The 115343-nt window shown below is 59.0% G+C and carries 98 protein-coding genes and 2 tRNA genes (2 of these 100 only partly in view); 53 read left to right on the top strand and 47 right to left on the bottom strand.

Annotation, left to right across the window (positions count from 1 at the left end; all coding sequences use genetic code 11):
* A protein-coding gene (purM, locus tag G5137_RS02460; protein ID WP_421254853.1) for a phosphoribosylformylglycinamidine cyclo-ligase crosses the window boundary here: on the bottom strand, nucleotides 1–637 show its 5' portion. Its footprint begins 401 nt before the window's first position; only the first 637 of its 1038 coding nucleotides appear in the window; the start codon lies at nucleotides 635–637; its stop codon lies off the left edge, out of view.
* Between the two features lie 176 nt (nucleotides 638–813).
* Between purM and upp the strand changes: the two genes are divergently transcribed.
* The 3 genes from upp to hda all read left to right on the top strand — a co-directional run bounded on the left by upp (nucleotide 814) and on the right by hda (nucleotide 3414).
* Nucleotides 814–1440, top strand: a complete 627-nt coding sequence (gene upp, locus G5137_RS02455) for a uracil phosphoribosyltransferase (protein ID WP_005334115.1) — start codon at nucleotides 814–816, stop codon at nucleotides 1438–1440.
* Nucleotides 1441–1590: 150 nt separating this feature from the next.
* Nucleotides 1591–2610 (top strand): DUF2066 domain-containing protein, encoded by a 1020-nt coding sequence (locus tag G5137_RS02450; RefSeq protein ID WP_100646284.1) that lies wholly within the window; start codon nucleotides 1591–1593, stop codon nucleotides 2608–2610.
* Nucleotides 2611–2712: 102 nt separating this feature from the next.
* Nucleotides 2713–3414: a DnaA inactivator Hda gene (gene hda / locus G5137_RS02445; protein ID WP_013723920.1), complete on the top strand. Its 702-nt coding sequence runs from the start codon at nucleotides 2713–2715 to the stop codon at nucleotides 3412–3414.
* A gap of 105 nt (nucleotides 3415–3519) precedes the next feature.
* Here hda and aceA read toward each other — a convergent pair whose 3' ends face one another.
* From aceA to G5137_RS02425, 4 genes are all read right to left on the bottom strand, one after another.
* Nucleotides 3520–4833: an isocitrate lyase gene (aceA, locus tag G5137_RS02440; RefSeq protein WP_421204663.1), complete on the bottom strand. Its 1314-nt coding sequence runs from the start codon at nucleotides 4831–4833 to the stop codon at nucleotides 3520–3522.
* Between the two features lie 73 nt (nucleotides 4834–4906).
* Nucleotides 4907–6514 carry a malate synthase A gene (gene aceB, locus G5137_RS02435; RefSeq protein WP_421208160.1) on the bottom strand — a complete coding sequence of 536 codons (1608 nt, stop codon included), beginning with the start codon at nucleotides 6512–6514 and terminating at the stop codon, nucleotides 4907–4909.
* A 688-nt stretch (nucleotides 6515–7202) separates the two neighbouring features.
* Entirely contained in the window at nucleotides 7203–7343 is a 141-nt protein-coding gene (locus tag G5137_RS02430) for a hypothetical protein (RefSeq protein WP_421204665.1), read from the bottom strand.
* A 223-nt stretch (nucleotides 7344–7566) separates the two neighbouring features.
* A tRNA-Pro gene (locus G5137_RS02425) sits at nucleotides 7567–7643 on the bottom strand.
* A gap of 255 nt (nucleotides 7644–7898) precedes the next feature.
* Between G5137_RS02425 and tadA the strand changes: the two genes are divergently transcribed.
* The 9 genes from tadA to G5137_RS02380 all read left to right on the top strand — a co-directional run bounded on the left by tadA (nucleotide 7899) and on the right by G5137_RS02380 (nucleotide 19016).
* Nucleotides 7899–8450: a tRNA adenosine(34) deaminase TadA gene (gene tadA, locus G5137_RS02420; RefSeq protein WP_421208161.1), complete on the top strand. Its 552-nt coding sequence runs from the start codon at nucleotides 7899–7901 to the stop codon at nucleotides 8448–8450.
* Between the two features lie 204 nt (nucleotides 8451–8654).
* Nucleotides 8655–10892 carry a phosphate ABC transporter permease gene (locus G5137_RS02415; protein ID WP_421254852.1) on the top strand — a complete coding sequence of 746 codons (2238 nt, stop codon included), beginning with the start codon at nucleotides 8655–8657 and terminating at the stop codon, nucleotides 10890–10892.
* Between the two features lie 32 nt (nucleotides 10893–10924).
* Nucleotides 10925–12574 carry a phosphate ABC transporter permease PstA gene (gene pstA, locus G5137_RS02410; protein WP_042012620.1) on the top strand — a complete coding sequence of 550 codons (1650 nt, stop codon included), beginning with the start codon at nucleotides 10925–10927 and terminating at the stop codon, nucleotides 12572–12574.
* Nucleotides 12575–12707: 133 nt separating this feature from the next.
* Nucleotides 12708–13526: a phosphate ABC transporter ATP-binding protein PstB gene (pstB, locus tag G5137_RS02405; RefSeq protein WP_005334102.1), complete on the top strand. Its 819-nt coding sequence runs from the start codon at nucleotides 12708–12710 to the stop codon at nucleotides 13524–13526.
* An 85-nt stretch (nucleotides 13527–13611) separates the two neighbouring features.
* Nucleotides 13612–14322, top strand: coding sequence for a phosphate signaling complex protein PhoU (gene phoU / locus G5137_RS02400; RefSeq protein WP_236346667.1), 711 nt, complete (start codon nucleotides 13612–13614; stop codon nucleotides 14320–14322).
* 191 nt (nucleotides 14323–14513) lie between these two features.
* Nucleotides 14514–15833 (top strand): hemolysin family protein, encoded by a 1320-nt coding sequence (locus tag G5137_RS02395; protein ID WP_270904540.1) that lies wholly within the window; start codon nucleotides 14514–14516, stop codon nucleotides 15831–15833.
* A gap of 19 nt (nucleotides 15834–15852) precedes the next feature.
* Entirely contained in the window at nucleotides 15853–16395 is a 543-nt protein-coding gene (locus G5137_RS02390) for a hypothetical protein (protein WP_069555291.1), read from the top strand.
* A 293-nt stretch (nucleotides 16396–16688) separates the two neighbouring features.
* A complete protein-coding gene (locus G5137_RS02385; RefSeq protein ID WP_421254851.1) occupies nucleotides 16689–17591 on the top strand; it encodes a homocysteine S-methyltransferase family protein in 903 nt (300 codons plus the stop codon).
* A 9-nt stretch (nucleotides 17592–17600) separates the two neighbouring features.
* The gene (locus tag G5137_RS02380; protein WP_421254850.1) at nucleotides 17601–19016 is read left to right on the top strand and encodes a basic amino acid/polyamine antiporter; all 1416 of its coding nucleotides are present in this window, start codon (nucleotides 17601–17603) and stop codon (nucleotides 19014–19016) included.
* A gap of 111 nt (nucleotides 19017–19127) precedes the next feature.
* On the opposite strand, the gene G5137_RS02375 is transcribed toward G5137_RS02380, so the two are convergent.
* Entirely contained in the window at nucleotides 19128–19967 is an 840-nt protein-coding gene (locus G5137_RS02375; protein WP_421254849.1) for a sterol desaturase family protein, read from the bottom strand.
* Nucleotides 19968–20149: 182 nt separating this feature from the next.
* Between G5137_RS02375 and G5137_RS02370 the strand changes: the two genes are divergently transcribed.
* Nucleotides 20150–20941, top strand: coding sequence for a substrate-binding periplasmic protein (locus G5137_RS02370; protein ID WP_421254848.1), 792 nt, complete (start codon nucleotides 20150–20152; stop codon nucleotides 20939–20941).
* A 107-nt stretch (nucleotides 20942–21048) separates the two neighbouring features.
* Here G5137_RS02370 and G5137_RS02365 read toward each other — a convergent pair whose 3' ends face one another.
* The 3 genes from G5137_RS02365 to G5137_RS02355 form a co-directional block, all read right to left on the bottom strand.
* On the bottom strand, nucleotides 21049–21792 hold the full coding sequence (locus tag G5137_RS02365) for an amino acid ABC transporter ATP-binding protein (RefSeq protein WP_201955792.1): 744 nt from the start codon (nucleotides 21790–21792) through the stop codon (nucleotides 21049–21051).
* A complete protein-coding gene (locus G5137_RS02360; RefSeq protein WP_201955795.1) occupies nucleotides 21776–22735 on the bottom strand; it encodes an amino acid ABC transporter permease in 960 nt (319 codons plus the stop codon). The genes G5137_RS02365 and G5137_RS02360 overlap by 17 nt, the downstream gene beginning before the upstream one ends.
* 99 nt (nucleotides 22736–22834) lie before the next feature.
* On the bottom strand, nucleotides 22835–23635 hold the full coding sequence (locus G5137_RS02355; protein ID WP_201955798.1) for a transporter substrate-binding domain-containing protein: 801 nt from the start codon (nucleotides 23633–23635) through the stop codon (nucleotides 22835–22837).
* 520 nt (nucleotides 23636–24155) lie between these two features.
* Between G5137_RS02355 and G5137_RS02350 the strand changes: the two genes are divergently transcribed.
* Nucleotides 24156–25289 carry a GGDEF domain-containing protein gene (locus tag G5137_RS02350; protein ID WP_421254847.1) on the top strand — a complete coding sequence of 378 codons (1134 nt, stop codon included), beginning with the start codon at nucleotides 24156–24158 and terminating at the stop codon, nucleotides 25287–25289.
* Nucleotides 25290–25375: 86 nt separating this feature from the next.
* On the opposite strand, the gene G5137_RS02345 is transcribed toward G5137_RS02350, so the two are convergent.
* The 8 genes from G5137_RS02345 to G5137_RS02310 form a co-directional block, all read right to left on the bottom strand.
* Complete coding sequence (locus G5137_RS02345; protein WP_421254846.1) at nucleotides 25376–26710, bottom strand: MFS transporter; 1335 nt, start codon at nucleotides 26708–26710, stop codon at nucleotides 25376–25378.
* 21 nt (nucleotides 26711–26731) lie between these two features.
* Nucleotides 26732–28252, bottom strand: a complete 1521-nt coding sequence (gene uhpB / locus G5137_RS02340) for a signal transduction histidine-protein kinase/phosphatase UhpB (protein ID WP_421254845.1) — start codon at nucleotides 28250–28252, stop codon at nucleotides 26732–26734.
* On the bottom strand, nucleotides 28249–28839 hold the full coding sequence (gene uhpA, locus G5137_RS02335; RefSeq protein WP_120414557.1) for a transcriptional regulator UhpA: 591 nt from the start codon (nucleotides 28837–28839) through the stop codon (nucleotides 28249–28251). The genes uhpB and uhpA overlap by 4 nt, the downstream gene beginning before the upstream one ends.
* 193 nt (nucleotides 28840–29032) lie before the next feature.
* The gene (gene rnk / locus G5137_RS02330; RefSeq protein ID WP_185227373.1) at nucleotides 29033–29428 is read right to left on the bottom strand and encodes a nucleoside diphosphate kinase regulator; all 396 of its coding nucleotides are present in this window, start codon (nucleotides 29426–29428) and stop codon (nucleotides 29033–29035) included.
* A gap of 245 nt (nucleotides 29429–29673) precedes the next feature.
* On the bottom strand, nucleotides 29674–30411 hold the full coding sequence (locus G5137_RS02325) for a substrate-binding periplasmic protein (protein ID WP_421254844.1): 738 nt from the start codon (nucleotides 30409–30411) through the stop codon (nucleotides 29674–29676).
* An 82-nt stretch (nucleotides 30412–30493) separates the two neighbouring features.
* Nucleotides 30494–31180, bottom strand: coding sequence for a hypothetical protein (locus tag G5137_RS02320; protein WP_421254879.1), 687 nt, complete (start codon nucleotides 31178–31180; stop codon nucleotides 30494–30496).
* A 72-nt stretch (nucleotides 31181–31252) separates the two neighbouring features.
* Nucleotides 31253–32644 carry an alkaline phosphatase gene (locus G5137_RS02315; RefSeq protein ID WP_421254843.1) on the bottom strand — a complete coding sequence of 464 codons (1392 nt, stop codon included), beginning with the start codon at nucleotides 32642–32644 and terminating at the stop codon, nucleotides 31253–31255.
* An 11-nt stretch (nucleotides 32645–32655) separates the two neighbouring features.
* Nucleotides 32656–34053 carry an alkaline phosphatase gene (locus G5137_RS02310; protein WP_005334065.1) on the bottom strand — a complete coding sequence of 466 codons (1398 nt, stop codon included), beginning with the start codon at nucleotides 34051–34053 and terminating at the stop codon, nucleotides 32656–32658.
* Nucleotides 34054–34376: 323 nt separating this feature from the next.
* Between G5137_RS02310 and ylqF the strand changes: the two genes are divergently transcribed.
* The gene (gene ylqF / locus G5137_RS02305; RefSeq protein ID WP_421208174.1) at nucleotides 34377–35327 is read left to right on the top strand and encodes a ribosome biogenesis GTPase YlqF; all 951 of its coding nucleotides are present in this window, start codon (nucleotides 34377–34379) and stop codon (nucleotides 35325–35327) included.
* Between the two features lie 154 nt (nucleotides 35328–35481).
* Here ylqF and G5137_RS02300 read toward each other — a convergent pair whose 3' ends face one another.
* The 3 genes from G5137_RS02300 to dinG form a co-directional block, all read right to left on the bottom strand.
* Nucleotides 35482–36378: a histone deacetylase gene (locus tag G5137_RS02300; protein WP_421254842.1), complete on the bottom strand. Its 897-nt coding sequence runs from the start codon at nucleotides 36376–36378 to the stop codon at nucleotides 35482–35484.
* Between the two features lie 99 nt (nucleotides 36379–36477).
* Nucleotides 36478–37137 carry a DUF2057 family protein gene (locus G5137_RS02295; protein WP_421254841.1) on the bottom strand — a complete coding sequence of 220 codons (660 nt, stop codon included), beginning with the start codon at nucleotides 37135–37137 and terminating at the stop codon, nucleotides 36478–36480.
* Between the two features lie 142 nt (nucleotides 37138–37279).
* The gene (dinG, locus tag G5137_RS02290) at nucleotides 37280–39352 is read right to left on the bottom strand and encodes an ATP-dependent DNA helicase DinG (protein ID WP_421254840.1); all 2073 of its coding nucleotides are present in this window, start codon (nucleotides 39350–39352) and stop codon (nucleotides 37280–37282) included.
* A gap of 395 nt (nucleotides 39353–39747) precedes the next feature.
* Between dinG and G5137_RS02285 the strand changes: the two genes are divergently transcribed.
* On the top strand, nucleotides 39748–40797 hold the full coding sequence (locus G5137_RS02285) for a porin (RefSeq protein WP_088869706.1): 1050 nt from the start codon (nucleotides 39748–39750) through the stop codon (nucleotides 40795–40797).
* Between the two features lie 553 nt (nucleotides 40798–41350).
* Here the strand turns inward: G5137_RS02285 and tyrA are convergent.
* The 12 genes from tyrA to hinT all read right to left on the bottom strand — a co-directional run bounded on the left by tyrA (nucleotide 41351) and on the right by hinT (nucleotide 53795).
* The gene (gene tyrA, locus G5137_RS02280; RefSeq protein WP_266133808.1) at nucleotides 41351–42478 is read right to left on the bottom strand and encodes a bifunctional chorismate mutase/prephenate dehydrogenase; all 1128 of its coding nucleotides are present in this window, start codon (nucleotides 42476–42478) and stop codon (nucleotides 41351–41353) included.
* A gap of 134 nt (nucleotides 42479–42612) precedes the next feature.
* Complete coding sequence (locus G5137_RS02275) at nucleotides 42613–43686, bottom strand: 3-deoxy-7-phosphoheptulonate synthase (RefSeq protein WP_005344622.1); 1074 nt, start codon at nucleotides 43684–43686, stop codon at nucleotides 42613–42615.
* A 409-nt stretch (nucleotides 43687–44095) separates the two neighbouring features.
* Entirely contained in the window at nucleotides 44096–45397 is a 1302-nt protein-coding gene (glgC, locus tag G5137_RS02270) for a glucose-1-phosphate adenylyltransferase (RefSeq protein WP_005334047.1), read from the bottom strand.
* A 288-nt stretch (nucleotides 45398–45685) separates the two neighbouring features.
* The gene (secF, locus tag G5137_RS02265) at nucleotides 45686–46603 is read right to left on the bottom strand and encodes a protein translocase subunit SecF (protein ID WP_266133809.1); all 918 of its coding nucleotides are present in this window, start codon (nucleotides 46601–46603) and stop codon (nucleotides 45686–45688) included.
* A 151-nt stretch (nucleotides 46604–46754) separates the two neighbouring features.
* Complete coding sequence (secD, locus tag G5137_RS02260; protein ID WP_266133810.1) at nucleotides 46755–48557, bottom strand: protein translocase subunit SecD; 1803 nt, start codon at nucleotides 48555–48557, stop codon at nucleotides 46755–46757.
* A 158-nt stretch (nucleotides 48558–48715) separates the two neighbouring features.
* Nucleotides 48716–49150: a hypothetical protein gene (locus G5137_RS02255; protein WP_005334044.1), complete on the bottom strand. Its 435-nt coding sequence runs from the start codon at nucleotides 49148–49150 to the stop codon at nucleotides 48716–48718.
* Nucleotides 49151–49246: 96 nt separating this feature from the next.
* Nucleotides 49247–50104 carry a DUF6279 family lipoprotein gene (locus G5137_RS02250; protein ID WP_005361577.1) on the bottom strand — a complete coding sequence of 286 codons (858 nt, stop codon included), beginning with the start codon at nucleotides 50102–50104 and terminating at the stop codon, nucleotides 49247–49249.
* Nucleotides 50105–50107: 3 nt separating this feature from the next.
* Nucleotides 50108–50932, bottom strand: a complete 825-nt coding sequence (locus G5137_RS02245) for a phosphotransferase (RefSeq protein ID WP_266133811.1) — start codon at nucleotides 50930–50932, stop codon at nucleotides 50108–50110.
* Nucleotides 50933–50942: 10 nt separating this feature from the next.
* Nucleotides 50943–51539, bottom strand: a complete 597-nt coding sequence (gene lpoB, locus G5137_RS02240) for a penicillin-binding protein activator LpoB (protein ID WP_005334041.1) — start codon at nucleotides 51537–51539, stop codon at nucleotides 50943–50945.
* On the bottom strand, nucleotides 51539–51937 hold the full coding sequence (locus G5137_RS02235) for a YcfL family protein (RefSeq protein WP_231719680.1): 399 nt from the start codon (nucleotides 51935–51937) through the stop codon (nucleotides 51539–51541). Before G5137_RS02235 ends, lpoB begins: the two co-directional genes overlap by 1 nt.
* Before the next feature lie 83 nt (nucleotides 51938–52020).
* Nucleotides 52021–53415, bottom strand: coding sequence for a COG3014 family protein (locus tag G5137_RS02230; protein ID WP_266133812.1), 1395 nt, complete (start codon nucleotides 53413–53415; stop codon nucleotides 52021–52023).
* A gap of 29 nt (nucleotides 53416–53444) precedes the next feature.
* Nucleotides 53445–53795: a purine nucleoside phosphoramidase gene (hinT, locus tag G5137_RS02225; protein ID WP_266133813.1), complete on the bottom strand. Its 351-nt coding sequence runs from the start codon at nucleotides 53793–53795 to the stop codon at nucleotides 53445–53447.
* 249 nt (nucleotides 53796–54044) lie between these two features.
* Between hinT and G5137_RS02220 the strand changes: the two genes are divergently transcribed.
* Entirely contained in the window at nucleotides 54045–56057 is a 2013-nt protein-coding gene (locus G5137_RS02220; RefSeq protein WP_266133814.1) for a methyl-accepting chemotaxis protein, read from the top strand.
* Between the two features lie 71 nt (nucleotides 56058–56128).
* Here G5137_RS02220 and G5137_RS02215 read toward each other — a convergent pair whose 3' ends face one another.
* The gene (locus tag G5137_RS02215) at nucleotides 56129–57004 is read right to left on the bottom strand and encodes a 6-pyruvoyl trahydropterin synthase family protein (RefSeq protein WP_266133815.1); all 876 of its coding nucleotides are present in this window, start codon (nucleotides 57002–57004) and stop codon (nucleotides 56129–56131) included.
* Nucleotides 57005–57084: 80 nt separating this feature from the next.
* Here G5137_RS02215 and G5137_RS02210 point away from each other — a divergent pair, with 80 nt between their 5' ends.
* From G5137_RS02210 to G5137_RS02190, 5 genes are all read left to right on the top strand, one after another.
* The gene (locus tag G5137_RS02210) at nucleotides 57085–58428 is read left to right on the top strand and encodes a dihydroorotase (protein WP_075115531.1); all 1344 of its coding nucleotides are present in this window, start codon (nucleotides 57085–57087) and stop codon (nucleotides 58426–58428) included.
* A 112-nt stretch (nucleotides 58429–58540) separates the two neighbouring features.
* Nucleotides 58541–58617 (top strand) — tRNA-Pro (locus G5137_RS02205).
* 216 nt (nucleotides 58618–58833) lie between these two features.
* On the top strand, nucleotides 58834–59265 hold the full coding sequence (locus G5137_RS02200; protein ID WP_216980324.1) for a CC0125/CC1285 family lipoprotein: 432 nt from the start codon (nucleotides 58834–58836) through the stop codon (nucleotides 59263–59265).
* Between the two features lie 204 nt (nucleotides 59266–59469).
* Nucleotides 59470–60729: a dicarboxylate/amino acid:cation symporter gene (locus G5137_RS02195; protein ID WP_005334018.1), complete on the top strand. Its 1260-nt coding sequence runs from the start codon at nucleotides 59470–59472 to the stop codon at nucleotides 60727–60729.
* A 104-nt stretch (nucleotides 60730–60833) separates the two neighbouring features.
* Nucleotides 60834–62453 carry a methyl-accepting chemotaxis protein gene (locus G5137_RS02190; RefSeq protein WP_266133816.1) on the top strand — a complete coding sequence of 540 codons (1620 nt, stop codon included), beginning with the start codon at nucleotides 60834–60836 and terminating at the stop codon, nucleotides 62451–62453.
* Nucleotides 62454–62520: 67 nt separating this feature from the next.
* Here the strand turns inward: G5137_RS02190 and G5137_RS02185 are convergent, their stop codons facing one another.
* Nucleotides 62521–63123: a DUF924 family protein gene (locus G5137_RS02185; RefSeq protein ID WP_266133817.1), complete on the bottom strand. Its 603-nt coding sequence runs from the start codon at nucleotides 63121–63123 to the stop codon at nucleotides 62521–62523.
* Between the two features lie 251 nt (nucleotides 63124–63374).
* Between G5137_RS02185 and G5137_RS02180 the strand changes: the two genes are divergently transcribed.
* From G5137_RS02180 to G5137_RS02170, 3 genes are all read left to right on the top strand, one after another.
* Nucleotides 63375–63515: a hypothetical protein gene (locus G5137_RS02180; protein ID WP_021231002.1), complete on the top strand. Its 141-nt coding sequence runs from the start codon at nucleotides 63375–63377 to the stop codon at nucleotides 63513–63515.
* A 1-nt stretch (nucleotide 63516) separates the two neighbouring features.
* Entirely contained in the window at nucleotides 63517–64437 is a 921-nt protein-coding gene (locus tag G5137_RS02175) for a DUF808 domain-containing protein (RefSeq protein WP_257696067.1), read from the top strand.
* 123 nt (nucleotides 64438–64560) lie between these two features.
* The gene (locus G5137_RS02170) at nucleotides 64561–66357 is read left to right on the top strand and encodes a M3 family oligoendopeptidase (RefSeq protein WP_266133818.1); all 1797 of its coding nucleotides are present in this window, start codon (nucleotides 64561–64563) and stop codon (nucleotides 66355–66357) included.
* Between the two features lie 63 nt (nucleotides 66358–66420).
* On the opposite strand, the gene G5137_RS02165 is transcribed toward G5137_RS02170, so the two are convergent.
* On the bottom strand, nucleotides 66421–67827 hold the full coding sequence (locus G5137_RS02165; protein WP_040067164.1) for a nucleobase:cation symporter-2 family protein: 1407 nt from the start codon (nucleotides 67825–67827) through the stop codon (nucleotides 66421–66423).
* Between the two features lie 505 nt (nucleotides 67828–68332).
* On the opposite strand from G5137_RS02165, the gene ycfP reads away from it, so the two are divergent.
* Together ycfP and G5137_RS02155 are read left to right on the top strand one after the other, a co-directional pair.
* Nucleotides 68333–68872: an alpha/beta hydrolase YcfP gene (ycfP, locus tag G5137_RS02160; protein WP_005334000.1), complete on the top strand. Its 540-nt coding sequence runs from the start codon at nucleotides 68333–68335 to the stop codon at nucleotides 68870–68872.
* A 74-nt stretch (nucleotides 68873–68946) separates the two neighbouring features.
* Nucleotides 68947–70239, top strand: coding sequence for an NAD(P)/FAD-dependent oxidoreductase (locus G5137_RS02155; RefSeq protein ID WP_421254839.1), 1293 nt, complete (start codon nucleotides 68947–68949; stop codon nucleotides 70237–70239).
* An 84-nt stretch (nucleotides 70240–70323) separates the two neighbouring features.
* On the opposite strand, the gene G5137_RS02150 is transcribed toward G5137_RS02155, so the two are convergent.
* From G5137_RS02150 to G5137_RS02140, 3 genes are all read right to left on the bottom strand, one after another.
* Nucleotides 70324–70965, bottom strand: a complete 642-nt coding sequence (locus G5137_RS02150) for an energy-coupling factor ABC transporter permease (protein WP_257699128.1) — start codon at nucleotides 70963–70965, stop codon at nucleotides 70324–70326.
* 87 nt (nucleotides 70966–71052) lie between these two features.
* Nucleotides 71053–71850 carry a pyruvate formate lyase 1-activating protein gene (gene pflA / locus G5137_RS02145; RefSeq protein ID WP_005333994.1) on the bottom strand — a complete coding sequence of 266 codons (798 nt, stop codon included), beginning with the start codon at nucleotides 71848–71850 and terminating at the stop codon, nucleotides 71053–71055.
* A gap of 65 nt (nucleotides 71851–71915) precedes the next feature.
* Nucleotides 71916–74852 (bottom strand): EAL domain-containing protein, encoded by a 2937-nt coding sequence (locus tag G5137_RS02140; protein ID WP_421254838.1) that lies wholly within the window; start codon nucleotides 74850–74852, stop codon nucleotides 71916–71918.
* Nucleotides 74853–74987: 135 nt separating this feature from the next.
* Between G5137_RS02140 and G5137_RS02135 the strand changes: the two genes are divergently transcribed.
* From G5137_RS02135 to pbpC, 4 genes are all read left to right on the top strand, one after another.
* Nucleotides 74988–76676 carry an FAD-dependent oxidoreductase gene (locus G5137_RS02135; RefSeq protein WP_337073021.1) on the top strand — a complete coding sequence of 563 codons (1689 nt, stop codon included), beginning with the start codon at nucleotides 74988–74990 and terminating at the stop codon, nucleotides 76674–76676.
* Nucleotides 76677–76892: 216 nt separating this feature from the next.
* A complete protein-coding gene (locus tag G5137_RS02130; RefSeq protein ID WP_203116331.1) occupies nucleotides 76893–77552 on the top strand; it encodes a DedA family protein in 660 nt (219 codons plus the stop codon).
* Between the two features lie 165 nt (nucleotides 77553–77717).
* Nucleotides 77718–82601 carry an alpha-2-macroglobulin family protein gene (locus G5137_RS02125; protein ID WP_421254837.1) on the top strand — a complete coding sequence of 1628 codons (4884 nt, stop codon included), beginning with the start codon at nucleotides 77718–77720 and terminating at the stop codon, nucleotides 82599–82601.
* Nucleotides 82602–82653: 52 nt separating this feature from the next.
* Nucleotides 82654–84999, top strand: a complete 2346-nt coding sequence (gene pbpC, locus G5137_RS02120) for a penicillin-binding protein 1C (RefSeq protein WP_421254878.1) — start codon at nucleotides 82654–82656, stop codon at nucleotides 84997–84999.
* Between the two features lie 426 nt (nucleotides 85000–85425).
* Here the strand turns inward: pbpC and G5137_RS02115 are convergent, their stop codons facing one another.
* Nucleotides 85426–86391, bottom strand: a complete 966-nt coding sequence (locus G5137_RS02115; RefSeq protein WP_120413973.1) for a hypothetical protein — start codon at nucleotides 86389–86391, stop codon at nucleotides 85426–85428.
* Between the two features lie 177 nt (nucleotides 86392–86568).
* On the opposite strand from G5137_RS02115, the gene thiI reads away from it, so the two are divergent.
* Complete coding sequence (gene thiI, locus G5137_RS02110; protein ID WP_279474966.1) at nucleotides 86569–88017, top strand: tRNA uracil 4-sulfurtransferase ThiI; 1449 nt, start codon at nucleotides 86569–86571, stop codon at nucleotides 88015–88017.
* Nucleotides 88018–88089: 72 nt separating this feature from the next.
* Here thiI and G5137_RS02105 read toward each other — a convergent pair whose 3' ends face one another.
* Both G5137_RS02105 and G5137_RS02100 read right to left on the bottom strand, forming a co-directional pair.
* Nucleotides 88090–88482 (bottom strand): hypothetical protein, encoded by a 393-nt coding sequence (locus G5137_RS02105; RefSeq protein ID WP_042053183.1) that lies wholly within the window; start codon nucleotides 88480–88482, stop codon nucleotides 88090–88092.
* 99 nt (nucleotides 88483–88581) lie between these two features.
* Nucleotides 88582–89214: a trimeric intracellular cation channel family protein gene (locus G5137_RS02100; RefSeq protein ID WP_129503709.1), complete on the bottom strand. Its 633-nt coding sequence runs from the start codon at nucleotides 89212–89214 to the stop codon at nucleotides 88582–88584.
* A gap of 382 nt (nucleotides 89215–89596) precedes the next feature.
* Here G5137_RS02100 and flaA point away from each other — a divergent pair, with 382 nt between their 5' ends.
* The 12 genes from flaA to G5137_RS02040 all read left to right on the top strand — a co-directional run bounded on the left by flaA (nucleotide 89597) and on the right by G5137_RS02040 (nucleotide 101198).
* The gene (gene flaA / locus G5137_RS02095; RefSeq protein WP_129503710.1) at nucleotides 89597–90508 is read left to right on the top strand and encodes a flagellin A; all 912 of its coding nucleotides are present in this window, start codon (nucleotides 89597–89599) and stop codon (nucleotides 90506–90508) included.
* 579 nt (nucleotides 90509–91087) lie between these two features.
* Nucleotides 91088–91993 carry a flagellin B gene (gene flaB, locus G5137_RS02090; protein ID WP_129503711.1) on the top strand — a complete coding sequence of 302 codons (906 nt, stop codon included), beginning with the start codon at nucleotides 91088–91090 and terminating at the stop codon, nucleotides 91991–91993.
* A 33-nt stretch (nucleotides 91994–92026) separates the two neighbouring features.
* A complete protein-coding gene (locus tag G5137_RS02085) occupies nucleotides 92027–92467 on the top strand; it encodes a flagellar protein FlaG (RefSeq protein WP_129503712.1) in 441 nt (146 codons plus the stop codon).
* Between the two features lie 26 nt (nucleotides 92468–92493).
* The gene (gene fliD, locus G5137_RS02080; RefSeq protein ID WP_216954022.1) at nucleotides 92494–93912 is read left to right on the top strand and encodes a flagellar filament capping protein FliD; all 1419 of its coding nucleotides are present in this window, start codon (nucleotides 92494–92496) and stop codon (nucleotides 93910–93912) included.
* 25 nt (nucleotides 93913–93937) lie between these two features.
* Entirely contained in the window at nucleotides 93938–94360 is a 423-nt protein-coding gene (gene fliS, locus G5137_RS02075) for a flagellar export chaperone FliS (protein WP_005346697.1), read from the top strand.
* A complete protein-coding gene (locus tag G5137_RS02070; RefSeq protein WP_129503714.1) occupies nucleotides 94357–94665 on the top strand; it encodes a hypothetical protein in 309 nt (102 codons plus the stop codon). The genes fliS and G5137_RS02070 overlap by 4 nt, the downstream gene beginning before the upstream one ends.
* A gap of 6 nt (nucleotides 94666–94671) precedes the next feature.
* Nucleotides 94672–96756 carry a 6-hydroxymethylpterin diphosphokinase MptE-like protein gene (locus G5137_RS02065; RefSeq protein ID WP_421173043.1) on the top strand — a complete coding sequence of 695 codons (2085 nt, stop codon included), beginning with the start codon at nucleotides 94672–94674 and terminating at the stop codon, nucleotides 96754–96756.
* An 85-nt stretch (nucleotides 96757–96841) separates the two neighbouring features.
* The gene (locus G5137_RS02060; RefSeq protein ID WP_227340796.1) at nucleotides 96842–98461 is read left to right on the top strand and encodes an HAD-IIIC family phosphatase; all 1620 of its coding nucleotides are present in this window, start codon (nucleotides 96842–96844) and stop codon (nucleotides 98459–98461) included.
* Nucleotides 98454–98687, top strand: coding sequence for an acyl carrier protein (locus G5137_RS02055; protein WP_227340795.1), 234 nt, complete (start codon nucleotides 98454–98456; stop codon nucleotides 98685–98687). The genes G5137_RS02060 and G5137_RS02055 overlap by 8 nt, the downstream gene beginning before the upstream one ends.
* Nucleotides 98684–99439 carry an AAC(3) family N-acetyltransferase gene (locus G5137_RS02050; RefSeq protein WP_408082949.1) on the top strand — a complete coding sequence of 252 codons (756 nt, stop codon included), beginning with the start codon at nucleotides 98684–98686 and terminating at the stop codon, nucleotides 99437–99439. The genes G5137_RS02055 and G5137_RS02050 overlap by 4 nt, the downstream gene beginning before the upstream one ends.
* A complete protein-coding gene (locus G5137_RS02045) occupies nucleotides 99436–99840 on the top strand; it encodes a VOC family protein (RefSeq protein ID WP_005346679.1) in 405 nt (134 codons plus the stop codon). Before G5137_RS02050 ends, G5137_RS02045 begins: the two co-directional genes overlap by 4 nt.
* Complete coding sequence (locus tag G5137_RS02040; RefSeq protein ID WP_421204694.1) at nucleotides 99837–101198, top strand: DUF4910 domain-containing protein; 1362 nt, start codon at nucleotides 99837–99839, stop codon at nucleotides 101196–101198. The genes G5137_RS02045 and G5137_RS02040 overlap by 4 nt, the downstream gene beginning before the upstream one ends.
* On the opposite strand, the gene G5137_RS02035 is transcribed toward G5137_RS02040, so the two are convergent.
* The 6 genes from G5137_RS02035 to pseF are packed head-to-tail and all read right to left on the bottom strand — an operon-like array spanning nucleotide 101180 to nucleotide 106461.
* On the bottom strand, nucleotides 101180–101926 hold the full coding sequence (locus G5137_RS02035; protein WP_421254836.1) for a class I SAM-dependent methyltransferase: 747 nt from the start codon (nucleotides 101924–101926) through the stop codon (nucleotides 101180–101182). The two genes, G5137_RS02040 and G5137_RS02035, sit on opposite strands and share 19 nt — an antisense overlap.
* A complete protein-coding gene (locus tag G5137_RS02030) occupies nucleotides 101926–102186 on the bottom strand; it encodes a hypothetical protein (RefSeq protein WP_010635733.1) in 261 nt (86 codons plus the stop codon). Before G5137_RS02030 ends, G5137_RS02035 begins: the two co-directional genes overlap by 1 nt.
* The gene (locus G5137_RS02025; RefSeq protein ID WP_323912169.1) at nucleotides 102183–103478 is read right to left on the bottom strand and encodes a motility associated factor glycosyltransferase family protein; all 1296 of its coding nucleotides are present in this window, start codon (nucleotides 103476–103478) and stop codon (nucleotides 102183–102185) included. The genes G5137_RS02030 and G5137_RS02025 overlap by 4 nt, the downstream gene beginning before the upstream one ends.
* Nucleotides 103471–104517, bottom strand: a complete 1047-nt coding sequence (gene pseI, locus G5137_RS02020; RefSeq protein WP_421254835.1) for a pseudaminic acid synthase — start codon at nucleotides 104515–104517, stop codon at nucleotides 103471–103473. The genes G5137_RS02025 and pseI overlap by 8 nt, the downstream gene beginning before the upstream one ends.
* Nucleotides 104469–105776 (bottom strand): UDP-2,4-diacetamido-2,4,6-trideoxy-beta-L-altropyranose hydrolase, encoded by a 1308-nt coding sequence (gene pseG / locus G5137_RS02015; protein WP_421254834.1) that lies wholly within the window; start codon nucleotides 105774–105776, stop codon nucleotides 104469–104471. The genes pseI and pseG overlap by 49 nt, the downstream gene beginning before the upstream one ends.
* Nucleotides 105766–106461, bottom strand: coding sequence for a pseudaminic acid cytidylyltransferase (gene pseF, locus G5137_RS02010; RefSeq protein WP_421243768.1), 696 nt, complete (start codon nucleotides 106459–106461; stop codon nucleotides 105766–105768). The genes pseG and pseF overlap by 11 nt, the downstream gene beginning before the upstream one ends.
* Nucleotides 106462–106624: 163 nt before the next feature.
* On the opposite strand from pseF, the gene G5137_RS02005 reads away from it, so the two are divergent.
* The 9 genes from G5137_RS02005 to G5137_RS01965 all read left to right on the top strand — a co-directional run.
* The gene (locus G5137_RS02005; protein WP_041234299.1) at nucleotides 106625–107161 is read left to right on the top strand and encodes a GNAT family N-acetyltransferase; all 537 of its coding nucleotides are present in this window, start codon (nucleotides 106625–106627) and stop codon (nucleotides 107159–107161) included.
* Complete coding sequence (locus G5137_RS02000; RefSeq protein ID WP_005346661.1) at nucleotides 107158–107391, top strand: acyl carrier protein; 234 nt, start codon at nucleotides 107158–107160, stop codon at nucleotides 107389–107391. Before G5137_RS02005 ends, G5137_RS02000 begins: the two co-directional genes overlap by 4 nt.
* A complete protein-coding gene (locus tag G5137_RS01995) occupies nucleotides 107391–108140 on the top strand; it encodes an SDR family NAD(P)-dependent oxidoreductase (protein WP_337073751.1) in 750 nt (249 codons plus the stop codon). Before G5137_RS02000 ends, G5137_RS01995 begins: the two co-directional genes overlap by 1 nt.
* Complete coding sequence (locus tag G5137_RS01990; protein ID WP_421254833.1) at nucleotides 108137–109495, top strand: AMP-binding protein; 1359 nt, start codon at nucleotides 108137–108139, stop codon at nucleotides 109493–109495. Before G5137_RS01995 ends, G5137_RS01990 begins: the two co-directional genes overlap by 4 nt.
* The gene (locus G5137_RS01985) at nucleotides 109492–110547 is read left to right on the top strand and encodes an acyl-protein synthetase (RefSeq protein ID WP_421254832.1); all 1056 of its coding nucleotides are present in this window, start codon (nucleotides 109492–109494) and stop codon (nucleotides 110545–110547) included. The genes G5137_RS01990 and G5137_RS01985 overlap by 4 nt, the downstream gene beginning before the upstream one ends.
* Complete coding sequence (locus tag G5137_RS01980) at nucleotides 110526–111731, top strand: acyl-CoA reductase (RefSeq protein WP_421254831.1); 1206 nt, start codon at nucleotides 110526–110528, stop codon at nucleotides 111729–111731. Before G5137_RS01985 ends, G5137_RS01980 begins: the two co-directional genes overlap by 22 nt.
* 169 nt (nucleotides 111732–111900) lie before the next feature.
* Nucleotides 111901–112872 (top strand): glycosyltransferase family 2 protein, encoded by a 972-nt coding sequence (locus G5137_RS01975; RefSeq protein WP_421173049.1) that lies wholly within the window; start codon nucleotides 111901–111903, stop codon nucleotides 112870–112872.
* Entirely contained in the window at nucleotides 112869–114050 is a 1182-nt protein-coding gene (gene glf, locus G5137_RS01970) for a UDP-galactopyranose mutase (RefSeq protein ID WP_216953989.1), read from the top strand. The genes G5137_RS01975 and glf overlap by 4 nt, the downstream gene beginning before the upstream one ends.
* A 113-nt stretch (nucleotides 114051–114163) precedes the next feature.
* A protein-coding gene (locus G5137_RS01965) for an HAD family hydrolase (protein WP_421204702.1) crosses the window boundary here: on the top strand, nucleotides 114164–115343 show its beginning. The gene runs 1181 nt beyond the window's last position; 1180 of the gene's 2361 nt are visible here — the first part of the coding sequence; the start codon lies at nucleotides 114164–114166; the stop codon falls past the right edge of the window.

Below are 115343 nucleotides of genomic sequence, written 5' to 3'. Positions count from 1 at the left end.
CCAGCGGCTGATGCACGTCTGCTTTGGAGACTTCCAGAATTTTACGGATCAGGGAGAAGCCGTTGGAGTGAGGGCCGCTGGCGGCCAGGGCGATCAGGGCATCCCCTTCACCGACCTTGCTGCCGTCGATGATTTCGCTCTTCTCCACCACACCGACGCAGAAACCGGCGATGTCGTAGTCTTCCCCTTCATACATACCCGGCATCTCGGCAGTCTCGCCGCCCACCAGGGCACAGCCTGACTTCTCGCAACCGGCACCGATCCCGGTGACCACCGCGGCCGCGGTGTCCACGTCCAGCTTGCCGGTTGCATAGTAGTCGAGGAAGAACAGCGGCTCGGCGCCCTGTACGATCAGGTCATTGACGCACATGGCCACCAGATCGATGCCCACGGTGTCGTGCTTCTTCAGGTCGATGGCCAGCCGCAGCTTGGTGCCCACACCATCGGTACCGGAGACCAGTACCGGCTCCTTGTAGCCCGCAGGGATTTGACACAAGGCCCCAAAGCCGCCAAGACCACCAAGGACTTCAGGACGACGAGTGCGCTTTGACACGCCCTTGATACGTTCAACCAGTGCATTGCCGGCATCGATATCTACGCCAGCATCCTTGTAGCTCAGTGAGGTTTTGTCAGTCACGAGTATTCCCCGTCATGTAAAGAAGTGGAGGGTAAAATTCGGGGCGTATTCTAACAGTGGCGGTGAAAAACCAGAAAGGAAATCGTTTGCGCGTTTTTGCGCGGAAATGCTCTACAAGCGGTGGCTTTTGTTGTATGATTCCGCGATTTTTTTGCGGCAGGTTAGAGGAGATAATAATGAAAGTCGTTGAAGTCAAACACCCCCTGGTCAAACACAAGATCGGTCTGATGCGTGAAGGCGATATCAGCACCAAGCGTTTCCGTGAACTGGCCAAAGAAGTGGGCAGTTTGTTGACCTATGAAGCGACCTCTGACTTCGAAACCGAGAAGGTTATCATCGATGGCTGGAATGGGCCAGTAGAAGTTGACCAGATCAAAGGCAAGAAGGTAACCGTCGTACCTATCCTGCGTGCCGGCCTTGGCATGATGGATGGCGTGCTGGAGCACATGCCGAGCGCCCGCGTCAGCGTGGTCGGTATCTACCGCGATGAAGAGACCCTGCAACCGGTTCCCTATTTCGAGAAGATCGTCAGCAACATCGAAGAGCGTCTGGCGCTGGTCATCGATCCGATGCTGGCCACCGGTGGTTCCATGATCGCCACCATCGATCTGCTGAAGAAGAAAGGCTGCCAATCCATCAAGGTGCTGGTACTGGTTGCCGCGCCGGAAGGGATCAAGGCGCTGGAAGCCGCTCACCCTGACGTAGAGCTCTACTGTGCTTCTGTCGACCAGGGGCTGAACGAGAAAGGCTACATCGTGCCGGGTCTAGGCGATGCAGGCGACAAGATCTTCGGTACCAAATAAGTTTATGCCTTGACCTGCTTCCCATGTGGAAGGGGTGATCGGAGCCGGCGCATCGCCGGCTCTGCTGTTTGTGGCCGCTTGTGCCAGCCTTGCCGCAGGATGCGCCTTGCCGCTACCATAAGCACACTCTCCCATTTCGAGACTCTGTTCATGTTCAAACGTGTTGTGACCGCCCTCTGCTGCGGCTTGTCATTCATGGCCTCGGCCGCTCAGGTGACCGACCTCTATCAGGGCAAGGCCCCGACCAGTGGCGACATGGTGGCCGCTCAAGGGCAGGCACTGGGTCAGGTGCTGATCAAGGTCACCGGCAAACGCGACATCCTCACCCAACCTGTGGTGGTCAAGGCGCTGGCGGCCCCGGGCGACTATGTCAAAAGCTATGGCTATCAGGATCAGGACTCCGTTAAGTATCTGAAAGCCGAGTTCAAGAGTGACAAGGTCAACAGCTTGGTCTCCGAGAGCCAGTTTGCCCTGCTTGGCCCGGCGCGTCCCCAAATGGCCATCTGGCTGGTGGTGGATCAGGGTGAGCGTCGCCTGCTGGCGGATCAATCCAGCGATGGTTGGGCGCAAGCCTTGCGCGAGCAGGCCCAGACGCTGGGGCTACCCATCAGCATTCCGCTGATGGATCTCGATGACAACATGGCGGTCAGTGCCACCGACGTCTGGGGACGCTTTGCCGACCCGATTTTGCAGGCAAGCCAGCGCTATGGCGCCGAGATGGTTGTGTTGGGCAAGCTGACACCAGAAGGTGACAAGTGGAGCATCGATTGGGGACTCTACGGCCCCAAGGCGGCCGGTGAAGTGGCCGAGCTGACCCGTGGCAATAGCGCCGGCACTCAGGCCGAAGTGGCGCAAGGGTTTGCTGATACCCTGGCGGCCTGGCTGGTGAAAAACTACGGTGCCCGCATTTCTGGTCCGGCAACCAGCCAGACCCTGGTGGTAGATGGCCTCTCCGAAGTGGACAGCATGATCGCCGTGCAGAAGATGCTGCAGGGGATGGCCAACGTCAGCAAGGTGGCGATCGGCAAGCTGGAGGGGGACCAGGTCACCTTCAACTTTACCCTGCAAGGGGATCAGGCCGAACTGGTGCGGGCACTGCAGCTCGAGAGTCGTTTGCGCAAGGTTGACGATAATGGCAGCGGTTTGCGTTACCAATGGTCGCAGCCCTGATTTTATAAGGCTTTTGTAGACCGCCCAGCTTGTCCGGGCGGTTCTCTATCTGCCTTTGCGATGATACACTTAGCCACAAATGTCACAGTCAAAGCCCAACGAGTGAAGCAACCGGCCCAACTGTCTTTAGCCGTACAACTACCGGATGATGAAACCTTCGTCAGTTTTTATCCCGGCAACAATGCTCATCTGATCACCGCCCTCAAGAATGCGGCCATCGGTCAGGGATCGCCTTTCCTCTATTTCTGGGGAGCCAAGGGATCCGGACGCTCTCATCTGCTCCATGCCACCTGTGCCGAGGTCAATGCCCGCGATGCGGCGGCGGCCTATCTCTCCCTCGATCAGTTTGAACAGCTCGATCCCAGCATGCTCGATGCCCTCGAAAGCCTGCCGCTGGTCTGTCTCGACAGCCTCGAGGCGATCGCCGGCAATGCCGTGTGGGAGCGGGCGCTGTTCGATTTCTACAACCGCTGGCAGGAGAAGGGCGAGGGGACGCTGGTGGTCACCGGCTGCAGCGCACCGCGTAAACTGGGACTGCAACTGCCGGATCTCGCTTCGCGCCTCGACTGGGGTGTCAGTTTCCATCTCGAAGAGCTGGATGATGAAGGCAAGCTCAGTGCCCTGCAGCTGCGTGCCGAGCTGCGGGGCTTCAAATTGCCCATCGATGTGGGCCGCTTCCTGCTCAACCGACTCTCCCGCGATATGCGAACCCTGCTCACCACTCTCAATCAGCTCGACAACGCCTCATTTCGCGCCAAGCGCAAGCTCACCATTCCCTTTGTCAAAGAGATCCTCGAGCTCTGATCCTCTCTGCGGTGTGCGGTTGTGGCCTGACTTTCGTTTGAATGGCAGATAAAAAGAAACCCCGACATCAGGCCGGGGTTTTGCTATTTCAAGGCAGCTCTCTTATTAGTGGAACTGATCTTCTTCGGTGGAGCCGGTCAGTGCGGTCACCGAGGATTGGCCACCCTGAATCACGGTAGTCACCTTGTCGAAGTAACCGGTACCGACCTCCTGCTGGTGGGCCACGAAGGTGTAGCCACGGCTGGCGGCAGCAAATTCCGGCTCCTGCACCATCTCGACGTAGTGCTTCATCCCTTCGCCACGGGCGTACTGGTAGGCCAGTTCGTACATGTGGAACCACATGTTGTGGATACCCGCGAGGGTGATGAACTGATACTTGTAGCCCATGTCGGAGAGCTCCTGCTGGAAGCGGGCGATGGTGGCATCGTCCAGATTTTTCTTCCAGTTGAAGCTCGGGGAGCAGTTGTAGGCCAGGATGCGATCCGGGAACTTGGCCTTGATTGCTTCGGCAAATTTACGCGCTTCGTCCAGATCCGGCTTGGCGGTTTCACACCACACCATGTCGGCGTAGGGGGCGTAAGCCAGACCGCGAGCGATGGCCTGATCGATACCGGCACGCACCTTGTAGAATCCTTCAGCAGTGCGCTCACCAGTCAGGAAGTCTGCATCGTACGGGTCGGCGTCGGTGGTCAACAGGTCAGCGGCGTTGGCGTCGGTACGGGCGATCACCAGGGTGGTGGTGCCGCACACATCGGCTGCCAGACGGGCAGCAACCAGCTTCTGCACCGCTTCCTGAGTCGGTACCAGCACTTTGCCACCCATATGACCGCACTTCTTGACCGAAGCGAGCTGATCTTCGAAGTGCACGCCAGCGGCGCCCGCTTCAATCATCCCCTTCATCAGTTCGAAGGCGTTCAGCACACCGCCGAAACCGGCTTCCGCATCAGCCACGATCGGCAGGAAGTAGTCGATAAAGCCCTCATCCTGAGGTCCTACCTTGTTGGCCCACTGGATCTGGTCGGCACGGGCGAAGGAGTTGTTGATGCGCTCCACCACGGACGGTACCGAGTTGGCCGGGTAGAGGGACTGATCCGGATACATGGTGGAGGACAAGTTGTTGTCCGCCGCCACCTGCCAGCCGGAGAGGTAGATCGCCTCGATCCCCGCCTTGGCCTGCTGCACTGCCTGACCACCGGTCAGGGCGCCGAGGCAGTTGACGTAGCCTTTCTTGGCGTCGCCGTGGATCAGACCCCACAGCTTGTCGGCTCCACGCTGGGCCAGGGTGTGCTCTGGCTGCAAGCTGCCGCGCAGGTTCACCACATCTTCGGCGCTGTAGCCGCGCTTGATCCCTTTCCAGCGGGGGTTTTCCGCCCAGTCTTTCTCGATAGCCTGGATCTGTTGCTCACGGGTCAGTGCCATATCAGTTCCCTCTTTCATTGATTTCACGTTTCCATTGACTTGTTATTGGCGAGCCCCGCTGGGGGCCCGTGATTCAGAGCCGCTCGTAACCGGGCAGCGTCAGAAAATCGATCAGGGTATCGGCGCAGGTGATCTCTTCCATCAGATCTCTTGCCTCGGCAAAGCGTCCTGTCTGCCAGCGAGCTGTGCCCACCTCGGCTTTGACCACTTCCAGCTCCTCGGCCAGCATCTGGCGGAACAGCTCCTTAGTCACCACCTTGCCGTTCGACAGGCTCTTGCCGTGGCGTATCCACTGCCAGATGGAGGTGCGGGAGATCTCGGCGGTGGCGGCATCTTCCATCAGACCGTAGATGGGGACGCAGCCGTTGCCGTTGATCCAGGCCTCCAGATATTGCAGGGCAACCCGGATATTGGTGCGCATCCCCGCCTCGGTGCGCTCGCCCTCACAGGGGGCCAGCAGGTCGGTGGCGGTGATGGGGGCATCCTGCTCGCGCAGCACGCCGATCTGGTTCTTGGCGCCAGCCGCAATGGTGGCATTGAACACCGCCATGGCGGTATCAGCTAGGCCAGGGTGGGCGACCCAGGTACCATCGTGGCCGTTGTTGGCTTCGCGCTCCTTGTCGGCCTTGACCTTGGCGAAGACCTGCTCGTTGGCGGCAGCGTCCTTGGCCGGAATAAAGGCGGCCATACCCCCCATCGCCAGCGCACCCCGCTTGTGACAGGTCTTGATCAGCAGCCGCGAGTAGGCGGAGAGGAACGGCTTGTCCATGGTCACCACCTGACGATCAGGCAGTACCCGATCCGGATGGTTCTTCAAGGTTTTGATATAGCTGAAGATGTAGTCCCAGCGGCCGCAGTTCAGCGCAACGATGTGATCCTTCATCTGATAGAGCAGCTCATCCATCTCGAATACGGCTGGCAGGGTTTCAATCAGCACGGTGGCCTTGATGGTGCCACGGGGCAGACCGAACTTGTCCTCGGTCCAGGCGAACACTTCGCTCCACCAGCGCCCTTCCAGATGGCTCTGCAACTTGGGCACGTAGAAGTAGGGGCCCGAGCCTTTGGCCAGCAGCGCCTGATAGTTGTGCAGGAAGTAGAGAGCAAAATCGAACAGGCCACCGGGGATCGGCTCGCCATCGAAGGTGACATGTTTTTCCGGCAGGTGCAGACCGCGTACCCGGCAGATGAGCACCGCCGGATTGTGGGTCAGGGTGTAGGCCTTTCCTTCCGGACTGGTGTAAGAGATGGTGCCGTTGACCGCATCTCGCAGGTTGATTTGGCCCTCGATCACCTTATTCCAGGCGGGAGCCAGTGAATCCTCGAAATCCGCCATGAACACCTTGACGTTGGCGTTGAGGGCGTTGATCACCATCTTGCGCTCGACCGGGCCGGTTATCTCCACACGGCGGTCTTGCAGGTCGGTGGGAATACCGCGAATGGTCCAGTCACCTTCACGGATGTGGGCGGTTTCCGGCAGGAAGTCCGGCAGCTCGCCGCCATCGATACGGGCCTGGCGTGCCACACGTTGTTTCAGCAATTCCCCTCTTTGGGGAGCAAAACGTTCCACCAGTTCGGAGACCAGAGCCACCGCGTCCGGCGTCAGAATTTGCGCGTATTCGGGTAGCATCTCGCCCTGGATGCGAAGGCGGGCGCTGCAGTGGGTCTGAGCCGGTGCCGACATAAGGTTCACTCCTTTGAGAATTACATTTTGAACTTACTAACTACGACTAAAGTCGAATCCCTGTTCCTGAAACGTTCCCGCAACAACGGGGTAACACGATTGATAAGGTGCGAAATATTGTTGAATACGTCAACAGTTTTTTTTAAACGACTGTTTTTTCGATATAGTTAAGTTGATGTTTTTTATTGTTTTATTGGATTGGTATAAAAGCTCTACGCAGATGGTTATGCTCCTGCTTTTTCCCATCGGACAACGGCTAATTTGGGCCGTTACCCTGCCCCTCATTTTGTAACTTATTACGTAATAAAATTACAAATGCAAAAACAAATCCCGACCTAACTCCAGGCTGTGCCAAAACAGCCGTATAAAGCGCGTTTGAATGTGGTAATGAATGTTTTGCTAATGCTAGACCTGATTGGTGAACGTGCGTTTTAAACTTGGTGTGGTGATGCAGGCTCTGTTGGCACCAGAGGTTGCAGCGATAGAAAGTGAAGCGCAATAACGTAGGTTTGTATCAGTTGTCGGGGGGAATGCCGGAGAGGGAAGGGGGAGACACATTAGTCAATAATACTGCCATCCTTGATAGAATTAGCAGTTTGTCGTTTTTTGCAGATTTCTCGCCAAGGGCCTGAAACTGAGTGCGTTGAACAGGCGATGTGCTGGTGATTGAGCGGCCATCTGGCCGGGCTCAATAGTCATCATCCGGTTCGGCCAGATCGATCACATCCAGCTGGATGACCTGTTCGTCTTCGCTTTCGGTGTGGCAAGGGGTGTCATGAGGAACGGAATAAAGTGTAATGGCGGGTGCGAAATCGGTGTTCTGGTTCATGCCTGGTCCTGTGTTGCACGCAAGCCGGACAGTGATCCCTTCACTCGTGTTTCCACCTCCCTGTGTTGTCTACCGGCGGAAAGTTGCGCATCTTAATGAGTTCGGCAAAAAGATTCAAGTGGTTCTGGGTGTTTTTTGTTCTTGGTGAGCTGGCATCGTCAGAAGGATAAATCGGAAGCAAAAAAATAGCCCAGTCGTTTGACTGGGCTATTCTCGGGGAAAATGGTCGGTGTGAGAGGATTCGAACCTCCGACCCTCTACACCCCATGCAGATGCGCTACCTGGCTGCGCTACACACCGACGGAGTCAGACTCGGCTGACGGGGAGGAAGTCTAATAGCATGGCCAAACGGGTGCAACTCCTTTTTTATCATAGAGATGCCGATTGCTTCTTTATTGCTCAGTCGGGATGCGGCTTGGGTCTGACGTGCAGATTTGGCATAATCGCTGCCCTGTCACCGCTAGCTATCATGCCTGCTATCTATGGAATCATCTGACAGGTATGGATAGCTGGAATGTAAAAAGCACAATTGAACAATATAAAGAGGGGATGGGCGTGAAACCATCAGAGGTCCCAGAAACACTGGGTCAGGCTCCGAGTCAGACCGCGCAGGATGAACAGTGGATGCGCCATGCTATGGCATTGGCCGCCCGGGCCGAAGGGATTGGCGAGATCCCGGTCGGTGCCGTTCTGGTGCTGGATGGTCAGGTGGTGGGCGAGGGGTGGAACCGCTCCATCAGCGAACACGATGCCTGTGCCCATGCCGAGGTGATGGCAATTCGGGCAGCGGGCCAGCAGCTTGCGAACTACCGCCTGCTCGACACCACACTTTATGTGACGCTGGAACCCTGCTGCATGTGTGCCGGTGCGCTGATCCATAGCCGGGTCAAGCGGGTGGTTTACGGCGCACGTGATCTCAAGACCGGTGCTGCGGGGTCGGTGTTCGAGATCTTGCAGGACCCGCGCCACAACCACAGTGTCGAGCTGACCGGCGGTGTGCTGGCCGATGCCTGCTCGGCCCAGTTGTCGGCCTTCTTCAAGCGTCGCCGCGCCGAGAAAAAGGCGGTCAAACTGGCGCTGCAACAATCAAACGATGCCCTTTCCTGAATGATTTGGGGGCAGCACAGGCTGCCCTTGCTGATTATTCTCACAAATATCTCTTTATAAACAATATATTGTGTTCACTTTCCCTCGAAAGGACCCCCGCCCATTTTTCCACTAGCAACCTCGGTTAAAGCGCTCTCGATGTAACAAAACTGTCATGCAACCGCCATATAATGCCGCCAAGCCTAGCTTACATTGAGGTCTTGCATGTCATCGGAATCGTTAAACCTGGTCATGGCGGGCAGTAGAAAACGCCGGATCAAGGATAAATTGGCCAAATATGGCGTCACCACAGGCGGAGCCCTGGTACTGGTGGCGCTGCTGCTTATCTTCTTTTATCTGCTCTATGTGGTGAAACCCATCTTCAATGGCGCCTCCATGGAGCCAACTGCCTCATTTACCCTGCCTGCCGCAGGGAAGACCGCCTGGCTCGGCGTGGAAGAGCAGAACGAGATCGGCTATCGCTTCAGCGATAAAGGACTGGTCAACTTCTTCGCGGTGCAGGGAGATGACAAGATCAAGGTCGGGCAATCCCTTGGTCATGCTGAGGTCACCGGTGATGTCACTGCGGTGGCGCCACCGTCCCCTGGTCAGAAGCTGATCGCCTACGGTTTCGCCGATGGCAAGGCGCAGGTCGTCCAGCCTGCGTTCAAGGTCTCCTATCCCAACGATGTGCGGGTGATCGAACCCAGTCTGCAATATCCCTTTGGCGAGGAGCCGGTAGTGGTCGATCCGCAGGGCAAAGCGCTGCGTGCCATGGTGTTTGAGGCCACCAAGGACAAGATGGCGACCGCCGCCGTGACCGAAGATGGTCGTGGCGTACTGATGGTGATGAGCGGTGAGGAGAACTTCCTCTCCGGCGAGATTGAGTGGAGCAGTGAGAACTACACCATTCCGTCCCTGCCGCGCCATGTGGATCAGATGCTTTTGACCCCCAATCTGCGGATCCTCTTTGTGCGGGAAGGCAATCGTCTCTCTGTCTATGACATTCATGACCTGAGCAATATATCCGTGCGCAATGTGCTGGAGATCAATGCGCCAGATGCCAACGTGACCCGGGTCGAGCTGCTCTCCGGTGCCTCCTCCCTGCTGGTGGGCAACGACAACGGCATCATCTCCCAGTGGTTTGAAGTGGCAAAAGATGGCAAACGCCAGTTCACTCAGATCCGTGACTTCAAGGGCGATGGCGCGGTGGATCTTCTGACCCCCGAGCACTATCGCAAAGCCTTCATCAGTGCCGACAAGGACGGCATCATCAGCTTCTTCCACGCCACTGGCGAGACCAAGCTGCTGACCGAGACGGTGGAAGGGGGTGAACTCTCTGCCCTGGCCATCTCCCCCCGTCACAACCTGTTGCTGATGCAGCAAGGGGAGACCTTCAAGCTTTTCTCGGTGGAGAACGATCACCCCGAGGTGACCTGGTCGGCCCTGTGGCAGAAGGTATGGTATGAAGGGTATCCTGAGCCCCAGTATGTGTGGCAATCCACCTCCGCCAGCAACGACTTTGAAGCCAAGCTGAGCCTGGTGCCACTGGTATTCGGTACGCTGAAAGCCTCTTTCTACGCCATGGTGTTTGCGGTGCCGCTCGGCGTGGCCGGTGCCATCTATACCGCCTACTTCATGTCGGCGGGGCTGCGCAAATACGTCAAGCCGACGGTGGAGATCATGGCGGCGCTGCCGACCGTTATCCTGGGCTTCCTGGCGGGTCTGTGGCTGGCGCCCATCATAGAGGGGGCGCTGCCCGGGGTGATCCTGCTGTTGATCCTGCTGCCGATGGGGATGCTGCTGACTGCGCTTATCTGGAACTATCTGCCGGAGCGAGGCAAGTCCTGGCTGCCGGAGGGGTGGCACGCCATCCTGCTTATTCCAGTGCTGCTGCTGATTGGCTGGGGGGCCTTCGCCCTGAGCCCGCTCATCGAGAATGCCTTTATGCACGGTGATTCGCGCATCTGGCTGACCCACGAAATGGGTATCAAGTTTGACCAGCGCAATTCGCTGGTGGTCGGTATCGCCATGGGCTTTGCGGTCATCCCCACCATCTTCTCCATCGCCGAAGATGCGGTCTTCTCGGTGCCCAAGCATCTGACCCAGGGCTCGCTGGCGTTGGGGGCTACCCCGTGGCAGACCCTGAGCCGGGTGGTGATCCTCACTGCCAGCCCGGGCATCTTCTCGGCGGTGATGATGGGCCTTGGCCGTGCCGTGGGCGAAACCATGATCGTACTGATGGCTACCGGCAACACCCCCATCATGGACTTCTCCATGTTCCAGGGGCTGCGTACTCTGGCCGCCAACATTGCGGTGGAGATGCCGGAGTCGGAAGTGGGCAGCTCCCACTATCGGGTACTGTTCCTCGCGGCCTTCGTCCTGTTTGTGTTCACCTTTATGTTCAACACCCTGGCCGAGTTTGTCCGTCAGCGGTTGCGTGAAAAATACAGCTCGATGTAAGGGGCGGCTCTGTAATGGACAAGGAATCGACAATGGGTAAGTGGTTTAAATCAGGGGCCCCCTGGATCTGGATGACCGGCGGAGCCGTCAGCCTGAGTCTGGTGGCGGTACTGGGTCTGCTGCTGCTGATCGGATGGCGTGGTCTGGTCTACTTCTGGCCGCACCCCATCTATGAGTGGCAGCTGGAGGACGCCAGCGGCAACAAGAGCGTGCTGATCGGCGAGATCAACGATCGCGAGCTGGTGCCGGTGGAGCGACTGCGCGCCGCAGGTCTGCCGCTGGAGGGGGAAGAGCGCGAGCTGCTGACCCGCTATCTGGTCAAGACCGGCAACCGTGAGTTCGTCGACCTCGATTTTCGCTGGGTACTGGAGACGGACATCAAGTCCCAGAGCCAGCCAGCCGAGCTGGCCATGGTTGAGCGTGCCACCAACGGTAACTTCTACGGTTATATCGTCGGGGTAAAAGAGGATGGCCGCGAGCTGACTTCGGATCTGCATCCTGCCCTGCAGCGGGTGCTGGCGAGAGCCAATGCCCTCTCCGAACAGGCCAACGATCTGCAAAAAGGGGACATCGGCAGCATCAACTATCAGCTGGAGCGGCTGCGCCTGAAAGAGCGCAAGGCCGAGCTGGAAGAGAAGCTGACCGATCAGCTGAAAGCTCAGCTGGAGCGTGAACGTCAGGCCCTTAACGATCGTTATCAGGTGCTGGAAAAAGAGCTCTTCTCACTGCGCAGTCAGGCTGACCGGGACAGCATCACCGTCAAGGATATGCGTGGCGAGCTGGTGACCATGCCCATGTCCAGGGTACTGGATGTGGTATGGCCCAACGACATGAGCCTGCTGGCCAAGGTGGGTCACTGGTTCCACCAGATCGGCAAGTTTGTATCCGACGATCCCCGTGAGGCGAACACCGAGGGCGGCGTCTTCCCGGCCATCTTCGGCACCGTCTTCATGGTGTTCCTGATGGCGATCATCGTGACCCCGCTCGGCGTGGTGGCGGCGGTCTACCTGCACGAGTACGCAGGCAAGAACAGCCTGACCAAGATCATCCGCATCGCGGTGATCAATCTGGCGGGCGTGCCCTCCATCGTCTACGGCGTGTTTGGTCTGGGCTTCTTCGTCTACACGCTCGGTGGCTCGCTGGATCAGCTGTTCTACCCGGAAGCGCTGCCGAGCCCGACCTTTGGTTCACCTGGCGTGATTTGGTCGGCGCTGACCCTGGCTATCCTGACCCTGCCGGTGGTGATTGTCTCCACCGAAGAGGGGCTGGCGCGGATCCCGAGCACCATCCGTCAGGGCTCGTTGGCACTGGGCGCCACCCAGGCCGAGACCTTGTGGCGCATCGTGCTGCCGATGGCGAGCCCGGCCATCATGACCGGCCTTATTCTGGCGATTGCCCGTGCAGCCGGTGAAGTTGCGCCGCTGATGCTGGTGGGGGTGGTGAAACTGGCACCGACCTTGCCGATGGATGGCAACTTCCCGTATCTGCATGTGGAGCGCAAGTTCATGCACCTGGGCTTCCACATCTATGACGTCGGCTTCCAGAGCCCCAACGTCGAGGCGGCCCGCCCGCTGGTCTACGCCACCTCCTTCCTGCTGGTGACGGTGATCGTGGGCCTGAACCTGACCGCTATCGGTATTCGTAACCACTTGCGCGAGAAATTCCGGTCGCTGGAGCATTAATCCGGCGCCGCATGAGTGATACAAGAGTGAGATAACAGAGGGGCGGCCGAGCGCGAGCCGCCATCTCTCTGCACCAATACGTGAGGGGCGCCGGCAGCAGTCCGGCCACTCCAGATAGATTTTGAGGTAACAGATGATCAACGTAACGACCACGTCTACCCAGCACACCGCGCTGGACCTGCTCAACCTGACCCCGGAGCAGACCGCGCTGGAGGTGAAGGATCTCAACCTGTACTACGGCAGCAAGCAGGCGCTGTTCAACGTCAACATGAAGATCCCCAAAGGGCAGGTTACCGCCTTTATCGGCCCGTCAGGCTGTGGCAAATCGACCCTGCTGCGCTGCATCAACCGGATGAACGATCTGGTGGAGATCTGCCGCATCGAGGGGGAAATCCAACTGCACGGCCACAACATCTATGACAAGAGCGTCGATGTTTCCGCCCTGCGCCGTCAGGTGGGCATGGTGTTCCAGCGCCCGAACCCGTTCCCCAAGTCCATCTACGAGAACGTGGTCTATGGTCTGCGCCTGCAGGGGATCAACGATCGTCGCACTCTGGATGAAGCGGCCGAGCGCTCCCTGCGCGGTGCGGCCCTGTGGGACGAGGTGAAGGATCGTCTGCACGACAACGCCTTCGGTCTCTCCGGTGGTCAGCAGCAGCGTCTGGTGATTGCCCGCGCCATCGCCATCGAGCCGGAAGTGTTGCTGCTCGATGAACCGACCTCGGCGCTCGACCCCATCTCCACCCTCACCATCGAGGAGCTGATCAACGAGCTCAAGAGCCAGTTCACCGTGGTGATCGTGACCCACAACATGCAACAGGCTGCGCGCGTGTCGGATCAGACCGCCTTCATGTATATGGGCGAGCTTATCGAGTACTCGGATACCAACACCATCTTCACCACCCCGGCCAAGAAAAAGACCGAAGATTACATTACCGGTCGTTACGGCTAAGGAGAGGAGAGGATGAATCTCAGCAAACAGATTGGCAGTCGCTTCCACGGCTAAGGCATAATCGGAGCAATCAAGGATTATTTGTATGGACAATATGAACCTCAATAAACACATCTCCGGTCAGTTCAATGCCGAGCTTGAGAGCGTGCGCAACCAAGTGCTGGTGATGGGCGGCATGGTGGAGCAGCAGCTCACCGACGCCATCGCGGCGATCCACGATCAGGATCTCGATGCGGCGCGCAAGATCGTGGCCAACGACCACAAGGTCAACGCGATGGAAGTGGCGATCGACGAGGAGTGCACCCGCATCATCGCCAAGCGTCAGCCGACTGCCTCCGACCTGCGACTGGTGATGGCCATCATCAAGACCATTACCGATTTGGAGCGTATTGGCGACGTGGCCGACAAGATCGCCCGCATGCTGACTGACAACGCCAACAAGCCGCAGCCGCCACTGGTGTCGCTGGAGAACATGGGCCGTCGAACCATCAAGATGCTGCACGATGTGCTCGATGCCTTCGCCCGCATGGATCTGGATGCGGCGCTGGCGGTCTACAAGGAAGATGACAAGGTAGACCGGGAGTACGAGTCCATCATTCGCGAGCTGATGACTTACATGATGGAAGACCCCCGCACCATCCCCCAGGTCCTCAACGTCCTGTGGGCGGCGCGGGCCATCGAGCGGGTCGGCGATCGCTGCCAGCACATCTGCGAGTACATCGTCTACTACGTGAAAGGCAAGGATGTGCGCCACACCAAGGCGGACGATCTGGGCACCTTGCTGGGCAAGGGCTAACCGGAAGTGAATAAAAAGGCGCGTGAAGCGCCTTTTTTTGTTGCATAACTGGTCGGAGTAAGATAAAGCCCCCAACTGGCTGTTTTCTGATAGAATACTCCCCCTGTGTGAGTCCCGGATGGGTTCACGGTCCGGTCTCCCGGGCCCAGTTTGCCGTCTTGTGCTAAGGCGGGTGTAGCAATAGGTTAATCATGAGTTTTGCCGATAGTTTGTTCTTTTTAATGCTGCTGGTTGGCGGCAGTGTGTTCTTCTCCCTCTCCGAGATCTCTCTCGCCGCGTCTCGCAAAATCAAATTGCAGGTGATGGCGGATGAAGGTAATCGCCAGGCCGAAAAGGTGCTGGCCCTGCAGGCCCAGCCGGGCAACTTTTTCACCGTGGTGCAGATTGGCCTCAATACCGTCGCCATTCTGGGCGGTATCCTGGGTGAGTCTGCCCTCAACCCCGCCATCAAGGGAATTGTCTCCCAGTTCTACCAAGGCCCCTGGCTTGGCGAGATCAGCTCCGGTGCCTCCTTTGTGTTCGTCACCGGCATGTTTATCCTGATCGCTGACCTGATGCCCAAGCGTCTGGCCATGACCATGCCCGAGCAGATTGCCGTGGTGGTGGTGCGCCCCATGCTCTTCTTCGTCACCGTGTTGATGCCGCTGGTGTGGATCTTCAACGGGTTGGCCAACTCCCTGTTCCGTCTGATGCGCGTCTCCACGGTGCGCAACGACGAGATCACCTCCGATGATATCTATGCTGTGATGGATGCCGGTGCCGAGGCGGGGGTTATCCAGCGCGAGGAGCATCAGCTCATCGAGAACGTGTTCGAGTTGCAGTCCCTTGGTGTCACCTCTGCCATGACGGCCCGCGAGAGTCTCATCTACTTCACCCTGCAAGAGAGCGAAGAGAGCATCAAGGCCAAGATCGCCGAGCATCCCCACAACAAGTTTCTGGTCTGTGACCACAACCTCGACAGCATCAAGGGCTTTGTCGATGCAAAAGAGCTGCTTATCCGCGTTATCGGCGGACAGAGCATCGATCTTATCGGTGGCAACCTGGTGCAGAACGTCATCATCATCCCCGATACCCTCAACCTCTATGAGGCGATGGAGTACTTCAAGAATCATCGTGGCGACTTTGCCGTGGTGATGAACGAGTACGCGCTGGTGGTGGGGATTGTCACCATGAACGACCTGATGAGTACCGTCATGGGCGAGTGGGCGACCCACGTAGTGGAAGAGCAGATCGTCCAGCGGGACGAGAACTCCTGGCTGGTGGACGGGGTTACCCCCATCTCCGACGTGATGCGCGCCTTCGATATCGAAGAGTTCCCCGAGAACCAGAACTACGAGACCATCGCCGGCTTTATCATGTATATGCTGCGCAAGATCCCCAAGCGCACTGACTCGGTCAAATACGCCGGTTACAAGTTCGAAGTGGTCGATATCGACAGTTACAAGATTGATCAGCTGCTGGTTACCCGGGTCGAACCGGCTGTGGCCGAGAAGCCAGCTCAGGAATCGTAAAAGGAGCGACATAAGAGTCATGAAGATGCAGTCTCATTCCCGTGCGCTGGCCTGTGTCGCGCTCGCCCTGGCACTGGGTGCCTGTAGCCAGAGTGCGCCGCGCAAAGCCACAGTGGCAGCCAAGCCGGTAGCCCCCAAGCCTGCCGTGGTCGTGCCGCAGCCGGATCCCGATGCGGTGGTGCAAAGCGGGATGGCAGAGCCGAGCCCGGTTTTTGACGAGCAGTATCACGGTCCGGATCAGGGGTCGCTGGAGTCGGTGACCGCCCTGTTTGCCCGTGGCTACATCGAGTCCGCCATGCGCGAGACCATGCTGGCAGCGGTGCACAACGACTATCCGCTGCTCGGCATGCGGGATGTGCGGTTGACCGATCCGGTCTCCAAATTCCTCACCTCCGAGCATGCGGCCACTACGGCCCATGACTACCTCTATGCGGGTGTACAGCGTCGCCTCGGTCGTCCGCTAAGCCCTGCCCAGTGGGAGCAGATCTGGCGCGGTTTGCCGCAGCAGGGTCGGGTCTCCGACTGGGTCAAACAGATTAAGCGAGTGCTGGCCGGGCGTTAAGTTACCAGCGGATCAAGATTGTGATGAGGCCACCTTAGGGTGGCCTCTTGCATTTCTGCGTTTGCCTCGCCGTTTGCACGCTGATTTCTGCTGATACTGATTGCCGCCCGTGGCGCTTTGCTTTATCTTGTTTTGGCCATCCAAACATCTATATGTTTTTATGGCTGAATGGTAAAAGGGCTTCCCAGGATGAAGCAGGACGATCTGCAGCGATTCGATGTGAAACCGCAGATCAACAAAACAAACAGATAAATACGCAAATAAACAACGCACATAACTAAGAGACACGACAGATGGAAACCAGGGAATTGTGGGTGCTGGATGGGGGCATGGGGCGCGAGTTGGCACGGCGGGGGGCACCGTTTCGTCAACCCGAGTGGTCGGCGTTGGCCTTGATGGAGGCGCCAGAGACGGTGCGTGACGTGCATCAGGCCTATGTAGCGAGCGGAGCCCGGGTCATCACCACCAACAGCTATGCGCTGGTGCCGTTTCATATCGGCGATGAGCGTTTCTTTGCCGACGGGGAGGGGCTGGCAGCGCTGGCTGGTCAACTGGCCCGTGAGGTGGCTGACGCGCAGAAGGGGGCCGTGCAGGTGGCGGGTTCTCTGCCACCGTTGTTTGGCTCCTACCGTGCCGACCTGTTCAAGGCGGACAGGGTGAGCGAGCTGGCGACGCCGCTTATCCGGGCGCTATCCCCTTATGTGGATATCTGGCTGGCCGAGACCATGAGCCTGATTGCCGAGCCACTGGCCCTGAAAGCGCTGTTGCCTGACGATGGCAAGCCGTTCTGGGTCTCCTTCACGCTGGAAGATGAGGCGCCGGGCAACGAGCCGCGACTACGTTCCGGCGAGCAGGTGGCTGATGCGGTGACCACGTTAGTGGCGGCCGGGGTCGATGCCATCCTGTTCAACTGCTGTCAGCCCGAGGTGATCGAGGGGGCCCTCGAGGTTGCTCGCGCCCGATTGCAGGCGCTGGGCCGCGCAGACATCCGCCTCGGCGCCTATGCCAACGCCTTCCCGCCGCAGCCCAAAGAGGCCACCGCCAACGATGGGCTGGACGAGATCCGCGCCGATCTGGGGCCGCTGGATTATCTCGGCTGGGCCGAGCGCTGGCGCGCGGCCGGGGCGAATTTGATCGGTGGTTGCTGCGGCATCGGCCCCGAGCATATTCAGGCGCTGAGCCGCCGGTTGCGCTAAGGAGCTTCCATGAAAGAGAGCAAGATTGGGCTCTGGTCACTCACCGCGCTGGTGTTCAGCTCCATGGTGGGGGCGGGAATTTTTAGCCTGCCCCAGAACATGGCCGAGGTGGCTGGCGCCCGCGCCGTGCTGATCGGCTGGGGCGTGACGGGTGTGGGCATCCTGGCGCTCGCCATGAGTTTTCTCTATCTGTCGCGGTTAAGGCCGGATCTCGACGGCGGCATCTACAGCTACGCCCGCGCCGGTTTTGGCGAGCTGGTGGGCTTCTTCTCTGCCTGGGGATACTGGCTCTGTGCCACCATCGGCGTGGTGGGCTATCTGGTGATCGCATTTGCGGCGCTGGGCAGCTTTGTCGATACGCCGGAGCAGATCTGGTTTGGTGACGGCAATACCCTGGCGGCGTTTGTCGGCGAGTCCTGCATCCTTTGGGCTGTGCACCTGCTGGTGGCTCGAGGTGTGCAGCAGGCGGCGCTATTCAATCTGGTGGCGACCCTGGCCAAGAGCCTGCCGCTGCTGCTGTTTATTCTGTTTGCCTGCTACTGGTTCGATCCGGTCACCTTCGTGGCGGATCAGCAGGGTAGTAGCCTGGCGGTGCCGGTTTCCGAGCAGGTGCGCAACACCATGCTGATCACCCTCTGGGTCTTCACCGGTATCGAGGGGGCAGCGGTGCTGTCGGCCCGCGCCAGAAACCGGCTGGATGTGGGCACGGCCACTGTGCTTGGGGTGCTATTGGCGCTGCTGCTCTATATGCTTATCTCGGTGCTGGCGCTCGGAATATTGAGTCGGCCCGAGCTCGCAGCGCTGCCCAACCCTTCCATGGCTGGGCTGATGGCCCAGATGACCGGCTCCTGGGGCAAGCTGCTCATCAGCGTCGGCCTTATCGTCTCGGTGCTTGCCTCCTACGTGAGCTGGACCCTCTTCTCGGCGGAGGTACCGTTCAGCGCGGCCCGACACGGTGCGTTTCCCGCCATCTTCCGGCGCCAGAACCGCAATGGGACGCCTATCGCATCGCTCTGGCTCACCAGCCTGACGGTGCAGACTTGCCTGCTGCTGGTATGGCTGCTCGGCAAGGGCTACACCAGTCTGCTGCTTATATCGACCTCGATGATTTTGGTGCCTTACCTGCTGATCGGTTTGTTTCTGCTCAAGCTCTCGTTCAGCAGGAAGGGGGAGAGCGGGCAGGGCCGCGGTCTGATGCGGGCGGTGGCGCTGGTGGCGAGCGGTTACGGCTTCTGGCTGCTCTATGCCGCCGGGGTGGAGTATCTGCTGCTGTCGTTGTTGCTCTACGGGCCGGGCTTGCTGCTGTTTCTCTACAGCCGCCGTCAGCTGGGCACAGATCTTTGCCTGAGTGGCCGCGAGCGGCTATTGGCCGGAGTGACCTTGCTGAGCCTGATCCCCGCCGTCTGGTCGTTCGCCCATCTCTGATATCGAAGAGGTGACTGAGCATAAAAGAGAGCGCCACAGTGGCGCTCTCTTGTTATCAGGGACTGGTTATCAGGGGCTTGCTATCCGGGAGTTGCTATTCGATGCGAAGGCTCAGCGGCTGGCTGGTCCGGCCGGTTTGCCAAACAGCACTGCGAGCTTTTGTCGCCAGGGTAGGCCACGGGCGTCACGCAGCATGTCGCGCCACTCATGGAAGGTGAGAGTGAGGGGGTTGAAGCTGTGGATAGGCTTGGTGATGCCGAAGCGGCACGGCTCGGCCGGGTCTTCTTCCACAAAGGTGCCAAACAGACGATCCCAGATGATCAGCACCCCGGCGAAGTTGCGGTCTATGTATTTGGCGTTGCTGGCGTGGTGCACCCTGTGGTGGGAGGGGGTGTTGAAGATCCACTCAAGCCAGCCGAGCTTGCCCACCACCTGGGTGTGGACGAAAAACTGGAAGCCCAGGCTCAGCAGCACGGTGGCGACCACCGCCTCGGGCGGGAAGCCGATGACAATCATCGGGATCCAGAACAGCCACATGCCGGAGATGGGGTACATCAGGCTCTGGCGAAAGGCGGTGGAGAGGTTGAGCCGCTCCGAGCTGTGGTGCACCACGTGGGAGGCCCACAGCCAGCGCACATGGTGGCTGGTGAAGTGGAACAGCCAGTAACAGAGATCCTGCAACAGGAACAGCAGTAGCACACTCCAGAGATTCAGCTCGATATCGAACAGTCGCCAGCCCCAGAGGGTGTCATACAGATAAGCAATGGCGATGGCCGCCAGCACATCGCCCCCCTGATGCATCAGGGCCAGGGCTGCGTTGGCGAACAGATCCCGCCACTGGTAGGTAGCGGTGGGAAAGGCCGCGCCATGTTTGCGCAGGTAGAGCATCTCCCAGCCGATAAAGGCCAGAAAAACCGGTGAGAGGTAGAGCAGAAGCAGTTGCACATCCATATGCGGCCATCCATTCAGAGCAATTGCTCTTCAGCATAAAGGATGAAAGCAATATTTCATTAACATTTTCTAGCCATCTTGCCCGATGGCTCTGGCGGGTTTGCAGTGAGGCCGCAATTCAATCTGATGGATGGTGACCGCTGACTATGCTTGATGCAGATTGACCGTCAGAGGATTGGGCGATGCGTGTCTGTGTTTATCTGTTGCTGGGATTTTGCCTGCTGGCCCAGGCCAAAACCCGTGTTGAAATTTTGGCCGATGCCAACTATCCCCCCTACTCCTGGCAGGAAGGGGAGGAGGTCAGGGGGATCTATGCCGACATCATCCGTGAGGTGACCTCTGCCATGCCTGACTATGAGGTGGTGCTCAAGCCCATGCCGTGGCGGCGCGGTCTGAGCATGGTGGAGCAGGGGGCCGCCTTCGCCATCTTTCCACCTTACTACATGCCCGATACCCGCCCTTATATGTGGCCCTACTCCCAGCCGATGCTGGATGAAGAGCTGGTGGTGATGTGCGGCGCCAGTGTGGCGGCCAATACCCCGCAGGCTAGGTTTCCGCTCGACTATCACGGTTTGCGTTTTGGCATGAACGCCGGTTTTGCCGTCGGCGGCGATGCCTTCTGGCAGGCGGTAAAAGAGAAGCAGATCGACGTGGAGGAGGTGAAAAGCAATCGGGAGAACCTGCTCAAGATTGTTCGCGGCCGGGTCGATTGCACCATCAATGATCGCCTCTCCCTGCTCTATGAGTTGCTCAACATGATAAAGGCCGATCAGCTGGCGGTGGCCGATATGTCCCTGCTCAAACAGGGGCCGGTGCTCAGCAAGGAGCAGGGGTTTCTCGGCTACAGCCGCAAGGGAGAGTATCCCTACAAACAGGCCTTTATCGACCAGTTTGACAAGGAGCTCTATCAGCTCAAAAAACGTGACGGGGTGAAAGTGATCGTGGAGCGCTATTTGGGAAAGTCCCCGCGCTGAGCCGATGAGAGGGGCACTCGGGTTCAGCTGGGTTAAGCCTGCTCAGCGTGACACACAAGAAGAGGGACCTTGCGGTCCCTCTTCGTTTATCCAGCAGAGCGTGTTGGCTACAGCACCTGACTCAGGAACTGGCGCAGGCGTGGGGAGGGGGGATTGTCGAAGAAATCGGCGGGTTTTTCATCCACCAGCAGTTCGCCACTCTCCATAAAGAGCACCCGATCAGCCACCTCGCGGGCAAAGCCCATCTCGTGGGTCACTACCACCATGGTCATCCCTTCGCGGGCCAGCCCCTTCATCACATCCAGCACTTCCCCCACCATTTCGGGGTCCAGCGCACTGGTGGGCTCGTCAAACAGCATGATGCGTGGCTGCATGGCGAGCGCCCGGGCGATGGCCACCCGCTGTTGCTGACCGCCGGAGAGTTGGGAGGGATAGCTGGCCGCTTTCACCGACAGCCCCACTTTCAGCAGCAGCGCCTTGGCTCTGTCTTCGGCCTCACGGCGCGACAGCCCCCGCACCTTCTGAGGGGCGAGGCAGATATTATCCAGCACCGTCAGGTGGGGAAAGAGGTTGAAGGACTGGAACACCATGCCCACCTCTTCCCGCAGCTTGTTGACATCGCCCGGCTCTGTCAGGCTGATGCCATCGACCACGATCTTGCCGTCGTTGATGGTCTCCAGCTGGTTGAGGGTGCGCAGGAAGGTGGATTTGCCCGAGCCGCTGGGGCCGACGATCACGACCACTTCCCCTTCGGCCACCTCGGTGGTGACGTTTTTCAGGGCATGCACTTCGCTGCCGTAGAACTTCTCTACACCGGTCGTTTTGATGATGGGATCAGTTGCTTTTCGCATATTTCACCTCGAGACGGCGCACCAGAAAGGAGAGAGTACCGGTCAGCACCAGATAGAGCAGCGCCACGGTGAACCACACCTCGAACGGGCTGAAGGTAGAGCTGACCACCTCGCGTCCCGCCTTGGTCAGATCGGTGATGGAGATGACCGACACCAGCGAGGAGTCCTTGATCAGGTTGATGAACTGACCCGCCAGTGGCGGCAGCACCCGTTTGAACGCCTGCGGCAGGATGACGTAGCGCATGGTCTGGGCGGAGGTGAGGCCCAGACTGCGACCCGCCTCCATCTGCCCCTTGTGAATGGAACTGATGCCGGCGCGGACGATCTCCGCCACATAGGCACCGGTAAAGACCGCCAGCGCGGCGACCCCGGCGGTGAAGCGGTCGAGGTTCAGCACGGTGCCGATAAAGAAGTAGACGATGAAGATCTGTACCAGCAGCGGCGTGCCGCGGATCAGCTCCACATAGGTGATGGCCAGATTGCGCAGGGCCGGATTGGGGGAGAGGCGGGCCAGTCCGGCCAGGGTGCCAAGCAAAATAGCGAAGATGCCTGCTACCAGCGAGAGCTTGACGGTGACCCAGACGCCCCAGGCGATGGGGCCTGCGGTCCAGCTCAGCTGGGTGTCGAGGGTATCGCCACGAAAAACGGTATCCCCTTCGGCGACTTGTACGCCAGTGCTAGCGATGGCTTGCCGCACATTGGGGTCGAGATCGTCTTGCAGGAACAGCTTGCCCTTCTCGGCCTCGCTGGTGCCCGCCATCACGGTGCCGTCAAATTCGGCGACATTCTTCTGCTCCGCCTGATAGGCGATGTATTGGGGAATGCGTTCCCAGCGCCAGGTGTAATCCACTGACTGGACAGCCTTGTAGATGCCGAATACGGCAACCAGCAGCATCAGCAGGAAAACCCCATGCCAGAGTAGCTGATTGGGCTGTTTTTCCATCTGTCTTGTCGGTTTGGGTGTGTGCACAGTCACAACCTCTTCTCGTTATTGTGTGGGGAGCTGCGTGGTGCAGGGGCGGCATGTGCCGCCCCCTGGAGGTTATTTGAGCTGATTCAGCCAGGCGTTGGATTCGAACCACTTCTTGTAGAGACGGTCGTAGCTGCCATCGCCCTTGATCTGGCGCAGGTAGTTGTTGAACCAGTTGAGGGTGTCCTGATCCCCTTTGCGGATGGCCCAGGCCAGCGGCTCGAAGGTGAACGGCTTGTCGAGGTGTACCACGGCGCCCTTGTTCTGGGAGGCGAAAATAGCGTTGTAGGGCAGGTCATAGACGAACGCATCGACCTTGCCGTTGATCACTTCCAGCTTGGCGTCATCCTGAGTTTCAAACTGCAGCAGGGTGGCTTTGGGGATCAGGCGCTTCACTGCCTGCTCGCCGGTGGTGCCGAGCTTGACCGCGATCTTGTATTTCGGGTCGTTGAGGTCGGTGAAGGATTTGATTTCGCCCGCCTTCTCTTTGCGCAGGACGATGGTCTGGCCGACCACGATGTAGGGATCGGCAAAGTTGACCCGCAGGTTGCGCTGGGGAGTGACGGTCATGCCGCCCATGATGACGTCGAACTTGTTGGTCAGCAGCGCCGGAATGATGCCATCCCAGGCGGTGTTGACGAACTCGACCTTCACGCCCATCTCTTTGGCGACCATCTTGGCGAGATCCACATCAAAGCCGATGTATTGGCCCTGCTTGTTGGTCATCTCGAAGGGTTGATAGCCGGCGTCGAAGCCGACTCGCAGCACGCCGCGTTCGAGCACGGCATCCAGGGTGGAGGTGGGGGCAGGGGTCGGGGCCGCCGTGGCGATCCCGCAAAACAGCAGGGTAGAAAGAATCAGTTTTTTGATCATAAGTGACGTCTCTGTCGGTGGTTTGTTCGGCCTTGAACCTGATCCCGTGCGACTCCGTGGCACAAGAGACTGCTGCATCCGGCAACAGGCAAGACAGGATGAATGTCTTGAGCGGGACAAAAGCCCCATATGAGATGCTATGAATAGTTGTTGAGTGAAAAATGTACCAAAAACAGATTGTGTCAGAAGACTCAACAGGTTAGAGACATTTATTGCTCATGGCTTCATTCATAAAATCACACGAAAACAACATATCTATCTAATGGGGTGGGTTCAAGCCCAAATTATCCCCAAGACATTTTGTTACAAACTCAGGGCGCCGCTTGCGACTCTTATTGAGTTGTTGGGCTCCGTAAGAGGCTTTTTGTGGGGCTGATACGAATACGCATTGGTGGGATATCACACGCATTGCTCTGTTTGTCAGCAAACGAACGGGCTTTATTGTGAAAACCATCAAGTCGCACTGGGTCTTGGCAAACGCTTCTCATATACTCAGTTACCCTCTCTGCATGGCTTTGGTATGGACGCCTCACTACTGCTTAAGCTGGATATTTTTACCTTGATGATCATGGCCTTGTGTGGCTATTGTCTCGGTTTCCTCACTCTTACCATCATTCGTGTTACCCACAACGATATTCCCGGTGTCGGGGTCTGGTGGTGGTCCAGTCTGTTTGCCATGCTGGGTCAGGCTGGATTTGCCAGTCTGCTGCTGACCCCCACCCCCTATGGCTCCTGGGTGGGCAATGTCTTCCTGATTTTTCATGTGTCGTTGCTGCTGGTCGCCCAACGCTGTTTCTTCCGTCAATCGCCGGGCTGGCCTGTCTGCTGGGGATTCATCCTGCTGTTTGCCGCCGTCATGACCTGGTCGGTCGCAATCGATGGCCGGATTGCGGTGCGGGTGATGATCAGCAGCGCCACCTTCCTCATACTCAGTTCGCTCATCATCTGGCAGCTCTGGCGTCACGGCCGCCCTGATTATCAGGTGGCGGTATGGGTGCTGATTGGCCTCAATCTGGTGCTGATTGCCATGACCCTGATGCGGATATTTACCGTGTGGGGCGAGGTGATCGAAAGCCCGTTCCAGCGTCAGTTGTTCAACGTGTTGCCCTATGTCTCCATGCTGGTGGGTAGCTCCATGCTCACCTTCGGGGTACTGCTGCTCTGCAACCAGCACCGGGCGCTGGAGCTGCGCTATCAGGCCAGTCATGATCCGTTGACCGGCTTGTTCAATCGCCGTGGTTTTATGGAACGTCTGGCCTGGGGACGCCCTGCACAGCAGGGGGCGTTGGTGGTGCTCGATCTGGATGACTTCAAGCAGATCAACGATCGGCATGGCCATGAGGTGGGGGATCGGGTGCTGGAGCGGGTCGGGTTGGCACTGCGCGAGCTGGAGGGCGTATTGGCCAGTCGCTTTGGGGGCGAGGAGTTTGTGCTGTTGTTTCGCCATGTCGCCGCAGACGAGGCCATCGCCCGTTGCCAGTCACTGCGGGTTCAGCTTGCGGCCAGCGAGGTGGAGGGGATTCATATCACCGTCAGCATGGGTATTGCTTACTGGCAGGGGGAGTGGCACTTTGACAGCCTGTTCAGCCGTGCGGATGACGCTCTCTATCGGGCCAAGCGGGAAGGAAAGAACCGGGTCTGTCAGGCTGCCTGATGCAGGAATAGGTTCAGGAATAAAATCAGGGCGCGGTGATCCGCGCCCTGTCTGCTTGCCGGATATAGCTCGTTAGCTGCCACCCGCTAATCTGCATTCGCTTGAGGGGGTCTCGGTGCCTGCGCCTTGAGGAAGGGGAGCAGCAGCAGGGCCGAGATACCTGCCGCCACCGAGATCACCACGAAGAAGCCGTTCCAGTGCCAGATCTCCATCACCTTGGCCAGCGGATAGCCTGACAGCGCCGCCCCCATGTAGGCAAACAGGCCGACAAAGCCGGTGGCGGCCCCCGCCGAGTTTTTGTGGGAGCACTCCGCCGCTGCCATGCCGATCAGCATCTGGGGGCCAAACACGAAGAAGCCGATGGTAAAGAAGCAGGCCGCCTGCATCACATAGCTGAAGAAGGGCATCAGCCAGAGCGATCCCACCGCCAGCAGGATCCCCACCGCAAAGATCAGGTTCATCGGGCCACGGTTGCCGTTGAACAGCTTGTCCGATCCCCAACCCGCCACCAAAGCGCCGATAAAGCCCCCCACCTCGAACATGGAGATGGCCGAGTTGGCGCTCATCAGATTGAAGCCGCGCTGCTCGGTCATGTAGAGGTTGCCCCAGTCATTGATGGCGGTGCGCACCACATAGACCAACACGTAGCAGCAGGCGAGCAGCCAGATATAGGGGTTGCCCAGCACATATTTGCGCAGGATCTGGCGATGGGAGAGGCCCGCATCCTGAGTCTGCTGGGCCAGCTCCATGGCATCCTTGCGCCACTCGCCCACCGTTGGCAATCCCATGGCACTCGGGGTATCCCGCAGCCGCCAGCAGAGGAACAATCCCGCGATGATGGCGATAAGGCCGGGCACTATCATGCCGTAGCGCCAGCCATGTTGCAGGGCGATGGTGCTGACGATAAGGGGGATGAGCGCGCCGCCGACGTTGTGAGCTGTGTTCCAGGCCGACCACCAGACTCCGCGCTCGGTACGCGAATACCAGCTGGTAAGCAGCTTGGAGCAGGGGGGCCAGCCCCAACCTTGGAAGAAGGCGTTGGCGACCCAGAGGGTGGCAAACATCCAGAGTGCCGACGAGAGGCCGAACAGGATGTTGATAACGCCGGTGGCCATCAGTCCGACACCCATAAAGTAGCGCGGGTTGGCGCGGTCACTGATGATGCCTGAAAAGAACTTGGAGCAGCCGTAGGTGATGTAGAACAGGGTCCAGAGCATGCCGATGTCGGACTTGTCCAGCATGCCGCTCGCCAGCATGTCCGGCATGGCGAAGTTGAAGCTCTTGCGGGTGAAGTAGAACACCGCGTAGCCCAGATACATGGTCAGCAGCAGGTGCAGCCGCCAGTGGCGATAGGTGGCGTCGATCTCGGCCTGATCCCGGATAAGGGGCCGGTGCGGCGCGCTTCTCATAAAACTCAGCACTGGCAGGCCCTCTGGTGGTGATTAGCCATGACTCTCTTCCCGTCTGCGACTGGGCAGGTTGACCGTCAGCTGAGTGCCGTGGATGCAGGAGAGTTGCAGATTGCCCCCTAGGGCCTGTACCCGCTCGCGAATGCCGAGCAGGCCATAGCCCTGTTGCGGGCGGCTTTCCGGCAAACCGCGGCCATCATCTTCCAGCACCAGTTGCAACTGCTCGCCGTAGGCCCGAGCGCGAATGGTGACCGAGTGGGCGTTGGCATGTTTGACCACGTTGTTGAGCCCCTCCTGACAGACCCGAAACAGGGTGACCCGCTGGGCATCCGAGAGATCCCCATCCGCCAGCTGCCACTCCAGACGGGTGACGATGCCGTGACGCTCCAGCTCCAGCTCTCTGAGCAGTGCCCGTACCGCCTGTTCAAGAGTCATGTCGTCGAGTTGGCGCGGGCGCAGCCGCCCGAGCAGACCGCGCACCGCGTCGTAGATCCCGAGCGACAGTGTGTCGATCAGGGCGCTGCTCTGGCCCACCCCGGCATTATCGGGGGCGAGGCGGCGTACGATCCCGGCTTGGGTACGAATGGCGGTGATGGTCTGGCCGATGTCGTCGTGCAGCTCGCGCGCTACCTCCTTGCGGATGCTCTCCTCGGTCTCCAGCAGCCGCTCGGTGAGTTGGCGATTATGGGCGAGTTGGCGGGTCAGCGCCTGATTGAGTTCGCGCTGGCGCTGGATCCCGGCACCCAGCAGCAGGCCGGTAAGGCTCTGGGCCAGCAGGGAGAGCAGCAGATCGAGAGGGTGATCGTGCCAGGCCTGACTGGCCAGCAGGGCGATGGTGTTCATCAGGGTGGCGAGCAGCGCCCCTTGCCAGCCGTAGCGCCACGCCATGGCGATGATGGGGATGGCCAGACAAAACGGGGTGAAGCGTACCAGCGAGTTGGGCAATCCCAGTTGCAGCCAGAGGCTCAATACGAACAGCAGCAGATACCAGACCAGATGGCGAAAGCGCCACTCCACCGGCTGATCCACCAGCGCAGGCCCCAGCGGCACCCAGGTGGCGCGGGTGAGGTAGTGCCAGATCAGCATGCAGGTGGAGGTGAGGGTCAGACCGCCGGTCAGGCTGAGCAGCAGGGCCGAGAGGCCATCTTCCCCGGCCAGATGCCAGAGCAGGGCTTGCAGCAGCGCCGCCGCCGTGACGGTGGCGAGCAGCAGCAACAGTTGCTGCCAGTCGTTGCGCACCTGCTGGCGACGGGCAATCAGCAGCGGTAGCAGGGTCAGCAGACTGCCCGCGACCAGCCAAGGCCAGTGGGGCAGCCCCACTTCCAGATTGAGCCAGTAGAGCAGCAGCCCTTCGCACAGCAACAGCGGCGGCCAGTAGTGGCCGGGACTTTGCAGCAGCAAGCCAAGGCGCAGGCCGAAGGGGAAGAGCAGCACCGCCAGCGCCGGGCCGCCCGCCAGATGCAGGCTGATGCTCCAGAGGCAAAACCAGCCGGCGGCAAAGATGAAGCAGGCCGCCAGCGCGATGGCGACATAGCTGGCAAAACGGGAGATCACCAGCTATCCAGCATGCGGTGGGCCAGCTCGACGTTGTTGCTGACCTTGAGCTTGTCCATCAGGTTGGCGCGATGGACGTGAACCGTCTTGGGGGAGAGGCCAAGTTGCTCGGCGATGGCTTTCACCTCCAGCCCCTGTGCCAGCAACTGGGCAATCTCCCGCTCCCGATTGGTGAGGGGATCCCGGCTGCTGCTGGCCAGTTTCTGGGCGATGTCCGGTGTCAGATAACACCCCCCCTGGGCGGCGGTACGCACCGCGGCGATCAGCTCGTCCGGACTGCAGCGCTTGGAGAGAAATCCTTTGGCACCGGTTTGCAGCGCCTGCTCGATGAGGGCGGGGCTGTCATGCACCGAGAGCATTACCACCGCGAGACCGGAGGGGAGCTGCTTGAGCAGATCCAGCCCCGATTGGTCGGGCATCGAGATGTCGCAGACGCAGACTCGCGCCCCGCTGCCGGGCAGACCGGCAAGGGCGTCGCTGGCGGAGCCGAATTCGGCGACCACCTGCAGATCGGGCTCCAGATTGAGCAGTTGGGCAAAACCGGATCGGACGATCTGGTGATCGTCGATGAGGGCAATGTTTATCATGATGTCAGCCTGAAATTCGGTGCGTCATGACCATGACGCGGCCAACAAGATACCTGCCCCCCGAGTCAGGCTCAAGCAGCAGCAGGAAAAGGGGCTAAAAACCGGGGGGCAAGGTGCGCAAAGCTTGATCGGGATCAGCTTGCAAGGGCGAGCAAGCGGGCTGATCAACAGGGGGATGACCAGCCCGGGGGACTCAGCGGTGCAGCTCGCCGGCGCGCTCCGGCTGATAAACCACGTCCAGAATTTCGACCTCGATGGTGCGACCGGCCGGGCCTGGCCAGGCGATGCTGTCGCCCACTTTCAGACCGAGCAGGGCGCTGCCCACCGGCGCCAGTACCGAGATGTTGCTCTCGTCGCCCTTGGCATCGCGCGGGTAGACCAGGGTGAGGCAGAACTCGTTGCCGCTGCTCTGCATCTTGAAGCGTACCTTGCTGTTCATGGTGACCACGTCCGGCGGCATGTCGGCCGGTTCGCGGATCTCGGCGCGGTCCAGCTCCTCTTGCAGGGCGAGATGCTGCGGGTGGTTGCCGAGCAGTTGTTCGATACGGTCCAGATCAAGGCTGGAGATAACCAGATGAGGTTGTTTCATAAGATATTCCTTATCAATAGCGGATAGGCCCATACCGGCGGGTGCAGGTTGGCCATCACGCAAAGTGTTACAAAAATGGATTCAACAGGTTCAATCGATTGAAAATGCCATGCCCCCAAGCGACTCGCGGCCGAAGGAGCGAGGCGGGGGCTCAGCAGGGTGTGAGCAAATGCGAGGAAATAGCGAGTATTTTCATGGGGCTACCATAACCATTCTGGCCGGCCTTGGCAACCGTGATTGAGTGACTACTCAGGAACCTGATAGTTGTACTGACGGATGATCCGCGCCAGTGTGCCATCATGGCGCATCTCGTCAATCACGGCTTGCCAGCGACGCCCTTCGGTGAAGGGAAAATCCTTGCTGGCCGCGATAAATAACTGGGTACGCATCAAGGATTCGCCTTTTACTATCTCATCGATGGAAAATCCGCCCGTCTGCTGGTTGTAGAGGATGACGTTCCAGGCTGCGACCCAGGCATCGATGCGTCCTCGTTGCAGTTTGAGGGCATTGAGGTCTTCGGTGGCGACGGTTTGGCTGGCGAGATTCAGCCTCTGCTTGAGCAGATACTGGCCGAAGGAGTGACGCAAGGTGCCCACCTTGAGTGAAGGAAGCGCGTTTATCATGAGCGGGGTGGGATGCTTGTGGCGATTGCTGACAATGAGGAACTCTTCATCAAGGATGGGGGAAACCCAGTAGTAGAGATGCTCCCGTTGAGAGCTGCGTACTGGCGGTATCAGCAGTACATCCTTGCGATGGGTGGTTTGGGTGAGGGCTCGGGCCAGCGGCATCAACTCGATGGTGAGCGGTTCTTTAAGGCGTCGCGCGGCCTCTTCCATGATCTCGATGGCGACACCGCTTGGTTTGCCGTGAGAGGAGCGAATGACGTAAGGGGGCAGCTCGGCCGCCACCAGCACAATAGCCTGGGCACCGGTGTGTACCAGCAACAACAGCAGTGCAAAAAAGGGCAGGCAGAGAGCGCGCATCAAGGTCGTGAGCCAGAGTCGAATATGCAGAGTGTAACATTCCTGCCTGCGTTGTCGTTGGGCTCGCTGAGGGGTTGGGATCTCAGTCGAAGAAATCGCGCAGATCGCGCACTTCGTAATCAGCGAGTTGCTGCCAGGGAAGCTGAGCAGGCAGCTTGCGCAGGGTTACCTCCATCCGGTAGCTGCGATAGCCGTCGAGACTGGCCGATTCGACCACCAGCGGGATCTGCCACTGACTCGACCAGAGAATGCGGGTTCGTTGCTGCCCTTCGCGCTTTTCATACCAGCGGGCCTGCTCGGGGGCGGCCTCATCCAGCGGGGTCATCCCCTCGAGCAGCACTGGGTTGACGAGATGGCGGATCCGCAGCCAGTCGGGCTTGAAGGCCACCTGGCCATACTCTTCCACCGGCACTTCAACCAGCTGGTTGTGCCAGCTGTCGGCATAGCGCAGCTGAAGTTCACCCTCATCACTGTGGCTGACCCAGCGGGCCGCCATCTGGTGGGTAAAGTGCTTGTGGCCGGGGGTGGCGTCGTGAGTGGCATGATAGGCACGGGCAAGGGGGAGGGGAATGAGCCGCTGGCTCCACACCTGATTGCCCACGCGCAGCCACTTCTCTTGCCAGACACTCTCTCTGGCGATGCCATCGCTGCCGGTGTTCCGGTCGTGATAGCTGATCCGGGCGGCGAGATTCGGGGGCGTGTCGTCAGCATGCAGGGGGAAGGCGAGGGTGCTGCCAAGCAGCCATAATGAAAGCAAAAGTCGCATCATCATCTGTCGCTCGAAAGAGCCGGGGCCCGGGTCGCTGAGTCGATTGCTCAGATGTACCCGGGCCCCTGCTGCTTACAGGCCGAGCGCCTCCCGCAGTTTGCCAAACACCTTGGTGTTATCCAGCGTGCCTTTGAAGCGGTTGCTGCCGGCGCCATCGGCAAACAGCATCACATCGCCGCCGCCGTGGGTTTCCGATGTGAGTTTGACGCCGGTCTCCTGCAGATAGTCATTAGCCATCACCTGATCGCTGGTGAGGACCGGGCGTACATCGGGGCGGTTGGGGCCGTTACCGAACACCAGGGTGGTGAAGGGCTTTCCATCCACGTCGTTCTGGGTCGAGCCATCGCCATTTTTCACCAGATCCAGCACCGGATTGCCCTTGGCGGAGTAGCCGTTAATGGTCATGGTGTGGTCATGGTCGGCGGTGACCACGATCAGGGTATTGCTGAGATCCACTTTACCCAGCGCCGTCTTGACCGCCTCATCCAGTGCCACCGCGTCGGTGAGCGAGCGCTTGGCGTTGGTGCCGTGCAGGGCATGATCGATCCGGCCGCCTTCTACCATCAGGAAATAACCCTGACTGTTCTTGCTCAGCAGGTCGATCGCCTTGGCGGTCATTTCGGAGAGGGACGGCTGGGTATTGGCAGCCCCTTTGGCGACCCGATCCAGCTCGTAGTCGAGGTGGGATTTGCTGCTGAACAGACCGAGCACCTTGCCGCTGGTGACCTTGGCCAGTTCACTTTGGGTGGTGACATAGCTGTATCCCTGCACCTTCATCTCGGCGGTCAGGTCGCGGTTGTCATTGCGACCGCCCTTGTTGCTGGCGCTGTAGGGGGTCCAGTGGTTGGCACCACCGCCCATCAGCACATCGACCCCATCCCCCAGCGCCTGGTTGAAACCTGCGCCCCCCGGAACAGCTTGTGCGGCGATGTCATAGGCGGCATCCCGATGGCAGATGTGGGCGTAGGTAGCCGCCGGGGTCGCGTGGGTCAGCTCGGTGGTAGTGACGGCCCCGACCGATTTGCCTGCCGCCTTGGCCAGCTCGAGAATGGTGGGCACCGGCTTGCCGTTATCGCTGCTGCAATTGTTGACGGTTTTGTTGCCATTGACGTCTTTGCCGGGGGCGACGGCTTTGGTGTCGCTGCTCATGGCGATCACCTCGTTGTTCATCTTGACCCCGGTGGTGTAGGCCGCCATGGAGGGGGCCGAGTCGGTGGTCTGGGCATCGTTGGAGAAGGTCTTGATGCGGGCACTGCGCGGCAGTTTCATCATCTCCAGATTGCCCTCTTCTCCCACCTTGAACAGGCGGGTGGCGGTGAGCACGGTGGGCCCCATGCCATCACCGATAAAGAGAATGACGTTTTTGGCATCAGCGGCCTGTGCCTGGGAGGTTGCGCCCAGCGCACTGAACAGGGCTGCGCAGACCAGCGTGTGCTTGATGGATGTGTTCATCTGTTTGCTCATGAAAGTGCTCCTTACAGCTTGGCCGCAGCCTTGATCTTGCCGAACACGGCGGTGTTATCGAGTGAGCCATGGAAGCTGTCAGCCCCCTTGCCGATGGCGCCGAGGAAGACATCTGTGCCGCCGTGGGTCTCGTTGCCGATCTCGCCTACCTTGACCACCACTTCCTGGTGGTAGTCATTGGCGGAGACGGTGGCGTCGTCGAGCGGGGCGACGCTGCTGCGCGGGCCATCCACCCGGTTGTAGCCGTTGCCAAAACCTATGATGGTGTAGGGCATGCCCTCGCTATCCTTGCTTGGCTCGCCAGTCTCGTAGTTCTTCACCAGCCCGAGTACGCCGGGGTTGTCGGCGGTGGTCTTGCCGGTGCGCTTGGCATAGCCGTTGAGCACGAGCGTGTGGTCGTGATCGGCGGTGACCACGATCAGGGTGTTTTTCAGCTCGGGGTCGCTCTTTTTCACCTCGTCGATGGCGGCCTTGATGGCGTTGTCGAAGGCGATGGTGTCCTGCAGCGCCCGCTTGGCGTTGGTGTCGTGCAGGGCGTGGTCGATGCGGCCCCCTTCCACCATCAGGAAGTAACCCTTCTCTTTGCCCTTGAGCTGCTTGATGGCGGCCAGGGTCATCTGGGCCAGTGACGGCTCGCTGGCGGGGCGGTCCAGGTCATATTTCATGTGGCTGGAACCAAACAGACCCAGCAGCGGCTTGCCCGCATCGGCCTTGTTCAGCTCATCCAGATTGCTGGCAAACTGGTAGCCCTTGGCCTGCATTTCGCTGATGAGGTTGCGGCCATCCTCCCGCTTGCCCTTGTCAGCTTTGGGCAGGAAGAAACTGCTGCCGCCACCGAGCACCACATCCAGCCCCTCCTTGAGGGCGCTGTTGTAGCCTTTGCCGCCCGGCACCAGCTGGACGGCGATATCTGCCTCCAGATCCCGGTTGCAGATATGGGCATAGGTAGCCGCCGGGGTGGCGTGGGTTACCCGGGTACTAGTCACCACGCCGGTACCGCGGCCATCGGCTTTGGCCAGCTCCAGCAGGGTGGTCACCGGCTTGCCGGCGCTCTTGCTGCAGTCACTCTCATAGGTGGCGTCGCCGTCCATGCTGATGACGCCGTTGTTGCTCTTGACCCCGGTCATGTAGGCCGCCATTGAGGGGGCCGAGTCAGTGACCTGGGCATCGTGGGAGAAGGTCTTGATAAAGGCCGTCTCTGGCAGGGTATCGATGGTGAGATCACCCTCTTCGCCGACACCGTAGATGCGGGCCGCCGTCAGGGTGTTGAGGCCCATGCCGTCACCGAGGAAGAAGATGACGTTGGTGGGTTGGGCTGCGGGCTTGGTCGCCACCGTGTCATTGTCTGATTTGCAGCCGGCAGCCAGGGCGGCGCCGATCATCACTGCAAGTCCTGCCATTTTTCTCATTGGGGTTCGCTCCTTGTAAAACCTGAGCGCAGCCTAGAGGGGGCAGATGACACTTTTACTGACTATCGGTGACGGTTGTGTGAAAAAGTGATGAAAATGTTACACTATATCAATGTGTTATCTATCAATTGAGCCAGTTGGTCCGGTCGCTTCCGGCAAGGTTGCTCCGCCTCGGCGGTTTGCTGATTTGATGAGGTGATGGTTAGAATGACCTGTCAAAAGAGGCCCGCAGCAGGTAAAATGCGCCCCCTTCGTTCGATGCCCGCGGCAGAGCGCCTGTTGTTCCATGCGCGCGCCCGCAGCCCCCACAGAGAGTAACGGATATGTCCATCAACTGGTTCCCCGGTCACATGCACAAGGCCCGCAAAGAGATTGCCGAGGTCATGCCCCAGGTCGATGTGATCATCGAGATGCTCGATGCCCGCATCCCCTTCTCCAGCGAAAACCCGCTGGTGCCCGAGCTGCGTGGTGATACCCCGGTGATCAAGGTGCTGAACAAGGCGGACCTCGCCGATCCGGCGATCACCGATCTGTGGGTGGCGCACATGGAAAAAGAGAAGGGGATCAAGGCGCTGCCGCTGACGCAACAAGAGCCGGAGAAGATCAAGCAACTGCTGACTCTCTGTCACGAGATGCTGCCGGAGCGCAATTTTGAGCTGCGCGGCGTGCGGGCGATGATCATGGGGATCCCCAACGTGGGCAAGTCCACTCTGATCAATACCCTGGCGGGGCGCATCATCGCCCGTACCGGCAACGAGGCGGGGGTGACCAAGTCCCAGCAGCGGATCAAGCTGGATAACAACGTTATCCTGACCGATACCCCAGGTTTCCTCTGGCCCAAGCTCAACCCGCCCTCCTGTGGTTATCGTCTGGCCATCACAGCGGCCATTAAAGACACGGTGTTCGACTATGCCGATATCGCCATGTTCGCCGCTGACTACTTCATCAAGGCCTATCCGGAGCGGATCAAGGCGCGCTACCAGATTGACGAGTTGCCCGAGACCGAGATCGAGCTGCTGGAGATGATCGCCCGCCAGCGGGCGTTTATGCGCAAAGGGGGGCTGGCCGACCTGCACAAGGCGTCCGAGATCTTGATTAACGAGTTCCGCTCCGGCTTGCTTGGCCGCATCTCGCTGGAGACGCCGGAGATGGTGAGCGTCGAGATTGTCGAAGCTGCCGCAGAAGCCGAGCAAAAAGCCAAAGAGAAGGCCGAGCGGGAAGAGGAGCGTCAGGCCCGCGCCCGTCGCAAGTACGCCCGCAAGCGTCAGAGATAATTATCCTCAGGCGTCCCGAGCTTGCCTGACAACGAGCGAGCTTGTGTGACCGAGAGGACAAAACACGAAGAGGCGACCCAAGGGTCGCCTCTTCTGTTTTATCTGGTGAAATGCCGCCCACTCTGATGGGGTGTCCGCGCTATAAGCCATGCCATCAACCAAAACGGTGGAGCGCCGCCTCAAACAGCGACATATGAAGCGGGATCAGCTGTTGCCAGTCGCGGCGATAGCCGCCACCGGGTACAGCGGCGACAGGCAACCCATGCTTGATTGCACAGTCAAATACCATGGCATCGCGCAGGCGCACCCCTTCATCGCTCAGGGAGAGATAGCCAAGCTCGTCGGCATGATGCACATCGACGCCCGCCTGATAGAGGATGAGATCCGGCGAATAGAGGCGCAGTGCCAGTGAGAGTGCCTGTTGCAGTGTGGTGAGATAGGCATCGTCCGTCATGCCGCTTGGCAGCGGAAAGTCGAGGTGAGAGGTGGCTTTGTGATGGGGAAAGTTGTGCTCACCATGGAGGGATAGGGTGATGATATCGCGCCGTCCAGCGCACAGGGCCGCACTGCCATCTCCCTGATGCACATCGAGATCGACGATCAGCACCTGTTCACAGTGCCCCTCGTCGAGGCAAGCCTGGGCCGCAATCACCAGATCGTTGAACAGACAAAAACCGCTGCCGTGATCCCGGTGGGCGTGGTGGTAGCCACCGGAGATCTGCAAGCCGCAGCCCTGCTCAAGTGCATAGCGGCTGGCGGCAATAGTGGCACCCACCGAGCGCAAGGTGCGCTCCATCAGCATGGGTGACCAGGGAAAACCGATCTTGCGGATGGCGCGCTCTTCAAGTTGGCCACTCAGGGCCGCCGCGACATAATCAGCATCGTGAATGCGACAGATTTGCTCCCGGGTGGCCGACGGCGCTTCGCCAAGGGGGTAACCCTGCACCTGCAAGCGCTCAAACAGCCCCTGATACTTGGCCAGCGGGAAGCGATGGCGTTCGGGCAGGATCAGGGAGGAGTAGAGGGGGTGATAGAAAATATGCAGTGACATCAGGGCATTGTTCCATCGATGCAGAGATGAACCTGGATATGAAAAAGGGGAGCCAGGCTCCCCTTGTCATTCCCGACGGGTCAGGATGATGTTTCCGGATTACTGCTGCTGGATAACCCAGATCTGGAAGGCTTTGCGGGTTTCCGCATCGGCCTTGTTGTACCAGTTTTGCAGCTGGGTCAGGGCTTCCGGATTGCTTTGCGCCTTGCTGGGCGCGGCTTGGGCCGGTGCGCTGGCGGCAGCCATCACGGCAGCAGAGGAGACGGCAACGGTTTTGGGCTGGTTGAAAGCTTTGCCCATGTTGATCAGCTCTTGCTGATAGTCACGGGTCAGCTGGAAGCCCTCTACTTTCGGCATTACGAACTGTTCACTGCTCACTTGCTGGCCACTGACCTTGTCTTTTAGCACCACTTTCTGATCTTTCAGGAACTGTTTGGCTTCTGCTTCATTGCGGGGCTTTTTATAGTCCAGCACCAGCTGCTGATTGTCGGCTGCAGTGAAGTTCAGCACCAGCGGCTCGGCGGTCACCAGCTTGATTTCGTTACGGCTGGAGTAGTTGCCTTCAAAGGCGACGACCAACTGGTGCTTGCCGGCAGAGAGGGGGAAGGTGCTGGTTTTGTCGAGCAGCTGGGGGTTGATGGATTGGCCATCAATCAACTGCACGATGTAAGGGGTGGATACTTCCAGTTTGGCATCAGCCAAGGCGCTACCGGCCCACAACAGACCAGCCAGCGCCGGTACCAGAACAGTCAGTTTCATTTCATCTCCTTGAACAGTCAGGCGATTGCCCACTGAAAACAGGGGCTCATTTTTACAGGTTTGGTCTACTGCGGCAATGGCTCTTTCTGGTGGTCAACGTTCGCGCTGCTGTCAGTTTGTTTATCAATAGAGGCTGACATATTTATTCGATCCGACGCGTGAACGGGGGGAGGGCATCAAGTAACCCCTTGCCATAACGTTTGGTCAGTAGACGTCGATCAAGAATGGTGACCCGCCCCCGATCGGCCTCTTTGCGGATGAGGCGGCCACAGGCCTGGATCAGTTTGCGCGATGCTTCTGGCACCGTCAGTTGCAGAAAGGGGTTGCCGCCTCGCTGCTCCACCCACTCGGCGGTAGCCTCCTCGACCGGTGAGTTGGGCACCGCAAAGGGGAGTTTGGTGATCACCAGATTGGTGAGATAGTGACCCGGCAGATCCAGTCCCTCCGAGAAGCTGCCGGTACCAAACAGGATGCTGGCCTGACCGCCATCGCATTTCTGCTTGTGCAGGGTGAGCAGTGCATTGCGGGAGGCTTCCCCCTGCACCAGCAGTGACAGTCCCTTGGCTCGCAAGCCAACGGCCACCTCATTCATCTGGCGGTAGGAGGAGAAGAGCACCAGACTCGCCTCCTTGCCCGCCAGAATACGTGGCAGCACGCTGATGAGTTCATTGGTAAAGGCTGGTGAGTTGGGTTCGTGCTCCATCTTGGGCAGATAGAGCTCGGCTTTCTGGTAGTCAAAGGGGGAGCGCAGGCGCAGATAGCGGGTACCGTCGTGCTCCTTGAGCCCCACCTGATGGCGAAAATAACTAAAGGAAGAGAGGGCGGTGAGGGTCGCTGAGACCAGTACGGCACCTAGACATTTCGACCAGAGCCACTCCTCCAGCAGATAGCCTACCTCAATCGGTGAGGCGTGCAGCCAGATATCGCCGTCATCGCTCTTGGCCATCCAGCGGGCGAGCGGGGTTTTACCGGTCGGCACATGGCGCCCCAGCATCTCCCACAGGGCGCAGAAACTCTCCAGCCGTTGCAGATGAAAACCGCTCTCGGCCAGCAGGGGTTCGGCCTCCTTGCGGCGGATCTCGCCATCTTTCAGCGCTTCACCTATGGCCCCCTGCATCCGATCCAGCGCCCGCAGCGCCTTCTTGCTCGACTCCTTGAGATTCTCCGCCAGCATGGGTAGGGGATCCGGCAATACCCCTTCGACGAAGCGGTAGTGGGGTTCCGTGCCAAACAGCCGATCGTTGGCGCTGAGCCACTGCTCGACCGCCTTCAGATCGGGCTGGATGGTGGCCAGCGCATCCTGCAGTTTGAGTTGGGGGTCGAGCAGGCTCTCCTTATTAAGAGTCCGCGCCAGCTTGCCTGCACTTTGTACCAGCTTCTCCAGCCAGCGGCGCGAGCCTTTGACGCTGGCCGATGCCGCGCCGTGATCCCGGGCGATGCTGGGCAGGTGATGGGCCTCATCCAGCACATAGATGCACTCATCAGGGGGCGGCAGAATGATGCCGCCGCCCATGGTGAGATCGGAGAGCAGGAGTGCATGGTTGACGACCAGCACATCGGCGCTCTCCATGTCGTTGCGGGCGCGATGAAAGGGGCAGTGCTGGTGATGGCTTAGCGCCTTGTTGCAGGTGTGGCGGTCTGCGGCGATGCGATCCCAGCAAGTGTCGGGAATGGGCTCCGGCCAGTTGTCCCGATCCCCGTCCCACTTGCCATTGGTGTAGGTCTGCCACAGCGCCTGGTAGCGATCCTTGTCGCTGTCCGATGGTTTGGATTTGCTCAGACTGCCAAAGTCGAGCTCGAAGTTGGCCATCTCGGCGCCACTGGCTGCCTGCTCCAGCAGATGCTCGCAACAGTAGCGTTGACGCCCCTTGACCAGCATAAAGCGAAACGGCAGCTCGCTGTGGCGGTGGTAAAAAGGAAGGTCTTTGTGGATCAGCTGCTCTTGCAGGGCCACTGTGGCGGTGGAGATCACTAGCTTCTTCTGGGTGAGTCGCGCCACCGGAATGGCGCCCTGCGCATAGGAGAGGGATTTGCCGATACCGGTGCCCGCTTCGGCAACCAGAATACGGCGTTGTTTGTCGTACTCGCCGGTCAGGGTTTTGGCTATCTCGGCCACCAGAAAGTTCTGCTCTTTGCGCGGTACAAAACCGGGTAATCCATCCGAAATCTGGCGATAGGTTTGACGAATGGTTGCTTTGAGGCGAGTAGAGAGCATGAAGAGAAGGCCAGTTAGGGGTTAATAGAAGGACAAGGATACCCGCAACCCCTCGGTGAGGTCGAGGCAACAGCCATTATCACGGCAGTTTTACGCTGATCAGACCACTTTGGTTGTTTATCAGGTATTTAGCGTTATTTGCATGCAAAATAGACTATTTGAGTCCAAATAATCAGCAGGATTCATTGTAAACGTTTTCCTTTTGCCTTGCCGTCAGGTGAGACTTGGCTCACATTTTTGCCTCCATGACTATGGTTTGCGTAAAAAGTTCCAAGTTTTTTCATTGCGGTTCAAAAAATCCGGTGCTAGTCTCGGCGGCATAGTGATGCAAAGAACATCGCTAACACAGGGAATAACAACAACTTAGTGTTTAATTACAGTAGGCATTGGAAACTATGAAAAAGACAATTCTGGCTATTGCTATTCCGGCTCTGTTTGCATCCGCCGCTAACGCTGCAGTGATCTATGACAAAGACGGTACCACTTTCGACGTATACGGCCGTGTACAGGCTAACTACTACGGTGAGCACGATGATACCGATGGCGAGCTGATTGGTTCTTCCCGTCTGGGCTGGTCCGGTAAAGTTGCTCTGAACAACACTTGGTCCGGTATCGCCAAGACCGAGTGGCAAGTTGCTGCTGAAAACTCCGACAAGGGCAGTGACGGTAAGTCTAGCAAGTTCGATGCTCGTCATATCTATGCAGGCTTTGACGGCACCCAGTACGGTAAAATCATCTTCGGTCAGACCGACACTGCTTTCTACGACGTACTCGAGCCGACCGATATTTTCAACGAGTGGGGCGATGCGGGTAACTTCTATGACGGTCGTCAGGAAGGCCAGGTTATCTACTCCAACACCTTCGGTGGTTTCAAAGGTAAAGTTTCCTACCAAACCAATGACGACGTAGCGGTCAAGATCACTGACGTTGGTCAGAAGGTCAAAGAAGATGCCATCTTTGGTTCCGACGTTAAGCGTAAGAAAGCTTATGCCGTTGCCGCCGGTTACGATTTTGACTTCGGCCTGGGCTTCAACGCCGGTTATGCCTACTCCGACCTGCAAAACAAAGTTAATGGTCAGACTGGTAAGAAAGACGAGTGGGCTATTGGCGCGCACTACGCTATCAATGGCTTCTATTTTGCCGGTGTTTACACTGAAGGCGAAGTGAAGAACAAGAGCCTGGGTCTGAAAGATGACGGCCGTGGTTACGAGCTGGCTGCTTCTTACAACGTAGATGCTTGGACCTTCCTGGCTGGTTACAACTTCAAAGAAGGCAAGGCCAACGCTCAAGCTGCCGGTTCTACTTACAAGGATCTGGTTGACGAGACCCTGCTGGGTGTTCAGTACGCTTTCACTCCGAAGCTGAAAGCTTACACCGAGTACAAGATCCAGGGTATCGAGAAGCATGACGACGAGTGGACTGTTGCTCTGCAGTACAACTTCTAATAAGTTGAACAAGAGTAATATCCAGGCTTGAGTCTTTGACCAGGCTACAAATGGCCGAGATAATTTCTCGGCCATTTTCTTTTTTGGCGACAGCGGATTGGCGCCATGATAAATCGCCGGATTGCTGTGTTAAGTGATCTTTGGCAAACCATTTGTCTCGGTTAATCTCTCCTGCTTCCTGCTTCCTGCTTCCTGCTTCCTGCTTCCTGCTTCCTGCTTCCTGCTTCCTGCTTCCTGTTTATCTCTTTGATGGGGAGTGCACCGTTCTCCTTTGCGTCGTACAGCCTTGCTCGCAGCAGTTTGGTTTGACCGTTAGAGTCTGGCAGCCCTTGCAAGGGGCGGTGCTATTTGCGCGGATTGCGTGGATATTGAGGGGGCATACTTGCTGGATGTGAGGCAGCGCCAGGGGAGGGTATTGAGGCCAGTCAGCTGTGGGGGCTCGACGTAGGGCCGAGCGTGACTGACGTCAGTGTTTAAATCGGTAACAAATAAAATGGGAAGATGCCCAGGCATCTTCCCATTCTGGCGATATGAGGTAGCTGCTTTTGCAGGATCAGCCGTGTTGGCGGCGGTCGTTGGCCTGGGCGAGCAGCATGCGGCTTTCACGCAGGAACTGGTCGGCATGCTCGCCGAAGAAACCGGAAACTTGCGAGAATGCGTTGATGAAACCGTCCCTGTCTCCTCGCTCCAGCAGCCCCAGCGCTTCGCCGAAGTTTTGGTAGTAGCGACGGATCATCGCCAGGTTCTGCGGTGACGACAAAATGATGTCGGCATAGAGGTGGGGATCCTGGGCAAACAGCCGCCCCACCATGGCGAGCTCCAGCCGGTAGATGGGGGAGCTCAAACTCAGCAGGCGATCCAGATTGGCCTGCTCCCGGGAGAGGTGCCAGCCATAGGCAAAGGTGGCGAAGTGACGCAGTGCCTGAATGAGGGTCATCGCCTCATCGTGGGCCTTGGCTTCCACCTGTTGCAAGCGGGCGCCCCAGATGGTCATCTGCTCCAGCAGCCATTGGCTGGCGGCGGGGTCACGACCCTGGCAGCAGACGATCACCTGCTTGGCGAGACTCGCCACATCCGGCCCGAACATGGGGTGCAGTCCCAGTACCGGCCCCTGATGTACCGCCAGCATATGTTCGAGCGGCGCCGCCTTCACGCTGGTGACATCCACCAGCAGGCAGTGGGCGGGCAGGTTACCGAGGCGATCGATGATCTGGCAGGTGATATCGATTGGCACCGCCACCATCACCAGACCGGCTCCGGCAAGGATCTCGTCAGCGCGTGGCCAGTCGGCTTGTTCCAGCGTCTCGACCCGGTAGCCTGAGAGGCTGAACATATGACCGAACAGCCGACCAAGCTGGCCCTGACCGCCGATGATGACCACCTTGCCAAGATCCGGCTTTATGCATTTGAAGCCGGTATCTTTCTCGCTGGCGTAAGATTCGCGCATCACCCGGCGCAGCACATCTTCGATGAGATCGCCGGGCACTCCCAACTGCTCGGCCTCGGCGCGGCGGCGGGCCAGCATGCTCGCCTCCCGGTCCGGTGCATAGATGGGCAGGCCGTGGCGGCTCTTTACCTCACCCACTTCTCCCACTAGGGCCAGACGGGCGGCCAGCAGATCGATCAGCTGCTTGTCCACCGCATCTATCTTGTCCCTGAGTACATTCAACTCTTCAGCCATATCCAGTCCCTGCTGGCGCCGCAGCGGCGGCGCCCTGAAAATCAAGATGCAACAAGGTATCACGGCATGAGCGGTTTGATGCCACCAGCGGTGATACCCAGATTGTTCAATAGGTTACGACAAGATACCACGGCTTATCGTGCAGTTCTGCCTTTGAGGGGGTCAGCCAGCTGGTTGTGACAGCGGGCCAGCAGGGTGGCGGTGGTGTCCCAGTCGATGCAGGCATCGGTGATGGAGACCCCGTAGCGCATCTGCTGCTTGGGCTGCTCGCTGGACTGGTTGCCCTCAAACAGGTTGGATTCGAGCATCACCCCGATGATGGAGCGGTTGCCCTCCTGGATCTGGTGGATGACGTTGTCGGCCACCTTGGGCTGCAAACGGTGATCCTTGCTGGAGTTGCCGTGGCTGCAATCCACCACAAGGCTCGGCAGCAGGCCCGCTTTCTCCAGCGCCTCTTCCGCCAGCGACACGTTGACCGAGTCGTAGTTGGGATGTTTGCCGCCGCGCAGGATCACGTGGCCATCCGGGTTGCCCTGGGTCTGCAGCAGCGCAACCTGGCCCTGCTGGTTGATCCCCATAAAGGCGTGAGGGGAGGAGGCCGCCTGCAGCGCATTGATGGCGGTCCCCAGGTTGCCGTCGGTGCCGTTCTTGAAGCCGACCGGCATGGAGAGGCCGGACGCCATCTCCCTGTGGGTCTGGGATTCGGTGGTGCGGGCGCCGATGGCCGACCAGGAGAAGAGCTCCGCCAGGTATTGGGGGCTGATGGGGTCGAGCGCTTCGGTGGCCAGCGGCAGCTCCAGCTCCGCCAGCCAGCAGAGTAGCTCGCGGGCACGGTGCAGCCCCAGCTCCACATCGAAGGTGCCATCCAGATTGGGGTCGTTGATAAAGCCTTTCCAGCCGACCGTGGTGCGCGGCTTCTCAAAGTAGACCCGCATGACAATGTAGAGAGAGTCCTGATAGGCATCATGCAGCGCTTTGAGTCTGGTTGCGTACTCTTTGGCGGCGTCCATGTCGTGGATGGAGCAGGGACCACAGATCACCAATAGGCGGTGATCGCGGCGGTGAATGATGTCGGCGATGGTATTGCGGGCCCCTTGCACGAATGCCAGCGCCTTGTCGGAGATGGGTAACTTCTCCTTGAGCTGGGCAGGCGTGATCATCACTTGTTCGGACTGGATATGGATGTTGTTCAGGGGGTCTCTTTGCATGATTTCATTCTCTCTACTGTATTAAGCCAAAAGCGGCTGTACCTATATATTTACACTGGTACCTGCTTTGTTACGCAACCGCCATCACCTTACCAAGGAAAAACAAACAATCAAGTGAAACCAGTGGGTTTACCGCTAAAAAGTCAGATAAAGGAGCTGCTATATAGCGCGAACAGGAATAATACAGAGGGTTTTTCGGAGGCTTAATGGTTTTTGTGTAATCTAATGTTTACGACTTGAGGGCGTGAAGGCTGCGTTGTCCAGCTGTTTACCCACAGTAAATGGTATCTCTGGGAGACTGCAACGCGATGGCAATGATGGTGTGAGGTGGCTATCTGGTCAGCCATAGAAAGAGGGAGCCATAATGGCTCCCTTTGCGGTAGGAAGGGGGATCCCGTCTGGCTGCGGATCAGCGCTTTTGTTTTCCCTGCAGCTCTTTGTTCAGGCGAGTGAGCATCCCCTGGGTGACCAGCACGATGCCCTGCTCGGAGCGGTGGAAGCGACGTGCATCTTCATCGGCGTTTTCACCGATCACCGTGCCTTCCGGCAGTTTGCACCCCTTGTCGATCACCACCCGGCGCAGTCGGCAACCGGCACCAATCTCCACACCCGGGAAGATAACGGCCTGATCCAGAGTGCAGAAGGAGTCGACCCGCACATTGGTAAAGAGCACCGAACTCAGGATGAAAGAGCCACTGACGATGGTGCCCCCGGCAAACATGGAGTTGATGGTCATGCCGTGCTGACCGTTTCGGTCCTGCACGAACTTGGCGGGAGGAGTCATGTTCTGGCTGGTCCAGATGGGCCAGTCCTGATCGTAGATATCGAGCTCCGGCGTGACGGAGGCGAGATCCATGTTGGCTTCCCAGAAGGAGTCCACAGTGCCCACATCGCGCCAGTAGGGGCGGCGATCCGGACAGCAGCCGACACAGGACATGCCAAACGGGTGAGCGAATGCGGTGCCCTCTTTCACCACGCGGGGGATCACGTCCATGCCGAAATCGTGATGGGACTGCTCGTTGGCAATGTCCTCTTCCAGCAACTGATAGAGATACTCCGCATCGAAGATATAGACGCCCATGGAGGCCAGCGCGGTGTCGGCTTTGCCCGGCATGGCGGGCGGGTTGGCGGGTTTTTCGACGAAGGCATTGATCTTGCGATCATCATCCACAGCCATTACCCCGAAGGCGCTTGCTTCACTGCGTGGCACCTCGATGCAGGCTACAGTCACCTTGGCGCCCATATTGACGTGGTCGAGCAGCATGGCGGCGTAATCCATCTTGTAGATGTGATCGCCCGCCAGCACCACCACATATTTGGGGGCGTGATCGCGGATGATATCCAGATTCTGGTAGACCGCATCGGCGGTACCCCGATACCAGTTCACCTCATCCACCCGCTGCTGGGCAGGGAGCAGATCGATAAACTCGTTCATCTGGTAGCGCAGGAAAGACCAGCCCGATTGGAGATGGCGCAACAGGCTGTGGGATTTGTACTGGGTCACGACACCGACCCGACGAATGCCGGAGTTGATGCAGTTGGAGAGCACGAAATCGATAATGCGAAATTTGCCGCCGAAATGAACGGCAGGTTTTGCACGGTTGTCGGTTAACTGTTTGAGGCGACTACCCCGCCCTCCTGCGAGTACCAAAGCCATGGTCTCGTTCAGCAACTGTCTGGATTTTGCTGTATTGGCAGGTTGTAACAACATCTCATATCCCTTTGTAGATAAATCACTACAATGTTGCCTCCTTTGAGCCCTCAAGAAAGTGCTTTCAGTCACATTTTATGGTTTCTGACGTAATAAAATGACCTTTTTGTTATTAAAAATGACGGGTTGATCCGTCATTGCTTTCAATATGGTCAGTTGTCAATTGAAGCGAGCCGAGCAACAAAAGGGGCGGCGAGAGACCGAGAGAAGGGATGAAAAAGCCCCTGCCAATGGTTGGCAGGGGCCCGGTTTGTTGAGACCCAGTAAGCCGGGTCTGATTAACAAGGTTCAGGCTGCGTTGGCTAGTGGCTCCTCGCTCTTCTTCTGGTAGGCCTGCGGGGTGAGCCCAAGCAGCTCCTGCACGGTCGAGGCGACGGTAATGGAGGAGACGGTGCCCACCAGGATCCCGGCAAACAGGGTGAAGGAGAAGCCGTAGAGGGCGTCACCGCCAAACAGCAGCAGCGCACCCACGGTAAACAGGGTGGTGCCCGAGGTGATCATGGTGCGACTGAAGGTCGCCTTGATGGCCACATCGGAGCATTCGTGGATGCCCATCTGGGTACGCGAGCTCAGCAGATCCCGCAACCTGTCCGAGATGACGATGCTGTCGTTGAGGGAGTAGCCGATCACCGCCATCAAACCGGCGATGATGTTCAGGTCGAATTCGATCTGAAAGAGTGACAGCAGCCCCAGCGCTACGATGGCGTCATGGACCACCGAGAGCAGGATGCCGATGGCCTGACGCCACTCGAAACGAAACGCCAGATAGGCCGACATCGCCAGCGAAGCCACCAGCACGGCCAGCATCCCCTGCTGGAACAGTTCGGCACCCACCTGAGGGCCGACGATGGTGGTGCGCAGCAACTCGACCGGTATCCCCAGTTGCTGGGTCAGCATGGTGGCGAGATCCGCCGCGGGCCAGGGCAGTTCGTGGGGGGGCAGCTTGATCAGCCACTCGCCTGGAATACCGGCCGAGCTCAGCTCAACGGCTCCCGCCAGCGGGGAGACCAGCATGGCATTGAGCTCATGGGCCTCTTTCAGGGTCTGGATATGAAACTCCAGCAGGATCCCGCCGGTAAAATCGAGCCCCAATGTCAGGCCGTTCACCAACAAGATGGCGACACTGGCCACGGTCAGCAGGATGGAAGCCCACAGGCCGATATAACGCCAACGGGTCAACCCCATGGCAACGATCATTCTCAACATAATTCTCTCCTTGGCCAGCCAGCATCAGGCTGTTGGCCCATCACGACGTGTCGCGACACGCCGGGAAAATAGTGTTCTGCTTTGGCCGCTCCGGCCATATCCATAGCCGATGGCGCAGCCAAAGCCGCTCATCAGAGGGACTGCTGTCCCGTTACACCTTCAGCGTGCGCTCGCTGCTGCGTCCCCAGAGGGGGTTGATGATGGCGCGCGTCCCCCAGATCCCGGTGATCATGCTGGAGAGCAGACCCAGAATGAGGGTGATGGAGAAGCCCTGCAGCGGCCCGGAGCCGATGGAGTAGAGCACCACAGCGCAGATGAGCGTAGTGATGTTGGCATCAAAAATGGTGTGGAAGGCGGAGCGATAGCCAAAGTCGATGGCGTTGGCCAGTGAGCCCCCTTCTCGCAGACGGTCCCTGATCCGCTCGAAGATCAGCACATGGGTATCCACCGCCATGCCCACCGTCAGCACCAGACCGGCGATCCCCGGCAGGGTCAGCACGGCGCCCGGCAGCACTGCCAGCATGCCGACCTGCATCAACAGGTTGGCGACCAGCGCCGTGATGGCAACCCAGCCGAATTTGCGGTACCAGGCCATCATAAACAGCATCATGCCTGCCATGCCGAAGGCCAGCGCGGTGAAACCCGCCTCGATATTCTGCATCCCCAGCGTCGGGCCTATGCTGCGTTCTTCCAGGATCTTGAGAGGGGCGGTGAGGGCTCCGGCGCGCAGCAGCATGGCCAGCTCTTGTGCTTCCGGCAGACTGCCAATGCCGGTGATGCGGAACTGGTTGCCAAGGGCGGTCTGGATGGTGGCGACGTTGATCACCTCGCTCTGGGCGCGCAGTTTGCCCTGGGCATTGGTCTTGTACTCGGTGAAGACGGTCGCCATCGGCTTGCCCACATGCAGGCGGCTGAACTGGTTCATCTTGCTGCCACCCAGGGTGTCAAGCACGATATTGACCTGGGGCTGGCCCATCTCGCCCATATTGGCGCGGGCATCGACGATGTGCTCGCCGGTGAGTACCGGCTTGCGCGCCATGCCGACGGCCTGACCGTTGCGATCGGCGATGTAGAAGTGGCTGTCGGCTTTGGCCTCGTAGAAGGCCAGCGAGGCGGTGGCCCCGATCACCTCTTTCGCCTGTTTGGGGTTATGTACTCCGGGCAGTTCGATACGGATACCATCCTGCCCCTGACGCACCACCGAGGCCTCGACGATGCCGAGCTCGTTGATCCGTTTTTTCAGGATCGACAGGTTCTGGGTCACGGCGTTGTTGACCAGCAGGGTACGCTCCGCCTCGCTCAGCACCAGTTTCAGATCATTGCCGGAGCGGGTCAGCTTCCACTGATCCTGACGGGTACCGGCACTCTCCTTGATGATGGCGAGCCAGCTCTCCTGTTCGGCCACCTCCGGCAGGGTGACGGCTACGGCGCCCTGTGCGCTGCGCGTGACGCTGGCGCCGCGCAGGTTGGCTTCACGGAAGCGGGTGCGCAGGGTATCCACCAGATTCTTGGTCTGATTGTCGATGACAAAGTCCACGTCCACCCCGATAAGCAGCTGGGAGCCACCACGCAGGTCCAGTCCCAGCTTGATGGGATCGGCGCCGAGGCGGGTGATCCAGGTCGGCGCGTTGGAGTGAAACTCCAGGGTCAGGGCGGCACTGTCGACCCCTTGCTGCTCCAGCAACTGCTTTGCGCGCTGCTGCTCGCCCTGGCTGGCAAAGACCAGCTCGACCCGCTCAGGTTGCTCAATGACCTTGAGCGGGGTCAGGTGCTTGTCGCTCAGCAACATCTGTTGCTGGGTGGTCAGGCGCTGCTGTCCGTGCAGGCCGAGGGAGGGCTGCTCACCAAAAAAGGTGGGCAGGGAGTAAAAGGTAAAGGTCAACAGCATCAACAGCAGCAGTGCGTACTGCCACTTGCTCATGCGGTTGAGAACGGTGCGATTGCTTTTTCTCATGGCAAACAAGCCTCTGTCAGGAGAATGGTGCCCGGGCCGATAGCAACAAGGCTCGGCAAGGCGCAAAAAATGGGATGCATCAGATGCGGATCAGGCAGCCGCCGGATCCGTCAGGAAGAGGAGATGAGCAAACAGTGGATGTGCCAGCCCCTCCGGGGTCAGGCGCTCAGATAGCTCTGGGTGAAGCGGTATTGCAGATGTTGGCGCTGTAGATGGCGTCGGTGGATCGCGCCAAAGCGATCGCGAAAACTCTGTTTGTGATAGAGCTCGGGGGCCAGCATCAGCCAGCCGAGCAGCAGCAGCAGGATGGCTTGGGCAGACCAGCTCTGGATCAGCTCGTAGACCACACTTTTGGGCTGGTTGTCACTGCGCAGGGATTGTTCGAGACGCAGCAGGTGATTCTGATGGCTGCCGACAAACTTGATGATGCCATCATCGCTGTCGCTAAGCTGATTGAACACCTGAGTCTGCTGCTGTTCACTCTGGGGAGATGCGGGTAGCAGCGGGCCTTCCATTCGGGCGATGGAACAAAGCAGGGTGAGGGCGATAACCAGAGTTACCAGCACCAGTTTTACTTTGTCGATAAGGCGCAAAAAGTTAATTCCCGATAAATAGGAAGGGCAAACTACCATAAGCGCCCGGTTTGAACAAGGCTGCCCCGGGCGTATGGCACCATTCGGTGCAGCTCGTCAGCTGCCGCTCATCTGCTTGAAGTCGCGGGCGTAGCCCTTGAGCAGGGAGTAGAGATGGGCTCGCTGGGAGATATCCAGTGACTGGCTCATGGCGCTCAGCCAGTTGACGGTACGCTGGCGTGACTGCTCGGTATAGCCGGTAAAGCGGCCATCCATCAGCCCATCCCCCTCGGCCAGCAGGTCAGTCAGCTCGCGGGTAAAGTCGGGACTCTGGCGCTGCTTCATCAGCCTGTCCAGCTCCTGGGTCCAGGACTCCTGAAACTCGAGCCAGGGGGGCATCAGCTCGTATTGCCATTCGGCCCACTGGGCCACCAGTGGCGCCTGTGCCGGTTTCACCTCGCCAATCCAGAACTCGAGCCGCTTGTTCATCTTGTCGCGAAACTCCGCCAGCATCTGCTCTTTGGGCTCAGTGGCAAAGTCCTTTTGCCGTTCCTGTTGCCGCTTGACCCGATCGGTCATAAAGCGGGCTACCTGCTCGTCGGTCAGGGTGCGCGCCAGCCTGACCGCGCGGGGGATAGTGTTTTCAAGGGTACGGGTCAGGCTCTGCTGCACCGCATCGAGATTGGTCGAGATCTGCTCCGGCGTCATGGGGCTGGCCACCGCCTTGGCCAGTGCATCGAGATCCCTGGCGTAGCGAGGCAGCTCGTGCTGGCGATGCCAGGCCATCAGCCCCTTCACTTCGCGGCTGAGCAGATCCTTCTGCGAATAGGAGAGGGCAAAGTAGTCATCCAGCTGCCAGATGATGGCGGTATCGAGCCAGTAGTAGATCACCCGGGTGGAGCAGCCGGTCAGCAGCAGGCCGATCAGCAGCAGACCCCAGGTTTTCGGCTTGTGCCAGCGCACCTTGTTTATCATCTGTTACTCCAGTCGTTGCCGGTTGATGGCGATCAGGGTGTCATAGTCGGGTGAGGGCTGTTGCTCTGCCATCAGCAGGGCCCAGAGCAGGCCGATATAGTCGACCCAGGGTAAAAATGCCTCGCTCTGAAAATCGGGCCACTGGTGGCGCGGCAGGGCCTGCAGATAGTGCGCTTCCAGCTCGTCGCGCCGCTCGGCGGGCCACTCATGGGTGCGCTGGATGCTGGCGAGCTCAAAGCCGGGGTGACCTGCCGCGCCATACTCCCAGTCGATGACCCAGGGTTTGCTTCCCAACAAGTTAGCCGGATTGAGATCATGGTGGCAAGGGCGCCAGCAATCATTTGGCTCACTGCTGGCGAGCAAGCCACGCTCCAGGGCGGGCAGCCAGGAGGGAATTCGGGCCAGTCGGGCGCGATAGCCCGCCGCGTGGGCTCGCACCGCCATCACCACCGCAGGCAGCGGCAAGCGATGGAGCTTGCGCAGCACCTCTGCCAGCAGACGGGGCTGATCGGCTTCCGGTGGCGCCGCGTGTACCCAGTTTGGCTCATCGCACCATTCGAGCAGCATCAGACCGCTGGCGGGATCGCCATAGTGGCAAGACAGTGCCAACCCTTCGCCCATCGCCCCCTGATAAAGCTGCCACTCGGTGGGACGGTCGATGCCAAGGCGCACCGGGTCGGAGTGGCCCTGACGCAAAAAGTAACTGCGCCCCGAGGGGAGGCGCAGTCGATAGTTGCAGTTGGTCAGGCCTAACCCGAGTGGTTCCAGCTGCCCCTCCCGCCAGGGGGTAGGCAGGCTGGCCAGTAGCGGATCACAGTTGCCTGTCACCAGGAGCCTGTTACCAGCCAAAGGTGGATTTCTTCGCCTGTTTGCGGATCTCTTTCTGATCGGCCCACAGCAGTTCGCCGTTTTGCAGATCCATCAGGTTCATGGTCATCTGGTAGTAGACATCCTTCACCTTGCCATTGTCTTTGACGATGCTGGCGAGGTTGCCATAGACCATGTAGCGGGCACCAGTCTGCTTGCCAAGCCGCACCATGGAGGCAGGATCCACCATGCCGCTGCTCTGCTGGTATTCGAGCTGCTGCTTGACGGCGGCCACCTTGCTCATGTCGACGAAGCGGAACTTGCCGGCCCGCAGCAGCTTGGTGCGGATGGTGTCGGTGATGGCTTCGGTATCGATGTGCTCGGAGGTCTTGTTGCGGATAGAGTCCATAAACATCACCGGACGACCGCCTGCGGTGATCTCGCTGGTGGCAGGGGAGGCGAGCATGGAGTCCGCCATCTTGTCGGCGATGGCCTGCAGGTCGCTTGAGCCGTAATCGACGGTGACGGTTTCGGTTTCAGTGGGATCGCCATAGCTGACGGTAGTGCTGGAGCAGCCGCCCAAGAGCAATGCAGAGGTCAGGATCAGCAGGGCATGATTCATTTTCATCAGTAGGATTCCTCAATCACTTCGCGTACGTAAATCCGGTAACCTTGCGCCGCCGGGCTGGGCGCCAGGGCCGAGAGGGTGCGGGTCTGATAGCCATGCAGCTTGATGGGGGTCCAGCCGCGGCCATCGCTGGCGACCTCCTGACCGGCCTCATCATACCAATAGAAGATATATTGCAGCTTGTTATCGCTGCGCTGGGTGCTGGCAGCGGCCACATTGACCTGCAGCAGGCCATTTTGCTGGCGGCGGCTCAGCTCGGTCAGGGTGACGTTGACGTTTTGATGCTGCTCTGCCACTGGTGCACCGCCCGCCGGGCCATAGAGCGCCACGCCGGAGGTGTTGGTGGCGCAGCCGGTCAGCAGCAGCGCGAGCCCGAGGGCCAACCCGTATGCTTTCATCTTGCTCTCCTTAATCGGGGTGAGTGGGGCCGCGAGTGTGCCTGCCCGGTTAATTGTCTTGCTCATCTCTCTTCGCCGTCTGCTCAGAGCGGCATCACCCTGGTGGTCAGACCGGCGCCGAGGCGCTGTACCCAGACCAGGGTTGTGCGGCCCTTGTGGATGGTGAGCGGCAATTGCCGCTGCGCTGCCCCCGCGCCCAGGGTGAGATTGATTTCACCTGCCGGCACCATCCCCTGCCAGCTCGATGCCTGCGCTGGCAGCGTCAGCCAACTGCGGGTATCGGCCCGCTCCGAGAGGGTGTTGAAGATCCCCACCAGAATATTGCCCACATCCCCTCCCTCTTTGGCGGCGGTGCGGCGCATCTGCTCCTTGGCCACCAGTCGCAGCGCCTGGCGGGTCAGCATGCCGGGCAGCCGCTCCTGCAGATCTTTGGCGGCCAGCGCTTCCAGCCTGACCAGCTCGCTGGTCTGCTCGACCCGCTTGCCGACTTCCACCGTCAGCGGGCCGGTGTCGCTGGCCCGATTATCGTAATAGGGGATGGCGACGGTAAAGGTGCGAAAATCGCCGCGGGAGGTGGAGATGGGGAGCGGCAGGAACAGTTCGCGCCGTGCCGGGATCAAACCATCTTCAAACAGCACCACCAGCTGGCCTTGATCTTTTGCAAGCGGCGGCGCTTTGCGGCCTATCTTTTTCTCGGTCTCGCGGATCTCGTCCGGTGAGCCACGCAGCCGCGCCAGACGCAGCAAGGCATCTTGCAGGCTGCGGTTGTCCGGCGCTATCTGGTAGCCGCGCTGATAGTCGACCCAGGCATCGTTGAGATCCCCGGCCGCCTCATAGAGCACGGCGGAAAAATAGAAGGTGTAGGCGTTCTGAAAACCGTTTTTGACCTTGCCGATCAACCGGTCGAGATCCGGTGCGCCGCGCGACATCAGCTGGCGCATCTCGCCTTCTGCTTCGGCCTCTTCGCTCTCATCCTTCGCTTTGCGTACCTCATCGGCTCGCCGTTTCAGGGCCTGCTCCTGCACCTGATTGGCCCGGCGTACCTCCACCAAGGCGCCATCGGCATCTCCCCGTTGCAGGTAGTTGAGGGCCAGATAGTGGTGCAGCATGGTGCGTTCGTAATCGGGGGTGAGATAGGCCATCGACTGATCGTTGGTGAGCAGACTGCCCACCTGATCCAGACCGTGGCTCAGCCGGTATTCGGCTTGATTGTCTTCCCATTGAAGGCGGCTGTCGGCGGCGGTGAACGCCTGCTTGCTGTCCGCATCTTGCCCCGCCAGCCAGGCGATACGCCCCTGTTCGAGCCGATCGAGGACAAAGGTGTCATCGCCGAGGGTGGAGTCGCGCACTTCGGGCAGCGCCTCGGCGGCATGGCCCAGCAGCAGCTGGTTGCGCAAGGGCACCATCTGGTCGGAGTAGGAGACAAACATATCCTGCCAGTGGGAGGCGCAGCCTCCCAGCAGGAAACTGGCCAGCATCAGGCAGGCCAGTCGAATGCTCGGGAGTATCACAGGCTGAGCAGGGGGCCCAACGGCTCGCCGCCGACCAGATGCAGGTGGATGTGGTAGACCTCCTGCCCACCGTGGCGGTTGCAGTTCATGATGAGGCGGTAGCCATCTTCGGCGATGCCCGCATCGCTTGCCAGCTTGCGGGCCACGGTGAACATCCGGCCAAGGGCCAGTTCATGTTCGGCTTCCACGTCATTGACGGTGGGGATCAGCACATTCGGGATGATCAGGATATGGGTCTTGGCCTTGGGCTGGATATCCCGGAATGCGGTGACCAGATCGTCTTGATAAAGGATGTCGGCAGGGATCTCTTTACGGATGATTTTGCTGAAAATGGTTTCTTGCGCCATGGCTAACTCCCTTATATGAAAAAGAAAATTGAACTTGCATCCCAAGCGGCTCCCGAAAGAAGGCGAGCAGCGCGTCAAGTGTGACACAAGCCGAGATTTGACACAGCTGATGTCCCATTCCCTTCAGTTATTGTTAAGAATACCGATAGCCAGAGGGACGTCATCTGCAGCGCCTGTTCAGGGGTCTGCAGGGTATCAAAAGGACGGGGTACTCAGGCAAGGGACTTTTGCATATACAGCGGGACAATAATGAAACAAACAATGTCGGATCTCTCCATCTTGCAGCGAGTCTACCTTGGCTTCGCGATCCTGGTGGCCGTGATGGTGGCCAGTTCACTACTCACATTTCGTAGTCAGAATACCCTGGGGGGATCGCTGGAACAGGTGACCCGGCAGTCTATGCCGCTGGTGATTGCCAGCAGCCAGACCCAGATCACCCTGCTCAGTGCCAACAAGTGGCTGGGGGATGTGCTCACCGAGCAGGACCCCAAACAGCTGCCTGCCGAAGTGGCCGAACTGAAACAGGCCAAGGCCGCGGTGGGCAAGAGCCTCGATGCCTTGCGCCAGCAGGTCGCCCACCACCCCGAACTGCAAGGGGAGATGGGCACTCTGAGCCAGCAGGTCGACAGCTACCTGCAACTGACCGATACCCTGCCGGGCGAACACGAGGCGCTGCTCACCCGATTGCACAAGGTCAATCTGGCCAAGGGGCAGTTTCAGGTCAGCTTGCCCCAGTTCAAGAAGAGTCTGGGGGACATGATGATCACCATCGACGACAGCTTCATCAAGATGCTCTCCGAGACCCTGACCACCAAGCTTTCCGCTATCGAACTCTCCACCATGGATGCCCTCAACCAGAGCATTCCGGCCCCCATTGAAGCTGCGCTCAAGCGCAACAGGATGCAGATCGAGGGGTTCAACAGCACCATCAAGGATCTGCAGGGTGAGCTCAAGGATTTCGACAACAACATGGGTCACTACGTCCACGGTTTCGTGCGCGATACGACCGGTAATGAAGGTGTCCTGGCCCAGTATCTGGCGCTGATGCAACAGCAGGAGCAGATGCGGGAGAAGAGCAAGCAGGCGAGTGCGCTCATCGTGGCAATTCAGGATCGGCTTGAGCGGATCACCGATCAGAGCCAGCAACTGATGAACCAGAGCATTCAGCATGCCAAAGCCGCACAGAGCCAGAGCACCCTGACTCAGGGAGCCAGCATAGCGGTCGCCATCCTGATTGCCATGCTGGTGGCTTATACCCTGGGCAAGGCCATTCGCCGTCCGCTCAGGGAGTTGCTGCGGGTGCTGACCGAAGTAACCCAGGGCGACATGACCCAGCGCATCGGTTTTCAGAGCAAGAATGAATTTGGTCAGCTGGGCAGCCAGATCAACCTGCTGATCGCCCAGATGGGGGAGGTACTGGCGCAGCTTTCACAAGCATCGGCCCAGCTTAACGATGCCGCCCACGGCAACCGTCGCACCACCGAATCGGTGAGGGCGGATCTGGAGAAACAGCGGCAGGAGACCGCCTCGGTCGCCGCCGCCATGACCCAGATGGAGGCATCGGTGCGGGAAGTGGCGCAGGCCGCCAACCAGACTCTGGAGCGAGTGATGGATGTGGAGAAGGCCTCCGAGATGGGGCGAAGGGTGATGGCGGGCAATATCACCACCACCCATCAGCTGGCGGGCAAGCTGCAACAGACCGGCAAGGTGATTGGTGATGTGAGCGCCATGAGCAGCCAGATCGGCAATATCCTCGATGTCATTCGCGGCATTGCCGAACAGACCAACCTGTTGGCTCTCAACGCGGCCATTGAGGCGGCGCGGGCCGGCGAGCAGGGGCGCGGATTTGCGGTGGTGGCGGATGAGGTGCGCAGTCTGGCGGGCCGCACCGCCCAGTCCACAAGCGAGATCCAGACCATGATCGAGAACCTGCAGCAGGGGGTCGCCAAGGCGGTGACCGTGATGCAGGAGTGCTCTCGCGAGATGGACAGTTGCGTGGATCAGAGCTCTCACGCCAACAACGCTATGGAGGAGGTGCAGGGAATTGTGGTGCTGATCAGCGACATGTCGAGCCAGATCGCTTCTGCCGCCGAGCAGCAGCAGGCCACCAGCGCCGATATCGCCACCAACCTCAACCGCATCTCCGATATCTCGGATCTCAACTATCAGGGGATCGAGCGGGTGGCCGAGACCAGCCAGCAGCTGGACTCCCTTGCCGAGCAGCAGGAGAGCCTGGTCAAGCGTTTCCGCCTCAGTGCCTGATGGTCGAGAGTTGAAACAACAAGGCCCCGCAGATGCGGGGCCTTCTCTTTATTGCTGCAGCGACAAGGGGATCAGGCGTAGGCAATCGCGCCCTTGCCGACCCCTTCATAGGCGACAATCTTGACGAACTTGTCGCCAACCATCTTCTTCACTTCGCGGGCGATGTAGCAGGCCAGCAGCTCGACCGTGGTGTCGGTGTCGATCATCTCTACCTCGGCGGTGGGGATGGCCAGCTGGAACAGCCCCTGGGGCGCCATATATTTGAAGCCGGTGTGATGCTCGCCAAGCTGGGCATTGGCGCGGGGGCTCAAGGTGAGCTCGGCCAGTGCCACCTTGTCCTCTTCGGTGCCGAGGTAGATATCGCCCCAGCGTTCGGCCCAGTTGAACTCAAGCTCTTGGTCGCGCTCGCCATCGACGTGGATCTCGATGGGGGAGCGGTGGCCGTGGGCGATGCGCTGGCAGTTGCCATCGTGCTTTTTCAGGCCGTGGCTGTAGTGGTAGAAGGCACCGGTGATCGCCTCCTGACGCAGGGTCAGCGACAGATCCTTGATGTTGCCCGGCAGCCGTTTGGCCAGCACCGCCAGCAGGTAGCGGGTCACCGACTCTTTATCAACTTGCGGGGCAGGGATAAAGGCAAAGCCCTGGGATGGGCAGCGCAGATGGATGGAGCGACCCGGGCGCAGCAGATCCACTGTGCTTTCGTTACCATCCAGTGTCTCGACGTGGATCAGCGGGCACTCGGTCGGCACCAGCAGCTTGTGGTCCACCTCTTCATCGATGATCGACTTGATCAGCTTCTTTACCCGGCCAAAGTCCAGCAGCATGCTCATTTCGTTGAGCTCACCGCTCATTTCGATATCTACCAGCCAGCTCTCGCCCACCATGCCGCGGCGTTCGCAGAGGTAGCTGGAGTCGATCACGGTCAAATCTCTTACAAATAACTTCATCAGTCAGGCCTTGCTACAGAGAAAGGGCAGTTTTGCGCTATTATGACCCGCGATTATCGGCAAAGGAACTGGAACCCCCCATGAACAAACTGCTTATCAAAAATGCCACCCTGGTCAACGAAGGCCGCATCTATGCCTCCGATGTGTTGATCGAGGGGGAACGGATTGCCCGCATTGCCCCGGATATCGAGGCGCCCGATGCGCTGGTTATCGATGCGGCAGGTCGCCACCTCATCCCCGGAATGATCGATGATCAGGTCCACTTCCGGGAGCCGGGATTGACCCACAAGGGGACCATCGCCAGCGAATCCCGCGCCGCCGTCGCCGGTGGCACCACCAGTTTCATGGAAATGCCCAACGTCAATCCCCAGACCACCACCCTCGACGCCCTCGAAGCCAAATACCAGATCGCCGCCAACTCCTCCGTCGCCAACTACAGCTTCTATCTCGGCGCCACCAACGACAACCTTGCAGAGATCAAGCGTCTCGACCCCAAGCAGTCCTGCGGGGTCAAGGTGTTTATGGGCTCCTCGACCGGCAACATGCTGGTGGACAATCAGGAGACCCTGGCGGCCATCTTCCGCGAAAGTCCGGTGATGATCGTCACCCACTGCGAAGACACCCCGACCATCGCCAAGGCCGAAGAGGCGGCGCGAGCCAAGTGGGGCGAGAATGTGCCGATGGGCGAGCACGGCCGCATTCGCAGTGACGAGGCGTGCTACAAATCCTCCAGCATGGCGGTGGCGCTGGCGAAAAAATACGGTGCCAAGCTGCATGTGCTGCATCTGACCTCGGCCAAGGAGCTGTCGCTGTTTACCGCCAGCCACGACCTGAGCGAGCTGAAGGACAAGAACATCACCGCCGAGGTGTGCGTTCACCACCTCTTCTTCAATGAAGCCGATTACGAGACCCAGGGCAGCCTGATCAAGTGCAACCCTGCGGTGAAGAGTGCCGCCGACCAGCAGGCACTGCTGGATGCGGTACGCAACGACGTGCTCGACATCATCGCCACCGACCACGCGCCCCACACCTGGGAAGAGAAGCAGAACAGCTACTTCAAGGCGCCGTCCGGCGTACCGCTGGTGCAGCACTCTTTGCAGGCGCTGCTGGAGCTCTACCACAACGGCGTGTTTACCCTGGAGACTATCGTCAAGAAGACCTCCCACGCGGTAGCCGAGCGCTTCCAGGTGCAGGATCGCGGTTATATCCGCGAGGGCTACTTCGCCGATCTGGTGCTGTTGGATCTGGGCAAGCCCTATGTGGTCAACGACGACAACATCCTCTACCACTGTGGCTGGTCACCCTTCAACGGCTACCGCTTCCACAGCACGGTGGAGATGACGCTGGTGAATGGCCAGATCGCCTGGCAAAACGGGCAGGTGACTGACCAGATCCTGGGCAAGCGGCTGACCTTTAACCGCTGATTGTTCGCAAAGCAGGCGAACGCACCGTGGCCGAGGAATTGGCGGCGTTTCCCTGTTGACAGGGCGGGGTCATCTCCATAAACTCTGCCCCCGTCAGCCGAGCTGACTCCGTCGGTGTGTAGCGCAGCCAGGTAGCGCATCTGCATGGGGTGTAGAGGGTCGGAGGTTCGAATCCTCTCACACCGACCAAATTCCCCGGTAAAGGCCTTGTCAAACGACAAGGCCTTTTCTTTTGCCTGCGATTCGCCGCACAGGCGTGAAGCCTGTGGTGATGCACGCTGGTCGCTGCTGGCGTGAGCAGATTGTGCAGTCACCGCGCTTTATGGTGTAGTAACAACTCTGTTGCTCATTTGCCTGGCGAGGCCTCTCGTGTCTGCATCCGTATCTAAACCCTGTTGTCTGCTGATGCTCACCCTGCTGCTGGTGGGCTGCGCCACCCCTTACCAGAGTGAAAAGTCATTCTGGAACGGCCAGACCGGTTTTTCCCAGACCCGGCTTGGCCCGGACAAGTGGCAGCTGGAGTTTGTCGGCAACGATCTGGTGGACAGGGAGACCGCCCGCAAATATGTGCTCAAGCGGGCAGGGGAGCTGGCACTGGCAGAGGGTTACTCCTGGCTCAAGGTCGATGAGCTGACCATTAACCGCGATGCCGTCAGGGTGACCCCATCACGGCCGATCTTCGGTTTTGACGAGGATGAGCCGGATCTCTTTATGGCCCAGATGCAGGTGCAGCATACCATCTCGGCGCTGCTCACTTTTCGCCTGTTGCCACGGGCACTCGATGAGCGAACTCTGGATGCGAAATATCTCGCTGAAATCAAAATAAACAGTGATTAATATTGGTGGTTTGCAAGATCTATATCACATACACCTAATGGCAGGATAAAATTCTGGAGAAAGCCTCTAGATTTACCCCCTGCTTTTAGGCATTCTCCCAGCATACCAGCCGCCAGGAATCAACGGCTCGGATCACAAAAACGGACTGTTGTGGCTCCCATGCCACCGTTTACGGCTTGCACCAATCAAAACCGGGACTCCCCCATGAAAATGAATAAACTGACGGTCGCCATCCTCATCTCCATGATGTTTGGCATCCTCACCGGCCAGGGCTATCGCATGTTTGCCGCAGATCAGGCTGCGGATTTTGCCAATAACATCACGATCCTGACCGATATCTTCCTGCGACTGATCAAGATGATCATCGCTCCCCTGGTCTTCACCACCCTGGTGGTCGGTATCGCCAAGATGGGCGACACCCGCACCGTGGGGCGTATCGGTGCCAAGACCCTCGGCTGGTTTATGCTGGCCTCCCTGATGTCCCTGAGCCTGGGTCTGGTGATGGTGACCCTGATGCAGCCGGGTGTGGGGCTTTCGCTCTCCCTGCCCAATGACACCGCCAGCTCGGGCATTGCTGCCGGTGCCATTACCCTGAAAGATTTCGTGACCCACGCCATCCCCAAAAGCGTGGTAGAGGCAATGGCCACCAACGAGATCCTGCAGATCGTGGTCTTCTCACTCTTCTTCGGTCTGGCCGCCGCTGCGCTCGGCGATCTGGCCAAGCCGGTGGTGGTGCTGATGGCCAGCGCTGCCGAGATCATGCTGAAAGTGACCGGTTACGTGATGAACTTTGCGCCGTTCGCGGTATTTGGCGCCATCGCCGCCATGGTGGCCAAAGAGGGGCTGGGTATTCTGGTTACCTACGGCAGCTTTATGGCCCAGTTCTACATCGCGCTGGCCTGCCTCTGGCTGCTGCTGATCGCCATGGGCAGCGTCTTCCTGCGTGGTCGTGTCATCAAGCTGCTGGCGATGATCCGCGAACCCATCCTGCTCGCCTTCTCGACCGCCAGCTCTGAAGCCGCCTATCCGAAGACCCTGGATCGTCTGGAGAAGTTCGGTTGTGACAAGCGCATTGCCAGCTTCGTGCTGCCGATGGGTTACTCCTTCAACCTCGACGGCTCCATGATGTACTGCACCTTCGCGGTGATGTTCATTGCCCAAGCGTATGGAATCGAGCTCTCCATGGCCCAGCAGATCACCATGCTGCTGCTGCTGATGGTCACCTCCAAGGGGATGGCCGGGGTACCGCGCGCCTCTCTGGTGGTGATTGCCGCCACCCTGAACCAATTCCATATTCCGGAAGCGGGCATCCTGCTGCTGCTGGGGATCGATCACTTCCTCGACATGGGCCGCTCTGCCACCAACGTGCTGGGCAACGCCATCGCCGCCAGCGTGGTGGCCAAGACCGAAGACAGTCTGGGTGAAACCGTCGCGCTGGGCGAGAGTGAGCCAGCCAAAGCCTGATCACAACGCCATGAAAAATAAACAACAACGGCCCGCCAATGCGGGCCGTTGTTGTTTATGGCTCGTCTACACTGCTAGATAGTTTTCATCTGGAGTGTACGGTTATGAATATTGCTCGTCGACTGCAACTGATCGCGCTGCTGGTGATGCTGACGCTCATTTTTCTCAGTTGGTTCAGTATCAACCGCCTCGATTCGGCCAACCGGGATTTAGGCTATGTGACGGACAATACGGTGCCCAGTATTTCGCTGATTAAGCAAGTGCAGGCCGATTTCTATGAATTGCACTCGCTGGTGCAGACACATGTGCTCAATACCGACACCGGCAAGATGCAGCAGATCGAAACGGGTATCACCGAGATACAGGGACAGATCACTTCACTGCTCGACAAATACAAAGCTGAGATGCTCTCCAATGATGAAGATCGGCGCCTGACCGACGATGATCAACGTATTGTCGCGCAATATTATCAGGAGATAGACAAGGTTCTGCAGCTCTCCAGACAAAACAAGAACGATGAAGCGCGAGACATGCTGGCGGGAGAAGCCACCAGAGTGTTCCAGCAGTTTGCCAAGGCAATCGAGCTTCACGTCAACTTCAATATGGATTTGGGACTGGCGCTCAAGAAGCAGGGCCAGGAGAACTACGACAACAGCCTGCAAACCCTGCTGTTTATCGCCGGTGGCACCATTGTGCTGACGATGGGGCTGTTTGTCTGGTTGTTCAATCAGGTGGCCAATCCTCTTCGCACCGCCATGGATACCCTGACCCGGATCCAGCGCGACCTCAACTTTACCCTCAGAGCGGATGTGAAACAGCAGGATGAGATTGGTCTGACCCTCAATGCGGTCAACCGGTTGCTCGATACGCTGCAACAGACATTTACCGAATTTTCCGTCGGCAGCTTGCAGATCAAGAGCACTGCCGAATCCCTCTCTCAAGCGGCGCAGCACCTCGCCAGCTCGGCCAGTCAGGCCAATGATGCTACCAGTCTGATCGCCGCCGGTGTGGAAGAGATGACTGTCAGCATCACAGATATCTCCCAGCGTACCCAGGAGACGAGCCGTATCACCAATGAGTCAGGGCAGCTGGCTAGCGAAGGAAGCAGAACCATAGATCGTACCGTTCATGCCATCAACGAGATCGCCGACTCCATTCGGCAGGCCTCGGCCGAGGTCATTGCGCTGGGTGAGGGCATTTCGCGCATTGGCGGTGTGGTCAACGTGATCCGTGATGTGGCGGGGCAGACCAACTTGCTGGCCTTGAACGCGGCCATTGAGGCGGCGAGGGCCGGGGAGTCCGGCCGTGGCTTTGCGGTGGTGGCAGATGAAGTGCGCAAACTGGCTGAGCGCACAGCCCAATCCACTCAGGAGATATCTGCCACTGTAGAGGCGATCCAGCAGGAGTCGAACAATACGGTCTCCCGCATGCATCTGGTGGAGGAGAAGGTGAGCCAGGGGGTCAACATGGCTACCGAGAGTGGCGCCATTATTGCCGAGATCCGCAGTGCGTCGCACCGGGTGATGGAGCAGGTGGGCGAGATCACCAATGCCATCCGCGAGCAGAGTTCGGCCGCCGAGTCGATCGCTCACCAGGTAGAGCAGATTGCTCAGGTCGTGCAGCAAACCAGCAGCACAGCGGAGGAGACCTCAGCCGCAGCCGAGGAGCTCAATGTCACCACCGAGAGCATCCACCAGCAGATATCCCGCTATCGCATTCAGTAACGCCGAGAGTTGTTATCCATCTGCTATCCCCGCCAGCTAGCTGGCGGGGATTTTTTATATGGCCTGCTTAGAAGCCCGAGCCCGGTTGCTGCAAAAATGTCGCCTCTTCCGGTGTGCTGGTGCGACCCAGAATGTCGTTGCGGTGGGGGAAGCGGCCAAAGCGTTCGATGATCACCTGATGGCGGCGGGCAAAGTCGGCAAATCCGGCAAAGGTCGCCTGCGCCGGTGTGCCAGCTTGCTCGGCAGCCAGTGCCTCGAACAGCGCCACACTTCTGGCCTGCTGCTCCCGGGATTCGGCATGCTCCAGCGGCAGATAGAAGAAGACCCGCTCCAGTGGTGAGAGGGATTTGTCCGCCCCGATGGACAGCCCTTTCAGGCAGAGATCCCGTGCCAGCGGATCCCGGGCAAAGGCTGCAGGCGTGCCGCGATGGATATTGCGGGGCAACTGGTCGAGCAGCAGGATCAGCGCCAGCCGACCGCTGGGGAGATCGGCCCAGTGGGCGAGACTGCCCTTGGCTGCGGCCTCTGCCAGCTCGCCAAAGCGGCTGGCCAGCAGGGCATCCGTTTCGCTGCTTTTTCCCCACCAGAGCGGGGCTTGCCGTGTGGCCCGCAGGACGTCATCGGCTTCGTCGCCAAACCAGAAATCGATCAGAGGTTGCCAGGGTGGCATGGGAACTCCTTGATGTGATTCAGAGGGAACCAGGAACAAATGGCTCAGGGGTGCTGCCGAAACGGCAGCTTCTCGTTACACTGTGCCATCTTTTGCCCGAAAGACGTAACCCCCCGATGGCGAGCGCCGGATTCTTGGCTCGGCCGATGATGGCCTGCCATCGCCATGAGGTGGCCCTCTTGACCCCGGTGGTTATCGGGACGTACACCTCTCTCCCGGGGTTGTTCTCACTGATATAAGGAATCTCTGATATGGCCGGAACCAGTTTGTTGGCCCTGCTCGACGATATCGCCAGCGTGCTTGATGACGTGGCGCTGATGACCAAGGTCGTGGTGAACAAGCGCGAGACATTTTTCGGGAAGACGTTTCTCACTGATATAAGGGATCTTTGATATGGCTGGAACCAGTTTGTTGGCCCTGCTCGATGATATCGCCAGCGTGCTTGATGACGTGGCGCTGATGACCAAGATGGCGGCGAAGAAGACTGCCGGGGTGCTGGGGGACGATCTGGCCCTCAACGCGGAGCAGGTTTCCGGAGTGCGTGCCGAGCGGGAGCTGCCGGTGGTGTGGGCGGTGGCCAAGGGCTCATTTCGCAACAAGCTTATTCTGGTGCCCGCCGCCATCGCCATCAGTGCGCTGGTGCCCTGGCTTATCACGCCACTCTTGATGCTGGGAGGTGCTTACCTCTGCTTTGAGGGGGCCGAGAAGCTGGCCCACAAGTTCCTGCCTCATGAAGTGAGCGAGGGGGAGGCACATACAGCGCCCATTCCTGATGATCTGGTGGCCTTCGAGCAGCAGAAGGTAAAGGGAGCGATCCGCACCGATTTTATTCTCTCTGCCGAGATCATCGTCATCGCCCTTGGCACGGTACAGGGAGCAAGCCTCGCGCTGCAGCTCTCGGTAGTGGCGGGCATCGCCCTGCTGATGACCATCGGGGTCTACGGGTTGGTGGGGCTGATCGTCAAGCTCGATGACATCGGTCTGCATCTGCTGCAAAAGCACGATGGCAGCGCCCTGCGCCGCGCGGTGGGGCAGGGACTGCTGGTGACGGCTCCTCGTCTGATGCACCTGCTGGCACTGGTCGGCACCATCGCCATGTTTATGGTGGGCGGCGGCATTCTGGTGCATGGCTGGCCTTTTGCCCATCACCTGATTGAAGGTACAGCCGCTGTTGTCGCCACCCTGCCCACAGTGGGGGCCGTACTGGCGGCGGTGACGCCGACGCTGCTCAACGCCGTGGCCGGTGTGGTGGCGGGTCTGCTGCTGGTTGCCGTGATGACGCTGGTGAGCCGTCTTGCCCCGGCCAAGGGATAAGCGAGCTTGCGGGCCATTGTCTCTTTTTTCCTCTCTTCATTTTTTGGCCTTCGGGTTGCCCGGTCTCTGACTTGCTGCCCGCAGGTCTGCTGCGCCTCCCGATAAAGGTCTTTGCGAGAAGTTATGTATCAACAACAGTGGAATAACGACCATATCTACCCGGGCCTCGACAGCCCCGAGCTGGAAGCGGACATGCGCGCCGCCCGCCACGCGCTGGAAGAGCTGGCCAGCTATATGGCAGGCCTGGACGGGGTGCGCGACTATGACGCTGCGCTGCAGGATTTCTTGCGGGAAGTGCGGCTGCGCGCCCGCGATATTCGCCATATCGGCTGGAACGTCGCCATTCTGGCCGCGTGCCGCGGCAGTCAGGATGCGCGGGATCCGCAGGCCAAACAGCTGGCGTCCCGTGCCCGCGCCCTTAACGCCGATCTGTTCAAGACCCTGGCGCCGGTGGAAGATCTGATGCTGGCGCTGCCGGAAGTTGAATTTGCCGCGCTGATGAGTGATCCGCTGCTCGGCGAGGAGGCGTACCGCTTGGGCCATGAGCGTCGTTTGCAGGATCAGCGCTTGCCGGTGGCGGCGGAGCAGCTGGTGATTGGTCTGGGCACCGATGGTCTGCACGCCTGGGGCAACCTCTATAACGATCTGGTGGGCAAGATCCGCTTGACCATTGATGGCCGCGAGATGGGGCTGGCCGAGGCGAGCAATCTGCTCTCCAGCCCGATACGTGCGCTGCGTTTAGAAGCCTTTGATGCCATCAGTGCTGGCTGGGAGGGAGAGCAGGAGACGGTGGCCGCCATCCTCAATGCCCTCAACGGCTGGCGGCTGGAGCTGGCCCGCCAGCGTGGCAACACCCGGTTGCTCGATGCGCTGGATCTCTCCTGCCACCAGAGCCATATCGAGCGTGCCACCCTCGATGCCCTGATGAGCGAAACCTGGCGAGCCCGTGGGTTGGGCCAGCGCGCCCTAGAGCTGATGGCCGAGCGCCTTGGTCTCGACGATCTGGGGCCGGAGGATCTCTTTGCGCCGCCGCCTGCTTCCAGCAGCCGCGACATTCCTTTTGATGAGGCGATCGAGTTGATTGCCGATGCCTTTAGCCGTTTCGATCCCGAGATGGGGGCGTTTGCCCGCATGATGGCCGAGAAGGGGTGGATTGATGCGGCGCCCACGCCAAATCGCCGCACCGGCGCCTACTGCACCAAGTTTGCAGAACCGGTCGAACCGCGGGTCTTCGTCACCTATGCCGGCACCATGGATAACGTCATCACTCTGGCCCATGAGCTGGGCCACGCCTGGCACAACTGGGTCATTCGCGATCTGCCGATGAGCCAGCGCAGCTATCCCATGACGCTGGCCGAAACGGCCTCCATCTTTGCCGAGACTCTGGTGCGCAGCGCCCTGTTCGAGCAGGCAGAAAGTCCCGAAGAGCAGTTGGCGATCGCCTGGGCCGAAGCCGACGGTGCGGCCACCTTCCTGGTCAATATCCCGGCTCGCTTCGATTTCGAGCAGGCCTTGGTGGCCGAGCGGGCGCAGGGTTATGTATCCGCAGAGCGACTCAAAGCGTTGACCGACGAGGCGTGGGGACGCTGGTATGAGGGGAGCCTGACCCGCTATCACCCCATGTTCTGGGCGGCCAAGGCGCACTTCTCCATCGCCGGGCTGGGCTTTTACAACTATCCCTATCTGTTCGGTTATCTGTTCAGCCTCGGGGTCTATCAGCAGTTGATGAGCCGCAAGGCGGCGGGGGAAGAGGGCATTGCCGAAGCCTATCGCGCCTTGTTGCGCGATACCGGCCGGATGAGCGCCGAAGATCTGGTAGCCAAGCATTTGGGGCAGGATATCCGTGAGGCCGCCTTCTGGCAGGGGAGTCTGGCACAGGTAGCGCATGCGGTTGAGCGCTTCGCGCAGTTGCCTGCCTGATTGGGTCTGCGGTGATATGAACAACAGGCCTCCGGACAGTCTCGCTGTCCGGAGGCCTGTTTGTTATGCCTGCTTTTGTTGCGGTTTGATGGGGCCAACGAACAGGGGGCGGGTCTGGTGAGTCAGATCCGGCTGATAGCCGTTGAAGAAGAGGTTGAGCAGCACCGAACTGATGGTGGCCAGCAGGATACCGCTATGAAAAAGCGGTTGTAGCTGCGCCGGAAGCTGCTGGAAAAAATTCCCGGAGACCGTCGGGATCATGCCAATTCCGAGACTGATGGCGACGATATAGAGGTTGTGGCGATTGGTGTTGTAATCGGTGCGCGCCAGGATGCGGATCCCGGTTGCCAGCACCATACCGAACATGACGATACCGGCGCCCCCCAGTACGAAGGGCGGGATGGAGGCGACTAGCACCGACATCTTGGGGATGAGGCCAAAGGCGAGCAGTATCCCCCCCGACATCACACAGACCCAGCGACTAGATACTCCGGTCACGCTCACCAGACCGATATTCTGGGAGAAGGAGGTGTGGGGGAAGCTGTTGAATATCCCACCAATAATGGTGCCGATGCCATCCACCCGCAGCCCGCGCACGATATCACCGCGCCTGGCCGGATGGCCGACGATGTCGCCAAGGGCCAGAAACATCCCCATGGATTCGATAAAGGTGATGAGCATGATCACCGTCAGGGTGGCGATGGAGATGGGATCGAAGGTGGGCCAGCCGAAGGCGAAGGGCACTATGGGGGCAAACCAGGCTGCCTCGCCGAGGCCATCGAGGCTCACTTCGCCCATGGCGATGGCCACCACGAAACCGAAGATGATCCCGAGCAGCACCGAGATATTGCTGAAAAAGCCCTTGGTGAAGCGGGTCACCAACAGGATAAAGACGAGCACCAGGAAGCTGGTGCCGATATAGCGCAGGCTGCCATATTCCGGATTACCCTTGCCCCCCGCCATCCAGTCGATCCCCACCTGCATAATGCTGATCCCGATGGAGGTGATAACCACTCCGGTCACTACGGTGGGGAAGAGCGGCATCAACCTACCTATCAGCGGCACCAGCAGGGTCGAGATGATACCGGCTGCAATGGTGGCGCCGAAGATGCCCGTCAGCCCCAGATCCGGGTTGGCTCCGATGGCCAGCATCGGCATCACGGCGGCAAAGGTGACCGACATGATGACCGGCAGCCGGATCCCGGCAAAGCGGCCAATCCCGACACATTGCAGCAGGGTGACGATGCCGCAGCAGAAGAGATCCGAACTGATAAGGTAGGAGATTTGATCCTTAGGCAGCCCCAGACTGCCGCCAATCACCAGCGGCACCGCCACGGCGCCGGCGTACATCACCAGCACATGTTGCAGGCCGAGGGTAAAGAGTTGGCCCATGGGGAGCATGCGCTCCACTTCATCCACCGGGCGCTTGCGCGCACCCGGTCGGGGGGAGGGGGGATTGGTCTCGTTCATGAACAGATCACTCCTTGAAGCCCGCGCAACTGCTGCAGGCAAGATAGTGAAAGCCGCAGCTTTCCCGGTCATTGATCTCGTGTATTGACAGAGGTGCCAGATCCCTCGGCAGTAGTGAGAGGGATCCGGTGCAGCACGGGTCAGTGCACAAAACATGCACAACGCCACTCACGAGAGAAAACGTTTGGCGATAACGCCTTGTTTTTGCGAAATGAGTCACATACCGGCCAGATAAGTGTCCGGCTGCTGGCAGGGGAAGGAGGTGAGGGCATCTCAGATTGGTAAGGGGTTTATCATTATTGGTCTGGCGATCTCACTTTGATAGCCGGGCACCATAACGTTGCTCGCAATGCGCCCGTCTTCATGTGACGGCGCTCGCGGGCTGCTGGGCGCAATCGGGGGCGGGGGCGTGATCCAAAGCAAGAAAGTTGGATGTTTTGGTGGCGCGCATGGCCGCCGCTGGGGTAGTTTCGATAAAACCGACACAGATCCTGAGGTCTTATCCATGATCATCTATCTGCATGGCTTTGATGCCACCAGCCCAGGCAATCACGAGAAAGTGCTGCAGTTGCAGTTTATTGATGATGATGTGCGTTTCGTGCACTACAGCACGGTTCACCCCCGTCATGATATGAGCCATCTGCTCAAGGAAGTGAAAAAACAGCTCGATATGAGTACCGATCCCAAACCGCTGATCTGCGGCGTGGGTCTTGGTGGCTACTGGAGCGAGCGGATCGGCTTTCTGTGCGGCATTCGCCAGGTGATCTTCAACCCCAACCTCCATCCTGAAGAGAACATGCAGGGCAAGATCGACCGGCCGGAAGAATATGACGATATTGGCACCAAGTGTGTAACTGAATTTCGTAAGAAAAATTCAGGAAACTGCCTGTGTATCCTTTCCGTTCAGGATGAAGTGCGCGATAATCGGGACACTGAACGTGAATTGAAGAACTATTACGACATCGTGTGGGATGAGCGCGAGACTCATAAGTTCAAAAATATCTCGCATCATCTGCAGCGGATGAAGGCCTTCAAAGAAGCCTGATCCATCACGTCGACCGATTTCGTTTTAGGGAGCCAATGGCTCCCTTTCGTTTTGAGGAACCGAGGAAAATCATCATGATGAATATTGTCGTTGTAGGCGGCGGCGCCGGTGGCCTGGAGCTGGCCACCAGTCTGGGTCGCAAGCTTGGCAAGAAGAACAAGGCCAAGATCACTCTGGTCGATCGCAACCGCACCCACCTGTGGAAACCCCTGCTGCACGAAGTGGCCACCGGCTCCATGGACGCGGGCATCGATGCCCTGAGCTACCAGTCTCACGCCAAGAACCACGGTTTCGACTTCCAGCTCGGCACCCTGACCGACATCAAGCGTGACGATAAACGCATCGTGCTGGCCCCGATCCACGACGACAATGGCGACATCGTGGTCAACGAGCGCGAACTGCCCTACGACTATCTGGTGATGGCCATCGGTTCTGTCTCCAACGACTTCAACACCAAGGGCATCAAGGATCACTGTATTTTCCTCGATAGCCCCTCCCAGGCGCACCGTTTCCACAACAGCATGATGAACCGCTTCCTGCAGTTCGCCACCGAATATAAGCCGGGCGACAAGGTTAAGATTGCCATCGTCGGCGGCGGCGCCACCGGCGTCGAGCTCTCTGCCGAGCTCTACAATGCGGTCGAGCAGCTCTACGCCTACGGCTTCAAGAACCTCACCACCGACAGCCTGAAGGTGACCCTGGTGGAAGCGGGCCCGCGCATTCTGCCGGCTCTGCCGGAGCGCATCAGCGGCGCCGCCCATCAGGAGCTGGTCAAGCTGGGTGTGGACGTGCGTACCGCCACCATGATCACCGAAGCGACCAGCGACGGTCTGCACACCAAGGATGGCGAGCTGATTGAAGCGGATCTGATGGTGTGGGCGGCCGGTATCAAGGCACCTGACTTCATGAAGGATATCGCTGGTCTTGAGACGAACCGCATCAACCAGCTGGTGGTGAAAGAGACCCTGCAGACTACCCGTGACGAGAGCATCTTCGTTATCGGTGACTGCGCTGCCTGCCCGCAGCCGGATGGCAAGTTTGTGCCGCCGCGCGCCCAGTCTGCCCACCAGATGGCCAGCCAGGCGTTCAAGAACATTCTGGCCAAGATGGACGGCGGCGAGATGAAGCCCTACCTCTACCACGACCACGGTTCGCTGGTCTCCCTCAGCCGCTTCTCCACCGTGGGCAGCCTGATGGGCAACCTGATGCGTGGATCCATGATGGTCGAGGGCTACATTGCCCGTCTGGTCTACATCTCCCTCTACCGGATGCACCAGATCGCCCTGCACGGCTATGTCAAGACCGGCCTCATCATGCTGGTGGGTCGCATCAACCGTGTGCTGCGTCCGACCCTGAAGCTGCACTAAGCCAAGGTTTGACAGAATTCGGAATACCAAAAGGAGAGGCGATGGCCTCTCCTTTTTTATGGGCGCAGATCAGGAAAGAGAGCGTTACTTGCCCAGATAGGTACGGTCGAAGAAGGTATTGACCCAGTGAGGGCGGTAGATGGCCAGCACCGTCATCGCCATGCCGTTGAGCAGGGCTTCGGGGAACAACAGCAGTGGCCAGATGGAGAGGTAATCCGCCGTGATGGTGTGCCAGGGGTAGCTGTCACTCAGCCCCATCAGCAACGCACTGGCGGCCACCTTGACCGAGATGGTGATGGCGCCGCCGAGAAAGGCGGCCACGAAGATATAGACAAAGAGATGGCGCGGCAGCCAGGCCCAGCTGGCCAGAAACAGCAGCCAGCTGGTGGCTACCGGCAGGGCGATGCCAACCAGTGCCTGCCAGCCAAAATCGGCCAGATTGGTGACACCGAAGTAACCGAGCACCAGCAGGGTCAGGCAGGGGGCGAGCAACGCCAGTCGCCAGCCCAGCAGCAGGGTGAGGGAGGTGAGCCCGAGAAAATGGACCTCCAGCCCCTCATGCAGACCGGCCCTTAGATACCAGAGCGGCACCAGCGCGATGGCACTCCCCAGCAGCAGGTGCTGATAGAGGGGGTTGTCATAGAGGGTTTGCCACAGGGAGCGGCGCAGGCTGAAGGCCAGCAGTACCAGCCAGATCAGGAGGGCGGCGAGTTGTCCTTCACTCATCTTGTCGTCCATTTATGCAGTAGAGTCCGGGCGGTCTTCCCGACCGCCCATAGCAGAGCAGGCTGACGAGTCAGCCTGCTTTTACCATCAATATTTGACGTTGTTGTGGTACTTGCCGAGGATGCCCTTGACCCGTTCCATGGTCTCCTTGCTGGGGGGCTTGATCCCGCTCAGCTCGTACGGATCGCCCAGCACGTCCCACTTGTGTTTGCCCAGCTCATGGTAGGGGAGCAGCTCCACCTTCTCCACGCTCTCGCCCAGCTCGGCGATGAACTGGCCCAGCCCTTCGGCGCTCTCGTCGTCATCGCTCCAGGTCGGTACCACCACGTAGCGGATCCACATGGTCTTGCCTTTGGCCGCCAGATAGCGGGCAAACTCCAGGGTGTATCTGTTGCTGACGTGAGTCAGCGGAATGTGTTTCTCGTCATTGATCTGTTTGATGTCGAGCAGCACCAGATCGGTCTGGTCGAGCAGCTTGTCCACCTGTTCGTCGAGATGACGGACGAAGCCGTTGGTGTCGAGACAGGTGTGGATCCCTTTCTCTTTGCAGGCGGTAAAAAGTTCGGTAATGAAAGCCGGTTGCAGCATGGCTTCACCGCCGGACGCTGTCACGCCACCGCCGGAGGCATTCATGAAGTGGCGATAGCTGGTGATGTCACTCATCAACTCCGGTACGGTCACTTCGCGGCCACCTTCGGTATCCCAGGTATCGCGGTTGTGGCAGTACTTGCAGCGCATCAGGCAGCCTTGCATGAATACGATAAAGCGTATTCCCGGGCCATCGACAGTGCCGCAGGTTTCGACGGAATGGATCCGGCCAACGGTGCCGTGAGCTCCGGCTGGCTGGCTGATTTCAACGGCAGGGATCCGATTAATGACAGACATAAACAACTCCAACGATTCGAGCAGGCCGTTATTTTATTACATAAACCCCTATTGATCCTACACCTTTAGTCCGGCGCCCGGCTGCCAAGCAGCTGCTCCAGCCCCTTGACGGTGAGCGGCCGACTGGTGAGAAACCCTTGATAATGCTGGCATCCCAGCGCTTTGAGGATGGCCAGCTGCGCCTCCTCTTCCACCCCTTCGGCGGTGACGGTAAAACGAAAGACCTGGGCCAGATCGAGTATCGCCTTGACGATGGCTCTGTCCTGTTCGCTGTGTACCAGGGTCTGAATGAAGCTTCTGTCCAGCTTTACCTCATCGGCGGGCAGATCCCGCAGATAGGCCAGCGACGAGTAGCCTGTGCCGAAGTCGTCGATGGAGATGAGGATGCCGAGCTCCTTGAGCTGGCGCATTCTGGCGATACTCTCCTGCCGATTCTCCAAGACTACCGATTCGGTCACCTCCAGCAGCAGGCGGGAAGGGGGCACACCGGTGTCGCGCAAGATGTACTCCACCTGTTGTACGAAGCCCTGGGTGTGGAACTGGCGGGCACTGACGTTGACCGACAGATGGGGGATCTGCAGGCCACGGTTGAGCCAGAAGCTGTATTGGGCGCAGGCGGTCTTCATCACCCAGTAACCGATTTCGAGGATCAGGCTGGTCTCTTCGGCGATGGGGATAAACTCCCCGGGTGGCACCATGGTGCCGTCGCTGCGCTGCCAGCGCAGCAGCGCCTCGATACCCGACAGCGAGCCATTGTCGACCCGGTATTGCGGTTGATAGTGGAGCTGCAGCTCGTGATGACGCAGGGCATCGCGCAGCTCATTGGTGAGGGTCAGCCGATTTTTCTCGTGCTGGGCCATCGCCTCGGTAAAGAAGACGTAGTGGCCCTGACCGGCGCGCTTGGCCATGTGGGTCGCGGTGTCGGCCTGTTGCATCAGGACCAGATGATCCGTCTCGTTGCCGGAGAAGAGGCTGATCCCCACCGAGGCGCTGCAGTGCAGTTTGTGATCACCGATGTCGAACGGGGTGCGAAACAGCCCCATCAGCTCGCGGGCGAAGTGCTCTGCCAGAATTTTGGCGGTGACCTCGCCTTGTCCGAGCTGGGTAAAGAGCAGGGCAAACTCATCCCCCGAGATGCGCGCCTGCACCAGATTGTCCTGGGGCAGCTCCCTGAAACGCTGCACCACGGCCTGCAGCAGCAGATCGCCGCAGGCATGACCGAGGGAGTCGTTGATCGACTTGAAGTTGTCGAGATCCACCAGCAGCAGGGCGCCCCACTGGCCGTTGGGGGCGCTCAGGGTCTGCTGCAAAATATGGTTGAGGCTGCGGCGGTTGTGCAGACCGCAGAGATCGTCGTAGTAGGCGAGCTGCTCGATATGTCTGGCTGCCTCTTGTTCCTGGGTGATGTCGTAGAAGCTGCAGATAAAGTGGCTGAGCTCCCCCTGCTCATCCTTGACGCCGTTCACCATCAAGCGCACCGGAAAGAGGTGACCATCCTTGTGCAGGCAGCGCTCTTCCCCGAGCCAGAACTCCTGCTCGTTGACGGTGCGGCTGACATCTTCCTTGAGATGATCCCCGTAGTAGGTGGGGCGCAGCTTGCGAATGGAGTGACCGATCACCTCTACCTCGCCAAATCCGGTGATCCGGCTGAAGGAGTGGTTGACCTTGAGGATGATGCCGTTGTGATCCATCACGATCAGCCCATCGTGGGTATTAAAGGCTACCTCAGCCAGCCGCAGGGCATCGTCGGTGGCGAGGCGCTTGAGCTCGATGGCGGCCCGCTCGTGCTGGCTGCTCAATAGATCCAGAAGCTGTTCGGGCTCCTCGAGGGGGGTATCGAGCAGCAGGGTGATCTGGCCAATGGGGGCGCCGCTCTGGCCATGGAGTGGAATGCCGATGTAGGCGCTGGCGTTGAGGGCCAGCAGCCGGGTCGCCTTGGGATAGCGCACGGGCAGATCTTCCACATAGATGGCCTGACCATGCTGGAACAGCTCCTGAGCGGGGCCGGGGTCGAGCTGGATGGGCTTGAGGGTGGAGCAGATCTCCTCGTTGATGACGCAGCGGGGGATGATCCAGAGATCCTGACCGCGGGGTTGGAACTCGCCGATCCAGCCCACCCGGGCACCGCTGGCGCTCATGGCCCAGCTTACCAGCGTCTTGCAGTAGTCGATGCCGGTCTGCTGGTGCAGTTCGGGCGGGAGGGCCAGCTCGGCGCGGTGCTCTTCCGGTTGCGGTTGCCAGTGACCGAGCAGTTGAGCGCTGTTGCGCACCAGTTGCAGCATCTCTTCGCTGAGCGGTGTGGGATCGAGATACTCCAGACTCAGCACCCCAAAGAGCTTGTCCTGCTCCAGCAGGGCGCCATCGAGGCGCGAACGCACACCGGCACTGGCCAGATAGAGATGATTGCTCAGCATTGGCTGATGGGCAGCCTCCGAGAAGCTCAACGCTTTGCGGGTGCGCAGGGCGCGGATATAGCGGCTGTCGCCTCGGATCGGATAAATGCTCTCTATGCCGAGGGTAAATACGGGGGTGAGCTGCTCGCTGCCGAGATCGCCGTTGGCCTGATAGTGCCAGAGAATGAGCCGATCAGCCCCCAAACTCTCTTTAAGGGCTTCGAGCAGGGGGGCATACTGTTGCTGGCTTGCCATCTGGCTGAGGCGCGGCAGTTGCAATGCAAGATCGGAGATGGGCTCCTGACGAAGGTTCTGCAGACAGATGAGCCAGAAGCCATCCTGCTCGTGGGCGAGGGCGATATGCCACAACTGGCTGGCAAAGCGCACGGTGATTTTGCCGCCATGGCCGTTGGCCAGCAGTTGTTCGATGGGCAGGCGCAGGGCATCGGGCAGTTGGGCAGGCCAGGGGGCGCGCGGTTCGTCGAGCCAGTAGAGCGGGGTTTGCATCACGTCGGTCAGGGCGACCAGCCGTTGACTGCGCAGATCCAGACGGAAAAAGAGTGGCGTCTGGAGGGCAGGAGGAAGATGACTGAGTGCGGTAGACGACATGAACAAACAACATCCTGTTAAGCAACCGTCGGGGTTGCAAGAATACTGCAAAATGGTGTGAAACAAAATTTCATTGAATTCTAAATTAGAAAAGTCTAATTTATTGGTCATTATCTTCTAGGAGGAGTCTTGCGGATGAAACGGATCCTGATTATCGGTGGTGTCGCGGGGGGCGCATCGGCGGCGGCTCGTGCTCGTCGTTTGAGTGAAGAGGCTGAGATCGTGATGTTCGAACGGGGCGAGTTTGTCAGCTTCGCCAACTGTGGTCTGCCCTACCACATCGGGGGGGATATCCCCAATCGGGACGCCTTGCTGCTGCAGACTCCCCAGAGTTTCAAGCGCCGTTTCAACGTTGATGTGCGGGTCTTCCACGATGTAATTGAGATCGACAAGGCGGACAAGACCTTGCTGGTGCGCAACCTGCAAACCGGTGAAGAGCAGCGCGAGCATTACGATGTGCTGCTGCTGAGCCCGGGCGCCGCGCCGATCCGTCCTCCTTTCCCCGGTATCGACAGTCCCCATGTTTATACCCTGCGCAACATCCCGGATATGGATCGCATTCTGGCGGCCCTGCATCACGATCAGCCGCGCCACGTTACCGTGGTGGGCGGCGGCTTTATCGGGCTGGAGATGATGGAGGCGCTGCATCAGCGCAAGCTGGATGTCACACTGCTGGAGTTGGCCGATCAGGTGATGGCACCGGTGGACAAGGAGATGGCCAACATGCTCCATGCCCGCATCAGGGAAGAGGGGATCGACCTGCGCCTGCGCACCGGCCTCACCGCCATCGAGAGTCTGGATCTGCCTGCCGAGAAGACCTCAGCCGTGCCGACCGCCAAAAGCGGTGGCCTGCGCCTGACCCTCAATGACGGTTCCCATCTTGATACCGGTCTCTTGATCCTCGCCATCGGCGTCAAGCCGGAAACTCTGCTCGCCGCCAAAGCGGGGCTGGAGCTGGGCCCACGGGGCGGCATCAAGGTGGATGCCGGGATGCGTACCTCGGATCCCTTTATCTACGCGGTGGGGGATGCGGTGGAAGAGATCGACTTCGTCACCGGCGAATCTGTGCTGATCCCGCTGGCGGGCCCGGCCAACCGGCAGGGGCGCATCGCCGCCGACAATATGCTGGGCCGAAGCGAAACCTACAAGAAGACGCAAGGGACCGCCATCTGCAAGCTGTTCGATCTGGCGGTGGCCAGCACGGGGCTGAACGAGAAGCGACTGGTGCAACTGGGATTGCCGTTCGAGAAGGTTTATGTCCACCCGGGCAGCCACGCCGGTTACTACCCCGGCGCCCATCCGGTCAGCCTCAAGCTGCTGTTTGCCCCGGATGGCAAGATTTACGGCGCCCAGGCCATCGGCAAGGATGGCATCGACAAGCGCATCGACGTGTTGGCGGTGGCCCAGCGCGCCGGTCTCACCGTGTTTGATCTGCAGGATCTGGAGCTCACCTATGCGCCGCCGTTCGGGTCGGCCAAGGATGTGATCAACATGGCGGGCTTTGTGGCAAGCAACCACCTGAAGGGGGACACCCTGCTCTGCCACGTGGCCGAGGTGCAGGCTCGTAACCCCCATCAGCTGGTGGTGGATGTGCGCAATGGCCCGGAGCTCGACAAGCTGGGCCGCATTCCGGGGGCACTGCATATCCCCCTCGACGAGTTGCGTGGTCGCCTCCATGAGTTGCCCAAGGAGAAAGAGCTGCTGATCAGCTGTCAGGTCGGGCTGCGTGGTCACGTTGCTTGCCGCCTGCTGAGCCAGCACGGCTTCAAGGTGAAGAACCTCTCCGGCGGCTTTAAAACCTGGCAGATGGCCACCGCCGAGTAACCGTTTTATTTCTGTGCCTGTTTGCCCCTCTCCCTTGTGCGTGCAAGATGAGGGGCTTTTTGTTTCTGCTTTTCGCCCTTCTTGCATTCCCCCTCGTTGCTGCATTATTTCGACAGACTTTATTTCCTGTGCCGGACAAAATTAACGTTTTGTTCAGGGGATGGGTGCTATAACCCCTGCCTCGTTCATGATGAACCGTGTAGTAGGGAGAGTGACATGCTGGATATGCTGATGGCCATTTGGCATCAGGATTTTGACGCCCTGGTTCAGATGCAGGCGGTACCCCTGCTGATCAGTTGCCTGATGCTGGTACTGCTGCTGGAGTCCGCATTCGTCTTTCTGCCCCTGCCGGGGGACAGCCTGGTACTGCTGGCCGGTGGGTTGGTGGGCATGGGGGTGTTTGGCCCCGAAGTGACCCTCTGTTTTCTGCCGCTGGCGGCGGGACTGGGATCTGTGCTGGCGTACTGGCAGGGACGGGCCCTGCAGCGCACCCGCTTTATGGATCATATCGAGCGGATGTTGCCTCCCGACAGCTTGCCCAAGGCGACCCGGCTACTGAAAAAGTACGGTTTTCTGGCGATGTTCTCCTCCCGTTTTATCCCGTTCGTGCGGGTGCTGACCCCCATGCTGATGGGGATTGGCCGCCTGAGCGTGCTGCGGATGTGCGTGGCCAGCTTTGCCAGTGCCTTTATGTGGGCGCTCTGCCTCAGTTTGGTGGGCAAGCTGGCGATGAATACCCCCTTCTTTCTCCACCACAGCGAACTGTTGACCCGGGCCCTGCTGATTACCTCGCTGGTGCTGTTTCTGGCGGCCGTCATGGCCATCCTGTTTCGCTGGTTCAAAGGTGGAGCAAAAAACGAGACCAGCCACGACTAGATGACAACCCTTGCCGCACTGGATCGGTGGGCAAGGGGGTTCTCGTGCTGCAGGGGCGCGGAATTGTGCCCATTCGGGTAATGAGCTTTGTGTCGGGTGAGCAGGATGCCTTATCCTGTTTCCAGCCACGCTGCGTTTGCAGCGCTCTAACTCGGGATGGAACCTATGCGCCTCTTCGACTCTCCCTCTGCTTCTCACCGCTCTACCGCTGAAACCGGCGCTCTGCGCCGCCGCTGGTCAACCCTGCTGCTTTGCGGGGTGGTCGGTTTGCTGTCTGGCTGCGGCCCTGACAAGCCCACCAGCCAAATATCGACCACAGAATCCACAGCCCAGCAGGAGGCCGGGGCGCCAACTTCTGTAGTGCAGGCCAATGCCCGCCAATATCGCGATGCGCCGGCACTGGCGCTGGTCTTTTCCGGCCCCCTGGCGCCGAAGGCAAACTGGCAGAGCTGGCTCGGGGTCAGTGAGGGGGGCAAGCAGGTGCAGGGGGAGTGGATCCTCGCCGACGATGGTCGCACCCTCTATTTCCCGAACGTTCAGCCCGATAAAAGCTATGAAGTGAGCCTCAAGGCGGGGCTGGGCCCATCCCCCCAGCGCTGGACCCTCAAGACCCGGCCGCTGGAGGCAGGAGCGTCGTTTACCGCGAGCGGCATGGTGTTGCCGCTGCGCGACGAGCTGCGCCTGCCCATCAGCGCGGTCAACGTGGACGAGGTCAATATCGACTTCTTCCGGGTCGATGCGGAGTATCTGCCCCGTTTCCTGGCCGAGTATCGCCCCGGTGCCGGCATGGGCAACTGGGAGCTTGAGCAGATCACCAAGCGGGCCAAGCGGGTGTTCAGCGGCCGCTATGCGCTGGAGCTCGATGCCAACCGGCGCGAGACCCGCCTCATCAATGTGAAGGAGCCGCAGTTGGCGGAGGCTGGCGTCTACTTTGCGGTGATGTCGCCCCTTGGCAACTACGACTGGCGCAAGGAGACCACCTACTTTGCGGTGAGCGACATGGGGCTCAGTGCCCGCCGTTACCGCGATGAGCTGGAGGTGTTCGTGAGCTCCCTGGCCAGCGCCGACCCCCTCAAGGATGTGCAGCTCTCCCTGCTCGACCAGAAGGGCAACCGGCTGCAGGTGCAAACCACCGACCCCCAGGGTCATCGCCGCTTCGATCAGGTGCAGGGGGCTCGCCTGCTGCTGGCCGAGCAGGGCAACCATCTGGCGGTGCTGCGCCTCGATGGGGCGGCCCTCGATCTCTCCACCTTCGATCTCGGCACCCAGCCCTGGCAGGCCCAACAGCTCTATCTGTTCAGCGGGCGCGATCTCTATCGCCCCGGCGAGCGGCTCGACAGCGAGATCCTGCTAAAAGGGCAGGATGGCCAGCTGCTGCCGGGCATGGCGGTGGAGCTGGAGGTGAAGCAGCCGGACGGCCAGCTGCTCGAACAAAAGCGCCTGCTGCCGGACAACCTTGGCGCGGCCCACTACGGCCTGCGCCTGCCGGAGGATGCACCGCTCGGGCGCTGGACCATCAACCTCAAGACCGCCGCCGGTAGCCGCTTCGAGTGGCCTTTTCTGGTGGAGGAATTTTTGCCGGAGCGGCTGAAACTGCAGCTTGGCAAGGGGCCGGATGGGGAAGTGACGAGTCTGGACGCCGCCCTCACCCTGCCGCTGCAAGGGGACTATCTCTACGGCGCGCCGGCCAGTGCCACCAAGGCCAAGGCGGAGGTGAAGTTAAGCCGCGCCACCATGCCTTTTACCCAGTGGCAGGAGTTCACCCTGGGTGACGTGCTGCTTGCCGAGCAGGCCAGGGATCTCGAGCCTCTCAATCTCACCCTCGATGCACAGGGGCAGGGAACTTTTTCGTTAGCTGATGAGCTCAATGGGGTGCGTGCCCTCGGGCCGCTGGAGGTGGCTTATCGGGTGTCGCTCTCCGAACCCGGTGGCCGCGCCGTCAATCGCAGCCGCACCCAGTATGGCTGGCCCGAGGGCAGCCAGTGGCCCGCGCTCAAGGCCGATTTTGTGGCTGATCGGGTAGAAGGGGGCAAGCCGCTGCCCTTCCAGGTTCTAAACCTCGATGCGCAAGGCCAGCCGGTGGCGGGGGCGGTGAAGGTGCGCCTTATCAACGAGTACCGCGACTACTACTGGCACTACGCCGATGGGGAGGGGTGGAAGTACGAGTTCAACAGCCAGCCCTATCTGGAGCAGGAGCAGACCCTGCAGCTGGATGGCAAGGGGCCGACCCCGCTCACGCTGCCACTGGCGGCGGGCTGGTATCGATTGGAGGTGGAGAACAGTCAGGGCCATCAATCGAGCCTGCGGGTGGAAATAGGCAGTTACGCCTGGGGCGGCGGTGGGGAGCAGGCGCGGCCCGACAAGATTGCCATCACCCTCGACAAGCGCGCCTATCAGGCGGGTGACAAGGCAAAAGTGACGCTGGTGGCCCCGCGCCCCGGCAAGGGGTTGCTGATGGTGGAAGATGGCGACGGCCTGCGCTGGTGGCAGCGAATCGAGCTCAAGGGCGCCGGCGGCGATGCCAAGGATGCCCGCGGCGAGTTCGAGATCCCGGTCAGCCCCGAGTGGCAGCGCCATGACTTGCATATCTCGGCCCAGATCGCCGCGCCAGACAGTGACTCAAAGCCGGTGAGCCAAAAGAGTGTGCAGAGCCTGCGCTCGGTCGGTCTGGTGCCGCTCACCCTGGATCGGGAAGCGCGCCGTCTGCCGCTCACCTTGAGCGCGCCGGACAAAGCCGTGCCGCTCACCCGGTTGGAGGTGACCGCCACCTCCACCCCCAACAGTCAGGGCCGCGTGGTGCTGGCGGCGGTGGATCGGGGTGTGCTCAACATCAGTGACTACCAGCCCCTCGACCCGTTCGAGATCTTCTTTGGTCGCAAGCGCTTCGCCCAGGATTTGTTCGACAACTATGGCCAGGTGATCCCGCCGCAAGATGGCAAGCTGGCCCGCCTCAACTACGGGGGCGATCGGGCGCCGCTGAAAAAGGGCGGCGCGCTGGAGAGCCGGGTCGAGATCGCCGCGCTCTGGAGCGGCGAGGTGAGTTTTGATGAGCAGGGCAAGGCGGTGATCCCGCTCGATTTGCCCAACTTCAACGGCGAACTGGCGCTGATGGCGCTGGCCTGGAACGAACAGCAAGTCGGGGAGGCCGAGCGCGCCGTCAAGGTGGTGGCGCCCTTGGTGGCCGAGATTGGCTGGCCGCGCTTTGGCGCCAGAGGGGATGAGACCCGGGCATTGGTGCAGCTGCGCAACATGAGCGGTGAGGATCAGACCCTCTCCCTTGTCTGGACCCTCAACGGCGGGCTCAAGGCAAACGGCGAGCTGCCCGGCACCCTGTCCCTTAAAAATGGCGAGGAGCAGTGGCTGACCCTGCCGCTCACCGTGACCGGGGCGAGCGGTGTGGCAAGCCTGCAGTTGGCTGCCAGCGGCAAGGATTTTGCCATCAGCCGCGACTGGACTTTGCCGCTGCGCTCCCCCTGGCCGGCCGAGACTCGCCAGCGCTACCAGATGCTGGCTCCCGGCCAAGAGATGGCTTTTGCGCCAGCTGAGCTGGCCGGGCTGGATCGCGCCAACCTGCAGGGGCTGTTCAGCCTCTCCGGCACTCCCCCCTGGGATCCGGCAGCCCAGTGGCAGGCGCTGGCCGACTACCCCTATGCCTGTCTGGAGCAGACCTTGTCCCGTGCCTGGCCCTATCTGCTGACCACGGCAGATGAGCGCATCGCTTGGAGCAAACCCGCAGAGGGCAAGAAAGCAGCGAGCGAGGCGGATGTGCAACGCGCCCTGCTACAGCGGCTGCAGCGGTTGCAACTGCCAAGCGGTGGCTTTGGCCTGTGGGATGGTCGCTCCGACGAGGAGCAGTGGCTCACCGCCTATGCCGCTGACTATCTGCTGGCGCGCAAGGAGGCGGGTGACGCAGTGCCGGAGGCCATGCTCAATCAGGCTTTGAACCGGCTGCAAAGCTATCTCACCGACAGTCAGTATGGTGAGCGCTGGAGCAGTGCCCCCGAGCACAGCCGGTTGGCCTATCAGGCTTACAGCGCCTATGTGCTGGCCCGGGTGGGCAAGGCGCCGCTCGCTACCCTGCGACTTATCTGGGAGCAGCAGGCCGATCACGCTCGCTCCGGTTTGCCGCTGCTCCACCTCTCGCTGGCGCTCTCGGCCATGGGGGATGAGCAGAACGCCGCCAAGGCCCTCAGCCGGGCATTGGCGACCGAACGCGGGGATGACTATCTGGGGGATTACGGCTCACCGCTGCGCGATCAGGCCCTTGAGCTCTCCTTGCTGCGCCAGCACAAGCTGGCTGCGGAGCGCTGGCCTGATCTCAGCGCCAAGGTGGCCGATACCCTGGCTCACCGTCAGTGGCTCAGCACCCAAGAGCGGCTCGCCTTGTTGCGAATCGCCCGCTTCGATCCGGCCGTCGACTGGCAGGCCAAGGTCGCCTCATCCTCTGGCATCGAAGCCTTGAGCGGTTCGGCCCCGTTGCAACTGGGGGCCCCCGAGGCACTGGCGGCCAGTGTGGTTACCAATGAGGGCAAGGGATCCCTCTATGTGCAGCGTACTCTCATCGGCTATCCCGAGCAGGCTCCTACCCGGTTGAGTCAGGGGATAAGCGTGACCCGCAGCTGGTTCAATAGCGACGGTCAGCCGTTCGATCTGGCCAAGGTGAAGGTAGGCGATCTGGTGGTGGTGCGGCTCAACGTCAGCAGTGAGTCGGCGGTGCCCGATGCCCTGCTGGTAGAGATGGTGCCCGCTGGCTTCGAGCTGGAGAACCCGGCCCTTGGCAACAGCATCAAGCTCGAAGAGCTCTCCATCGAGGGGAAACCGGCGTGGCAGAGCGAGTGGAACGACTATCTCAAGCATCAGGAGTTTCGCGACGACCGCTATACGGCGGCGCTGGATCTGAGTGAGGGGAGCAACCAGCAGCTGGTCTACCTGATGCGGGCGGTGACGCCGGGTCGCTATCAGGTGCCACCGACTCAGGTGGAGGATATGTACCGACCCGAGCTGCGGGCCGTGGGTGAGGATATCCATGAGGTGATCATCTCTGAGTAACATTCCCTCCCTTGAGCGGGTTCGCCCGCTCACTTTCTGGCAGCGTGGCTGGCTGAAATTAGTTCGCAGTGGCCGCGCCTGTCGGCGTTGGCTGGGCCGTCTGCCACGCTGGCTGCGTTGCTCGGTGCTGGGCGTTGTAGCACTGCTCCTGTCATTGCTGGCGCTGGATCGACTCTTCCCGCCGCCGCCACTCGACCCTGCCTACGCACGGGTGGTGCTCGACATGAAGGGGCGACCGCTGCGCGCCTTTGCCGATACCAGCGGCGTGTGGCGTTACCCCGTGACCCTGGCGCAGGTCTCCCCCCGCTATATCGAGGCGCTGCTCGGCTACGAGGATCGCTACTTCTGGCGTCATCCCGGGGTCAATCCGGTGGCCATGGTGCGCGGGGTCTGGCAGTGGCTGCGCTACGGGCGCGCCGTGTCAGGCGGCTCGACTCTCACCATGCAGGTGGCGCGTCTTATCGAGCCCTACCACAGGAGCGTGCCCGGCAAGCTGCGCCAGATGGTGCGTGCGCTGCAGCTGGAGTGGCACTACGACAAGCGCACCCTGCTCACCGTCTACCTCAACCGGGCGCCGTTTGGCGGTAATCTGGAGGGGGTGCAGGCGGCAAGTTTTGCCTATCTCGGTAAGAGCGCCGCCAAGCTGACCCATGCCGAAGCGGCGCTGCTGGCGGTGCTGCCGCAGGCCCCTAGCCGCAACCGGCCGGACCGGCATCCCGAGCGGGCCCGCGCCGCCCGTGACAAGGTAATGCAGCGGCTGGTGGCTCAGGGTGTCTGGCCCGAACAGGTGTGGTTGGAGGGACGTATCGAGCCGGTGCTGGCCCGAGGTCACTTCACGCCGATGGAGGCGCCGCTCTTTGCCCGCCTTGCCGCTGACAATCAGGCCGGGGCGCTAGTGCACACCACCATCGACGGTGATCTGCAGCGTTGGTTGGAGGGGCGGGTGGCGAGCTACATTCGCCGCTTCCCCGAGCAGACCTCAGCGGCGTTGCTCTTGGTAGATAACAAAACCATGGCGGTGCGCGCCTACGTGGGCAGCGCCGAGTATGGCAATTTGCGCCGCCACGGTTACCTCGACATGGTGCAGGCGATCCGCTCTCCCGGCTCCACCCTCAAGCCCTTTATCTACGGTCTGGCCATGGATGAAGGGTTGGTGCATTCGGCCTCCCTGCTCTCCGATGCGCCGAGACTGGGGTCTGATTATCGCCCCGCCAATTTCTCCGGCGCCTTTCAGGGGCCGGTGACCCTTGCGCAGGCGCTGCAGCAATCCCTCAACGTGCCGGCGGTGCAAGTGCTGGAGGCGCTTGGGCCGGACAAACTGGTCAGTCGCCTCGACAACGCCGGAGTGCGGCTGGCGCTCTCCGACAAGCCCAACCCAGCCATCGCGCTGGGGGCGGCGGGCATTCGACTCGAGCAGCTGGTGGCGCTCTACAGCGCGCTGACCCGGCAGGGGCAGGTGGCGATGCCGGTCTGGTTGGCGGGGCAGCAGGTGGTGTCGCGCCCCTTGCTGAGCCCGGGGGCAGCCTGGATCATCTGGCAAATATTGAGCGCGCAGGGGCGCGCGGATCAGCCCTTTGCCAGCGAGGCGACCGGCCGGGTCAACCGACTGGCCTGGAAGACCGGTACCAGCTACGGCTATCGCGACAGCTGGGCGATGGGGGTCTCCGGTCGCTGGACCATAGGCGTCTGGCTTGGGCGCCCCGACGGTACCCCCATGCCCGGTTTCTACGGTCAGAGCGCGGCGGTGCCGCTGCTGCTTTCGGTCTACTCGCGGCTGGCTGACAACAGCCCTCTGCCGGCCCAGCCCAACACGGTGAGCGAGGCTGAGGTCTGCTGGCCGCTGGGGCGCAAGGCGAGCGCGACCTTGCCTGAGGTTTGTTTGCAGCGTCAGAGCGCCTGGTTGCTGGAAGGGCGCGATCCCCCCACATTGCCGGATCCCATGGACTGGCCCTCGCCGCTGCGCCAAGTGGCGCTGACCGCCGAGGGCAAGCCGACCCTGGCCCGCTGCCAGGATGCGGCGCAATCCGGTTTTCGGGCGCTCTGGCCATTGTCACTGGAGCCGTGGCGAACGCCCGGCGAGCGACGACAGGCGCTGTTGGCAAGTGGTTGTGCTGGGGAAGGGCAGAGCGCCGAGCAGCAAGCTCCAATTCGCATCATGGCGCTGGGGGAGGGCAACCTTATCCGCAGTCAGCGTTACCGGTTGCAGCCCAAGGTGCTCGGCGGTGTTGGCAAGCCAGCCTGGTTTCTCAACGGCCAGCGGCTGCGCTGGGACGGGGATCAGGTGCTGAGCGTGGCGGGGCGCTACCAGTTGGTGGTGGTCGATGAAGCAGGAAACAGCGATCGTATCGAGTTTCGCGTGGTGCATCCTGACGGTGATGCCGGCACCATCACCCGTTGAGCGTTTTGCCGACAGCCATTGAGGTGAATGTAATTAACTTTTTGAAATGCATCAATATTTGATTGGATGAATTAATTTGTGAATAATTACGAATTCATTCAAATCCAATCGGGAGTTCTCTTGTGCTGCGTGTTCTGTGTCCCTTGCTGGTGCTGATGAGTTCGGGTTGTGCCACAACCAATCATGGTGATCACCATGTTTCTCCTGAACGTACCGGGTTCTATTCACCTTTCGAACCTGCTTCCGAGAGTTTTGCGCGTTGCTATCAGAAACAGTTTGCCTGTACCCCTGCCAATATCCGCCGTGACAGGGCGATGGAAGCGCGAAGGCAGGCGCAAGAGCGGGCCAATCACCGGGGTGATGATTGGTAGGCCGCAGAAAACGAGAGGGGTTGGCAGATGCCAACCCCTTTTTCATTCCGCCAATTCAGCCCTGTTGGCGCAGATGACCGAGCCGGGTGAAGAAGTGCTGGCTCTTGCGTTGGTGAAAGTGGCTCTTCTTGATGGGATGGAAGATGAGGGTGCTTTCGGGGTGGCTCGCCTTTAACTGGTGGAGCATGGCTACGGCGGGCAGGCTGGTGCTGACCAGGGTGGTGAGTGGCATGCTGAGGGTCTCGGGCCCGAGCAGTTGATTGAGCCCTTGTTGAGCCTGCTCAAAGCGGGTCAGGGTCGCCGGGTCGGCATAGCCGCTACCCAGCATGGTGAGCAGGTTGTCGAGGGCCAGATGAAATTCGGCCAACTGCTGGCGAAAGCCGCTGCGCCCGCGCAGGGCAATCAGCTCTGCAAACGGAATGTCGGCCAGGTGAGTGGGCACTTGCAACGGGATCTCGAGGAGGAAGCAATCCTGACCGCCGCGATTGTGGTAGCGGGATTCGAGCAGGTGGAGCAGGCGGTCGAGATAGTCGTGATCGGTAATAAGCGCCCCGTCATTGGCGAGTGCCCACTCACGGGCAAGGCGCATGGAGATCAGGTTGGCAAAGCGTCGCGCCATTCTGATCCCCCCCTCATCCCGGGTCGCAAAGCCGTGAGTAAGGCAAAAGCCGTGCAGCCGCTCCAGCCCCACCTGATCCGGGCAGAAGCAGTCGTGGTTGGCCTCCTGACGCCAGCGACCAATCAGCTCCTTGTTGCCAAACACCTTGTGGCGGACGAAATCGGGGGCCACCAGGCCGCTTATCTGGCTCTCCAATTGCGGGGTAATGGCGGCAAAGAAGGCGGCATCGGGCCGCTCGGCCAGCAGATCGGTCTGCTGTTGAAGGGTATCGAGCAGGGCGGTGAGGCCGCTCTTTTCGCTGACGGTGAAGACAAAGGCAAGCCGCTCCAGATAGAGCAAGGCAAATTTGAGCCAGAGCTCGTCGCGTACCTCCATGCCGGGGTAGTAGATATAGGTCTTCATCGGATCAGTCTGTTGTCAAAAATCTGGCGAGGCGCAGGGTCGGGAATATACGCAAGATTGCGGTCGCGCGGCAAACACTGCGTGGGGTAATGTGAGCAAACGCTCATCCAGTAGGCGCTGGCCACAAAGTTCTGATATAATTCGCGCCCTTAAATCAAGGTCACCCGAGTCATTACCATGAAGTTCATTATCAAGCTGTTCCCGGAAATCACCATCAAGAGCAAGTCGGTTCGCCAGCGCTTTATCAAGATCCTGCAGGGCAATATCCGCAATGTCCTGCGCCGCTTCGACGACGATGCCCGCGTACGGATGGATTGGGACAAGCTGATCGTGAGCTCCCGCAATGACCAGTTCCGCGAGCAGGCTATCGAAGCTTTGGCCTGTATTCCGGGCATTCAGGCCTTCCTCGAGGTACAAGCCAGCAAGTTTACCGATCTGCACGACATCTTCGAGCAGGTGAAAGCCGTGTGGGGCGAGCAGCTCAAGGGGAAAACCTTCTGCGTGCGCGCCAAGCGCCACGGCAAGCACGAGTTCTCCTCCCTCGAGATTGAGCGTTACGTGGGCGGTGGTTTGAACCAGCAATGCGAAAGCAACGGCGTGCGCCTCAAGAACCCGGATGTGAAGATCAACCTCGAAATCGATGGCGAAGAGCTCTACATCGTCAGCGCCATCCATCAGGGCCTGAGCGGTATGCCCATCGCGACCCAGGAAGATGTGCTGAGTCTGCTCTCCGGCGGTTTTGACTCAGGCGTGGCGTCGTTCCAGTTCATCAAGCGCGGCTGCCGGGTGCACTACTGTTTCTTCAATCTGGGCGGTGCGGCCCACGAAATCGGCGTCAAGCAGGTGGCCTATCACCTGTGGAACCGCTTCGGTTCATCCCACCGGGTGCGTTTCACCGCTGTGGACTTCGAGCCGGTGGTCGCCGAGATCCTCGAGAAGATCGACAACGGTCAGATGGGCGTGGTGCTCAAGCGGATGATGATGCGTGCTGCCGCCAAGGTGGCCGATGAATTCCAGATCCCGGCGCTGGTGACCGGTGAGTGTGTGGGTCAGGTCTCCAGCCAAACCCTCACCAACCTGAACGTCATCGACCGGGTGACCGACAAGGTGATCCTGCGCCCGCTTATCACCTGGGACAAGCCGGACATCATCAGTGAAGCCCGACGCATTGGCACCCTAGAGTTCGCCGAGACCATGCCGGAGTATTGTGGGGTCATCTCCAAAAAGCCGACTGTGAAGGCCGAGCTCTCCCGCATTGAAGAGGAAGAGGCCAATTTTGACTTCTCCATTCTGGACAAGGTGGTCTCCGAGGCCCGTTACCTCGATATCCGTCGTATCGGTGAAGAGACTGCCGCTGAAGTGCAAGAGGTGGAAACCACCCAGGTGCTGGGCGCTGACGAGGTGATCCTGGATATCCGCTCTGCCGACGAACACGACGAGAAGCCGCTGGTGGTGGAAGGTCGTGAAGTACTGCATATCCCCTTCTTCAAGCTGGCCACCGCCTTTGGCGATCTGCCCAAAGAGAAGACCTACCTGCTCTACTGCGATCGCGGCGTGATGAGCAAGCTGCAGGCGCTTTACCTGAAAGAGAAAGGCTTTGCCAACGTCAAAGTTTACCGTCCGTAATTTGACGCTCAATCTCCCATAAAAAATCCGGCCAATGTGCCGGATTTTTGTTTTATAGCTCGGAGCTTGGATTTATGGACAGGGAACGGGAGTGAAGGAGTGCTCCCCCAGGCAACGCCAACCCATTTCCGCTCCCCTCATTTGCCAAAGGTTATCGCTGCGATAGAGAGTCAGGATATAGAGCATGTCGTTCTTGCTGCCATCGAGGGCAACCGAGAGTACCAGATCATTATCCAGTTGCTGTGCATGGATGCGACTGGGGATGTCGCTATGACCGACAAAACGAAGTGCTACCTCACGGTAGTCATTGACCCATTTCTGATGTAGCTCGTTCGCCTGACGTATCTGCTGGTTGAACTGCTGCACTGGCGCCGATGCCAGTCGTCCAAAAACGGCTTGTGCTTCGGCATGTGCTGCTGTCACGTTCGCAAGGAGGAGAGTGGTAAGCATACCGATTTTGTGCATGAGAATATCCGGCTAACAACGACTGCTTCTATGACAACAGAAAAGCCCATTTGGTTCAACGCACAACCCACAGAGCCATATTCCACTGCGGGTGTGCTTTCAGTTGCGTTGCAGCGAGAAGGTTGGTAGCGACAGGTGCCAGTAGATAGCAGCTACCCGCAAACCGAACACGGCTGTCATACAGATGAGCATGGCGGTTACTCTGTCCATATTCGCCTCCAGTGCCAGGGTGTAGAGGATTCCGCCCAAAATGCAGGCTGTTGCATAGATCTCTTTTTGCAACACCATAGGCACTTCCCTAGCCAGTACATCACGGATCATGCCGCCTGCTACCCCTGTCATGGTCCCCATCAGCACAGCGATCAGTCCCGGGGTACCGAAGTTGAGGGCTTTTTGCGCCCCAATCACCGTAAAGAGGGCCAACCCGAAGGCATCCGCGACGGGCAGTACATACCAGGGCATTCTGCGGGGCAGTTTGACCATCCACATCCCGATCAGCGCCGTTGCAATGACCACCCAGATATAGAGAGGATCGCGAACCCAGAACACCGGGGTTGCTCCCAGGATCATGTCGCGGATGGTACCACCGCCGATGGCGGTGACTGCCGCCAAAACCATGACGCCAAATCCGTCCATTCTGAGCCGGCCCGCCACCAGAACCCCTGAAAACGCGAATACCGCAGTACCAAACATATCGCTGATGTAAACAATCTGCTCAACCAGTGTCTGCATGGAAAACAACTCACGCCAAATTGTTGATGGGGCCGCGATTTTAGGGGCTGGAGAGCCCAATCGCCAACTGTGCTCGACAAAATTGAGAGTCGACACCGCTTTTTTCTCGCATCATGGACAAGGAGGGGCTCGAGTGTGCCTGTTTACCTCCTTGTTGGAGGAGGGGCGCGATGAGTTTCTGCCACGTTTTAGTGGGCGTTTTTTTCCTTAAGTTTATCCCCGACCTGTCGATATATAGGGTAAGCGGCGTTAACGTGATGAAGCGTTGAAAAAAATGCTAAAGACATCGAAAAACGGGCCGTTAAATAAGACGCATCGGGCACAGAAAATAATAAAGCCAGAGCAAATAGAAGAGTAAATTTAATAGCTTAGGAGAATAGTCATGGGCCTTTATATCAACACTAACGTTTCATCACTCAACGCTCAGCGTAACCTGATGAACACGACCAAATCACTGGATACATCCTACACTCGACTGGCATCCGGTCTGCGTATCAACAGCGCCAAAGACGATGCCGCCGGCCTGCAAATTGCCAACCGTTTGACCTCCCAGATCAACGGTCTGGATCAAGGTAACCGTAATGCCAATGACGGTATCTCTGTTGCCCAAACTGCCGAAGGGGCAATGGATGAAATTACTTCCATGCTGCAACGGATGCGTACGCTGGCTCAACAGTCAGCCAACGGCTCCAACAACACAGATGACCGTACCGCGCTGCAGCAAGAGTATACCCAGTTGATGACTGAAATTGACCGGGTAGCCAAAGATACCACGTTTGGTGGTCAGAACCTGCTTAATGGCGGCTATGTGGGCACCTTCCAGGTGGGGGCAGACGCAGGGCAGACCATCACCTTCCGGATGACGACCGCCTTTACTATCTCGGGCATGGCCTCTGCCACCAGTGGTAGTGCGACAGTGGCAACCACGACCTCGGGCGAGCCGTATAACATCACGAAGACAGCAGGAACGCCGGTCACATCTACCAGTATGTCGACCATTACAGCTGCAAGCTCGGCCCAGTCGGCTATGGCCAACCTGGATTACATGATAAAGGTGGTGGACAGCAAGCGTGCTGAACTGGGGGCGGTACAAAACCGGTTTGACTCGACCATTCGCAACCAGGCGAACGTCTCCGAAAACGTTAGTGCTGCACGCTCACGTATCCGTGATGCAGACTTCGCCACCGAGACTGCAAACCTGACCAAGCAGAATATCTTGCAACAGGCCGCATCAACCATACTGGCCCAGGCGAACCAGCGCCCCCAGTCAGCTCTTTCGCTGCTGCAAGGCTAACAAAAGAAAACAGGGCGGTTGTTCAGGCCGCCCTGGTCAAGAGATGGAACAAAGGGGTGTTCGGTTCGCACTCTGTTCTATCGGGAGAGATATAATTCTCTACTAGTAATGCCAAGTGTTGTCCAGCTGTTCAGTTCTGTCACGCTTGGTCATATTCTCCTGAGCATATGCTCATCTTTAGGCCGGTTTACCGGCCTCTTTTTATTGTGTCGTCAAATCGACGTCACTCTACCCAACCTAAGCACAAATCGTGCCACAAAAATAATCCTGTCACACCATCCTGCAACCCCTCTATTACGTCTTGCACTATGTTTGCCATCTCGCTTTCCTTGCCATGTACCGGAGAAAAATTGCCGCGTTAGGCAACAATTTTCCTAAAGCTTGCCTCTGCACTGCCGTTAAACAAGGTGAAGCAATCGAGGGGTGTTCGGAATCCAACGTTTGCACTACTGCGGGTGACCTGTCCGTTCAAACAGACACCCGCCAGAAGACTCAGGCTCGTTCAACCTGTTCTTCTAACGGTGGGACGCCGCTTTGACGGCGCAACCCGCAGTCGCATGTTCTTCGGGAGAATATTTTATGGCCATGTATATCAACACGAATACTTCATCACTGAACGCCCAGCGTAACCTGATGAATACCAACAAGTCTCTGGATACCTCTTACACCAGACTGGCATCGGGACTTCGTATCAACACTGCCAAAGATGATGCTGCCGGTTTGCAGATCTCCAACCGTTTGACTTCCCAGATCAACGGTTTGGATCAAGGTAACCGCAACGCCAACGATGGTATCTCGGTTGCTCAAACGGCTGAAGGGGCCATGGATGAAGTGACCAGTATGCTGCAGCGTATGCGCACGCTGGCACAGCAATCTGCTAACGGTTCCAACAACACCGATGACCGTACTGCATTGCAGCAAGAGTTTGACCAACTGACTACAGAGATCAACCGTATCTCCAACGACACCACTTTCGGTGGCCAGAAGCTGCTGGATGGCAACTACAAGGGGTCGTTCCAGGTGGGGGCGGATGCTGGTCAGACTATCACCTTCAAGATGACTTCCGCCTTTACCATCAGTGGGATTGCGGCATCAACCAAGGGAAGCGCGACCGTTGCTACCAGTGCCTCTGGCGAGCCCTATACCGTGACCAAGGGAACATCTGCAGTAACCTCTACCAGCGTCAGCAGCATCAGCTCTGCCAGCGCCGCCCAGCTGGCCATGGCCAACCTTGATTTCATGATCAAGGCGGTAGACAGCAAGCGGGCAGAGCTGGGTGCGGTGCAGAACCGGTTTGACTCCACCATTCGCAACCAGTCCAACGTCTCTGAAAACCTGAGTGCAGCACGTTCTCGTATTCGTGACGCAGACTTTGCAACCGAGACCGCTAATCTGACCAAGCAGAACATTCTGCAACAGGCTGCTTCCAGCATCCTGGCTCAAGCCAACCAAAGACCGCAATCAGCCCTGTCCCTGCTGGGTTAACAGGCTGTGATGAGATAAAAAAGGAGCGACGATATGGCCAATGAAATTGGAATTCCGTCATCGGTCACTCCTTCTTCTCTTCAGTCAAGTAGCAAGAGCGGCCAGTCGGCCGCTCAAGTGCTATCTGGCACAGCAGAAGAGCAGCGGGGGACGGCAAAGGACATGGAAAAGCAACAGGGGCTGCCTGAGCAGGAGAGGGCTGGCAAGCCGAAGATTTCAGACAAGGAAATTGAGAAAGGGGTACAAAACTTGCAAGAGTTCAGTCAGTTGCAAGGATGGACCGTCAATTTCAGTGTTGAAAAGGAACTGGAGCAGGTTGTTATCAAGGTTATGGATGCCGATACCAAATCAATGATCCGTCAGATACCAAGCGAAGAGTTGCTGGCTATCAGCAAACGAATCCAGGCTCTGCGCGAAGGTGATGTGATTGGCGGTGGCTCTCGAGTCGGGTTATTGCTTGATAAAGAGATTTAATAGTTACGTTTGCGAGGAGAGTGAGTATGGCTACTATTACGTCTGCTGGTGCGGGCTCTGGACTGGACTTGGAGTCTGTCATCGCTGCAAGCGTTGATGCCAAAAAGGCGCAGCTGTTGCAGCCAATTACCACCAAAAAGACCAACGCCCAGATCACTCTCTCAGGGGTAGGCCAGCTGAAGTCAGCGATCGCGACTTTTGTCACCACTCTGCAGGCTATGTCAAAGGATGACGCGTTTAACAAACGTGCGATAAACATCACCCAGGATAAAGATAATCCGGTTCTCAAGGTGGAGAGCAAGAGTGGCGCTTCCAACGGGCAATATGACATCAGTGTCGAAAAATTGGCGAAGACCAGCAAATTTGAAGGTAGTTTCGCCTCTTCGACCACGCCCATGATCACTCAAGATGGCACCCTGACATTCAAGGCAGGTGACAAGACCTTTGATGTGGATGTTAAAGCAGGGGATTCACTCCAGTCCATTCGCAAGCGGATCAACAATGATAGTGACAACTTTGGTCTTAGCGTCAATATCATGAATACCTCCGATGGCAAGGCGGCCCTTGTGATTGACTCCGGTGTCAGTGGAACAGGTAAAGATCTGCAGATAACCGGCAGTACACCTGAACTGACTGACAATTTCATCTCCAAGCTGACCCAGAAGCAACAAGCCCGTGATGCCGAGATAAGCGTGGATGGCAATAAATTGACCAGTGCGACCAACACCTTTGATGGCACCATTGTGGGTCTCAAGATTACGGTGTTGAAAGAGTCGGAGAGCACCACTACCACGAACCCGAGTGATGGTACCGTGACGACCACTTACAAGCCAAACAGAGTGGATGTGACGACAGACAAGGCTGGCATCAAGACCATGGTGCAGAGCTTCATCGATGGCTATAACGCTCTGGTGAAGAAGAGCACCGATCTGGGCAAACGCAGCTCTATCGTGGCCGGTGTCAGCCAGAATGATGGTGGAGCCCTGGCGGGGGATGCGACGACCAAGGCTGTGACCAACCTGATGAGTGGCACCGTCACCGAGCCTTCTAACAACTCTTCGACCTTCTCTACCATCTTTCAGTTGGGGGTCAAGATGGACAACAAGGGAGTGCTCTCACTTGATTCGACGAAATTCGATGAAGCGGTCGAGAAGAACTTCGACCAGGTAGTGGCTGTATTTGGTGGCAAGGACGGTGTTGCTGGCAAGTTGGCCAGCCAGCTTGAGACCTACTCCAAGACAGGGGGACTGCTTGCCAAGCGGGAAGAGACACTCAATTCTGATCTGCGTGATGTCAACCGCAAACAAGCAGATGTCGCGGCGCAGCTCACCAAGTATGAAGAGACGTTGAGGGCACGCTACGGCAGTCTGGATACCTTGCTGGCCAAGATGAACAAATCTGCCTCCTATCTCAACCTGCTCAATACCAACAACAAAACCAGTTAATTTGTAGTCAGGAGCTGAGTCTCGTATGTATCGAAAAACGATCAAGGCCTATACAACCCAGAGTTTGCAGTCTGAGCTGGCAGTGGCGGATCCCTATCGCGTGATCCAGTTATTGATGCAAGGGTGTCTCGAACGTCTCGCTCAGGCTCGCGGTGCAGTCGAGCGTCGCGATTTCGAGGGTAAGTCCCAATCTATCTCCAAGACGCTGGCCATTATCAATGGTCTGCAAGATTCACTTGATCTCTCTTATGGCAAGGTCCCCGAAGACCTGTTCGCACTTTATGACTATATGAAAGTGCGCATGATGGATGCCAGCCGTGACATGGATGTAGGCGCCATTGATGAAGTGATGAACCTGATGCTGACGGTCAAGAGCGGTTGGGATGCCATCCCTGTCGATGAGCGAGACAAGGCGCTGGCACAGCAAAAGGTAGGCAGACCGGCATGAATGAGGTCAATAGTACTTCTGTGTCTGCCTTGATGAGACAGGGCGAGCAGTTGCAGTCTCTACTGGTGCAAGGTGAACTGGTTGCAGCAGAACAGCTGGCTGAACTTTATCTGCATGCTCTGGAAGAGGTATTCGGGTCACTGCCTTGGGGAGAGACTCTCAATGTGGAACAGCGGCAGGCACTGATGCAGTTCCAGCTTATTTATGATTGGGTGGGTCAGGAAAAGCAGCAGGCTGAAGCACAATTACGACAATTCTCCCAGGCCGGACGTGCATCCGGTCTTTACAAGCTGAATGCAGGTTAGTCTGACATGGATATCCATCACAAGATTCATGATGTAGAAAGTGAACTGGCACGCCTGGCTCTGCAAAAGCAGCAGGAGGCCGCCATGCTGGAAGTACTCCCCGTTCGTTATGAACTCAATATGGCTGCGTTTGCCAAATACATGCCCGCCATTCATGACTTTTTCAAGGAGTACCAGCCTGCCAGGCCTTTTCGTTTCTTCTGTAATGAAAACGGCGTTCCCAATATTCTGTGGCTCGACGAGGGTATCTCGCTTTATGGGGATGATCCATTTAGCGAGGTTCAGTCGCAGATTGCCGAGGTCATTGAACACAGTGTCTTGCAGTGCATCGATTTTGTGCCCCAGTGGTATATCGATGGCCAAATCCATATCAAATACAACAATGAAATCTCCAAATTAAAAGAGAAGTCAGCTCTGGAAGGGTTGCGTCTAAAGGCAGCATTACATACCGATATTCCTCTGGCACTGATGTATGGCATTGGTTTGGGCTACCAGCTCGGTTGCTTGTATGAACAGTGCAAGATCAAGAATCTGTTTGCTTTCGAGCCTGATCTTGACATGTTTTACGCCTCGCTCTTCTGTTTTGATTGGCATCAGCTGCTCGCCTACATGGAGGAGGAGTCGATCAGTCTGCACCTCTTTATCGGTGTTGACGAGCGATTGCTGGTCGCTGACATGATGGAGGCGCTGCATCGCAAGGGGGCATTCTGGTCGGCAAGCTATTTCTCGTTCTGTCATTACCATTCCCCCAAGCTGCACGCCTTGATAACACAGGTGGAAAGGGAGTTCTATCTGCTCAAAACGGGGTGGGGGTTCTTTGATGACAACATCTATGCACTTGCCCATAGCCACACCCATCTGCAAGACGGCACCCCCTTTCTGAAACGGTGGCGCGATAGCCGTGCCTTCGAGCAGATCCCTGTCTTTGTGGTTGGCAATGGCCCCTCGCTGGATCAGAGCATCGAGTTCATCCGGCAGCATCAGCAGCAGGCAATCATTATCGCCTGCGGTACTGCGGTCAGTGCACTCTACAAAGCTGGCGTAAAACCGGATATCTACGTTGCAGTGGAGCGCACCAAGAGCTCAGCCGATTTTCTGAGCATTCTCAATGCCGATGACTTTATCAAGGACACCGTGTTTCTGAGCGTTGATGTCATTCACCCTGAATGCAAGCGCTTCTTTCGTAAAACAGGGTTGGCGTTCAAGCCCAACGAGCCGATGTTCTCCATGCTGATTAGCGCGTTTGGTCAGGCATTTGAGTACGATACCATTGAATTTTCCAACCCGTTCGTCGGCAATACCGGCCTCAATTATGCGGCCTTGCTTGGTTTCAAGCAGGTGTATTTGTTTGGTATCGACAATGGCTATAAAACAGCCGGACAGCATCACTCCAGCCTGAGTCTCTATTACAACGACAAGCAAGAGGCGAAATACGAGGAAAATTTAAAGGATACTTTCCCGGCACCGGGTAACTTTGGTGACGAAGTGCGTATCAATCATCTGTTTGGGCTAGCCATTCACAATATGGCCAGTGTATTGCGTGATTATCCCGAGATGCAGTGCGTCAACAGTAGTGACGGCGCTTATATAGAAGGGGCAATCCCTCGTCGTGTTGAATCGTTGCAACCTGAATGGCCGGTACTCGACAAAATCCCGCTCATGGATGAAGTGATGGCCACTTGTTTCCAGTCCTTTGACATGAGCAGCGTTGATTTCGCTGCTGCATTGCAGGTGCCGCTGTTCGTTGAGCTGGTAGACAAGTTGCGCGATGACTGGCGCCAGGTAGCCTGTGAACACAATGCGGTATTGGCCATGATGCAACGCCATCACGACTATCTGCTCTATCTGCTGATGAGCCGCGAATCACATCTCTATCGTGTGTTGATTGGTTCAATTAACTATTTCTACGCCAATATCATCAGCCTAATGATGGCGCAGGTGACAGCAGAACCCGAGGTGCTGGCGGGCAAGATAAAAGAGGCGCAGGCAATTCTGGAGTTATTCTTCGAGGATAGCAAAGTGATGTATGCCGATGCGTTCGATGGCCATGATACCACCTATTTTACCGGCCTGGATGTGTTCAAGCGCTAGTCCTTGAATCGGATGGGGATGACTCTGTTCATCTCCATTCCCTAACAGTATGATATAGAAGTATTTAATCCTTTCAGGTGCATATATGGCCACCCTTTCCCTGGCATCCACCGCATTTCTCATGCCCGGTAATGTGGCATGGGCTCCTTTGGCCCGACATGCACAGTTGCAATTTTGCCCTCAAGGTCAATGGCAGCCGATGGCCGCTTGTGACGGACATCTGGTGCTCTGGTTTTGGGAGCAACTGCTGACCGACAGCGAATGCCAGCATTGGTACACCTTGGCTGAACCCGCATTGTCCGAGACCATCGACACCTGGTTGGAAGCATTGCTCTCGCCACTGCGGGGGCTCCCTCATCTTTATCTTGGTGCCTGTTCACTGCAAGGCGGTGGTGTGAGTAGCGCTCTTCATCCCTGGATGATGCAGCTGGATGTCTGCTTTACCCGAGCGCTTGCACGTCACCACATTAGGGATTTGGGGCTGGGTCGCTGGCTCTCTGAGCAGGGGCGAGCCCATTGTGTGGACGAGCGTAATCGTTACCTTCTTTCTTGTCCTCTCTCGATGCACGGCTTGACCAGCCTTGCCGACTGGATTGCCGCGCGTTGGATGCTTGATCAGGCGCCAATACGCAAGGTGCTGGTGCTCGATTGTGACAATACCCTGTGGGGGGGGGTAGTGGGTGAAGAGGGGTTGACTGGCCTTTACCTTGGTCAGGACGGTCTCGGCAAACTCTATCAGTCGTTTCAGGATGCGGCGCTCTACTGGTATCAGCGCGGCGTGTTGTTGGCATTGTGCTCTAAAAACGAGCCTGCAGATGTTTGGCTGGTGTTTGAGCAGCATGGCGCCATGAGACTCAAAAGGCGAAATATTGCAGCATCTGCCATTGGTTGGGGCTCTAAATCTCAAGGTTTGCGACATATTGCTGCCAGCCTCAATCTGGGGCTTGAGGCCTTGGTCTTCTGGGATGATTCCCCCCTGGAAAGGGCTGAAGTTCGCCATGCCCTGCCACAAGTCGATGTCATTGAACCACCAGTAGATATTTGGGCATGGCCTACAACCTTGCTCACTTATGGGGGGTTCTCGCGCATATTCAGTGGTGATGATGCTCTTCGTCAAGCCTCCTATCTGGCATTGGCAGACGCCGCCCGGTTACGTAGCGAGGTTGGCAGTGAACAACATTTTCTCGCCTCCTTGTCGTTGCGTGCGGCGATACAGCCGTTGGCGGTGGATAACCTTGCTCGTGCCGAGCAGATCATCCATAAAACCAACCAGTTTAATCTCTCCTGTCTGCGATATGAGGCGAGCGAGCTCAAACGGCTGGCGCAGTCTGGCTGGTGCTGGCTAGTGTCGTTGCAGGATCGCTTTGCCGATCATGGCTTGGTTGGCTTGGTGCTGATCATAAACATCACGCCCAAACTGGCATTGCTCGATACGCTGGCTCTGAGTTGCAGAGTGTTGTCCAGAGGACTCGAATATTGGTTACTGGATAGCGTCTCGGCTGCATTGCGCGAGGCGGGGATCGAGCGTCTGGTTATTGGCTCGAATCGTTGTGCACGTAATGAACCTGCGCTGACATGGTTGGCATCCCTGCCGTTGACCCCCTGTGATAATCCGGATCCCGCCCGTTTTTCCCATGAGCATTACCATAGTCTGGCGCTCGAACAGCTGAATTTGCCTTTTTTGGAGTTTTATCACCATGACTGATCTCTTCACTTTGTTGGAACAGCAGTTTCCTTCTGCAACCGTCACGCGAGGCGACTATCAGTTGGGACTTGGGGCCTTTCCGGAATGGGATTCGCTTGGTCATTTCAATTTTCTGCTGCTGGTTGAGCAGACGTTCTCGGTACGCTTCGAGCCTGAAGAGCTGGCGAAGATGAAGCAACTTCAGGACATTCGTGATGCGCTGTTGCGGCGTGGTCTTGTGCTGTGATTGAAGCTCTCTCTCATGTTCTTGGCTCCCTTGGGATCGCACGAGGGAGCGCTATCATGGTTCACACTGACGCCATGGCTGTGGCCCAGTTTCCTGGACGGGGCAATGAAGCCGGCATGCATGCTTTTTGGTTGGGGATGCAGGAGTGGCTTGGAAACGAGGGCACTCTGCTGGTGCCAACATTCACGTATAGCCTGACTCGCCAGAGCTGTTTCGACAGGGCGACATCCCCCAGTGAAGTCGGGTTGATGACGGAGCAGTTTCGCACTCTGCCAGGGGTTGCGCGGACCCGCGATCCCATCTTCAGCGTTGCGGTATGGGGCGCGGGGCGTGACCAGGTGGTTGCAGCAGGGGGTCATGACTGCTTTGGTGAAGAGAGCCCCTTCGCCTGGTTGGCGGCTCACGATGGCTGGATTGCCGGTTTTGCCTGTCATCCCGATCGCATTACCTTCACCCACTATGTCGAGCAGCAACTAGGTGTCGATTATCGCTTTATGAAACGCTTTGAGGGTGATGTCCGCGAGCAGGGAATGGTGCGCCCCTGGCATTGTGACTACTTTGTGCGAAGACTCGATCTGGCCAGCGAGATAGATCTTTCCCGTCTGGTTGAAGCCCTTAAAAATCAGGACAAATGGCACCAGGGGTTATTTGGCCGTTTACCAGTCTGGGCCGTTCGCTGCGCCGACTTTGCCGCGGTGGCAAAAGAGCTGATCGCTGTCCATCCCCATGCGCTCATCAGGGAGGGGAGATGAAACTGCACCATATTGGACTGGTGGTGGCCGAACTGGATCTTGGCGTACGTTATTGTTGCGAGACCCTCGGGCTTTCCCGCTTTAGCGAGCCGGTGCTCGATCCGTTGCAGCGGGTGCATATCTGTTTTGCCTATGATGATGCGGGGATTTGCTATGAACTGATTGCACCTGCCAGTGATGATAGCCCCGTCAGTCAGGCGCTACGAACCCGTCATAACCTGCTCAATCATCTGGCCTATGAGGTGGCAGACCTGGCAATGGCTGCCGAAAAACTGCGGGCCCAGCGTCATCTTCCCCTCGGGCCCAGCCAGCCAGCCATCGCGTTTGGCGGCGCCCACGTCCAGTTTTTCCTGAGCCCCCTTGGCCACATTGTCGAATTGATCGAGGCACCCACCCCATGAGTTTTTCACCCAAGAGCGGCTATCTGCCCACCGACTGGGACGACCAGGCACAAGTCGGTGAACAGCTGCATCGGCTGCTCACCCTGCTGTTTCCGCTCAATCGCAGCCTGACCGGGGACGGGGTTCGGCAGTCGCTGGCCCTGTGGCGCGAGCACTGCCTGCCCGAGCTGCGGATCCATGAAGTGGCCAGCGGCACCGAGTGCTTCGACTGGACAGTGCCTGACGAGTGGAACGTGCGGGAAGCCTACATAGTGGGGCCGGATGGACGCAGAGTGGTGGACTTCCAGGATCACAACCTGCATCTGGTCGGTTACTCGGAGCCGGTGCGCTGCACCCTCTCGCTTGCCGAGCTGCAGCCCCATCTCCACTCTCTGCCCGAGCAGCCGGATGCCATTCCCTATGTGACCTCCTACTACAAGCGCCGCTGGGGCTTCTGTCTGCCCCATCGGCTGCGTGAAGCGCTGCCGGAGGGAGAATATCAGGTGGTGATCGATGCCACCCTGGCCCCGGGCTCGCTCACCTATGGTGACTGGGTGCTGCCGGGGGAGAGCGAGCAGGAGATCCTGCTGTCGAGCTACACCTGCCACCCCTCCATGGCCAACAACGAGCTCTCCGGCCCCTGTGTCGGTGTATTCCTGATGGCCTGGCTTGCGTCACTGCCCACACGTCGCTACAGCTACCGGCTGATGCTGGTGCCTGAAACCCTGGGGGCCATCGTCTATCTCTCCCGTCATCTGGACCAGCTCAAGCAGCGCACCTTGGCCGGCTTCAACCTGACCTGTCTTGGCGATGACCGCAGCTACTCCTTCCTGCCCTCACGCCAGGGCAACACGTTGGCGGATCGCATCGGTCGCCATGTGCTGGGTCATCTGGCGCCGGGCTACAAGGCTTACAGCTTCCTGGAGCGGGGATCCAACGAGCGGCAGCTGTGCGCGCCCGGCATCGATCTGCCGGTCACTTCTGTGATGCGCAGTCGATACGGCTGTTATGCCGAGTACCACACCTCGCTCGATGACCTCTCGCTGGTGACGTCGGCCGGTCTGGCCGGCGGCTTCATGGCGCTGCGCCGTGCCATCGAGTGTCTGGAGCTGGACGAGCGCTGCGAGGTCACTGTGCTGGGCGAACCCCAGCTCGGCAAGCGGGGGCTCTACCCGGATTTGTCGACCCGCTATTCGGGCTGGCAGGTACGGGAGATGATGAATCTGCTGGCCTACAGCGACGGCAAGCTGACCCTGTTCGAGATTGCCGAGACCATAGGGGCGCCGTTCTGGCGGGTGGAGCCGCTGGCGCGGATGCTGCTGGATGCCGGGCTGCTGCGTCGCCTCAGCCCGCAACCGGACTACTCGATCACCAGATAGGCTGGTCCCGGGTTGTGCGGGGTGCGACGGATGGCGTAGCGATCCAGCCCCAGCATCTCCTTGAGGGCCAGGGTCTCCCCCGGAAAGGCGGGCCAGTTGAGCTCATCGAATGCCAGCACCGATCCCTTGGTCAGGTGCGGCTTGATGAGCTCGAGACAGCGGCGGGTCGGCTCGTAGAGATCAAAGTCAAAATAGGCCAGCGCTATCATTGTTTCCGGCTGACGAGCCAGATAGGCCGGCAGCGTCTCGGTCACATCCCCCTTCACCAGCTCATGCTTGACGATATGGTCCAGCGGGCTTTCCGCCTCATGGGCGGCGAGCAGTTGGGCCAGATGCTGCTCATAGCCCGGCGTCACCCCGTAGGCACCGGGCTGGATTGCGGCATCACTGCCATCTTGCGGAGCGTGGGAAGGGAAGCCGCTGAAGGTATCGAATCCCACCAACTTGCGGTTGTAGTTGTAGGGCTCATACATGCCGCGAAACGAGGAGAAAAGCGCCAGGTTCTGACCCCAGCGGGTACCGAAATCCATGATGACGCCGTGGACCAGCACGATCTTCTGATACAGCTCGTGCATGAACAGGATGCGGGAGAGCGACTGGCGCTTGAGGTAGAGGCCCAGGTTGTTCTGCAGCTCGGCCGCGGGCAGCGGGCTGGCGTGCAGCAACTCGCTGAAGGTCTGGCGGCGTGACAGCTCCTGCTCGGAGGCGTTGGAAATGGCCTTGATCATCAGTGGTCTCCTGTGGTGGTGTCGCCGGCCGGGGTCGACAGGCAGTGCACCACTTCATATTCGAGGTAGTCGGCCAGCCCCAGCCAGTCCTGGCGCTCCTGGCACTGCAGCAGTGCGGCTACCAGTCCGGGTGGCAGGTTGCCCTGCTCGGTGAGCACCTCTTGCAGCAGTTCCGGCAATGCCTGACTCGCTGCAACCGACTGCCCCAGCCGAAACTGGTGCGCCAGGGCGGTGAGGCGGGTGATCTGGCCGTTTTTCATTGCACGTACTCCGGGTGATAGCGGCAGCCGGCGATTTCCGCCCCTTCCCGGCTGCAGTTCCAGAACTGCACATCGGTGTGGAGCGCTATGTAGCGCTCGAGCTCGGTGCGGTAGGCGGAAAAGTTTGGATTGGTCTTGACCCGCCGGCCATGGCCGTCGAGGGCCCAGCTGAGGGCCAGCGCGGCGCTGGGGCCGAGCGCACCGTCGGCCCAGCCCGAGTGGGTGAGCTCGCCGGGAAAGGCGAAGTCAGTGCCCAGCAGGATGACCTGGCGGCAACCCATCTGCACGGCGAGATCCACGGCGGGATGAATGACGCTGCCGCCCGAGTGCAGCACGCCCTTGGGGAGCGTCTGTCGCAGCTGCTGATACATGGGGCTGCGGGAGTAGGCGGTCATGCGTGGCCCCTGCCAGGCCAGCAGGGCTGCCGTGGGAACCGTGGGGTAATAGACCAGGGTGGTCTGGGCCGACTGGGCGGCGGGCAGCCGGTTGCCGTGGATGGCGTCATCGATGGTGACGACGATGTCGGGCCGGATACCGTGGCTGAGCAAAAACGCCAGCGCGGTATCGACGCTAATCAGAAGATAGTCCTGCCGACGGCGCTGCAACTGGGCCTGCAGGGTGGCCAGGTTGTGCTGCAGGGTTGGGCCACTCGCCACGATCAGCGCCTGCTTGCCCTGAGCCAGACCGAACAGGGAGGCCACATCGCCGTCGCCGGCCAGCAGATCGCGGTTTTCCGCCAGCCGCCGGGTGATGTCGGGGTGCTCGGCGTCGAACCTGGCCCGGGCGAACGGCAAATCGATTTCACTCACCAGCCGGTCGCGGATGCGGGCGGCAGCATCTTCCACCAGCAGCAGCTCGGGCGGCAGGGCGAAGAAGGGCAGCCGCACCTCCCCTTCGTCGCCGGCCATCATCAGCTCGACCCTGGGGTCCGTCAGCCAGTCCTGCTGGTCTAGCAGCCGCAGTACAAGGGCAAACAGGGCGCCATTCATGATCTTCACTTCCAGCCGCTTGAGGCTACTGCGCCCCAGCAGGGTGCGCGGCAGATCGCCGAGCCCGGTGCCGTAGAGGTGCAGCACCGGCTGCTCGGGCAGGCTGGCGGCCTGCAGCTCGGCTTCCTTCACCCGGTCGTGCCGGCTGGTGAGCTGTATGCCGTGGAGGCTTAGGGTGGAGCCGAGACCTTCGGTCAGCTCGGCCGGCAGGCTTTCAACGTCCTGTGCCAGCAAGCGGGGCCAGAGGGCGGGCCAGCGCTGGCTGATGAGCCTACCGTGCTGGTTGAAGAGATCATCACTCATCGTTGTCTATCCACTCCCAGCTCAGCGGTTGATTGGCACTCAGGCTGCGGTTGACCCGCTTGCCGATGAGCCGATCGTAATCGGCCGGGGGCAGGCCGAGGGCGGGGCGCACCGACTTGATGTGCTCTGCGGTGAGCACCTCGCCGGCGGCCATCTCCTTGACCAGGTAGAGGGAGCGGCGAAACGCACGGTTGCCCTGTTCACTGGCGGTGAGCTGGTAATCGGCCACCCCGAGGGCGGCATGGGCGGTATTGACCGAGGCCACCAGCTCGGTGAGTTCGGCCGGCTCCATGGAGAAGGCGCAATCCGGCCCGCCGTCGGCGCGGGCCAGGGTGAAGTGCTTCTCGATGAGGGTCGCCCCGAGCGCAGTGGCGGCGATGGCCGTGGCCGACCCCAGGGTGTGATCGGAGAGCCCCACCTCGACCCCGAAGCGCTGGCGCAACATGGGGATGGTACGTAGGTTGTATTCGGCTGCCGGCGCCGGATAGCCGCTGACGCAGTGCAGCAGGGCCAGCTGGCCGTTGCCGTGCTTGAGTGCCATCTCGACTGCGGCGGCGATCTCGGCCTCGTTCGCCATGCCGGTGGACATGATGAGCGGCTTGCCGGTCTGGGCGGCGTAGCGGATGAGGGGCAGATCCACCAGCTCGAAGGAGGCGATCTTGTAGGCCGGGCAGTCGAGGGATTCCAGCAGATCCACCGCACTGAAGTCGAACGGACTGCTGAAGACCGTCAGCCCCAGCTCGCGCCCTTTGGCAAACAGTGCTTGGTGCCACTCCCAGGGGGTGTGCGCCCACTCGTAAAGGTCGTACAGGTTGCGACCATCCCAGAGGCCGCCGTGGATCTGGAACTCGGGCCGATCACTGTTGAGGGTGATGGTGTCGGGCCGGTAGGTCTGCAGCTTGACCGCACTGGCCCCGGCTTCCCTGGCGGCGGTCATTATGGCCAGTGCGCGATCCAGGTTGCCGTTGTGGTTGGCCGACAGCTCGGCGATCACGTAGGGAGCCTGCGCCGGGCCGATGGATTGATGGGCGATCTGCATCTGTAGACTCCTGTGCCAAGTTGCCAGCCTTGCGGCGCCAACTGCCAGGGGGCAGGGGGCGCTATCTGCGGTGGCTCGGCAAGATAGAGGGGAAATTGGGAGAAAAATGTTTGCAAGCGATGTGCCAGCTCTTGCCACTCCGCTGGTTGCAGTGGCCGGGTGGCCTGCCATGTCAGCCGCTGGCCGTTCAGGGTCAGGGTGAGCAGTGGGCGGTCATCATGGCGTAGTTGCCACTGCTGGCCATCTGGTAACAGCTGATAATCCGATTGTTGCTGCAACCAGGCGGTGAGCCGATCCAGCCCCAGCCCGTCCACCTGCTGCTGGCCGCGGCGGCGGTAGTCGTCTGACTGTTGTTCAAGCCGTTGCAGAACCTGCAGCAGCCGCTCAGGCTCGGCCAGCTCGCTCAGGGTCAGCCGCTCGGCCAGCTGAAAGCGGGCGATCACCTGGTCGTTGAACTGCTGGTTGTCGACGATGGGCACCGCCAGGGTCGGCAGGCCGAGACAGGCCCGCTCCCAGGTCATGCCGCCGGCGGCGCCGATGGCGAAGTCGTGCCGGCTCATCAGGTCGGCCATCTGGTCGCTCTGGCGCAGCAGCACAAGGTCGAGGTCGGCCAGTTCGGCCACTCTCTGTTCCAGCTCGGGCCAGAAGGGATTGGCACCGCCCGCCACCAGAGTCCAGCTAATGGTGCGGGCCCAGGGCAGCCGGGCCAGGCTGTTGAGGGTGATGAGGCAGGCGCCGGCCGGGTCGGCGCCGCCAAAGCAGACAAGCCCCCGTCGCCACTGACTGGCGTGTTGCCGAGCCAGCCGGCGATAGGCGGGGCGCAGCAGGGCATAGTCGGTGCCCAGCAGCAGCCGGCAATCGGCTGGGGTGAGCGGCTGGTAATCGGCGGTGCGGCGCAAGGGGCCCTGATCCAGCAGTAGCTGGCAGTGGTGCGGTCGGTCGGCCAGATCATCGATCACCAGCACGCGGCGGCAGTGGGCGGCCAGCTGGGTTTCGAGCCGCTGGTCAATCTGGTAGTGATCAAACACCAGCCAATCGGGCTGCAAGCCAGGCAACGGGCCAGCGGCGTCCAGCGCGCTCAGGGGATGATGGTGATGGGGCCGCAGCAACGACAGCAGGTGCGCCGGCAGATCGTGGCAGAGGAAGTGGCACTCGGCCCCGGCGGCGTGCAGCCGATCGGCGATGGCCAGGCAACGCATCAGGTGGCCCAGCCCGATCTCGGCGCCGGCGTCGAGCCGGAAGGCAACCCTAAACGTCATCTTGGGCCAGCACTTGATAGAGCAGTTCGGCCAGGTGCCAATCTTCCGGCGTGTCGATGTCGACTACCCTGTGCCTCGGCAGTATGTGGCCGATCCCTTCCCCGCCCACCGGGCTGATCCCCCCCAGCCAGGCCACGCGGCTGCCCCAGTAGAATTGGCCGGCATCCTGATAGGCGGGCTCCAGATCCTGGGAACGTTTCGCCATCTGCTCCGGCCAGAACGGCGTGACCCTGCCTTGCGCGTCCATGCGCACCGCCCGCTGGATCGGGAAGCCGAATTCGGCCACCGTGTAGACGAAGGGAGCCTTGCTTGCGATCAGCCGCTGATAGGCGGCCTTCAGGCCATCGGCTTGGATAAGCGGGACCGTGGCATAGATGCAGCAGTAGTGCTCTGCCTGGATGCCTAACTGATCGAGCCGCTGGATAGTGTCGATCACCACAGGGGTGGTACCTGTGTGATCATCGGCGAGGCTTGCAGGCCGAAGAAATGGCACTTCCGCGCCCAGTTGACGAGCAACTTCGGCAATCTCCTCATCATCGGTGGAGACCACCACCTTGTTGAAACAGCCTGATTGTTGCGCCGCCAGGATGGCATAGGCGAGCATGGGCTGGCCACAAAAGGGGCGGATATTCTTGCGTGGAATGCGTTTGCTGCCACCCCGGGCCGGGATAATGGCGATGGCCATGATGGGCTCTCTCTGCTGGATTAATGACTGGCCAAAGCCAGGATAATCGATGACAACTCTTTGATTATTTTTGATATTATACTGGTTTTTCTGCTTGTATTATCGATTTTTGCTACGGAATGGCAGCAGTGTGGTCGATAAGAGAGACGGGTCATGGAACTGGATGGCGTTGAAGATGAGTTATGGCGTTGAGCTACGCCCGATAGCGCTGTGGGATCTTCCTGCTTTGCGGCGTTGGCGCAATCAGGATGAGGTGCGAATGCAGATGGTATCCCAGACGCGTATTTCACCGCGGCAACAGCGCCAATGGTTTGCCGCCACCCGTGAGCGGCGGGATCAGCAGCACTGGGTGCTCTGGTGCAAGGGCGTGCGAGCGGGTTACGTCAATCTGAAAGGTGAGTCTCAGGGCGAGCTGCAGGGTCAGGCGATCGCCGATGCGGGGCTCTATCTGGGCAACTCAACCGTGCGGCATCCCATGTTGGCCGTTGCTGCTGCCTTATCCCAGCTTGATCAGGGTTTTGATGAGTTGCATATCGGTTGTATCCGCACCCTGGTTCGGGAGAACAATCGCTCTGCCCTACGCTTGAATGAACAACTGGGTTATAGCCAGATAGGACAAGAGAACGGATTTTTTGCATTGGAACTGCTGCCGGCGAATTACTATGCCGCCCGTGAGCGGCTACGGAGATTTTTCAGATGACAATCGCATTGGAACAGGTTTTTGCCGAGGCGCTGGGTATTGATATCGGCAGCGTCAGCGATGGGTTGGCCTACAACAGCATCCCGCAGTGGGATTCTGTCGCCCACATGGGGCTGATTGCCCAGTTGGAGGATAACTACGGCGTGTTGCTCGACACCGATGACATTATCGACATGAGTTCAGTCGCCAAGGCACGCGAGATCCTGGTCAAGTACGGGGTCGCTTTCTGATGCAGGGGCTGTTGCAGGGCAAGCGGGTGTTGATCACCGGTGCCGGGCGTGGCATCGGTCTTGCCATCGCCCGTCAGTTTGCCTCTCAGGGGGCTGAACTGTGGCTGGGAGGCCGTGATGAGGTGACGATGAGCCAGCTGGCGACCACGATTGGTACCGAGTTTGGCGTGCCCTGCCAGCCTCTCTGTTTTGATGTGGCTGACCCGTCGGCGGTCAAGCAGGCCTTTCAACAACTTTTTACCCAGAGCCGATCGCTGGATGTGCTGGTCAACAATGCCGGCATGCTGGAAGAGGCGTTATTGGGGATGGCTAACCAGACCCATCTGCAAAAGACATTCAGCAACAATACCTTTAGCGTGATCTACTGCAGCCAGTATGCCGCCCGCCTGATGCGGCGCAGTGGTGGTGGCAGCATCATCAATCTCGCCTCCCTGATGGGGCAGGTGGGGGCCGCCGGGCTAAGCTGCTATGCCGGCAGCAAGGCGGCGGTGATCGGTATTACCCAGTCACTGGCCAAGGAGCTGGCCGCCAGCCAGATCCGGGTCAATGCCATTGCCCCCGGGTTTATCGATACCGATATGGCGCATGCTATCCCGCAAGAGAAGTTTGCCGAGCGGGTGGCCAGCATCGCCATGGGACGGATTGGCACGCCAGATGAAGTGGCCAAAGTGGCCCTGTTTCTCGCGTCCGACTTGTCGAGCTATGTGACCGGGCAGGTGATTGGGGTCGATGGGGGGATGGTGATTTGAACCGGCCTGATTTGCTGGCCCATCTGGTTGAGGGTAACAGCGAGCCCGCCTGGCGAGACCCGCAAGAGGGGTGGCTCAGTTATGGTGAGCTGGCTCGGCGTGTGGCGCAGTTGGCCACCATCTATCCTGCTGGCCGCCATTTGGTCTACCTGCCATTTGTGACGTCTACCATGCATCTGCTGCACTACTTGCTGGCCCTGCGGGATGGCCACGCCATCATGCTGGCCGATCCTGCACAGGATGCCCGGTTGCACCATGAGCAGTGCCAGCGCTTTGGTGTTAGTCTGCGGGTATTAGAGGATGGGGCAGTTGCGCATCTTGGCGATGCGCCTTCACTTCACCCTCAGCTGGCCATGCTGCTGCCCACGTCGGGCAGCACGGGGTCCTGCAAATGGGTGAGATTGTCGCGAACCAATCTTGATGCCAATGCCGCGGCCATCGCCGAATACTTGGCGCTGAACGGGCGTGAGCGCGCCATCACCTCGTTGCCACTTTTTTACTCCTTCGGTATGTCGGTGCTCAACAGCCATCTTTTGGCTGGCGCCTCGCTGGTTTCATGCACTGCCAGTCCCCTTGAGCGCCACTTCTGGGATGAGGTAAATCGCCATCAGGTCACCAGCGTGGCAGGGGTACCCTTTACCTTTCAGATGCTAAACCGCTTGCGTTTTGACTGGGCCCGCTATCCCAGCCTGATGACACTGACCCAGGCGGGAGGACGACTTGAGCCAGCACTGGCAAAGCAATTTGCCGAACAGGCAGCTGCGCTGGGACGCCGTTTTTTCGTGATGTATGGCCAGACCGAAGCGGCACCACGCATCGCCTGGCTGGCGCACGATGAAGTGATGATTGCCCCGGATGCCATCGGCCGTGCCGTACCGGGCGGGCGTCTCTCTCTGCGTCATGAGCCCGGCTTTCCCGACGGGGAAGGGGAGTTAGTCTACCAAGGGCCAAACGTGATGCTGGGCTATGCGGAGCTCCCTGAAGATCTGGCTCGGGGGCGTGATATGGATGCGCTCTTTACTGGCGATCTGGCTCGTTGTGATGAGGCGGGCCGATTCTATTTGACCGGACGGCTCAACCGTTTCCTGAAGCTGTTTGGCAAACGGGTGAGCTTGGCTGAAGTGGAAGCCTGGTTGCAGGGGAGGGGCTATTCCTGCGCTGCGACCGGCATCGATGATCGCCTGCTGGTAGCCATCGAGGCAGACGCGTGCCCCAGTGATGCACTGCAGCTGGAGCTGGCCCGCTGGCTGATGGTGCCGCCATCAAGCGTTCGCATTTATCGGCATCATTTGCCACGACGCAGCAATATGAAGATTGATTATCCTGCCCTGTTAACACAACTGGAGCAGCTATGAACAGGCTGTTTGATGCGCCGGTTTTCGGGCTGCCCCAACAGGAAAAAAGTGGGCTGCTCCTTGCTCGCCTGAATGAATTGACGCAGCGCCATGCGCAGGGGTGTCCAGCTTTTGCCAATATTCTGTCGGCGTTTGGTTGGGGGCAGGCTTCGACTTATCAAGAGCTTCCCTATCTGGCCGCCCGCTTGTTCAAATTGGACCAATGGCAGAGTGTGCCGCAAGAAGACGTGTTCAAGGTGCTCACCTCCTCTGGCACTACCGGAACGCCGTCACGCATTGTGCTGGATCGGGATACCGCCGCGTTACAGAGCAAGGTGCTGGTGAAGATCCTGCAAGAGTTCGTCGGCAAGCAGCGGCTGCCCATGCTGCTGGTGGAGCAACCCGCCCTGATTCAAAACCGCAGCGGTTTTTCCGCCCGCGGCGCCGGTGCGCTGGGGCTCTCCTTCCTTGGCCGAGACCATACCTATGCCCTCGACGAGCAGATGCGGCCCAACTGGCCTGTCATCGAGGCGTTTTGTGACAAATATGCGGGCCAGCCGGTCCTGTTGTTCGGCTTTACCTTCATGGTCTGGCAATGTCTGCTGGAACCGCTGCGTGAGCGAGGTCTGCAACTGCCGCTGACGCAGGGCACGCTTTTTCACAGCGGTGGCTGGAAGAAGCTGCAACACCTCGCGGTAGATAATCCTGCCTTCAAGCTGCGCTGCCATGAACAGTTGGGGTTGAGTCGGGTGCACAACTTCTATGGCATGGTGGAGCAGGTGGGGTCGGTATTTGTTGAGTGCGAGCAGGGCCATCTTCATGCTCCCCTCTTTGCCGATCTGCTGGTGCGGGATCCGCTGACCCATCGACCGCTCGGGATCGGCAAGCCAGGCTTGTTGCAGGTGATCTCTGCCATTCCCCAAAGTTATCCAGGCCACAGTTTGCTCAGCGAGGATCTCGGTGTGCTGCTGGGTGAGGATGATTGCCCCTGCGGACGTCTCGGCCGTTATTTTCATGTATCAGGGCGTCAGCAAGGCGCCGAGGTGAGGGGATGCAGCGACACTTTCCAGTGATCCGGTCAGATGCAGAAGATGCCATATGGCAAGCGGGGCCAGAAGTCGCTTTCGTGGCTCCCGTCATTGGCTGGCAAGGTTTTGTTACTCGCCCGCAGCCAAGCTTTGCGCCCGTCATAGGTGACTTTGTGGCTGCGCTCTCTGCACGTCTGCTGAAGGAGGGGCGAGAGAACCCTGATCTGGCCGCCTTTGGCTTTTTGTTGCGGCCGCGCCAGATTGAGGTACAGCGCAAACGCATGGCAGGGCGTGCACCCTTGGGGATGGTTTTTCATCTGGTCCCCTCCAACGTGCCGACCGTCGCGTTCTACTCCTGGATCATGGCGCTGCTGATGGGCAATGGGTCCGTGGTACGTCTCTCATCGCGCATCGACCCGGTGCAAGAGGCCATGCTGGCCATCCTGAACGAGCTCTTCTCTCTGCCCGAGTGGCAAGAGATTGCCTCCCGTACCCGTTTTATCCGCTATGACCACGACGAGGGCATCACCGCCTGGCTGTCGGCCCGGTGTCGGCTTCGCATTATCTGGGGAGGTGATGAAACCATCAGCCGGGTACGGGCTATTCCGCTCTCACCCCGCGCTCAGGAAATCGTGTTTCCGGATCGCCGCTCCATGGCGGTGTTGGATAGCCAATGGCTCGCCAACCTGGATGCTGCTGCGTGGCGGCAAGTGGTCGCGGCTTTGCAACAAGACTTTACCCGTTTCAATCAACAAGCCTGCGCCTCACCCACTACGATTTGCTGGTTGGGCACTCCCGCCAGCACGTTGCGCCGTCGTCTGCTCGAAGGGATCTTCGCCCCATTTGCAGATAATCCCTCCCTGATGATGGAACGCCTCATCAATAGTCAACAAAATGCCGCCCATGATGGCCAGATGCAGCTGGACACCTTTTCTGGCGTCACCTTATTGACTCCCACCGCCTCTTTGCGGCTTGCACACATCGGAGGAGGTACAGTCGCCGAATTTGTTGCCGATAACCTTGATGAGTTGCTGCTACAGCCTTGGGATATGCAGACCTCTGTCTGGGCTGGCCCGGATAAAACGCAGCTTGAGCATGCGCTCCTGGTATCGCCAGGTTGTCGTATCGATAGGGTGGCAAGTCCGGGACAGGCGCTGGCATTCGAATGGCTCTGGGACGGCATCGACATGCTAGCCGCCTGTAGCCGTCGGCTTGCCCGCATTGAATAGTGGATGCCAGGTCACATAAATCAAGTCATATCAATCAATTAGCTTGGTCAGGCACAGCTCTTGCAGTAATTATTGTGATGAAGGGCAGGAAAGGTTGACAGAGACCGTGCGGTAGCCTTGTCCATTTTCTTTGTTTTGCTTCTTTTTTACTCAAACCCTGGGTTTCCTTATGAAAATCAGCATACTGGTGCCGGTATACAACCTCGGGCGCTTCATTGAACCTTGCCTGCTTAGCCTGCTGGAACAAAAAACGGATTTCGAATTCGAGGTGATCGCCATTGATGACGGCTCGAGCGATGACTCCTGGGCCATTATGCAGCGGTTGGCGTCACAGTGGCCTCGGCTACGGGCACTACAGAACGCGCAAAATATGGGGTTGGCTAAAACCCAGAAACGCTTGTTGAGAGAGGCGAACGGCGAATATATCGCCTATGTCGACGGGGATGATCTGGCCCTGCCGGGCAAGCTGCAGCGTCAGGCCGATTATCTGGACGCGCATTCCGGTTGCACCCTTTGCTACCACGAAGCGGAGATGTTTGATGATGAGACCGATGCACGGATCAAGCTCTTCACCCGCGATTATTACAATGCTCGCTATCTCGAACTAGTGATGACGCGGGAGGCATTAATCCGCTTCGGGGTGTTCGTCAATGCCAGTTCCATTATGTTTCGCCGTTATGAAGGGATGGAGAACGCCATCGATGAGGGGTGCAAGATCATCCTCGATTATCCCTGGCATATCTTGAACCTCTCCCACAATCCGGGGACGCTGGATTTTATCCCCGAATTATTGGGCCGCTATCGCTTCCATACTCAGAGTTTTGGCGGGCAAACCCGCAAATCGGCTGAACGTCGTGAACAGTCGCTGCGCGATTTGCTGCGTGCCTGTGACAATGCGGCGGCATTCGGTGCTGATCCCGTGATCATTGCTCAGGGGCGTGCCCATCACTACTACTCTGCCGCGCTCTACTTTTTGCGGCAGGATGATGTCGTGCGCTTCACTCAGCTTATCGAGCAGTCGGTCGATGCTGTGGCAAGGCTAGCCCCGGGTTGGTTCTTCGACGAACGACATCAGTTGGCATGGGCAGAGCGGGCCCATCCCGCGCGTGTCATGCAGCAACTGTTTGGAGATAGAGCGTGAGCTATCAGGCGATCGTCATCGGCGCTGGGCTTTCGGGTGCCGTCATGGCTGAACGAATGGCCAGCCAGCTTGGCTGGAAGGTGCTGGTGCTGGAACAGCGCGATCATCTCGGGGGTAACTGCTTCGACGCGTATGACGAGCACGGCGTGCTGATCCATCGTTATGGGCCACACCTGTTCCATACCGACAAGCAGGAAGTCTGGGATTACCTGTCGCAGTTCACCGAGTGGTTGTCTTATGAGCATCGCGTGCTGTCACGGATAGATGGTCAGTTGGTGCCCATCCCGTTCAACCTGACCAGCATTGAACGCTGCTTTCCGGCGGAGAAGGCAGCGGCCATGATTGAGGCCCTTCAGGCCAGATTTGGTGAGGGGGCCAGAGTGCCCATCATGGCACTGCGGCAGGAAGCTGAGCCTCTGCTGGCTGAGCTGGCCCAGTTCATCTATGAGCGAGCCTTCGTCAACTACACCAGCAAGCAGTGGGGTGTATCGCCAGAGCAGGTCTCGCCCGAGGTCACTGCGCGCGTGCCGGTTGTCGTCAATCGTGATGACCGTTACTTTATTGATCCCTGGCAGGCGGTGCCCGCGCAGGGTTATACCGCCATGTTCGAGCGCATCTTGGCGAACCCCTTGATTGAGGTGAGGCTATCCATTCCCATGGGGTCCCGCGTCTGTCTGGATTGGCAACAGAAACGGATACTGCTGGATGGCGTGCCCTTTGCCGGGCCCTTGGTCTATACGGGGATGCTGGATCAGCTGATGCCGGCGGGGCACGACGGCTTGCCGTACCGTTCACTGCGCTTTGAGCACTGTCATCTGCCGCAAGCTCAATTTCAGCCGGTGACCACGGTCAATTATCCGAATGAAGAGGCCTATACCCGCATCACTGAATTCAAGCATCTGACGGGGCAGCAACATCCCGGCACCAGCATCGTTTATGAATACCCCTGCACCTATGTGGCCGGGCAGGGGCTGGAGCCTTACTACCCGCTGTTTACCGATGCAGCCAAACAGCATTATCAGACTTGCCGCGATGAATTGGCCGAGTTCCCGCAACTGATTGCTTTGGGCCGCCTTGCCGAGTATCGCTATTTCGATATGGATGATGCAGTGGATAACGCGCTGAACAATTTCTCTCGATTGGTTTCCGATGCCTGTTTTGCCGTTTTAAATAAGTAATGAATATAATCTATTGCAGAGATAGATATTTTCATTCCGCAAAAGTATTCGAGTTTTTGAGTGTGAATGTTTTTTATGTGATTTCTTTTATTTTGATGCATGTGTAGGTATATATGAGTCATTATGCGGTGATGTCTCCCGAGTTGCGTGATTTACTAGAAAATAGCCAGTTTCTAACTGCTCTTGATCAGTATCTTTGCATTGATAAAATAACACATATTTCATTGGATGTTTTTGATACATTATTGCGTCGTGCATGTGATGAACCCTCGTGGGTTTTTGAGGAAGCAGCGAGACGGTTGCTAAATAGAGGTCTTAATCTGCCAATAGAGGCAGAAGATTATAGATTTTGCCGCCTCGAGGCTGAAGCTCGTGCTCGCAAACTAATTTCAGGTGAAGAAATTAGTTTTGACGATATTTTTGAACAGCTGCCTTTTAGTGATGAAATTAAGGCGGTGCTTAAAGTTGAAGAGCTGAAAGTAGAACGAGAAGTTCTTTATCCAGACCCGATTATTCAAGAAGTTTTGGTACGTGCACAACGTAAAAATAAACTGATTGTTTTTATTTCCGACATGTATTTGCCAGAAGTTTTTTTGCGCGACTGTATTTCAGAAAAATGCCCTGAAATTTCTTATAATTATCTGTTTGTTTCATCAAGTGTTGGGTTGACCAAGCAGAGTGGCGCTCTCTTTAGCCATGTAATTACTCAGATAAAGCTGAAACCAGAGCAAGTTTTGCATATCGGTGACAATCCCAGGGCTGATGTGCAGTCGGCACGGCAACATGGTTTGGCTTCATTGCATTTTGATATCCCAGAGAATCTGTCTGAGGTGTTGGAAAACGAGAAAGTTTATCGGGTAAATGTGCCATCGACCATGCAACATGCCAGGAAGCTGGCCGTCCTGTCGATGCCACAACAGCTTTCCGAGGAGGAGCAATTTTTCTACACATATGGCGCCTTCATCCTTGGACCCGTCCTGACGGCATTTGCCAAGTGGGTTCTGCAGTCAGCCAAACGACTGCAGGTAAAAAACATTTTGTCGCTGATGCGAGAGGGCGGGATCTTTGCTGCCTGTATCAACCGCCAGGTCGATTTTCAATCACAGCAGTACCCAGATATACGCTGTCAGACCTGTTATGCCTCACGCAAGGCAACCTATTTGCCCGCGATAGATGATAGCCAAGTGGAAGAGGCTGTTTCCCAGACCTTGATGCGCCGCAATTACACCGTTCGTGACTTTTTCAATGAATTTGGTGTTCAGGATGTCAGGTTGGCATCCTTTCTTGACACGC

Origin of the sequence: Aeromonas sp. 600282 (assembly GCF_049175755.1) — a bacterium.
In the GTDB taxonomy this organism is placed as follows: domain Bacteria; phylum Pseudomonadota; class Gammaproteobacteria; order Enterobacterales; family Aeromonadaceae; genus Aeromonas; species Aeromonas veronii_A.
This window is presented reverse-complemented; position numbering and strand designations above follow the sequence as displayed.

Excerpts from the sequence above, each read along its gene's own strand:
- G5137_RS02045 (WP_005346679.1), top strand. The coding sequence starts at position 99,436 with ATGAAACTGCACCATATTGGACTGGTGGTGGCCGAACTGGATCTTGGC.
- pstB (WP_005334102.1), top strand. The coding sequence starts at position 12,708 with ATGATCAACGTAACGACCACGTCTACCCAGCACACCGCGCTGGACCTG.
- G5137_RS02450 (WP_100646284.1), top strand. The coding sequence starts at position 1,591 with ATGTTCAAACGTGTTGTGACCGCCCTCTGCTGCGGCTTGTCATTCATG.
- G5137_RS02390 (WP_069555291.1), top strand. The coding sequence starts at position 15,853 with ATGAAGATGCAGTCTCATTCCCGTGCGCTGGCCTGTGTCGCGCTCGCC.
- ycfP (WP_005334000.1), top strand. The coding sequence starts at position 68,333 with ATGATCATCTATCTGCATGGCTTTGATGCCACCAGCCCAGGCAATCAC.
- G5137_RS01980 (WP_421254831.1), top strand. The coding sequence starts at position 110,526 with ATGCAGCGACACTTTCCAGTGATCCGGTCAGATGCAGAAGATGCCATA.
- G5137_RS02100 (WP_129503709.1), bottom strand. The coding sequence starts at position 89,214 with ATGCAGACACTGGTTGAGCAGATTGTTTACATCAGCGATATGTTTGGT.
- tyrA (WP_266133808.1), bottom strand. The coding sequence starts at position 42,478 with ATGGCTGAAGAGTTGAATGTACTCAGGGACAAGATAGATGCGGTGGAC.
- dinG (WP_421254840.1), bottom strand. The coding sequence starts at position 39,352 with ATGCTCTCTACTCGCCTCAAAGCAACCATTCGTCAAACCTATCGCCAG.
- G5137_RS02310 (WP_005334065.1), bottom strand. The coding sequence starts at position 34,053 with ATGAGAAAAATGGCAGGACTTGCAGTGATGATCGGCGCCGCCCTGGCT.
- G5137_RS02380 (WP_421254850.1), top strand. The coding sequence starts at position 17,601 with ATGAAAGAGAGCAAGATTGGGCTCTGGTCACTCACCGCGCTGGTGTTC.
- G5137_RS02315 (WP_421254843.1), bottom strand. The coding sequence starts at position 32,644 with ATGAGCAAACAGATGAACACATCCATCAAGCACACGCTGGTCTGCGCA.
- G5137_RS02430 (WP_421204665.1), bottom strand. The coding sequence starts at position 7,343 with ATGAACCAGAACACCGATTTCGCACCCGCCATTACACTTTATTCCGTT.
- G5137_RS02370 (WP_421254848.1), top strand. The coding sequence starts at position 20,150 with ATGCGTGTCTGTGTTTATCTGTTGCTGGGATTTTGCCTGCTGGCCCAG.
- G5137_RS02195 (WP_005334018.1), top strand. The coding sequence starts at position 59,470 with ATGAAAATGAATAAACTGACGGTCGCCATCCTCATCTCCATGATGTTT.
- G5137_RS02150 (WP_257699128.1), bottom strand. The coding sequence starts at position 70,965 with ATGAGTGAAGGACAACTCGCCGCCCTCCTGATCTGGCTGGTACTGCTG.
- pflA (WP_005333994.1), bottom strand. The coding sequence starts at position 71,850 with ATGTCTGTCATTAATCGGATCCCTGCCGTTGAAATCAGCCAGCCAGCC.
- flaA (WP_129503710.1), top strand. The coding sequence starts at position 89,597 with ATGGGCCTTTATATCAACACTAACGTTTCATCACTCAACGCTCAGCGT.
- G5137_RS01995 (WP_337073751.1), top strand. The coding sequence starts at position 107,391 with ATGCAGGGGCTGTTGCAGGGCAAGCGGGTGTTGATCACCGGTGCCGGG.
- G5137_RS02325 (WP_421254844.1), bottom strand. The coding sequence starts at position 30,411 with ATGCGCGCTCTCTGCCTGCCCTTTTTTGCACTGCTGTTGTTGCTGGTA.
- G5137_RS02165 (WP_040067164.1), bottom strand. The coding sequence starts at position 67,827 with ATGAACGAGACCAATCCCCCCTCCCCCCGACCGGGTGCGCGCAAGCGC.
- G5137_RS02175 (WP_257696067.1), top strand. The coding sequence starts at position 63,517 with ATGGCTGGAACCAGTTTGTTGGCCCTGCTCGATGATATCGCCAGCGTG.
- G5137_RS02360 (WP_201955795.1), bottom strand. The coding sequence starts at position 22,735 with ATGGAAAAACAGCCCAATCAGCTACTCTGGCATGGGGTTTTCCTGCTG.
- G5137_RS02055 (WP_227340795.1), top strand. The coding sequence starts at position 98,454 with ATGACTGATCTCTTCACTTTGTTGGAACAGCAGTTTCCTTCTGCAACC.
- aceA (WP_421204663.1), bottom strand. The coding sequence starts at position 4,833 with ATGGCACTGACCCGTGAGCAACAGATCCAGGCTATCGAGAAAGACTGG.
- secD (WP_266133810.1), bottom strand. The coding sequence starts at position 48,557 with ATGAGAAAAAGCAATCGCACCGTTCTCAACCGCATGAGCAAGTGGCAG.
- G5137_RS02375 (WP_421254849.1), bottom strand. The coding sequence starts at position 19,967 with ATGGATGTGCAACTGCTTCTGCTCTACCTCTCACCGGTTTTTCTGGCC.
- fliD (WP_216954022.1), top strand. The coding sequence starts at position 92,494 with ATGGCTACTATTACGTCTGCTGGTGCGGGCTCTGGACTGGACTTGGAG.
- aceB (WP_421208160.1), bottom strand. The coding sequence starts at position 6,514 with ATGTCGGCACCGGCTCAGACCCACTGCAGCGCCCGCCTTCGCATCCAG.
- G5137_RS02320 (WP_421254879.1), bottom strand. The coding sequence starts at position 31,180 with ATGATGCGACTTTTGCTTTCATTATGGCTGCTTGGCAGCACCCTCGCC.
- G5137_RS02040 (WP_421204694.1), top strand. The coding sequence starts at position 99,837 with ATGAGTTTTTCACCCAAGAGCGGCTATCTGCCCACCGACTGGGACGAC.
- thiI (WP_279474966.1), top strand. The coding sequence starts at position 86,569 with ATGAAGTTCATTATCAAGCTGTTCCCGGAAATCACCATCAAGAGCAAG.
- G5137_RS02395 (WP_270904540.1), top strand. The coding sequence starts at position 14,514 with ATGAGTTTTGCCGATAGTTTGTTCTTTTTAATGCTGCTGGTTGGCGGC.
- G5137_RS02005 (WP_041234299.1), top strand. The coding sequence starts at position 106,625 with ATGGCGTTGAAGATGAGTTATGGCGTTGAGCTACGCCCGATAGCGCTG.
- G5137_RS02085 (WP_129503712.1), top strand. The coding sequence starts at position 92,027 with ATGGCCAATGAAATTGGAATTCCGTCATCGGTCACTCCTTCTTCTCTT.
- uhpA (WP_120414557.1), bottom strand. The coding sequence starts at position 28,839 with ATGATAAACATTGCCCTCATCGACGATCACCAGATCGTCCGATCCGGT.
- G5137_RS02210 (WP_075115531.1), top strand. The coding sequence starts at position 57,085 with ATGAACAAACTGCTTATCAAAAATGCCACCCTGGTCAACGAAGGCCGC.
- G5137_RS02000 (WP_005346661.1), top strand. The coding sequence starts at position 107,158 with ATGACAATCGCATTGGAACAGGTTTTTGCCGAGGCGCTGGGTATTGAT.
- G5137_RS02300 (WP_421254842.1), bottom strand. The coding sequence starts at position 36,378 with ATGTCACTGCATATTTTCTATCACCCCCTCTACTCCTCCCTGATCCTG.
- pseG (WP_421254834.1), bottom strand. The coding sequence starts at position 105,776 with ATGACGTTTAGGGTTGCCTTCCGGCTCGACGCCGGCGCCGAGATCGGG.
- G5137_RS02295 (WP_421254841.1), bottom strand. The coding sequence starts at position 37,137 with ATGAAACTGACTGTTCTGGTACCGGCGCTGGCTGGTCTGTTGTGGGCC.
- G5137_RS02350 (WP_421254847.1), top strand. The coding sequence starts at position 24,156 with ATGGACGCCTCACTACTGCTTAAGCTGGATATTTTTACCTTGATGATC.
- G5137_RS02105 (WP_042053183.1), bottom strand. The coding sequence starts at position 88,482 with ATGCACAAAATCGGTATGCTTACCACTCTCCTCCTTGCGAACGTGACA.
- G5137_RS01975 (WP_421173049.1), top strand. The coding sequence starts at position 111,901 with ATGAAAATCAGCATACTGGTGCCGGTATACAACCTCGGGCGCTTCATT.
- G5137_RS01985 (WP_421254832.1), top strand. The coding sequence starts at position 109,492 with ATGAACAGGCTGTTTGATGCGCCGGTTTTCGGGCTGCCCCAACAGGAA.
- pseI (WP_421254835.1), bottom strand. The coding sequence starts at position 104,517 with ATGCAGATCGCCCATCAATCCATCGGCCCGGCGCAGGCTCCCTACGTG.
- G5137_RS02190 (WP_266133816.1), top strand. The coding sequence starts at position 60,834 with ATGAATATTGCTCGTCGACTGCAACTGATCGCGCTGCTGGTGATGCTG.
- G5137_RS02140 (WP_421254838.1), bottom strand. The coding sequence starts at position 74,852 with ATGTCGTCTACCGCACTCAGTCATCTTCCTCCTGCCCTCCAGACGCCA.
- upp (WP_005334115.1), top strand. The coding sequence starts at position 814 with ATGAAAGTCGTTGAAGTCAAACACCCCCTGGTCAAACACAAGATCGGT.
- G5137_RS02235 (WP_231719680.1), bottom strand. The coding sequence starts at position 51,937 with ATGAAAGCATACGGGTTGGCCCTCGGGCTCGCGCTGCTGCTGACCGGC.
- G5137_RS02220 (WP_266133814.1), top strand. The coding sequence starts at position 54,045 with ATGAAACAAACAATGTCGGATCTCTCCATCTTGCAGCGAGTCTACCTT.
- G5137_RS02125 (WP_421254837.1), top strand. The coding sequence starts at position 77,718 with ATGCGCCTCTTCGACTCTCCCTCTGCTTCTCACCGCTCTACCGCTGAA.
- lpoB (WP_005334041.1), bottom strand. The coding sequence starts at position 51,539 with ATGAAAATGAATCATGCCCTGCTGATCCTGACCTCTGCATTGCTCTTG.
- G5137_RS02170 (WP_266133818.1), top strand. The coding sequence starts at position 64,561 with ATGTATCAACAACAGTGGAATAACGACCATATCTACCCGGGCCTCGAC.
- hinT (WP_266133813.1), bottom strand. The coding sequence starts at position 53,795 with ATGGCGCAAGAAACCATTTTCAGCAAAATCATCCGTAAAGAGATCCCT.
- pstA (WP_042012620.1), top strand. The coding sequence starts at position 10,925 with ATGGGTAAGTGGTTTAAATCAGGGGCCCCCTGGATCTGGATGACCGGC.
- G5137_RS02385 (WP_421254851.1), top strand. The coding sequence starts at position 16,689 with ATGGAAACCAGGGAATTGTGGGTGCTGGATGGGGGCATGGGGCGCGAG.
- G5137_RS02025 (WP_323912169.1), bottom strand. The coding sequence starts at position 103,478 with ATGAGTGATGATCTCTTCAACCAGCACGGTAGGCTCATCAGCCAGCGC.
- G5137_RS02285 (WP_088869706.1), top strand. The coding sequence starts at position 39,748 with ATGAAAAAGACAATTCTGGCTATTGCTATTCCGGCTCTGTTTGCATCC.
- fliS (WP_005346697.1), top strand. The coding sequence starts at position 93,938 with ATGTATCGAAAAACGATCAAGGCCTATACAACCCAGAGTTTGCAGTCT.
- G5137_RS02155 (WP_421254839.1), top strand. The coding sequence starts at position 68,947 with ATGATGAATATTGTCGTTGTAGGCGGCGGCGCCGGTGGCCTGGAGCTG.
- G5137_RS02035 (WP_421254836.1), bottom strand. The coding sequence starts at position 101,926 with ATGATCAAGGCCATTTCCAACGCCTCCGAGCAGGAGCTGTCACGCCGC.
- G5137_RS02415 (WP_421254852.1), top strand. The coding sequence starts at position 8,655 with ATGTCATCGGAATCGTTAAACCTGGTCATGGCGGGCAGTAGAAAACGC.
- phoU (WP_236346667.1), top strand. The coding sequence starts at position 13,612 with ATGGACAATATGAACCTCAATAAACACATCTCCGGTCAGTTCAATGCC.
- flaB (WP_129503711.1), top strand. The coding sequence starts at position 91,088 with ATGGCCATGTATATCAACACGAATACTTCATCACTGAACGCCCAGCGT.
- G5137_RS02180 (WP_021231002.1), top strand. The coding sequence starts at position 63,375 with ATGGCCGGAACCAGTTTGTTGGCCCTGCTCGACGATATCGCCAGCGTG.
- G5137_RS02065 (WP_421173043.1), top strand. The coding sequence starts at position 94,672 with ATGGATATCCATCACAAGATTCATGATGTAGAAAGTGAACTGGCACGC.
- G5137_RS02135 (WP_337073021.1), top strand. The coding sequence starts at position 74,988 with ATGAAACGGATCCTGATTATCGGTGGTGTCGCGGGGGGCGCATCGGCG.
- G5137_RS02355 (WP_201955798.1), bottom strand. The coding sequence starts at position 23,635 with ATGATCAAAAAACTGATTCTTTCTACCCTGCTGTTTTGCGGGATCGCC.
- G5137_RS02070 (WP_129503714.1), top strand. The coding sequence starts at position 94,357 with ATGAATGAGGTCAATAGTACTTCTGTGTCTGCCTTGATGAGACAGGGC.
- G5137_RS02200 (WP_216980324.1), top strand. The coding sequence starts at position 58,834 with ATGCTCACCCTGCTGCTGGTGGGCTGCGCCACCCCTTACCAGAGTGAA.
- G5137_RS02030 (WP_010635733.1), bottom strand. The coding sequence starts at position 102,186 with ATGAAAAACGGCCAGATCACCCGCCTCACCGCCCTGGCGCACCAGTTT.
- G5137_RS02060 (WP_227340796.1), top strand. The coding sequence starts at position 96,842 with ATGGCCACCCTTTCCCTGGCATCCACCGCATTTCTCATGCCCGGTAAT.
- rnk (WP_185227373.1), bottom strand. The coding sequence starts at position 29,428 with ATGAAACAACCTCATCTGGTTATCTCCAGCCTTGATCTGGACCGTATC.
- G5137_RS02115 (WP_120413973.1), bottom strand. The coding sequence starts at position 86,391 with ATGAAGACCTATATCTACTACCCCGGCATGGAGGTACGCGACGAGCTC.
- G5137_RS02185 (WP_266133817.1), bottom strand. The coding sequence starts at position 63,123 with ATGCCACCCTGGCAACCTCTGATCGATTTCTGGTTTGGCGACGAAGCC.
- G5137_RS02130 (WP_203116331.1), top strand. The coding sequence starts at position 76,893 with ATGCTGGATATGCTGATGGCCATTTGGCATCAGGATTTTGACGCCCTG.
- G5137_RS02215 (WP_266133815.1), bottom strand. The coding sequence starts at position 57,004 with ATGAAGTTATTTGTAAGAGATTTGACCGTGATCGACTCCAGCTACCTC.
- G5137_RS02230 (WP_266133812.1), bottom strand. The coding sequence starts at position 53,415 with ATGCTGGCCAGTTTCCTGCTGGGAGGCTGCGCCTCCCACTGGCAGGAT.
- pseF (WP_421243768.1), bottom strand. The coding sequence starts at position 106,461 with ATGGCCATCGCCATTATCCCGGCCCGGGGTGGCAGCAAACGCATTCCA.
- G5137_RS02275 (WP_005344622.1), bottom strand. The coding sequence starts at position 43,686 with ATGCAAAGAGACCCCCTGAACAACATCCATATCCAGTCCGAACAAGTG.
- G5137_RS02365 (WP_201955792.1), bottom strand. The coding sequence starts at position 21,792 with ATGCGAAAAGCAACTGATCCCATCATCAAAACGACCGGTGTAGAGAAG.
- ylqF (WP_421208174.1), top strand. The coding sequence starts at position 34,377 with ATGTCCATCAACTGGTTCCCCGGTCACATGCACAAGGCCCGCAAAGAG.
- G5137_RS02250 (WP_005361577.1), bottom strand. The coding sequence starts at position 50,104 with ATGATAAACAAGGTGCGCTGGCACAAGCCGAAAACCTGGGGTCTGCTG.
- glgC (WP_005334047.1), bottom strand. The coding sequence starts at position 45,397 with ATGTTGTTACAACCTGCCAATACAGCAAAATCCAGACAGTTGCTGAAC.
- secF (WP_266133809.1), bottom strand. The coding sequence starts at position 46,603 with ATGTTGAGAATGATCGTTGCCATGGGGTTGACCCGTTGGCGTTATATC.